The 96,535-nt window shown below is 71.1% G+C and carries 146 protein-coding genes and 1 tRNA gene (1 of these 147 only partly in view); 21 read left to right on the top strand and 126 right to left on the bottom strand.

The window, feature by feature from the left end; translation table 11 throughout:
* From AB0O28_RS18745 to AB0O28_RS18870, 26 genes are all read right to left on the bottom strand, one after another.
* On the bottom strand, positions 1 to 3,379 hold the 5' portion of the coding sequence (locus AB0O28_RS18745) for a hypothetical protein (RefSeq protein WP_363641683.1). It extends 578 nt beyond the left edge of the window; the window shows 3,379 of its 3,957 coding nt (coding positions 1-3,379); it begins with the start codon at positions 3,377 to 3,379; its stop codon lies off the left edge, out of view.
* A gap of 308 nt (positions 3,380 to 3,687) precedes the next feature.
* Positions 3,688 to 4,230 (bottom strand): hypothetical protein, encoded by a 543-nt coding sequence (locus AB0O28_RS18750; RefSeq protein ID WP_363641685.1) that lies wholly within the window; start codon positions 4,228 to 4,230, stop codon positions 3,688 to 3,690.
* On the bottom strand, positions 4,227 to 4,712 hold the full coding sequence (locus AB0O28_RS18755) for a hypothetical protein (protein ID WP_363641687.1): 486 nt from the start codon (positions 4,710 to 4,712) through the stop codon (positions 4,227 to 4,229). The genes AB0O28_RS18750 and AB0O28_RS18755 overlap by 4 nt, the downstream gene beginning before the upstream one ends.
* Positions 4,712 to 5,044 (bottom strand): hypothetical protein, encoded by a 333-nt coding sequence (locus tag AB0O28_RS18760; protein WP_363641689.1) that lies wholly within the window; start codon positions 5,042 to 5,044, stop codon positions 4,712 to 4,714. The genes AB0O28_RS18755 and AB0O28_RS18760 overlap by 1 nt, the downstream gene beginning before the upstream one ends.
* A gap of 5 nt (positions 5,045 to 5,049) precedes the next feature.
* The gene (locus tag AB0O28_RS18765; RefSeq protein WP_363641691.1) at positions 5,050 to 5,376 is read right to left on the bottom strand and encodes a hypothetical protein; all 327 of its coding nucleotides are present in this window, start codon (positions 5,374 to 5,376) and stop codon (positions 5,050 to 5,052) included.
* 12 nt (positions 5,377 to 5,388) lie between these two features.
* Positions 5,389 to 5,814, bottom strand: coding sequence for an HK97 gp10 family phage protein (locus AB0O28_RS18770; protein WP_363641693.1), 426 nt, complete (start codon positions 5,812 to 5,814; stop codon positions 5,389 to 5,391).
* Positions 5,815 to 5,816: 2 nt separating this feature from the next.
* Entirely contained in the window at positions 5,817 to 6,284 is a 468-nt protein-coding gene (locus tag AB0O28_RS18775; RefSeq protein ID WP_363641695.1) for a hypothetical protein, read from the bottom strand.
* Positions 6,285 to 6,385: 101 nt separating this feature from the next.
* Positions 6,386 to 7,225 (bottom strand): hypothetical protein, encoded by an 840-nt coding sequence (locus AB0O28_RS18780; RefSeq protein ID WP_363641697.1) that lies wholly within the window; start codon positions 7,223 to 7,225, stop codon positions 6,386 to 6,388.
* Between the two features lie 3 nt (positions 7,226 to 7,228).
* Entirely contained in the window at positions 7,229 to 9,142 is a 1,914-nt protein-coding gene (locus AB0O28_RS18785) for a hypothetical protein (protein WP_363641699.1), read from the bottom strand.
* A 33-nt stretch (positions 9,143 to 9,175) separates the two neighbouring features.
* Complete coding sequence (locus AB0O28_RS18790; RefSeq protein ID WP_363641701.1) at positions 9,176 to 9,829, bottom strand: hypothetical protein; 654 nt, start codon at positions 9,827 to 9,829, stop codon at positions 9,176 to 9,178.
* Between the two features lie 189 nt (positions 9,830 to 10,018).
* Positions 10,019 to 10,582 (bottom strand): class I SAM-dependent methyltransferase, encoded by a 564-nt coding sequence (locus AB0O28_RS18795; protein WP_363641703.1) that lies wholly within the window; start codon positions 10,580 to 10,582, stop codon positions 10,019 to 10,021.
* On the bottom strand, positions 10,582 to 11,328 hold the full coding sequence (locus tag AB0O28_RS18800) for a hypothetical protein (protein WP_363641705.1): 747 nt from the start codon (positions 11,326 to 11,328) through the stop codon (positions 10,582 to 10,584). The genes AB0O28_RS18795 and AB0O28_RS18800 overlap by 1 nt, the downstream gene beginning before the upstream one ends.
* Positions 11,325 to 11,585 (bottom strand): hypothetical protein, encoded by a 261-nt coding sequence (locus tag AB0O28_RS18805; protein ID WP_363641707.1) that lies wholly within the window; start codon positions 11,583 to 11,585, stop codon positions 11,325 to 11,327. The genes AB0O28_RS18800 and AB0O28_RS18805 overlap by 4 nt, the downstream gene beginning before the upstream one ends.
* 93 nt (positions 11,586 to 11,678) lie before the next feature.
* A complete protein-coding gene (locus AB0O28_RS18810; protein WP_363641709.1) occupies positions 11,679 to 13,151 on the bottom strand; it encodes a phage major capsid protein in 1,473 nt (490 codons plus the stop codon).
* Positions 13,148 to 13,867: an HK97 family phage prohead protease gene (locus tag AB0O28_RS18815; protein WP_363641711.1), complete on the bottom strand. Its 720-nt coding sequence runs from the start codon at positions 13,865 to 13,867 to the stop codon at positions 13,148 to 13,150. Before AB0O28_RS18815 ends, AB0O28_RS18810 begins: the two co-directional genes overlap by 4 nt.
* A gap of 89 nt (positions 13,868 to 13,956) precedes the next feature.
* Complete coding sequence (locus AB0O28_RS18820; protein WP_363641713.1) at positions 13,957 to 15,330, bottom strand: phage portal protein; 1,374 nt, start codon at positions 15,328 to 15,330, stop codon at positions 13,957 to 13,959.
* Complete coding sequence (locus AB0O28_RS18825) at positions 15,330 to 15,563, bottom strand: hypothetical protein (protein ID WP_363641715.1); 234 nt, start codon at positions 15,561 to 15,563, stop codon at positions 15,330 to 15,332. The genes AB0O28_RS18820 and AB0O28_RS18825 overlap by 1 nt, the downstream gene beginning before the upstream one ends.
* Positions 15,560 to 15,784, bottom strand: a complete 225-nt coding sequence (locus tag AB0O28_RS18830) for a hypothetical protein (protein ID WP_363641717.1) — start codon at positions 15,782 to 15,784, stop codon at positions 15,560 to 15,562. Before AB0O28_RS18830 ends, AB0O28_RS18825 begins: the two co-directional genes overlap by 4 nt.
* 14 nt (positions 15,785 to 15,798) lie before the next feature.
* Positions 15,799 to 17,337 carry a hypothetical protein gene (locus tag AB0O28_RS18835; RefSeq protein WP_363641719.1) on the bottom strand — a complete coding sequence of 513 codons (1,539 nt, stop codon included), beginning with the start codon at positions 17,335 to 17,337 and terminating at the stop codon, positions 15,799 to 15,801.
* Positions 17,334 to 17,573 (bottom strand): hypothetical protein, encoded by a 240-nt coding sequence (locus AB0O28_RS18840; RefSeq protein WP_363641721.1) that lies wholly within the window; start codon positions 17,571 to 17,573, stop codon positions 17,334 to 17,336. Before AB0O28_RS18840 ends, AB0O28_RS18835 begins: the two co-directional genes overlap by 4 nt.
* A 341-nt stretch (positions 17,574 to 17,914) precedes the next feature.
* Positions 17,915 to 18,406 carry an AAA family ATPase gene (locus AB0O28_RS18845; RefSeq protein ID WP_363641723.1) on the bottom strand — a complete coding sequence of 164 codons (492 nt, stop codon included), beginning with the start codon at positions 18,404 to 18,406 and terminating at the stop codon, positions 17,915 to 17,917.
* Positions 18,407 to 18,420: 14 nt separating this feature from the next.
* Positions 18,421 to 18,636, bottom strand: coding sequence for a hypothetical protein (locus AB0O28_RS18850; protein ID WP_363641725.1), 216 nt, complete (start codon positions 18,634 to 18,636; stop codon positions 18,421 to 18,423).
* A gap of 68 nt (positions 18,637 to 18,704) precedes the next feature.
* Positions 18,705 to 18,992, bottom strand: a complete 288-nt coding sequence (locus AB0O28_RS18855) for a hypothetical protein (protein WP_363641727.1) — start codon at positions 18,990 to 18,992, stop codon at positions 18,705 to 18,707.
* 310 nt (positions 18,993 to 19,302) lie between these two features.
* The gene (locus AB0O28_RS18860) at positions 19,303 to 19,524 is read right to left on the bottom strand and encodes a hypothetical protein (RefSeq protein WP_363641729.1); all 222 of its coding nucleotides are present in this window, start codon (positions 19,522 to 19,524) and stop codon (positions 19,303 to 19,305) included.
* 52 nt (positions 19,525 to 19,576) lie between these two features.
* Positions 19,577 to 20,122 carry an MmpS family transport accessory protein gene (locus AB0O28_RS18865; RefSeq protein ID WP_363641731.1) on the bottom strand — a complete coding sequence of 182 codons (546 nt, stop codon included), beginning with the start codon at positions 20,120 to 20,122 and terminating at the stop codon, positions 19,577 to 19,579.
* 98 nt (positions 20,123 to 20,220) lie between these two features.
* Positions 20,221 to 20,430, bottom strand: coding sequence for a hypothetical protein (locus tag AB0O28_RS18870; protein WP_363641733.1), 210 nt, complete (start codon positions 20,428 to 20,430; stop codon positions 20,221 to 20,223).
* A 53-nt stretch (positions 20,431 to 20,483) separates the two neighbouring features.
* On the opposite strand from AB0O28_RS18870, the gene AB0O28_RS18875 reads away from it, so the two are divergent.
* A complete protein-coding gene (locus AB0O28_RS18875) occupies positions 20,484 to 20,684 on the top strand; it encodes a hypothetical protein (protein ID WP_363641735.1) in 201 nt (66 codons plus the stop codon).
* 111 nt (positions 20,685 to 20,795) lie between these two features.
* Here AB0O28_RS18875 and AB0O28_RS18880 read toward each other — a convergent pair whose 3' ends face one another.
* From AB0O28_RS18880 to AB0O28_RS19065, 38 genes are all read right to left on the bottom strand, one after another.
* Positions 20,796 to 20,936: a hypothetical protein gene (locus AB0O28_RS18880; RefSeq protein WP_363641737.1), complete on the bottom strand. Its 141-nt coding sequence runs from the start codon at positions 20,934 to 20,936 to the stop codon at positions 20,796 to 20,798.
* 8 nt (positions 20,937 to 20,944) lie between these two features.
* Positions 20,945 to 21,145: a hypothetical protein gene (locus tag AB0O28_RS18885; RefSeq protein WP_363641739.1), complete on the bottom strand. Its 201-nt coding sequence runs from the start codon at positions 21,143 to 21,145 to the stop codon at positions 20,945 to 20,947.
* 163 nt (positions 21,146 to 21,308) lie between these two features.
* The gene (locus AB0O28_RS18890) at positions 21,309 to 21,578 is read right to left on the bottom strand and encodes a hypothetical protein (protein WP_363641740.1); all 270 of its coding nucleotides are present in this window, start codon (positions 21,576 to 21,578) and stop codon (positions 21,309 to 21,311) included.
* On the bottom strand, positions 21,575 to 21,910 hold the full coding sequence (locus AB0O28_RS18895; protein WP_363641742.1) for a hypothetical protein: 336 nt from the start codon (positions 21,908 to 21,910) through the stop codon (positions 21,575 to 21,577). The genes AB0O28_RS18890 and AB0O28_RS18895 overlap by 4 nt, the downstream gene beginning before the upstream one ends.
* Positions 21,911 to 21,919: 9 nt before the next feature.
* Entirely contained in the window at positions 21,920 to 22,207 is a 288-nt protein-coding gene (locus tag AB0O28_RS18900; RefSeq protein ID WP_363641744.1) for a hypothetical protein, read from the bottom strand.
* Complete coding sequence (locus AB0O28_RS18905; protein WP_363641746.1) at positions 22,204 to 22,689, bottom strand: DUF6221 family protein; 486 nt, start codon at positions 22,687 to 22,689, stop codon at positions 22,204 to 22,206. The genes AB0O28_RS18900 and AB0O28_RS18905 overlap by 4 nt, the downstream gene beginning before the upstream one ends.
* A 147-nt stretch (positions 22,690 to 22,836) precedes the next feature.
* A complete protein-coding gene (locus AB0O28_RS18910) occupies positions 22,837 to 23,148 on the bottom strand; it encodes a hypothetical protein (RefSeq protein WP_363641748.1) in 312 nt (103 codons plus the stop codon).
* Positions 23,145 to 23,600: a hypothetical protein gene (locus tag AB0O28_RS18915; protein WP_363641750.1), complete on the bottom strand. Its 456-nt coding sequence runs from the start codon at positions 23,598 to 23,600 to the stop codon at positions 23,145 to 23,147. Before AB0O28_RS18915 ends, AB0O28_RS18910 begins: the two co-directional genes overlap by 4 nt.
* The gene (locus AB0O28_RS18920; RefSeq protein WP_363641752.1) at positions 23,597 to 23,998 is read right to left on the bottom strand and encodes a hypothetical protein; all 402 of its coding nucleotides are present in this window, start codon (positions 23,996 to 23,998) and stop codon (positions 23,597 to 23,599) included. The genes AB0O28_RS18915 and AB0O28_RS18920 overlap by 4 nt, the downstream gene beginning before the upstream one ends.
* A complete protein-coding gene (locus AB0O28_RS18925) occupies positions 23,991 to 24,698 on the bottom strand; it encodes a hypothetical protein (RefSeq protein ID WP_363641754.1) in 708 nt (235 codons plus the stop codon). The genes AB0O28_RS18920 and AB0O28_RS18925 overlap by 8 nt, the downstream gene beginning before the upstream one ends.
* The gene (locus tag AB0O28_RS18930; RefSeq protein ID WP_363641756.1) at positions 24,695 to 24,850 is read right to left on the bottom strand and encodes a hypothetical protein; all 156 of its coding nucleotides are present in this window, start codon (positions 24,848 to 24,850) and stop codon (positions 24,695 to 24,697) included. The genes AB0O28_RS18925 and AB0O28_RS18930 overlap by 4 nt, the downstream gene beginning before the upstream one ends.
* Before the next feature lie 44 nt (positions 24,851 to 24,894).
* The gene (locus tag AB0O28_RS18935; RefSeq protein WP_363641758.1) at positions 24,895 to 25,158 is read right to left on the bottom strand and encodes a hypothetical protein; all 264 of its coding nucleotides are present in this window, start codon (positions 25,156 to 25,158) and stop codon (positions 24,895 to 24,897) included.
* A complete protein-coding gene (locus AB0O28_RS18940) occupies positions 25,155 to 25,418 on the bottom strand; it encodes a hypothetical protein (RefSeq protein ID WP_363641760.1) in 264 nt (87 codons plus the stop codon). The genes AB0O28_RS18935 and AB0O28_RS18940 overlap by 4 nt, the downstream gene beginning before the upstream one ends.
* 12 nt (positions 25,419 to 25,430) lie before the next feature.
* Positions 25,431 to 25,733: a hypothetical protein gene (locus AB0O28_RS18945; protein ID WP_363641762.1), complete on the bottom strand. Its 303-nt coding sequence runs from the start codon at positions 25,731 to 25,733 to the stop codon at positions 25,431 to 25,433.
* Complete coding sequence (locus AB0O28_RS18950) at positions 25,730 to 26,116, bottom strand: hypothetical protein (RefSeq protein ID WP_363641763.1); 387 nt, start codon at positions 26,114 to 26,116, stop codon at positions 25,730 to 25,732. Before AB0O28_RS18950 ends, AB0O28_RS18945 begins: the two co-directional genes overlap by 4 nt.
* Complete coding sequence (locus tag AB0O28_RS18955; RefSeq protein ID WP_363641765.1) at positions 26,113 to 26,349, bottom strand: hypothetical protein; 237 nt, start codon at positions 26,347 to 26,349, stop codon at positions 26,113 to 26,115. The genes AB0O28_RS18950 and AB0O28_RS18955 overlap by 4 nt, the downstream gene beginning before the upstream one ends.
* Entirely contained in the window at positions 26,346 to 26,564 is a 219-nt protein-coding gene (locus AB0O28_RS18960; RefSeq protein ID WP_363641767.1) for a hypothetical protein, read from the bottom strand. Before AB0O28_RS18960 ends, AB0O28_RS18955 begins: the two co-directional genes overlap by 4 nt.
* The gene (locus AB0O28_RS18965; protein WP_363641769.1) at positions 26,561 to 26,887 is read right to left on the bottom strand and encodes a DUF6221 family protein; all 327 of its coding nucleotides are present in this window, start codon (positions 26,885 to 26,887) and stop codon (positions 26,561 to 26,563) included. The genes AB0O28_RS18960 and AB0O28_RS18965 overlap by 4 nt, the downstream gene beginning before the upstream one ends.
* 52 nt (positions 26,888 to 26,939) lie before the next feature.
* A complete protein-coding gene (locus AB0O28_RS18970; protein WP_363641771.1) occupies positions 26,940 to 27,212 on the bottom strand; it encodes a hypothetical protein in 273 nt (90 codons plus the stop codon).
* Positions 27,209 to 27,910 carry a hypothetical protein gene (locus AB0O28_RS18975; RefSeq protein ID WP_363641773.1) on the bottom strand — a complete coding sequence of 234 codons (702 nt, stop codon included), beginning with the start codon at positions 27,908 to 27,910 and terminating at the stop codon, positions 27,209 to 27,211. Before AB0O28_RS18975 ends, AB0O28_RS18970 begins: the two co-directional genes overlap by 4 nt.
* Positions 27,907 to 28,119, bottom strand: coding sequence for a hypothetical protein (locus AB0O28_RS18980; RefSeq protein WP_363641775.1), 213 nt, complete (start codon positions 28,117 to 28,119; stop codon positions 27,907 to 27,909). Before AB0O28_RS18980 ends, AB0O28_RS18975 begins: the two co-directional genes overlap by 4 nt.
* Positions 28,116 to 28,373, bottom strand: coding sequence for a hypothetical protein (locus AB0O28_RS18985; RefSeq protein WP_363641777.1), 258 nt, complete (start codon positions 28,371 to 28,373; stop codon positions 28,116 to 28,118). Before AB0O28_RS18985 ends, AB0O28_RS18980 begins: the two co-directional genes overlap by 4 nt.
* Positions 28,370 to 28,771 carry a hypothetical protein gene (locus AB0O28_RS18990; RefSeq protein ID WP_363641779.1) on the bottom strand — a complete coding sequence of 134 codons (402 nt, stop codon included), beginning with the start codon at positions 28,769 to 28,771 and terminating at the stop codon, positions 28,370 to 28,372. The genes AB0O28_RS18985 and AB0O28_RS18990 overlap by 4 nt, the downstream gene beginning before the upstream one ends.
* Complete coding sequence (locus AB0O28_RS18995) at positions 28,764 to 29,402, bottom strand: hypothetical protein (protein ID WP_363641781.1); 639 nt, start codon at positions 29,400 to 29,402, stop codon at positions 28,764 to 28,766. The genes AB0O28_RS18990 and AB0O28_RS18995 overlap by 8 nt, the downstream gene beginning before the upstream one ends.
* A complete protein-coding gene (locus AB0O28_RS19000) occupies positions 29,395 to 29,955 on the bottom strand; it encodes a hypothetical protein (RefSeq protein ID WP_363641783.1) in 561 nt (186 codons plus the stop codon). Before AB0O28_RS19000 ends, AB0O28_RS18995 begins: the two co-directional genes overlap by 8 nt.
* On the bottom strand, positions 29,945 to 30,295 hold the full coding sequence (locus tag AB0O28_RS19005) for a hypothetical protein (RefSeq protein ID WP_363641785.1): 351 nt from the start codon (positions 30,293 to 30,295) through the stop codon (positions 29,945 to 29,947). The genes AB0O28_RS19000 and AB0O28_RS19005 overlap by 11 nt, the downstream gene beginning before the upstream one ends.
* Complete coding sequence (locus AB0O28_RS19010) at positions 30,288 to 30,758, bottom strand: hypothetical protein (protein ID WP_363641787.1); 471 nt, start codon at positions 30,756 to 30,758, stop codon at positions 30,288 to 30,290. The genes AB0O28_RS19005 and AB0O28_RS19010 overlap by 8 nt, the downstream gene beginning before the upstream one ends.
* Positions 30,755 to 31,042, bottom strand: coding sequence for a hypothetical protein (locus tag AB0O28_RS19015; RefSeq protein WP_363641789.1), 288 nt, complete (start codon positions 31,040 to 31,042; stop codon positions 30,755 to 30,757). The genes AB0O28_RS19010 and AB0O28_RS19015 overlap by 4 nt, the downstream gene beginning before the upstream one ends.
* Complete coding sequence (locus tag AB0O28_RS19020; RefSeq protein ID WP_363641791.1) at positions 31,035 to 31,340, bottom strand: hypothetical protein; 306 nt, start codon at positions 31,338 to 31,340, stop codon at positions 31,035 to 31,037. Before AB0O28_RS19020 ends, AB0O28_RS19015 begins: the two co-directional genes overlap by 8 nt.
* Positions 31,333 to 31,650 (bottom strand): hypothetical protein, encoded by a 318-nt coding sequence (locus AB0O28_RS19025; protein ID WP_363641793.1) that lies wholly within the window; start codon positions 31,648 to 31,650, stop codon positions 31,333 to 31,335. Before AB0O28_RS19025 ends, AB0O28_RS19020 begins: the two co-directional genes overlap by 8 nt.
* Positions 31,647 to 32,054: a hypothetical protein gene (locus AB0O28_RS19030; protein WP_363641795.1), complete on the bottom strand. Its 408-nt coding sequence runs from the start codon at positions 32,052 to 32,054 to the stop codon at positions 31,647 to 31,649. Before AB0O28_RS19030 ends, AB0O28_RS19025 begins: the two co-directional genes overlap by 4 nt.
* Positions 32,051 to 32,647: a hypothetical protein gene (locus tag AB0O28_RS19035; protein WP_363641797.1), complete on the bottom strand. Its 597-nt coding sequence runs from the start codon at positions 32,645 to 32,647 to the stop codon at positions 32,051 to 32,053. Before AB0O28_RS19035 ends, AB0O28_RS19030 begins: the two co-directional genes overlap by 4 nt.
* A complete protein-coding gene (locus AB0O28_RS19040; RefSeq protein ID WP_363641799.1) occupies positions 32,644 to 33,780 on the bottom strand; it encodes a hypothetical protein in 1,137 nt (378 codons plus the stop codon). The genes AB0O28_RS19035 and AB0O28_RS19040 overlap by 4 nt, the downstream gene beginning before the upstream one ends.
* Positions 33,777 to 34,148, bottom strand: a complete 372-nt coding sequence (locus AB0O28_RS19045; protein ID WP_363641801.1) for a hypothetical protein — start codon at positions 34,146 to 34,148, stop codon at positions 33,777 to 33,779. Before AB0O28_RS19045 ends, AB0O28_RS19040 begins: the two co-directional genes overlap by 4 nt.
* A complete protein-coding gene (locus AB0O28_RS19050) occupies positions 34,145 to 34,396 on the bottom strand; it encodes a hypothetical protein (RefSeq protein ID WP_363641803.1) in 252 nt (83 codons plus the stop codon). The genes AB0O28_RS19045 and AB0O28_RS19050 overlap by 4 nt, the downstream gene beginning before the upstream one ends.
* On the bottom strand, positions 34,393 to 34,683 hold the full coding sequence (locus AB0O28_RS19055) for a hypothetical protein (protein ID WP_363641805.1): 291 nt from the start codon (positions 34,681 to 34,683) through the stop codon (positions 34,393 to 34,395). The genes AB0O28_RS19050 and AB0O28_RS19055 overlap by 4 nt, the downstream gene beginning before the upstream one ends.
* Positions 34,680 to 34,979: a hypothetical protein gene (locus AB0O28_RS19060; RefSeq protein ID WP_363641807.1), complete on the bottom strand. Its 300-nt coding sequence runs from the start codon at positions 34,977 to 34,979 to the stop codon at positions 34,680 to 34,682. The genes AB0O28_RS19055 and AB0O28_RS19060 overlap by 4 nt, the downstream gene beginning before the upstream one ends.
* Positions 34,979 to 36,124 (bottom strand): hypothetical protein, encoded by a 1,146-nt coding sequence (locus AB0O28_RS19065; protein WP_363641809.1) that lies wholly within the window; start codon positions 36,122 to 36,124, stop codon positions 34,979 to 34,981. Before AB0O28_RS19065 ends, AB0O28_RS19060 begins: the two co-directional genes overlap by 1 nt.
* A 225-nt stretch (positions 36,125 to 36,349) precedes the next feature.
* Between AB0O28_RS19065 and AB0O28_RS19070 the strand changes: the two genes are divergently transcribed.
* The gene (locus AB0O28_RS19070) at positions 36,350 to 36,625 is read left to right on the top strand and encodes a hypothetical protein (RefSeq protein ID WP_363641811.1); all 276 of its coding nucleotides are present in this window, start codon (positions 36,350 to 36,352) and stop codon (positions 36,623 to 36,625) included.
* 13 nt (positions 36,626 to 36,638) lie between these two features.
* On the opposite strand, the gene AB0O28_RS19075 is transcribed toward AB0O28_RS19070, so the two are convergent.
* From AB0O28_RS19075 to AB0O28_RS19240, 34 genes are all read right to left on the bottom strand, one after another.
* Positions 36,639 to 37,211 carry a helix-turn-helix transcriptional regulator gene (locus AB0O28_RS19075; protein WP_363641813.1) on the bottom strand — a complete coding sequence of 191 codons (573 nt, stop codon included), beginning with the start codon at positions 37,209 to 37,211 and terminating at the stop codon, positions 36,639 to 36,641.
* On the bottom strand, positions 37,211 to 37,645 hold the full coding sequence (locus AB0O28_RS19080) for a hypothetical protein (protein WP_363641815.1): 435 nt from the start codon (positions 37,643 to 37,645) through the stop codon (positions 37,211 to 37,213). The genes AB0O28_RS19075 and AB0O28_RS19080 overlap by 1 nt, the downstream gene beginning before the upstream one ends.
* 2 nt (positions 37,646 to 37,647) lie before the next feature.
* Positions 37,648 to 38,682, bottom strand: coding sequence for a DUF5131 family protein (locus AB0O28_RS19085; RefSeq protein WP_363641817.1), 1,035 nt, complete (start codon positions 38,680 to 38,682; stop codon positions 37,648 to 37,650).
* Entirely contained in the window at positions 38,682 to 38,930 is a 249-nt protein-coding gene (locus tag AB0O28_RS19090; protein ID WP_363641819.1) for a hypothetical protein, read from the bottom strand. Before AB0O28_RS19090 ends, AB0O28_RS19085 begins: the two co-directional genes overlap by 1 nt.
* Entirely contained in the window at positions 38,917 to 39,153 is a 237-nt protein-coding gene (locus AB0O28_RS19095) for a hypothetical protein (protein ID WP_363641821.1), read from the bottom strand. The genes AB0O28_RS19090 and AB0O28_RS19095 overlap by 14 nt, the downstream gene beginning before the upstream one ends.
* A gap of 230 nt (positions 39,154 to 39,383) precedes the next feature.
* On the bottom strand, positions 39,384 to 39,710 hold the full coding sequence (locus AB0O28_RS19100) for a hypothetical protein (RefSeq protein WP_363641823.1): 327 nt from the start codon (positions 39,708 to 39,710) through the stop codon (positions 39,384 to 39,386).
* A complete protein-coding gene (locus AB0O28_RS19105; protein WP_363641825.1) occupies positions 39,703 to 40,278 on the bottom strand; it encodes a winged helix-turn-helix domain-containing protein in 576 nt (191 codons plus the stop codon). The genes AB0O28_RS19100 and AB0O28_RS19105 overlap by 8 nt, the downstream gene beginning before the upstream one ends.
* Entirely contained in the window at positions 40,271 to 40,672 is a 402-nt protein-coding gene (locus AB0O28_RS19110; RefSeq protein WP_363641827.1) for a helix-turn-helix transcriptional regulator, read from the bottom strand. The genes AB0O28_RS19105 and AB0O28_RS19110 overlap by 8 nt, the downstream gene beginning before the upstream one ends.
* Positions 40,669 to 40,866: a hypothetical protein gene (locus tag AB0O28_RS19115; RefSeq protein WP_363641829.1), complete on the bottom strand. Its 198-nt coding sequence runs from the start codon at positions 40,864 to 40,866 to the stop codon at positions 40,669 to 40,671. The genes AB0O28_RS19110 and AB0O28_RS19115 overlap by 4 nt, the downstream gene beginning before the upstream one ends.
* Entirely contained in the window at positions 40,863 to 41,852 is a 990-nt protein-coding gene (locus AB0O28_RS19120; RefSeq protein ID WP_363641831.1) for a WhiB family transcriptional regulator, read from the bottom strand. The genes AB0O28_RS19115 and AB0O28_RS19120 overlap by 4 nt, the downstream gene beginning before the upstream one ends.
* The gene (locus AB0O28_RS19125) at positions 41,803 to 42,264 is read right to left on the bottom strand and encodes a hypothetical protein (protein ID WP_363641833.1); all 462 of its coding nucleotides are present in this window, start codon (positions 42,262 to 42,264) and stop codon (positions 41,803 to 41,805) included. The genes AB0O28_RS19120 and AB0O28_RS19125 overlap by 50 nt, the downstream gene beginning before the upstream one ends.
* Positions 42,264 to 42,461: a hypothetical protein gene (locus AB0O28_RS19130; protein ID WP_363641835.1), complete on the bottom strand. Its 198-nt coding sequence runs from the start codon at positions 42,459 to 42,461 to the stop codon at positions 42,264 to 42,266. The genes AB0O28_RS19125 and AB0O28_RS19130 overlap by 1 nt, the downstream gene beginning before the upstream one ends.
* Positions 42,458 to 42,892, bottom strand: a complete 435-nt coding sequence (locus AB0O28_RS19135) for a hypothetical protein (RefSeq protein WP_363641837.1) — start codon at positions 42,890 to 42,892, stop codon at positions 42,458 to 42,460. Before AB0O28_RS19135 ends, AB0O28_RS19130 begins: the two co-directional genes overlap by 4 nt.
* The gene (locus AB0O28_RS19140; RefSeq protein WP_363641839.1) at positions 42,885 to 43,514 is read right to left on the bottom strand and encodes a hypothetical protein; all 630 of its coding nucleotides are present in this window, start codon (positions 43,512 to 43,514) and stop codon (positions 42,885 to 42,887) included. The genes AB0O28_RS19135 and AB0O28_RS19140 overlap by 8 nt, the downstream gene beginning before the upstream one ends.
* Positions 43,515 to 43,595: 81 nt before the next feature.
* Positions 43,596 to 44,231, bottom strand: coding sequence for a hypothetical protein (locus AB0O28_RS19145; protein ID WP_363641841.1), 636 nt, complete (start codon positions 44,229 to 44,231; stop codon positions 43,596 to 43,598).
* Positions 44,228 to 44,401 (bottom strand): hypothetical protein, encoded by a 174-nt coding sequence (locus tag AB0O28_RS19150; protein WP_363641843.1) that lies wholly within the window; start codon positions 44,399 to 44,401, stop codon positions 44,228 to 44,230. The genes AB0O28_RS19145 and AB0O28_RS19150 overlap by 4 nt, the downstream gene beginning before the upstream one ends.
* Entirely contained in the window at positions 44,398 to 44,886 is a 489-nt protein-coding gene (locus AB0O28_RS19155) for a hypothetical protein (protein WP_363641845.1), read from the bottom strand. Before AB0O28_RS19155 ends, AB0O28_RS19150 begins: the two co-directional genes overlap by 4 nt.
* Before the next feature lie 81 nt (positions 44,887 to 44,967).
* On the bottom strand, positions 44,968 to 45,117 hold the full coding sequence (locus tag AB0O28_RS19160) for a hypothetical protein (RefSeq protein ID WP_363641847.1): 150 nt from the start codon (positions 45,115 to 45,117) through the stop codon (positions 44,968 to 44,970).
* A 3-nt stretch (positions 45,118 to 45,120) separates the two neighbouring features.
* A complete protein-coding gene (locus tag AB0O28_RS19165) occupies positions 45,121 to 46,269 on the bottom strand; it encodes a glutathionylspermidine synthase family protein (RefSeq protein ID WP_363641849.1) in 1,149 nt (382 codons plus the stop codon).
* On the bottom strand, positions 46,269 to 46,610 hold the full coding sequence (locus tag AB0O28_RS19170; RefSeq protein WP_363641851.1) for a hypothetical protein: 342 nt from the start codon (positions 46,608 to 46,610) through the stop codon (positions 46,269 to 46,271). The genes AB0O28_RS19165 and AB0O28_RS19170 overlap by 1 nt, the downstream gene beginning before the upstream one ends.
* A complete protein-coding gene (locus tag AB0O28_RS19175; protein WP_363641853.1) occupies positions 46,603 to 46,911 on the bottom strand; it encodes a hypothetical protein in 309 nt (102 codons plus the stop codon). Before AB0O28_RS19175 ends, AB0O28_RS19170 begins: the two co-directional genes overlap by 8 nt.
* Positions 46,902 to 47,360: a hypothetical protein gene (locus AB0O28_RS19180; RefSeq protein ID WP_363641855.1), complete on the bottom strand. Its 459-nt coding sequence runs from the start codon at positions 47,358 to 47,360 to the stop codon at positions 46,902 to 46,904. The genes AB0O28_RS19175 and AB0O28_RS19180 overlap by 10 nt, the downstream gene beginning before the upstream one ends.
* Positions 47,357 to 48,067 (bottom strand): hypothetical protein, encoded by a 711-nt coding sequence (locus AB0O28_RS19185; RefSeq protein ID WP_363641857.1) that lies wholly within the window; start codon positions 48,065 to 48,067, stop codon positions 47,357 to 47,359. Before AB0O28_RS19185 ends, AB0O28_RS19180 begins: the two co-directional genes overlap by 4 nt.
* Entirely contained in the window at positions 48,064 to 48,576 is a 513-nt protein-coding gene (locus tag AB0O28_RS19190; protein WP_363641859.1) for a helix-hairpin-helix domain-containing protein, read from the bottom strand. The genes AB0O28_RS19185 and AB0O28_RS19190 overlap by 4 nt, the downstream gene beginning before the upstream one ends.
* Positions 48,573 to 49,253, bottom strand: coding sequence for a hypothetical protein (locus tag AB0O28_RS19195; RefSeq protein ID WP_363641861.1), 681 nt, complete (start codon positions 49,251 to 49,253; stop codon positions 48,573 to 48,575). The genes AB0O28_RS19190 and AB0O28_RS19195 overlap by 4 nt, the downstream gene beginning before the upstream one ends.
* Positions 49,246 to 49,707 carry a hypothetical protein gene (locus tag AB0O28_RS19200; RefSeq protein WP_363641863.1) on the bottom strand — a complete coding sequence of 154 codons (462 nt, stop codon included), beginning with the start codon at positions 49,705 to 49,707 and terminating at the stop codon, positions 49,246 to 49,248. Before AB0O28_RS19200 ends, AB0O28_RS19195 begins: the two co-directional genes overlap by 8 nt.
* On the bottom strand, positions 49,700 to 50,107 hold the full coding sequence (locus AB0O28_RS19205; protein WP_363641865.1) for a hypothetical protein: 408 nt from the start codon (positions 50,105 to 50,107) through the stop codon (positions 49,700 to 49,702). The genes AB0O28_RS19200 and AB0O28_RS19205 overlap by 8 nt, the downstream gene beginning before the upstream one ends.
* Positions 50,104 to 50,532, bottom strand: a complete 429-nt coding sequence (locus AB0O28_RS19210) for a hypothetical protein (protein WP_363641867.1) — start codon at positions 50,530 to 50,532, stop codon at positions 50,104 to 50,106. Before AB0O28_RS19210 ends, AB0O28_RS19205 begins: the two co-directional genes overlap by 4 nt.
* Positions 50,529 to 51,152, bottom strand: coding sequence for a hypothetical protein (locus tag AB0O28_RS19215; RefSeq protein ID WP_363641869.1), 624 nt, complete (start codon positions 51,150 to 51,152; stop codon positions 50,529 to 50,531). Before AB0O28_RS19215 ends, AB0O28_RS19210 begins: the two co-directional genes overlap by 4 nt.
* Positions 51,145 to 51,498 carry a hypothetical protein gene (locus AB0O28_RS19220; RefSeq protein WP_363641871.1) on the bottom strand — a complete coding sequence of 118 codons (354 nt, stop codon included), beginning with the start codon at positions 51,496 to 51,498 and terminating at the stop codon, positions 51,145 to 51,147. The genes AB0O28_RS19215 and AB0O28_RS19220 overlap by 8 nt, the downstream gene beginning before the upstream one ends.
* A complete protein-coding gene (locus tag AB0O28_RS19225; RefSeq protein WP_363641873.1) occupies positions 51,491 to 51,943 on the bottom strand; it encodes a hypothetical protein in 453 nt (150 codons plus the stop codon). The genes AB0O28_RS19220 and AB0O28_RS19225 overlap by 8 nt, the downstream gene beginning before the upstream one ends.
* 94 nt (positions 51,944 to 52,037) lie before the next feature.
* On the bottom strand, positions 52,038 to 52,172 hold the full coding sequence (locus AB0O28_RS19230) for a hypothetical protein (protein WP_363641875.1): 135 nt from the start codon (positions 52,170 to 52,172) through the stop codon (positions 52,038 to 52,040).
* Positions 52,169 to 52,486 (bottom strand): hypothetical protein, encoded by a 318-nt coding sequence (locus AB0O28_RS19235; protein WP_363641877.1) that lies wholly within the window; start codon positions 52,484 to 52,486, stop codon positions 52,169 to 52,171. The genes AB0O28_RS19230 and AB0O28_RS19235 overlap by 4 nt, the downstream gene beginning before the upstream one ends.
* Positions 52,486 to 52,746, bottom strand: coding sequence for a helix-turn-helix transcriptional regulator (locus AB0O28_RS19240; RefSeq protein WP_363641879.1), 261 nt, complete (start codon positions 52,744 to 52,746; stop codon positions 52,486 to 52,488). The genes AB0O28_RS19235 and AB0O28_RS19240 overlap by 1 nt, the downstream gene beginning before the upstream one ends.
* A gap of 297 nt (positions 52,747 to 53,043) precedes the next feature.
* Between AB0O28_RS19240 and AB0O28_RS19245 the strand changes: the two genes are divergently transcribed.
* The 3 genes from AB0O28_RS19245 (at position 53,044) to AB0O28_RS19255 (ending at position 55,840) form a co-directional block, all read left to right on the top strand.
* Positions 53,044 to 53,553, top strand: coding sequence for a hypothetical protein (locus AB0O28_RS19245; RefSeq protein WP_363641881.1), 510 nt, complete (start codon positions 53,044 to 53,046; stop codon positions 53,551 to 53,553).
* A 184-nt stretch (positions 53,554 to 53,737) separates the two neighbouring features.
* Positions 53,738 to 54,046: a hypothetical protein gene (locus tag AB0O28_RS19250; RefSeq protein WP_363641883.1), complete on the top strand. Its 309-nt coding sequence runs from the start codon at positions 53,738 to 53,740 to the stop codon at positions 54,044 to 54,046.
* Between the two features lie 96 nt (positions 54,047 to 54,142).
* Positions 54,143 to 55,840 (top strand): hypothetical protein, encoded by a 1,698-nt coding sequence (locus tag AB0O28_RS19255; protein WP_363641885.1) that lies wholly within the window; start codon positions 54,143 to 54,145, stop codon positions 55,838 to 55,840.
* A gap of 14 nt (positions 55,841 to 55,854) precedes the next feature.
* On the opposite strand, the gene AB0O28_RS19260 is transcribed toward AB0O28_RS19255, so the two are convergent.
* From AB0O28_RS19260 to cysS, 3 genes are all read right to left on the bottom strand, one after another.
* Positions 55,855 to 55,927: transfer RNA gene (locus AB0O28_RS19260), tRNA-Thr, on the bottom strand.
* A 50-nt stretch (positions 55,928 to 55,977) separates the two neighbouring features.
* Positions 55,978 to 56,937 carry a 23S rRNA (guanosine(2251)-2'-O)-methyltransferase RlmB gene (gene rlmB / locus AB0O28_RS19265; RefSeq protein WP_363641887.1) on the bottom strand — a complete coding sequence of 320 codons (960 nt, stop codon included), beginning with the start codon at positions 56,935 to 56,937 and terminating at the stop codon, positions 55,978 to 55,980.
* Positions 56,938 to 56,959: 22 nt separating this feature from the next.
* The gene (gene cysS, locus AB0O28_RS19270) at positions 56,960 to 58,354 is read right to left on the bottom strand and encodes a cysteine--tRNA ligase (protein WP_363641889.1); all 1,395 of its coding nucleotides are present in this window, start codon (positions 58,352 to 58,354) and stop codon (positions 56,960 to 56,962) included.
* Positions 58,355 to 58,755: 401 nt separating this feature from the next.
* On the opposite strand from cysS, the gene AB0O28_RS19275 reads away from it, so the two are divergent.
* Entirely contained in the window at positions 58,756 to 60,345 is a 1,590-nt protein-coding gene (locus AB0O28_RS19275; protein WP_363641891.1) for a DUF2637 domain-containing protein, read from the top strand.
* A gap of 400 nt (positions 60,346 to 60,745) precedes the next feature.
* Here AB0O28_RS19275 and AB0O28_RS19280 read toward each other — a convergent pair whose 3' ends face one another.
* The 3 genes from AB0O28_RS19280 to AB0O28_RS19290 all read right to left on the bottom strand — a co-directional run bounded on the left by AB0O28_RS19280 (position 60,746) and on the right by AB0O28_RS19290 (position 62,166).
* Positions 60,746 to 61,015 carry a GlsB/YeaQ/YmgE family stress response membrane protein gene (locus AB0O28_RS19280; protein WP_139580418.1) on the bottom strand — a complete coding sequence of 90 codons (270 nt, stop codon included), beginning with the start codon at positions 61,013 to 61,015 and terminating at the stop codon, positions 60,746 to 60,748.
* Positions 61,016 to 61,207: 192 nt separating this feature from the next.
* The gene (ispF, locus tag AB0O28_RS19285; RefSeq protein WP_363641894.1) at positions 61,208 to 61,666 is read right to left on the bottom strand and encodes a 2-C-methyl-D-erythritol 2,4-cyclodiphosphate synthase; all 459 of its coding nucleotides are present in this window, start codon (positions 61,664 to 61,666) and stop codon (positions 61,208 to 61,210) included.
* A 17-nt stretch (positions 61,667 to 61,683) separates the two neighbouring features.
* On the bottom strand, positions 61,684 to 62,166 hold the full coding sequence (locus tag AB0O28_RS19290; RefSeq protein ID WP_030510364.1) for a CarD family transcriptional regulator: 483 nt from the start codon (positions 62,164 to 62,166) through the stop codon (positions 61,684 to 61,686).
* 257 nt (positions 62,167 to 62,423) lie between these two features.
* Between AB0O28_RS19290 and AB0O28_RS19295 the strand changes: the two genes are divergently transcribed.
* Positions 62,424 to 63,074 carry a copper chaperone PCu(A)C gene (locus tag AB0O28_RS19295; RefSeq protein ID WP_363641896.1) on the top strand — a complete coding sequence of 217 codons (651 nt, stop codon included), beginning with the start codon at positions 62,424 to 62,426 and terminating at the stop codon, positions 63,072 to 63,074.
* A 94-nt stretch (positions 63,075 to 63,168) separates the two neighbouring features.
* On the opposite strand, the gene AB0O28_RS19300 is transcribed toward AB0O28_RS19295, so the two are convergent.
* Entirely contained in the window at positions 63,169 to 63,858 is a 690-nt protein-coding gene (locus AB0O28_RS19300; protein ID WP_363641898.1) for a response regulator transcription factor, read from the bottom strand.
* Entirely contained in the window at positions 63,855 to 64,964 is a 1,110-nt protein-coding gene (locus tag AB0O28_RS19305; protein ID WP_363642101.1) for an ATP-binding protein, read from the bottom strand. Before AB0O28_RS19305 ends, AB0O28_RS19300 begins: the two co-directional genes overlap by 4 nt.
* 185 nt (positions 64,965 to 65,149) lie before the next feature.
* On the opposite strand from AB0O28_RS19305, the gene phoU reads away from it, so the two are divergent.
* Entirely contained in the window at positions 65,150 to 65,809 is a 660-nt protein-coding gene (phoU, locus tag AB0O28_RS19310) for a phosphate signaling complex protein PhoU (RefSeq protein WP_363641900.1), read from the top strand.
* 418 nt (positions 65,810 to 66,227) lie between these two features.
* Complete coding sequence (locus tag AB0O28_RS19315) at positions 66,228 to 67,358, top strand: hypothetical protein (RefSeq protein WP_363641902.1); 1,131 nt, start codon at positions 66,228 to 66,230, stop codon at positions 67,356 to 67,358.
* A gap of 46 nt (positions 67,359 to 67,404) precedes the next feature.
* Here AB0O28_RS19315 and AB0O28_RS19320 read toward each other — a convergent pair whose 3' ends face one another.
* From AB0O28_RS19320 to mshA, 3 genes are read right to left on the bottom strand one after another with little or no spacing between them, the layout of a single operon-like run.
* A complete protein-coding gene (locus AB0O28_RS19320) occupies positions 67,405 to 68,148 on the bottom strand; it encodes a phosphoglyceromutase (protein WP_363641904.1) in 744 nt (247 codons plus the stop codon).
* A 39-nt stretch (positions 68,149 to 68,187) separates the two neighbouring features.
* Entirely contained in the window at positions 68,188 to 68,673 is a 486-nt protein-coding gene (locus AB0O28_RS19325) for a YbjN domain-containing protein (RefSeq protein WP_139580412.1), read from the bottom strand.
* A gap of 10 nt (positions 68,674 to 68,683) precedes the next feature.
* The gene (mshA, locus tag AB0O28_RS19330) at positions 68,684 to 69,967 is read right to left on the bottom strand and encodes a D-inositol-3-phosphate glycosyltransferase (protein ID WP_363641907.1); all 1,284 of its coding nucleotides are present in this window, start codon (positions 69,965 to 69,967) and stop codon (positions 68,684 to 68,686) included.
* 83 nt (positions 69,968 to 70,050) lie between these two features.
* Here mshA and AB0O28_RS19335 point away from each other — a divergent pair, with 83 nt between their 5' ends.
* The 3 genes from AB0O28_RS19335 to AB0O28_RS19345 are packed head-to-tail and all read left to right on the top strand — an operon-like array spanning position 70,051 to position 72,281.
* Entirely contained in the window at positions 70,051 to 70,908 is an 858-nt protein-coding gene (locus AB0O28_RS19335; protein ID WP_363641909.1) for an SDR family oxidoreductase, read from the top strand.
* Entirely contained in the window at positions 70,905 to 71,723 is an 819-nt protein-coding gene (locus tag AB0O28_RS19340) for a class I SAM-dependent methyltransferase (protein ID WP_363641911.1), read from the top strand. Before AB0O28_RS19335 ends, AB0O28_RS19340 begins: the two co-directional genes overlap by 4 nt.
* A 30-nt stretch (positions 71,724 to 71,753) precedes the next feature.
* Positions 71,754 to 72,281, top strand: coding sequence for a GNAT family N-acetyltransferase (locus AB0O28_RS19345; RefSeq protein ID WP_363641913.1), 528 nt, complete (start codon positions 71,754 to 71,756; stop codon positions 72,279 to 72,281).
* A gap of 75 nt (positions 72,282 to 72,356) precedes the next feature.
* On the opposite strand, the gene AB0O28_RS19350 is transcribed toward AB0O28_RS19345, so the two are convergent.
* Positions 72,357 to 72,875 (bottom strand): O-acetyl-ADP-ribose deacetylase, encoded by a 519-nt coding sequence (locus AB0O28_RS19350; protein WP_363641915.1) that lies wholly within the window; start codon positions 72,873 to 72,875, stop codon positions 72,357 to 72,359.
* Positions 72,876 to 72,926: 51 nt separating this feature from the next.
* On the opposite strand from AB0O28_RS19350, the gene AB0O28_RS19355 reads away from it, so the two are divergent.
* The 5 genes from AB0O28_RS19355 to AB0O28_RS19375 all read left to right on the top strand — a co-directional run bounded on the left by AB0O28_RS19355 (position 72,927) and on the right by AB0O28_RS19375 (position 75,535).
* On the top strand, positions 72,927 to 73,283 hold the full coding sequence (locus tag AB0O28_RS19355) for a BlaI/MecI/CopY family transcriptional regulator (protein WP_363641917.1): 357 nt from the start codon (positions 72,927 to 72,929) through the stop codon (positions 73,281 to 73,283).
* The gene (locus AB0O28_RS19360) at positions 73,280 to 74,194 is read left to right on the top strand and encodes a M56 family metallopeptidase (RefSeq protein ID WP_363641919.1); all 915 of its coding nucleotides are present in this window, start codon (positions 73,280 to 73,282) and stop codon (positions 74,192 to 74,194) included. Before AB0O28_RS19355 ends, AB0O28_RS19360 begins: the two co-directional genes overlap by 4 nt.
* Before the next feature lie 68 nt (positions 74,195 to 74,262).
* Entirely contained in the window at positions 74,263 to 74,697 is a 435-nt protein-coding gene (locus AB0O28_RS19365; RefSeq protein WP_363641921.1) for a helix-turn-helix transcriptional regulator, read from the top strand.
* Between the two features lie 3 nt (positions 74,698 to 74,700).
* Positions 74,701 to 75,057, top strand: coding sequence for a hypothetical protein (locus AB0O28_RS19370; protein ID WP_363641923.1), 357 nt, complete (start codon positions 74,701 to 74,703; stop codon positions 75,055 to 75,057).
* 127 nt (positions 75,058 to 75,184) lie between these two features.
* On the top strand, positions 75,185 to 75,535 hold the full coding sequence (locus AB0O28_RS19375; protein ID WP_363641925.1) for a DUF2516 family protein: 351 nt from the start codon (positions 75,185 to 75,187) through the stop codon (positions 75,533 to 75,535).
* Between the two features lie 48 nt (positions 75,536 to 75,583).
* Here AB0O28_RS19375 and AB0O28_RS19380 read toward each other — a convergent pair whose 3' ends face one another.
* A complete protein-coding gene (locus tag AB0O28_RS19380; RefSeq protein WP_363641927.1) occupies positions 75,584 to 76,555 on the bottom strand; it encodes a magnesium transporter CorA family protein in 972 nt (323 codons plus the stop codon).
* A 96-nt stretch (positions 76,556 to 76,651) separates the two neighbouring features.
* Positions 76,652 to 77,068, bottom strand: coding sequence for a VOC family protein (locus AB0O28_RS19385; RefSeq protein ID WP_363641929.1), 417 nt, complete (start codon positions 77,066 to 77,068; stop codon positions 76,652 to 76,654).
* A 112-nt stretch (positions 77,069 to 77,180) separates the two neighbouring features.
* Between AB0O28_RS19385 and AB0O28_RS19390 the strand changes: the two genes are divergently transcribed.
* Positions 77,181 to 78,788 (top strand): DUF2207 domain-containing protein, encoded by a 1,608-nt coding sequence (locus AB0O28_RS19390; RefSeq protein WP_363641931.1) that lies wholly within the window; start codon positions 77,181 to 77,183, stop codon positions 78,786 to 78,788.
* A gap of 1 nt (position 78,789) precedes the next feature.
* Here the strand turns inward: AB0O28_RS19390 and AB0O28_RS19395 are convergent, their stop codons facing one another.
* On the bottom strand, positions 78,790 to 79,410 hold the full coding sequence (locus AB0O28_RS19395; RefSeq protein ID WP_363641933.1) for a CGNR zinc finger domain-containing protein: 621 nt from the start codon (positions 79,408 to 79,410) through the stop codon (positions 78,790 to 78,792).
* An 85-nt stretch (positions 79,411 to 79,495) separates the two neighbouring features.
* Here AB0O28_RS19395 and AB0O28_RS19400 point away from each other — a divergent pair, with 85 nt between their 5' ends.
* Complete coding sequence (locus AB0O28_RS19400) at positions 79,496 to 80,377, top strand: alpha/beta hydrolase (RefSeq protein WP_363641935.1); 882 nt, start codon at positions 79,496 to 79,498, stop codon at positions 80,375 to 80,377.
* A 25-nt stretch (positions 80,378 to 80,402) separates the two neighbouring features.
* On the opposite strand, the gene AB0O28_RS19405 is transcribed toward AB0O28_RS19400, so the two are convergent.
* The gene (locus tag AB0O28_RS19405) at positions 80,403 to 81,344 is read right to left on the bottom strand and encodes an asparaginase (RefSeq protein WP_363641937.1); all 942 of its coding nucleotides are present in this window, start codon (positions 81,342 to 81,344) and stop codon (positions 80,403 to 80,405) included.
* A 45-nt stretch (positions 81,345 to 81,389) separates the two neighbouring features.
* On the opposite strand from AB0O28_RS19405, the gene dtd reads away from it, so the two are divergent.
* Positions 81,390 to 81,815 carry a D-aminoacyl-tRNA deacylase gene (gene dtd / locus AB0O28_RS19410; RefSeq protein WP_363641939.1) on the top strand — a complete coding sequence of 142 codons (426 nt, stop codon included), beginning with the start codon at positions 81,390 to 81,392 and terminating at the stop codon, positions 81,813 to 81,815.
* 15 nt (positions 81,816 to 81,830) lie between these two features.
* Here the strand turns inward: dtd and AB0O28_RS19415 are convergent, their stop codons facing one another.
* From AB0O28_RS19415 to AB0O28_RS19455, 9 genes are all read right to left on the bottom strand, one after another.
* Positions 81,831 to 82,916 (bottom strand): folate-binding protein, encoded by a 1,086-nt coding sequence (locus AB0O28_RS19415; RefSeq protein WP_363641941.1) that lies wholly within the window; start codon positions 82,914 to 82,916, stop codon positions 81,831 to 81,833.
* Between the two features lie 10 nt (positions 82,917 to 82,926).
* Positions 82,927 to 84,561, bottom strand: coding sequence for a SpoIIE family protein phosphatase (locus AB0O28_RS19420; RefSeq protein ID WP_363641943.1), 1,635 nt, complete (start codon positions 84,559 to 84,561; stop codon positions 82,927 to 82,929).
* Positions 84,558 to 86,243, bottom strand: coding sequence for an ATP-binding protein (locus AB0O28_RS19425; protein WP_363641945.1), 1,686 nt, complete (start codon positions 86,241 to 86,243; stop codon positions 84,558 to 84,560). Before AB0O28_RS19425 ends, AB0O28_RS19420 begins: the two co-directional genes overlap by 4 nt.
* A complete protein-coding gene (locus tag AB0O28_RS19430; RefSeq protein WP_363641947.1) occupies positions 86,240 to 87,235 on the bottom strand; it encodes an ATP-binding SpoIIE family protein phosphatase in 996 nt (331 codons plus the stop codon). Before AB0O28_RS19430 ends, AB0O28_RS19425 begins: the two co-directional genes overlap by 4 nt.
* Positions 87,236 to 87,276: 41 nt before the next feature.
* Complete coding sequence (locus AB0O28_RS19435; RefSeq protein ID WP_363641949.1) at positions 87,277 to 87,678, bottom strand: anti-sigma regulatory factor; 402 nt, start codon at positions 87,676 to 87,678, stop codon at positions 87,277 to 87,279.
* Positions 87,675 to 88,040 carry an STAS domain-containing protein gene (locus AB0O28_RS19440; protein WP_363641951.1) on the bottom strand — a complete coding sequence of 122 codons (366 nt, stop codon included), beginning with the start codon at positions 88,038 to 88,040 and terminating at the stop codon, positions 87,675 to 87,677. The genes AB0O28_RS19435 and AB0O28_RS19440 overlap by 4 nt, the downstream gene beginning before the upstream one ends.
* A complete protein-coding gene (locus AB0O28_RS19445) occupies positions 88,040 to 88,876 on the bottom strand; it encodes an STAS domain-containing protein (protein ID WP_363641953.1) in 837 nt (278 codons plus the stop codon). Before AB0O28_RS19445 ends, AB0O28_RS19440 begins: the two co-directional genes overlap by 1 nt.
* A 101-nt stretch (positions 88,877 to 88,977) precedes the next feature.
* Positions 88,978 to 89,388 (bottom strand): Fur family transcriptional regulator, encoded by a 411-nt coding sequence (locus tag AB0O28_RS19450; RefSeq protein ID WP_363641955.1) that lies wholly within the window; start codon positions 89,386 to 89,388, stop codon positions 88,978 to 88,980.
* 411 nt (positions 89,389 to 89,799) lie between these two features.
* Complete coding sequence (locus AB0O28_RS19455; RefSeq protein ID WP_363641957.1) at positions 89,800 to 90,291, bottom strand: FABP family protein; 492 nt, start codon at positions 90,289 to 90,291, stop codon at positions 89,800 to 89,802.
* Positions 90,292 to 90,513: 222 nt separating this feature from the next.
* Between AB0O28_RS19455 and AB0O28_RS19460 the strand changes: the two genes are divergently transcribed.
* Positions 90,514 to 90,876, top strand: coding sequence for a DsrE family protein (locus tag AB0O28_RS19460; protein WP_363641959.1), 363 nt, complete (start codon positions 90,514 to 90,516; stop codon positions 90,874 to 90,876).
* 80 nt (positions 90,877 to 90,956) lie between these two features.
* Here the strand turns inward: AB0O28_RS19460 and AB0O28_RS19465 are convergent, their stop codons facing one another.
* The 3 genes from AB0O28_RS19465 to AB0O28_RS19475 all read right to left on the bottom strand — a co-directional run bounded on the left by AB0O28_RS19465 (position 90,957) and on the right by AB0O28_RS19475 (position 96,175).
* Positions 90,957 to 91,664 carry a glutamine amidotransferase gene (locus tag AB0O28_RS19465; protein WP_363641961.1) on the bottom strand — a complete coding sequence of 236 codons (708 nt, stop codon included), beginning with the start codon at positions 91,662 to 91,664 and terminating at the stop codon, positions 90,957 to 90,959.
* Positions 91,654 to 92,928 (bottom strand): MurT ligase domain-containing protein, encoded by a 1,275-nt coding sequence (locus AB0O28_RS19470; RefSeq protein WP_363641963.1) that lies wholly within the window; start codon positions 92,926 to 92,928, stop codon positions 91,654 to 91,656. The genes AB0O28_RS19465 and AB0O28_RS19470 overlap by 11 nt, the downstream gene beginning before the upstream one ends.
* Before the next feature lie 157 nt (positions 92,929 to 93,085).
* On the bottom strand, positions 93,086 to 96,175 hold the full coding sequence (locus AB0O28_RS19475) for an ATP-binding protein (RefSeq protein ID WP_363641965.1): 3,090 nt from the start codon (positions 96,173 to 96,175) through the stop codon (positions 93,086 to 93,088).
* Positions 96,176 to 96,535 lie beyond the last annotated feature (360 nt).

The following is a 96,535-nucleotide window of genomic DNA, read 5'->3' on the forward strand; positions in this document are numbered from 1 at the left end:
GTTCCATGCCGTCGCGGACCTTGTCGGCCACCTCTTCGCCCCGCTGGCGGGCGATCTCCCGCAGGATCGGGCCCGCATCGGCGAGGTTCTTCGCGAACGTGTCGCCCGCCGCCTTCCCGCTCCTGCCGTGCAGGTCAATAAAGCGCTGCAGCTCAGGCTCGGTCATCCGCGTCATCATCGAGACGACCTCGGCGCCCTTAGGCCCCATCTGAACGAGCTCGGCCATCATGTCGTCGGGCACCCGCCCGGCCAGCTTGACGAGGTTGTCCGCCCACTGCTCCTGCGCGCGGACCTGCTTTTCCAGCTCAGCCAGGTACTCCTGCGTGGTGACCTTGACCGCGCCGCCGAGCGACGTCCACGACTGGGCGACGTCGGAGTTCGCCTTTTGCACGTCGCGGGCGGCGTCCTGCCTCGCCTTGGTCAGCGCGGCCTCGGCATCCATCACATCCCGGGCCGAGTCCCGCTTGGTCTTCCGCAGCGCCTCCTCAGCGTCGGTGACGTCGCGAGCGGCGTCCCGGGCGGCCTTGGCCGCGTCCGCCTCAGCCTTGGCAACGTCCGCCTTGGCCTTCTGCACGTCCTTCGCGCCGTCGATCCTGGCACGGTTCAGGTCCGCCTCAGCGCGGGCGATAGCAGCCTCAGCGTCCTGCTGCTGACGGGCCGCATCCGCGCGGGCATCGGACAGCGCCTGCTCGGCCTGCGCGACCTGGCGGGCGGCCTGCTGGCGGGCGTCGGCCAGCGCCTGCTCCGCCTGCATCACCTGGTGGGCGCCGTCCTCCCGCGCCTTCGCCAGGGCAAGCTCGGCGTCCTGCTCGGCCTGCTGCGCCTGGGCGATCCGCTCCTTGGCCTGCACCACCTCAGCGGAGCCCTCGATGCCGGCCTGCTGCGCCTTCGCGAGATCCTCCCGCAGGTCGTTGTTACGCCGGCGAACCTCCTGAAGCCGCTGCACCGCCTGCCGGAAGGCCAGATCAGCCTCACGCCGGTCCAGATCGGTGGCCTTCGGGTCGGCGGTGACCTCCTGCATCCGCAGGCGGGCCCGCTCGATCGCCAGCTGCGCCGACTCTTCGTCGAGCTCGATCCCCGCGGTCTGCCGCTGCAGGTCCTCCAACCGCTCGGCGGCCTGCTCCCGCGCCCGGGTCAGATCCTTGACCGCATCCTCGGTCCTCGCGTGGGAGTCCTGCAGTCGCCGCTCGGCGTCCACGACCCGTTCGGCGGCGCTTTCCTGGGCGTCGGCGACCCGCTGTTCGGCGTCGGCGATGCGACGGCCGCCGTCCTCCGCGGCGTCCGTCACGCGCTGCTGCGCGTCGGCGACCCGCTTCATCGCGTCGGCGCTGCGCCGGGCCGCCTGCTCGACCGCGTCCGATACCGCCTGCTCGGCATCGGCGATGCGTTCCTGAGCCCTGCCCGCCGCCTCTGCGGCCTGCTCCTGGGCGTCCTTCACACGCTCCTGCGCCTGGGCCACCTGCTCGGCGGCGCGTTCGTGCGCGTCGGCGACCCGCTGCTGCGCCTGCTGCACCCGCTCCACGGCGCGCTCGTGGGCGTCGGCGACGTCGCGCTGCGCCCGCTGGATCTGCTCCGCAGCCCGCCGCTGCACCTCCGCCAGCCGCTCGGACGCCTGCGCCTGCCGGTCAGTACCCGACACGCTCGCCCTCGTGCGCTGCTCGATCGTCTGCAGCGCCCCGCCCATGTCCATGAAGCCGCTGAAGGCCGCGCTCCACGAATCGAGCATCTTCTGCGCGGCCTCGATGCTGTCGTCACCGGCCAGCCCGTACGCCTCCGCCAGAGCCGCCATGCGCTGCCCGGCCGCGTCCGCCGCTTGACCGGAGGTCTGGACGCCTTTGGTCATGGCGTCGGCGCCCTTGCCTACCTCGACCATGCCGAAGCCGAGCTGGTTCATGACCGCGAGCGGGAGCGACATCGCTCCGAAGAACATGCGGACCGAGTCGGAGTTGTCCTGTAGGACCTTGGCCAGCTCGATGCCCCGCGCGGTGGCCTTTCCCGCCCAGTCCACGAACCCGGCCAGGCCCTGCGCCATCCGGACGAAAGTCTCGGGGTTGTCGGCGACCGCGTCGCTGATGGCGGAGATGCCGCCGCCCAGGTCGCGCATGATGCCGGGTAGGGCCGGGCCGAGGGACTGCAGCATGGCCGAGAACGCCCTCTGGACGCTGTCGACCGCCGGGGTGAGCTCCTCCAGCGAGCTGCCGGCGTCGTCGACGAAGGACTCGACGTCGGGGGCAAGATCAGCCAGGGCACGCCCGACCACCGGGCCGAGCTGGTTCAGCTCCCGCTGAGCGACGTCGACGATCCGCACCCACACCCGCTCGAACGGCTGGCCGATCTGCTCGGCCTCGGCCTGCGCGGCGGTCTTCAGCCGGGCGAGCGCGTCCTGCGCCTCAGCCGACCCCTTGGAGGCGGCCAGTCCGACCGCCGCCAGGGCGCTGCCGAGCACGGCCGTGATCGCCCCACCGGCGGCCCCGGCCACGACCGGCAGCGAGGCGATGGCCGCCCCCACGACGGCCAGCTTGGCCGGGCCGGTCGCCTCCAGCGTGCTCAGCGCGCCTTGGATGAGGGTGGCCGTCTCCATCGCGGCGGCGCCCTTCAGATCGACGTCGATCCTGATGGTCTCGCCGTCGATCTTCCGGACCTCGCGCTCAACCGCGTTGAGCTCCGCCAGAGCCCGGGTGACATCGGCCCGTACGTCGATGTCGGCGGTCTGCTGAAGGCTCTCCAGCTCGGACTTCAGGGTGCGCATCTGGGCAAGGGCCGGCCCTGAGTCGACGTCGATCCCGATCCGCTTGTTCGCGAGGTCCTGCAGCGATTCCCGCAGCTGGCTGATCTTCACGGCGGCCGCAGAGCTGTCGGCGGTGATCTCCACCTTCGGCAAGCTGCGGAACGCCTGCCCCACCCGCTGGGAGAACGACTGGGCGAACGCGCCGCCGACCTCGCGGCCGTCGCCGAGCTTGTCGACCTCGTTCTTCACCGACCGCAGCGCGGCCAGCGCCCGGCTGACGTCAGCCCGCACGGAAATATCCGCGGTTTCCTGAAGGCTCTCCAGCTCGGCCTCGATGGCGCGCATCTCGCCCATCGCCGCGTTGGCGTCGAGGTCGATCCCGATCCGCTTGTTCGCCAGGTCACGCAGGCTCGTCCTCAACGAGTTGACCTTGATCTGCGCCTCGGAGGTATCTGCGGTGATCTCCGCCTGCGGCAGACTGCGGAACGCCGCCCCCAGCTGGCGGGAGAACGAGCGGGCGAACGCGCCGGCGATCTGCTCGCCGTCGCGGGGGGCGGTCCGCTTGAGACCGTCCATGCCCTTCCGGAAGTCCTCATCGGACATGCCGAGCCGGAGGTTGGCCCGCAGGTCACGCACCAGGGTGGTCGCCATGTGTCACGCCTCCCGTCTGCGTCTGAGGACGATGTAGATTCCGCGCCCTAGCTCTTTGCGGTCGTCGGGCGTCAGGGACGCGTCAAATGCCTGCATCTGCTCACAGCCGCGGCACCGGTTGACGTCGGCCACGTAGGCGTTCAGATCGCCGCCCCGGGTCGGATCCCACTCCTCCGGCCGGGTGTCGCAGCGCTTGCACGTCGACCGTTTCCGCAGGTACAGGGCGATCGCCTTGTCCCGGTCGTCCCGGTCCCACCGCAGGAACTGCGAGTGCGGGATGCCGTACCGCTCACAGACCTCCAGCTCGATCAGGAGCTGCGGGTCGGCCTCGATCCTTTTGGGAGGGCAGCGTTCACCAACCGCGAGTTGACCGCGTCCGCCAGCAGGTACAGGTCCTCCCGCTCGGCATTGGTGAGGTTCTCCCGCAGGATCGGCGCCCACTCCTCCGGCGTGAGCTCCGTGGCGCACCGCAAGAAGCACTCCCGCGGGAAGGTCGCCGCGTTGTACTCGGTGTCGTCGGTGCCGGGCCGGGGCGGATGCAGCGCTTTGAGCGCCTCGTAGTCGTCCGGCGGCATGGCGGTGAGCTTGATGTGCTCGTAGCAGGCGTCGAGCGCCTCCTCGGCCTGGGCGACCGCCGCCCGCGTCTCCTCCACAGCCGCCTGCGCCTCGGCCTGTTCCGCATCCGAGGCGTCCTCAGCCGTGGCGATCTTGGCGGCGTGGCGGAGGGCCTGGCGGTGCGCCTCCTCCGCCGCCGCCAGGTCCCGCTGCGCCCCGACCACGTCCCCGACCGGCAGCTCGTAATCGAGGCTCGGCCGCTCACGGGAGCGGAGCCGCTCACGCAGACTGCTCATGCCGGGATGGTCACGTTCTCAGCCGGTTCGCTGGTGATCGCGTACTGGATCGTCAGCCGCGCGGGCTCGGCGCCGACACTGCGGGACTTGCCGTGCGAGCTCACGGTGACCGGGAACACATCGCACGGCCGCCCCGCGACGTCGCCGCCGTCCAGCCACACCACGTATCCCTCTGCGTCGCGCGGCATGACGGTGCGGGCGTCGATACCGGCCCGGTCCATGTAGAAGGAGATCGACGAGTCGGCCGCGCTGATTCGACCGGGGATCTTGGACACGAACCGCGAGCCCATGTCAGGGACGTCGATCATCTCGCTGGACACCTGCCAGCCGTTGACGTCGGCGATGGCCCGTGACAGGTCGGTGCCCGCGTTCAGCTCACTGCGGGTCGGGGCCGCCTTGTTGGCGATGGCCGGGCACCAGTAGACCTTCGTGGTTTCCGGGTTGAAATAGCGGGTCTCAGCAGCGATCGGCGTAGCGGGCATTACTCATCCCCCCTGGTCGTGGTCCGGCGCCGCGACTGGCCCGGCAATGCAGAAGCCCCGGCGGTTGCCGGGGCTTCTGTGGTCTGATTTGCGGTTTTCGGTGGGTGGTCGGGCGGCGCCGTCTCGGTGGGCGGCTCTGCGGGATGGGCCGCTGCTGCAACCCGTTCCGCCTCATTCGGGTCCAACCCGCCGTCGATGAGGATCCGCCGGATCCGTTCCTTGGGGGTGGGCGGGTCCGCCAGTTCCCATCCCGACGCCCGGTGCTGCGGCACCGCCGACTCCGGCACCTTGGCTTCCATCCCATCCGGGTGGACGATCTTCACAAGGTTCACAGTGGTTACCTCCGGATGCAGGCGACCTGCAGAGATGTGGTCTTGGAGTAGGTGATGGACGCCAGCCCGGTCGCCCGGTCGAGATACCGGGACGTCATCGGGATCGCCGAGGTGGTGTTCGCCGCCACCGTCACCGCCCGGTCGGCGACCGCCAGGTCGCCGTCGATCTGCTCCGGTGTGGCCAACGTGACGGTCGTCGAGGTGGAGTCGTCGTTGCGGACCAGCAGCGTCACCCCGTCACCGGTGGCGCACTGGTCCCCGCCCCCTGCCGCGTTCACGAACGCGATGGCCAGCCCGGTAAGCGGGACGACCTGAGTCGTCAAAGTCGCCATTACGGTCCTTTCTCATCGGAACCCGTGCTTACGGGCAGCCGCCTCGACCACCCGTCCGGTCTCTCGGACCAGCTCCTCATCCGCGCCCGCGACCGCCTGGAACAAGAACGGTCGCGCCGCCTGGCTGACCCACCGCTGCCGGTCGCCGAACACCGGGTGCCGGAAGCTGCCGGGCCGGCCGAGGTTCTCGAGCGGGCGGGCGTGCGGCGCCTTCCGGCCGGACACGGTGATCGCGACGCCCGCCGAGCGCCGGGAGAACGAACTGGAGATGCGAGTCGCCCCGGGGATACGGGTCGACCAGCTCGCGTTCGCCCGCACCTCAGCCAGCACCGGCTTGGCCACCCTGGACAGCGCCGGGCGGAGCTCACGGCGTATCTCGGCCGGTAGCGGGCCGAACACATCGAGCGTCCGGAGGATCTCCTCACCAGCAGACGGCACCGCTACCTCCGGTAGGCGTAGGCGTCCACGTGGATGCCGAACTGCACGGTGGCCACGGCACCCCGCGTGGTCTGCTCGGGGGCGAATGCCTCGGTCGTGAGCATCGCCCGCATCACCAGCGCTTCCAGGGCCGCGTCGGTGGCGAGCGCGCCGACCACGCCGTCGATCAGCGCGTAGGCGGCGTCGCGGACGGCCTTGGGGTCCGTCTCGTGGCCGCGCCAGGACGACGCCAGGCAGGTGATGGTGTATGACTCCCGGTCCGGGTCGGTCGCCATCTGCTCCCGGGTGCGGTTCGAGGTGACAGCCGCCTCGCCCGGCTCCCCGGTGAAGCCGATGCAGACGATGTCAGCCGCGTCCTCCTGGCCCTTCACGGGCTGCCCGTCGACGACTTCCGCGTTGGGGAGCGCCTGGCGAGCGGCGGCCACGATCGCGTCCAGGACGGCCGGGACCGTGGAAACGGTCTGGGACATAGGGGTGGTCCTCCTGGGCAGTTGGGGGTCAGGTTCGACCTGCCCTGCGGGAGGGTCAGGTCGAACCTGACCCTGAAATCACGAACTCGGGGCGGCCGGGATTACCCGACCAGGGCCTCGTCCTGCGGGCGCCGATCGAGGCCCAGGAGCTGCCGCACGTTGTAGGGCAGCGCGTACGTCGTCCCCGGCACGATCACCTCGTCGACGCCGACCGGCGGCCTGCCGCCGCCGCCGTTCATCTGCGATGTGCGCCACAGGTGCGCGGACAACTCGAGACCCGCCAGCCGGTACTTCGGCGGCAGCGGGGAGCGCCCGAGGCGGTAGGTGAAGCGCAGCGCCGGGTACCAGCGTGTGAGGGTGACCACGCCCTCGGGCGAGTCGAGGAGCCACCCGTCGATGCCGGCGGCCCGGTCGGCCTGCGGCACCGTGGTCAGGTCGGGCAGCGTCTGCACGGCGGTGATCTCGATGACCGGGCGTTTCGGCAGGACGATCGTGTGGCCACACCGGGTGACCTCGTGCGTCACCGTCACCGGGGACACCTGGCCCATCCGGTCGGTGATGATCTGGCAGGCAGCGGAGACGAAGCCCCGGAGCTTTTCCGCGTCGGGGGTGTCGCCCTTCTTCCGCAGGTGCTCGATGGCGTCCGCGAGACTGATGAAGTCGGCGCCGTCGGCCGGCTGCACGTCGAACACATCGACGTACGCGCTGGCGTTGGTTCCGGTCGCGACCCACCGGGCCAGGTGCCGGCCCGCCTGCACCGTGGCGTAGTCGTAGTCGTAGACCCCGGGCTGGCCCGTGGTCGAGGCGATCGGGCCGTAGGTTGCCGCCGTGCCGTCTGGCAGGGTGATGGTCAGGTGGACGGCGGTCGCGTCTTCCGCCTGCCCGGCCGCGTTGGTGACGGTGATGGACAGCGGGACCACGTCACCGAGGTCGAACGCCATCTCTCAGCTCCCTCTCATTGATGGGGCCCTGCCCGGCCGTGCCGCTATGCCAGCGGTTCGCCGGTCCGTGGCGGTCATCACGCCGCGGGTTGCGTCGATCGGCTGCTGCGAGCGCGAGGTGACGGCCAGGCCGAGCACGGCCGTACCGGCCCCCGGCGCGGCCTTACGAGTGATGCCGTGCCCGGCCAGGCCCACGCAGGCGGTGCAGGCGGCCGACGCCGTCTTGCCTGCCGCACCCGTGCCGGACAGGCCCAGATAGCCGATCGCGGTCACGGCCCGGGCGAGCTGGCCGCGGGACGCCCACAGGCCCAGCGTGGACCACCCGGCGGCGCGGGCGGCCTTGGTCGTGGCCGCCGCCGCGGTGATGCTGAGAGGCGCTCGCCCGGCCGCGGGCGCCGTCTTCACTGTGGCTGCGGCGACGTCGAGTGTGAGCGCCGACCGGCCGCCGGCGCCCGCCGTCTTGACGGCTGATGCGGCCGTGGCCACGCCCACCGAGCCGGCCCCGGACGCAGGGAGGACCTTCACCGCCGCGGCCGCCAGGGTCAGACCCAGGTAGCCGATCGCGGTGACCGCCCGGGTGGGGGACTGGCTGTAGTACGACCACAGCCCCAGCGCCGACCGTCCCGCGCCCGGCGCGGTCTTGGCGGCGGCGGCCGCCGCGGCGACGGTCAGGCTGATCGTGCCCTGGTGCACGGCGAGGTGCCGGGCGATGGCGGCGCCGGACAGCACGAGCGATGCGGCCCCTCCGCCGGGGGCGGCTTTCCGCCCGGCCCCGGCACCGTCCAGGGTGATCGTGCCACGCCCTGCGGCGGGCGCGACTCTGGCGGCGGTGCTCGCCCCCGCCAGGAGCAGGGGGACGGCCGCGGCCGCGGTCACCGTCTTGCCCGGTATGGCCGAGCCGGTCAGCCCGACCGGGGCGCGGCCGGTGGGGAGCGCCGTCTTCCGTGACGTGCCCGCGCCGACCAGGCCCGTGGTCCCCCGCCCGGCGGCGGGGGCGGTCTTGCGCCCGGTGCCGCCGCCGGCGAGGCCGACCGTTCCCCGGCCGACGGCGGGCGCCGCCTTCCGGGCCGTGCCGTACCCGCCGACCGCGATGGTCGTGCGGCCGGCGCCTGGGGCGGCTTTCTGCCCGGCCCCGGCACCGCCGAGCCCTACCGGGGTGAGGCCAGACGAGCGGGCCAGCCGCCGGGCTGCGCCCGCGCCCGACATGCCCAGGGCGCCGATTCCGGACGCTGACACGACCTTCAGACCTGCCGGCCCCGGCCACCCGGTATCGGTCACCGTGAAGTCGTCCACCCACACATTCGTGGACGCTTCGAAATTGGCCGCCTCAGCCCCGCCCCATTCCCAGGGGATGACCCCCACGTGGGAGAGGCTGCCGGTCACCGACTCGGTGATCGTCGTCCCGTCCAGCTGGGAGTACCACCGCACCTCTGCCGTGCTGGTCGCGTTGTTATCGGCGCGGAGCTCCAAACGGCCCCAGGAGCCAAACGGAAGCGTGATCGTCTTGCTGGCGACGAGCACCGCGCTGCCGACCGAGCCAACGAAGTGGTACAGATCCAAGGTAGCGGCACCGGACGGGATGACAGTGACGAAACCGGACCACTGGTAGTACTCGGCCCCGTCCTGCGTCCCCAGGTAGATCCCGGCCCACGTGATATCCACCGACGGCTTGACGATCCGGTAGTTCAACCGCCCGTAGAAGTTCCCGTTGGGGACCGTGAGCGGATACCACTGCAGCTGCAGGGCGTTGTTGGCGGCGCACGCCGCTGAGCGGGTGCCGTGCGCCGCCTGAGTCGTCGTGTAGGTCCCGCCCTGGGTGTAGGTAAACGCCGTCCCGGACGAGCCGCCACTGTTCGCCGTGGTGATCGTGGCGTTGTTGCTGCCGCCCTCGAACGAGTTGGACAGGGTGATAGCCACGTGTCACCTCATCCCCGGCACGCCGATCAAGGGCTACAGCGCGGTGGCGTCCAGGACCAGCGCGCCCGCCGCGACGGTGATCTGGCCCTGCGCGTTGAAGGTCTCGGGAACCACCTTTTGGAAGTAGAGCTCGCCCTGGCCGGTGATGTTCTCCGCCGACCCGCCGGAGGTCTGGCTGACCTTGAAGGTGTCCGTGGTCGCAGACACCACGTAGTAGATCGTGCCCTCGCTGAGGCCCGCCGGCAGCGACTCACCGAGCACCTTGAACAGCATCACCCGGTCGTTGTTGGCGAGTCCGTGGGCCGCCGACTGAATCGCATCCGAGGTGACCCCGGCGCTGTCCACTGTGCCGACGCCCTTCACGGTGCCGTTGAGCGGCAAGTAGCCCAGGTACTGGGTGCCCGTATTGCCGCTCGCGGTGTTCCAGAGAGTGATGAACGCGTAGCTGCCGGCGGGGACGTCGATGGCGAACGCGTTCGTGTTCGTCTTCTGCCCGGACGCGCTGGCACCCCAGGTCACCGCCACACGGGCGTACGCCGGGGAGCCGCCGTTCGCCTCTCCGGCGTTCGCGGTCGCGCCCGTGCCCGGGTCGCTGACCTGGTGCACGCCGACGTACTTGATGCCGGCCGAGGCGGACTCGTCCAGCCCGTCCAAGGCGACGTTCTTGGCTGTGACGTTGAACGGCATGTCACTCTCCCTTACAAGCGGGCTGGCATGGGGTAGGCCGGGCCCGCGGTGCCGGTTACCTCGCGCGCCGTCCGTACTGCGTCGCGCTCTTCCTCGGTCAGCTCGTCCGCCCGACCCGACGTGGCCTTGCGGAACGCCTCTCGGTACGCGGGCGCCGACAGTGCGGCACTGACCGGGTCGTCGGCCTGGTCAGCCACGCGAGCTCTCCAGCCGCGGCTGGCCGATCGCCACGCCGTGTGGCGTCGGCAGATAGATCAGGGTCAACGACTCGACTGTCACCAGTCGGCGCCGCAGGTCATGGTGCGGTCCGGTGTCGTGGAACATCACGACCGCGCGGGAGGAGAAGAACGGCAGCAGCCGCTCGTACTCCGGCACCCGTGCCTCGATGGAGGAGTCGAACCACGCGAAGTCGATCGGCTGGTCGGGGACGTAGGAGCGGCTGTCACCGGCCACGACGGTGACCGGCAGGCCGGCCGCCGCCAACCGCTCGGCGGCGGCCGACGCCTTCGCCGGATCCAGCTCCAGGCTCACCAGCCTGCCGTGACCGTTCGCGGCCAGCGCCCGGCCGATCGCCTCGGCGGTCGTTCCGGTGTGCGTGCCCGTCTCCAGGACGACTTCCGGCTGCAGCGCGCGCACCATGGCGGCCACGAGCTCGGTGACTTCCGCCTCAGTGGCGTAGGCGTCGGGGGCGTGCCACCACTGCGGATGCGGGCAGTCCGGGCGGGGCCGGGTGAACTCCGCCTCCGACCGCATCACAGATCGCCCACGTAGTCGGCCTCGCTGAGCCAGACCTGCTTCAGGTGGGAGGTCTTCACCCGCGTGTCCACGTACACCGGGTAGCCGCACTGGACGGCCCGCGCACAGAACGACAGGTCTTCGCTGAGCAGCTGGCCAGTCGTCGGGTTGGCCATCCGGCTGTACCACGTCGGCCCATACCGCTCGCCGACTGCGACGAACACGCTCCGGTGGATCACCAGGCAGGCCGACCCTGTCGCCGCGACCTCCACCAGCTCGTCCCGAGGGTAGTCCAGCCACGCCGTGAAGCCCTGGCGGCCGTCGCCGACCTCCGCCCACCGATACAAGGTCGGGCGTGGCCGGGTGCGGTAGCCGCCCATGCCGTCAGGGGCGTACTCCTGCTGGGCGAAGCACAACGCGCCGACGATCGGCCGCTCCGCCGGGTCCGCGGCGGCGATCAGCCGGTCCAGGGTGTCCTCGGCGAACCCCATGTCCGTGTCGAGCCACCACAGCCACTCGGCGTCGCCCTCGAGGAACCGGGCGGTCGCCGTGTTACGGGCCTCGACGATGCCGCCAGTCGCGTACCGCATCGCGAGGAACCCACCACGGATCAGCCGCTGCGCGTGGGTCATGTCGTAGCCGAGCGCGCCCACGACCGACAGGTGCCAGGAGTGCGCCACTTCGTTGGAGTGGACGTATGCCAGGCACGCCGACCCGGCCGCGACCGCCGCCGTGGCATCCCGTTCGGCGGCCGGTGCCGTCACCTGGCCGTCCTCGGGCGGCGTGCCTGGCTCCGCTCACCCGGCGCCCGGGTGGCCCGCTCCACCGGCGGCTCCCCGCCCGCGTCCTCCGGCTCCCGGCGGGGCTGAGTGCGCATCGCGTGACGGTCGTCGGCCGAGAACAGGCCGGGGAACTGCTTGACCAGCGGGTCGGCGGCGTCCCACGCCGTGCCACGCGGGATGTGCACCCGCTGACCGCCGAAGGTGACGTTGACGGTGTCGGTCGCGATGACGACGTCCATGGCGTGACCTGCCTCTCCGGGTGGTGGCGGGTGGTTGGGTTTCCCGCCGGCCGACCACCCGGGCGGCCAGCGGGAAGCGTGGATGCAGAGCCGCTACAGCGTGTTCTGCAGGAGGCGGAAGCCCAGGTCGTTGATGGAGTTCGCGCCGTGGCGGGCCCAGGCGAACCAGCCGCGCTGGCCCGTCGGGCGGTTGTTCGTGACGTCGAACAGGTGCGGCACCAGCTCCAGCGACATGCCCGCCCGGTCGGCGATCAGGAAGTTCCTGAAGTCGCCCACGACGAGGATGTTCGACGCGCCCGTCGTCCCGGTGAAGTCCGGGAAGTAGGAGGCGAACTCGACCGGCCGCTGCCGGATCGTCTCGACCACGCCGGTCAGGTCGACCGTCATGAACGACAGGTTGTTGCCGTTGCCGAACGTCGCGACCTCGTTGCCGACGTCGTGGTTCATCACCCACGTCGCGTTCTGCTTCCATCGGTCCGGCAGCGCGCCCCACACCTTGTTGATGTCGACGCCGCCGAACGCACCGTCCGTGGTGACGGCCACCTCGACGTTGGTGTTGGCGTCCAGCGCGGTGAGGATGCCTCGCGGCTCGTTCGAGCCGGAGCCGATGGCGAACGACTTGGCCTGCAGCTCGTCGTAGCCCTCCATCAGGAGCGTGGACATCTCGTCCGCGAACCCGGGGTAGTCCATCCCGACCTCGATCGAGTAGGGGATGAAGCCGCGGGCGGTGACGATCGGCACGGACGGCTGTGCCAGCGTCGGCGTGTCGTCCGAGACGGCCGACCCCTCCGCGTCGTACGACCAGGTGACGCCCGCCGAGGAGACGCCCTTCCACTCGTCGGTCGTGATCGTCACCTGGCGGGAGATCCGCCGGAACGGATTCAGGCTGCCCTGCGCCGTCAGGGTGATCGTCGGGTCGATCAGAACCGGGATGCCGTACCCGCCGGCCGCGTCCGTGCCGCCGGCCATGGCGCGGAACTCCTCGATCGCCCGCGCCTCTTCCTCGGTGAAGGCCGGCTGCGCGTGCAGGCTGGCCTTCATGAAGGCGCTACGGTAGGCGTCGTTCTCCGTGGCCAGCAGCCTCCGGCCGATCACTCCGCCGTCGCAGTTGTCCGTGCGGGCGCGCAGCAGCCGGTCGACCTTGTCGACCTGGTCGCTCCGCAGGTGCCGGGTACCGTCCTTGGCCTCCAGGACCTTCAGCGACCGGTCACGCACCTCCCGGCGGGACAGGGCGCGCAGCTCGCTGCCGTCCCACGGGTCGACGCGCTGCATGAACTCCGGCGACCGCGGACCGCGCACGTCGACGTTGCCGTCGCCGGGCTCGGTCGCACCGCGGGCGGCGAACTGCGCCACCATCCCGCGGCGCCGCTGCAGCTCCGCCTGGGCACGCTGCTCGGCGGCTTCGGCCTCCTCGCGCTGCCGAGAGAGGTCACCGTGCTCGGTCTCCAGCTCGTCCCACCGAGCCTGCTGGTCTGCGTCGAGGGCCGCATCACCGGCGGCCTCGTGGATGCCGCGCATCTCGGTCTCGATCTCGGCGATGCGCGCGCGAAGCTCCTCGAGAGTCATGAGGATGCTCCCTCCTTGGTCAGGTACGGGTAGAGACGCACGCGGCGCTGCGCGTGCGTGAGTCCGCCCGAGTGGCGCGCGGCCGGCTCGTCGGCGTCAGGTGCGGCTCCGGCCGCCTGCGGAGTGCCCGAAGGCGGCTCATCGGCGGTCGGAGTGCGGAAGCTACGGACGCGCTCCTCCAGCCTGGCAACCCGCTCGGGGTCCCGCTCTCGGAGGCGTGCGTAGAAGTCGTCGGTCATCGAGAGGACAGGGGCACTCGAACGGATGCCCGCCGTCGCCTCGGGATTGGCCGGCCAGGTCACAGGGCCGAACTCGTACAGGCGGATCTCGGTGATCGTCCTCTCCGGGAGGCCCTCCGGGTTGTGGTCGGAGGGCTCCGGTTCCTTGTTCCACTCGTCCTTGATCACCCGGAACATGAACGACGAGCCGTATCCGCCGGCTCGCAGACCGGGGAGGAGGTCCTGGTTGTAGGAGGTGTCGAGCAGTGGCACGTCGCCGACCGCTGCGTCCGCCTCCTCCCGCAGGTCCCGGGGAACGCCGAGGATCTTGTCTCCGATGTGGAAGTCGGTCCCGTGGTTGAAGAGGACCTTCACGCGCGGGCCTTGTTCCCGCATCGTCTTGGAGAACGCGCCGCGGACCGTACGCTCCAGGAACCGGCCCTCCCACCAAGAGTTGATCTCGTACCAGACGTTGAACGGGGAGAATCGGACCTCCATCAGCCCGAGCCCATCGTCCCCCTCAGCCCGGACGAGCTGAGGCGCGCCAATGGATGCCCGGACAATGTCGAGCTCGCGCAGGGTCTCCATCACTGGCCTTTCTGTCCTGGATCTGAGGACGGCGATACTGTGCCGGGCGGTTGGAGCTGGACGCTGAACAGGCCGGTGTGCTTCAACACGGTGAAGTCGCCCGAGGTGACGGCGGCGATCACGGAGTCGGCCTCGTACCCCGCCATGATCAACTGGTTGATCGTGGACGCCTGCTGACGGAGGATCTCCGCGGCTTCCTTGGCGTCCTCCCTCAAAAAGCTGATGTCGCGGTCGTCGTACCAGAGGCGCGCGTTCCCGCCACTGGGCCCGGTCAGCAGCGTCGCCAGCGCCCCGGCGGCGCTGCGCCACAGCGGGCGCAGGGTGCCGTCCGCGAATCGGCGCCTGGCCTGCGCGTAGTTGGAGTACGTGGCGCTCTGCAGGCCCTCGCTCAGGCCGACTATGACCGGCGGCACACCGGCCGCGGCGGCGATCCTCGTCTCACCGGCGCCCTGCACCGTCTTGAACGACATCTGCTGGAAGTCGCTGCCGACGACCTTCACGTCCGCGCCGCCGCCCAAGTAGAGCGTCTTGTAGGCGTTGCGGACGCCCTTGTGGCTCGCGTCCATCTTCGCCTTGAACCGCTCGAACATGTCGGGCGTCACCGCCGCGTCCAGGCTGACGACCATGTTGGGCGTGGCCCCATTGGTGAAGAACTTCAGCTTGTGCGTCGTCGCCGCCTGGTCGGCCTCGATCTCCCGCATCACGCCGGTCAGCCAGGACATCCCGCGATAGGTGGCGAGTGGATCGGGGATCGGCGCGTAGTGCGCGACCTCCTCCGGCAGCAAGAACGTCGGCTCCCGGTCCGAGCCGGGGCCGCCCGGCTGGTAGTAGTAGCCGACCAGCTCCGCGTCCAAGTCCCACGGCTCGATCTGCGGGTCGTCATCCGAGCCGAGGACGATCGTGACCCAGTCCGGCCGCATCCGCACGACCCGCCGGCCCTGCCTGCCGCGGCGGATCGTCGCGTAGAAGTTGCCCGCCATGCTCGCGTCCTGTTCCATGCGGGCCAGCAGGTCGCCTGTCGTGCCGTTCGGCCACGGCGTCTCCAGTAGCGCCAGCTCCGGGGTGCCGAACAGGATTCCCGGGCGGCCCTCCTGCATGCGCTGCCACTGGAACCGCGCCTCGGAGAACACCAGCAGCCGGGCGAGGATGCACGCGAACACGACGCCGGAGCGCTTGTAGGCGCCGTTGACGATGCCCTCGAAGTTGCCCTCGATGCGCTCCTGCGACCCGGTGAGGGTCTGCCGGAAGCCGGTCACGAACGGGTCGCCGCCGGTGAACAGGCTGAGGTAGTCGTCCCAGCCGAACCGCGCGTCAGCAGAGGGCCGCTCGGCGCGTTCGACGTAGGCGGCGGCGATCCGCTCCAGGACACCCATCAGGGGCCGTCGCCCTCGCTCGGCCGGTACACGAGCATCTGCTCCACCCCGCCGACGATCAGCAGCTCGACATCGGGCAGGCGCTCCTTCAGGGCGGGCAGGGCGCCGTCGCGGAACCGCGCGAACTGCTCGGGGGAGACGCGTTCGCCGAGGCGCAGGACGAGCGTGTCGCCCGGCCGGACGACGGCCGCCTCCTCCACGCCCTGCAGCAGCTCGACCGCCTCGGCGCTCATCGGGCACCCCGCGGCCGGCCCGCGCCCGAGGGCCCTGCCGGGCCGACCCGCCAGCCGACCTTCACCGCGGCGTACGCCAGCGTCACCAACGTCCACACCGCTCGCGCCGTCCAGCCGACGGCCAGGAACGGCGCGACCAGGATCGCCAGGAGCACCTTCACGGGGTCGACCTGGCGGGCCTCCTCCCGGATCTGATCCAGCGGGATGTTCAGGGTGACCATGGCTCTCCGCTCCTTCAGTCCCAGAACGCGAACGGCTCGACCGGGGGCGCCTCTTCGACCTGGCCGTGGGCCAGGTAGCCCCACAGGGCGTTCGTTCCTGCCACCAGCGCGCAGATGTCCACCCCGGCGGCCCGCGCGTCCCACGCCTTGGCATCACCGAGCCGCCTCGTCGCCGCACCGGCCACCGCGCCATCAAGCGCTGGATGCGGCAGGTACCGCAACGTCGGCTCCCCGTCCTCCGGCATCGCCGCGTCGATGAACTGGCCGTAGGCGTGCCCGACCTCTCGGGCCGTCGGCTTCGTGATCTCCAGCCCTACGACGTCGCCGTTCGGGCGTTTGATCTTCACCGCTTCGAGGTCCGCGATCAGCGATCCGGCCGGGCTGCCCGCGTCCACGACCCAAGCGCACGGATTCCAGCGCTCCTCGAGCTGCTTCGCGCGGTCGGCCACCCATTTCGTGCCCGGCCGGTAGTCCACGACCTCCACGTGCAGCAGCCCGTCCGCGCGCCGGCCCGCCACGTTGATGGCCGTCCAGGACCGGTCGGGGGCCGTGTGGATGGCGAACGCCACCCGAGACACCATCTCGCTGCTCGGGTCGGCGAGCGCCCGCCACTTCGCCTCGGGGATCACGCCCCACTGGTCGGCCTGGTCGCTGGGCCAGTCGCCCACGCCGAGCCGCTCGCGCAGGAAGCCCTTCTCCCCCATCGAGGCCCGCTCACGGGCGACGTGCTCCACGCTGATCCGGATCCCGAGCGCGGGGTTGGCCTTGGCCCAGGACTCCACCGCGTCCGGGTCGTCGTGGTCTGTGCAGGTGACGGCGCCGTTCTCGTCACGCGCGCACTGCTCGGAGTGCGGGTCGATCGACCACTCGGCGTAGAACAGGCTCGGGTCGTCGCCCTTGATGCCGCGGCGCCGCACCCGAGCCAGCTGCTCACACGGCGCGAGCTTCTTGTCCGCCGCCGACGAGCCGTACCACAGCTGCGGATTCGGCCTGGCCGACATCGTCGGCATCAGCGCGTCCACCGCCGTGTCCGGCAGGTTGAACGCCTCGTCCATGATGTTCAAGTCGCCGCTGAAACCACGACCGGAGCCGGTCGAGCGGGCCACGAACCGCAGCCGACGGCCGTCGAGCAGCTCGATGCCCTCTTCGCCGTGCGACGTCGGGATCTTCTTCACCCGCCGGCGCAGCGCGTCGCTCCCCTCGACCAGCATCCGCATCCGCAGGAACATCTCCTGCGCGGTCTTGAACTCGTGAGCGCTGTAGAGGATCAGCCGCTCGCCGAACAAGTACAGCCCGGCCAAGCACCTGGCCTCGAAAATGCCGCCCTTGCCGTTCTGCCTGGATACGACGACGCCGCACTCGAACGCCGCCCAGCGGCCGTCCTCCCGCTCGCCGAGCCCGTGGTGGAGGCAGAACTGCTGCCATGGGTCGAGGACCAGCCCAACCGACGCGGCGAGCTCGACGGCCTCCTGCCCCGCCGACGACCGGTACGACGGGATCGACGCGATCCGCGGCTCCTGCGCGCCGATCACGGGCGCGAGTGCGGTCGTCATGCGCCTTTCCGCCGCTCATTACGTCGCTTCTGCAGCTCGTCGATCGGGTCGCCCGGCTGCTCCTCCGGCACCGCGAGTTTCGCCAGATCGGCCAGGGTCGCCCGCAGCTGCGCGTGCAGCATGCTCGCCGCGGCCGGCCGGATCCCCGACTCTGACAGGCGCTTGGCGAGGTCCAGCGCGCTGGCCGCGAGCGCCGAGTCCGCGCGGATCTGCCACCGCTTCAGGTCCGCCTGCACCGCGGCGACGAGAGTAGGCGTGCGACGGGCAGCCACCGACCACCTCCAGGCACCAGTGACAGGGAGCGACAGGAGCGGGCTCACGCAACGTGACAGGACAAGATCGATTTTCCGTCACGCTCCGTGTCGATCATGAGGGCGATTACTTTTTGTAGTGGGGAGAGAAACGGGCGAGTGGGCGACGGGTCCCCCTGCCTATGGTGATCTTGCGAGGGTAGGTGGCCCCCCACCCCATGTGACCTGCGGGTATATCGCATGGTCACGTGATCTACGGTTTCGTCACAGTTCGTGATGATGTTGATCATTGTTACAGTGAGTTACATGAGCGTGCTTACTCACTGTCACCATGTGCGGGACGTCCTAGGGCCTGGTCCGTACGGGGGGTGAGGGGGGGTGGGGGGGTGGCCGTCCTGGGGTCTCCCGCTGTGCCCGCGTCCGGCTTGTGAGTACCACCGCATCGCGACAGCGCGGGCCGCGTGAGGCCGCTCCTCGGCGATGCGTGCCATGACCACGTCTTGTCCAGGGTCGACGGTGATCAGCTGGGCGTTGTGCTCGGCGTACTTGGCCAGTGCGTCAGCGGGTGGCAGTGAGTGGATGATGTAGACGTCGACGTCGGCGATGTGGTGCAGCGCTTCGCGGATGGCGGCGGCGCGGGCGCGGAATGCGACGTCACGTACGGCACCACGGTGATCGTGGGAGGTGTCGCTGCTTGGCGCCGTCAGGGCCCTGGCGATGAGGTCGTAGTCCACTACGACGTCTCCTGGTTTTGCGTGGGCCTGGACCCAGGTGGACTTGCCCGAAGCGGGCGGCCCGGTCACAACGATCAGCCCCACCGTGATGCCCTGCCTCAGACACGCGACCGGGCGTGCTGGTTCTGCCACCGTCCTGGAACGGATGACAGCGGCCGGTGGTCCTTGCGAGGGCGGCAGGTGAGGCCGTGGTAATGGAAGACCCGGCACAGGAGGCGGCCGAGCAGGAAGGACAGCGTGTCGCCGGGGTTCACGACCAACCGGTACGGCCAAACGACCAGACGGTACAGCCGGCCGACGAGGCCGGGCCGCATGAGCAGCCTCTGGTGTCGACGCTGCCACGGCTGAAGCTGCCGGGGTTGGAGCCGAGCTCGGGGGTCCATCACCAGGCCCGGGAGGTGCGTGAGGCTGGCAGCATCGTCTTGGTCCCCTTGGACTGGTTGCACTTGCGCCCGCAGGTGGGGCAGCCGTTCACGCCGTGCGCCCGGCGCAGGTACTGCGCGTCGCACGGATCGAGCCCCAGCTGTTCGAGGATCTTGAGCGCGGGTTCGTGGTCGGCGTCCGTGGTGCCCGCGTGACCGCACAGCCAGCAGATGTCCGGGGCTTCGGCGAAGAGCTGAGCACGGGCCCGGCGCCACCGCCGGCCGGTGCGGCCCTTACTCCGCGGCATCACGCTCTCCTCGGTCAGGGGTAGTTGCCGTTCATGGCGAAGCACTCGCATGGGCCCTTGTGAACACGGACGCGGGTGCAGGCCGTAGCGGTCGGTCAGCCCGATCCCCACGTGCGCGGGCACAGCCGCCCGGTCGTCGAGCACGAGGCCACAAGTAGCGGTGGCCCGGTTACCGGTTCCCCGGCCAGATGTTGAGGACGATGTGCGGCACGAACCAGACGACGAACATAGCCTTGCAGGACTGGGGCTATCCCGACACGCGAAAACCCGGCGCGCTGGCCGGGTTTGGAGACACCTGTGGTACGACGAATTATGCAGCCGAAATCAGAGCAAGGTCAACACGGCCCCGGATGACCAGTGCGTGGGCGTGCTGCAGGGTGGTGGGATCGTAGGTGGCGGCAGGTCGGCCGCGGCCGTGACGACGCAGGCCGGCGCGCGGGATGCCGAGCATGACGACCATCATGCGGATCTCGTCTGCGGTCATGGGCGGGTGCAGGTTGGCCACCGCGTCCTCGATCGTCCATCCGTCCACATGACCATGATGTCTCTCGGTGCCGGTGTTCGGCTACAAGGCCCAGGGGATGCTACTGGGCCGGGACCTGGCAGAACGCATGGTTGTAGTAGCCCTTGCTCGACTCCTCAGCTACCAGGCTCCCGTCGACCCGGATACGGCAGATCAGGACATCGTCAGCGCCGGCGTTGAACACCCACAGCTCAAGTTGCGGCATCGGGTCGCCGTACGGCACGGTCTCGGCGTACGGCAGTTCGACCCGGTCGCCTCCGCCCATGCCCAGCCCGCCGTCGGAATACTTGGCGCTCCAGCTCACCCTCGCCAGCGATGACGCCTCGTCCCGGCTGACGACCTCGAAGGTCACTGTGTGATGGGCCGTTGGTTCGGGGGTGGCGGCCGCCGCGGTGCTGGCGAGCTGAGCGACCTCGGTGGCGCCGGTGCCGGGTTGCGCGCCGCTCCCGATGACTCCGGCGGCGATGAGCACCCCCAAGGTCGCGACGGCGACGGCGACCACCGCAAGCACGGCGATGACGATCGCGAGGCCTGCGGCCCGGCGCGGCGGGACGGCCTGGCCGTGCTGCGGCGGGAGGCCGCCGGGAGGGCCCTGGGAGTACGCCATCGCTCGCTCCGTGGGTGAACGCGGTATCGATCCAACCCGGATGATCCTCCCCCGGCGGCTCTAGTCGAGGGCGAGAGATCGAATCGTTAGCCTGCCAGCTAGCGCGGTGGCAGGTGCTGCGCGTCCGCCAGGCCCAGCCACTCGCGGACGGTCATGCCCATCGCCTCGGCCGGCACCCGGAACGGCAGGACGAAGGGGATCACGACAGCGCCGCCGTCCGAGGTCACGCGGACGTCAGCGATGTCAGGAAGCCGGGAAGGGGAGGCAATCACGATGCCTTCAGTGTGCCAGGTCCAGCCGACCTGCATAGTGTGATTCGTTGTCCGGTGGCGCTGCCACCTGCGCCGCTACAGTCGAAGCCGTGGCGCGTGACATGACCCATGGCGGCCGCCGGCGCGGCCGCCCACCTGGCAAGCGGAAGCCGTACGCCTGGGAGCGGAAGCTGGTGAAGTCCAGCATCCCGGAGGCCGAGCAGCCGGCGAAGTGCAAGGCGTGTCAGGCGTCGACGACGAAGGGGAAGCTTCGGTACGGCTACTGCGCGGACTGCTGGCGTAGCGAGTAGGGACGCTCAGGGGAACATCGGGGGCCCGAGAGGCGCGAAACCCGGGCGACCCTCCGTCCGGAGGGCTCCCGGGTTCACTTCCCCGCCCTACTGGGCGAGGCGATCACCAGGCTACTCCTCGGGCTCCGGAGCGTCGATCGTCAGCCGTACGACCTGATCGCCGGAGCGCATCTCGATGACGTTGTCGGGCATGTCCGGGTCGGTCTCCACGAGGAAGCCCGGCCAGAGAACCCCGTAGGGAGTCGCGGCCACGTCGCCCATCATCTCTCGGCCGGCGGCCGCACGAGGTGCCCGTCACGCACGACGTACCGGCGCAGGCCCGTGGTCCGCCCGCGTTCGGGGGTCCCGGGGGTGATCGTGGCCCAGCCGTCGGCGTCTTCGTCCTCGCGGCCTTCGGCTGCGTCGCGGGCGATCTGCTCGGCCTCAGAGATCGCCGCTCGGGCCTTGGCCCGCTCGGACATCCGCGGCGGGCTCAACGTGCCGCATGGGCCACCTCCTTCATCCCGTGCCCGTACACGCAGGTCACGTCCTGGCAGGCGTGATCGTCGCCCGCTGGCCAGTAGAACAGCGACGTGCCATGGACCGGGCAGGTACACCGCTCGTCGCACCGATGCTTGTGGCTGGTCACAGGATCACTCCTGGCGAGGTCTCGACCCGGTAGGTAAAGCGCCACGTCGTCTCGCCGTCGCGACGGATCTTGGTGACGATGTCGAGCGGCAGGTTGGGTATGGGGCAGGTCATGGCTCGTGCTGCGAGCGCGTGCGAGCGGCGGCGGATGTACCACTCGGGGAGCCAGGCGGGGGCGGTGGCCACGAGGTCCATCCGTGTGCCGCCGTACGGGGTAAGGTGGTCGATCTGCCAGTGCTTGAGCTGGACCAGGCGATGACGGGTCACTGGATTCCTCTCGTAGGCCGCGCCTCGCAGATCGGGCACTCGATCACCTCTCCGGGCAGCGGGGGGACGAAGCAGATGGGGTTGCGGAGCTCGCCGCAGGTGCAGCGCGTGATGGGGCCGCAGTGGTGTTCCAGGTGGCCGGCGCAGTCGCCTTCCAGGACGCGGATCTCCCCGGGAAGGGCCGGGAGTCGTGCGGTCCACTCCTCCACCGCCGCGCGGTAGCGAGCCTGACGGGCTGCGCGCTCGGCCTCCTCGATGGCGGCCTGGCGGGCGCGGGCCCGCTGAGACATGCGCTCTTCCCAGGTGGTCCCGGGCACATCCACGGCACTCATCCTTCTCGTTCAGAACATGGCCCCAGGCCACGAGGTGATCTCCACTGTGGTGGGGATGTTCGTGTTCGCGATCGTGGGCATGAGCTGCGGGCGGTAGCGGCCGGTCGTGCCACAGTCGATGCAGACGTGCCGGGTGCCCGGCACCTCGCCCAGGCTGGTGATCTCGATGGTGTTCTCGTGCGGGCAGCCGAGGAACTCCGCCGGGAGCTGCGTGTCGCAGGCGGGGCAGAGGGCGGCGAGGACCTCGCCGGTGACGATCGATTCGACGGGCACGGCCGCCGAGTGATCGCACGTCATGGCCGCCACTCCTCCCGCCAGCCCGGCCGGTGACTGTAACCGTACGCCTTCGCCCGCAGCAGCCTGCTGACCAGCGGGTCACGGCCGCAGTCGCACGGGCCGCCCGCCCGGCAGTCGTTGCCACATGCCAGCTCGCCGCGCTCGTCGCGGGCCTGCGCGCATGACCACCAGTCGTCATCCTCCACACGCTGGTGCGGGATGGCGTCGATCATGTCGAGCTCGGCGAGCTCCGCTCGGCAGCGGGCGATGACGTCCCGGGGGTCGTTGAGCACCAGGTGCGCGCGGACCGCATCGGGCACGGGCCCGTCCCACGGGCCGACCGCGATGTAGGTGGTCCCGCCCGGGTACGTGTCCCGATCCGCGTAGACGTACTCGCCGCCGTCCTGCCAGACCGGGTTGTCGCCCTCCCGCGCCGCCGCCTCAGCCACGACCTTCCGGGCCTCGATCTGCGCGCGCAGCCAGTCGATCAGTTCGTCGCTCACTCGTGCCGCTCCTTCCGGGTGAGTCTTCTCCACCAGGGGGACGGCGGGGGGCGAGGAACGGCCTCCCGGCGCGCTCGCGCCACCCTGCACACGGGGCGTGATACCAGCAGCGGCCATGCCGGTCGGTGTAGCCGCCTTCCCAGCCGGTCACGCTGCCACCCGCGAGAACGGCGGCACGCCTACCCCGGTCACGCCGAAGACCAGGCAGTCAGTGCCGAAGTGGGGCATGATCCGCAGCTTGACGACCCCGGATGTGCCGTCCTCGAAATGCAGTTGGGCGTGCTGCTCGATGCGGTCCGCGAGAGCGTCCCCATCAGGGCGGATGGCGGTGAGGTCTCCAAACCAGCGTCGGTAACGGGGCATCCAGCACAGCTCGACAGCGACGTTGATCCGGAAGCCGTCGGCGAAGACAAGGCGGCACGGACCCTTGTGATACCGGGACGTGTCCTTCTCGCTCACGGCTGCACCTCGTACACCTCGGCCACGACGCCGTCCCGTTCCTCGAACCGGCCAGTGGGAGCGAAGTGGAGGATGGCGCCGCTCTGGTGGATCATCAGCCCGTCCGCGGGCAGCCCGCGCCGGTCGAGCCACCAGCCGTCGATTCCCCGGGGAAGCTGCTCGGGCAGCACGCCGAGGGCCGGGCGGAACACGATCCAGTCGGGCTGGTAGTCCTCGGCGATCGCGTCGAAGGTTCCATCGGGACGGCGCACGATCGTGTAGGTGCGGGGCTCCGGCAGGAGCTGCGGGGTCTCGGCGTCGTCCTGGGCGAGCTGGAGGCCGTCGTCGACGACCGCCCAGCCATCTAGGGGGACGCCGGCGGCGAGCTCCTCGGCCGTCGGCGCCGCGGAGTCCTTGGCGTGTGGCACCCAGTAGATACGCGTCCGCGGCTGCTCAGGGTTTTGCTCGCTCATCGCCATTCGTGGAACCTCCGAAGACTCCGTTCAGGAACCCACTCCCCTGTAAGGAAGGCCAGGGAGTTGTAGTACCGCGTCCTGTACTCGTGGCCACCGTCTGGAGCCCTCCGGATCTTAAGGACTTGCAGGTACTCATGGCCGTCGACCTTGTGGACGATTTCGCCCTTGCAGAATCGCGGTTCCCTGGTCACCTCCCCCGGCATGATCCGGCGCGTGCCCGGCGGCGGCTCGTACACGGATCCGTCCTCGCCGAGCGGCGGCATGCCAAACGCCGCGCGCACCCGCTCCTCGATGTGTCGGGCCAACGCGCCGTGCCGGGCCCGCCGGGACGGGATGACCACAGTGCACACCGGTTCGAGGTCGCCGATCAGGCTGACCATTGCCCGCTCAGCCATCCTCGCGCTCCCGCTGCTCCAGTCGGCTCTGGCGCCGCTGCTCGCCCTCCAGTTCCAGCGCGCGGACACGCTCGACGAGGTCTTCGTCGTCCGGGCCGTAGTCGTCCTCCTCTCCGGCGAGGATCCGGCCGGCGCGGAACTGCCTGGCCACCTTGGCCTCCAGGACGTCGACGCGCTCGCGGAGGGCCTGGTTGTCGCGGCGGAGTTCGGCGAGGGCGCGTTCGGCGCCGATGGCGACGTCGGCCAGGGCGACGAGGTCCATGCGGACGACCTTGCCGTTCGGGCGGAGGACTTCGACGGCGTCGGCGAGGAACCGTACGGGTTCGCCGCGCTCGGGCTCCGGCTTGCCGTAGATCGGGTTGGTCATGATGGTCTCTTTCCTGGTCTGGGCGTGCTGGTCGGCGGCGCGTTCGGCGAGGAGTCGGCGGAGGTCGCCGGCGGCGTGCTTCAGGAACTCGACGACGGCGTCCTCTTCAGCGCGCTCCGCTCGGGCGCGCTCGCGGTACTCGCGGCGGCGTTCCTCCGGCCAGGCCGACGGGTAGCCCTCCCACGGCTCTTCGTTCGGGTCGGTGGACTGCATCATGACCGGCCCGACTCTGACCCAGTCGCCGTGGTACTCCTGGCTGGTCTCGCGCTGGGTCTCGTTCCAGTCGAGTCCTTCGACGGCTTCAAGGCGGCGGCGGATGTCCTCATGGGTCATGCGTCCCCCCGGGTGGTGAGCGCCCGCTCCAGCTCGTTCAGGCGCTGCTGGGCTCGCTCCTGTGTCTGGGTGAAGCCCTCCAGGGCCTCGCGGGTGCGGGTCTGGCTGTCCTGCAGCCGCCGCTCGGCGTCCTTGATGTTGTCGATGTTCATGTCTCTCCCAAGCGCGGTGTTGAGCTTGTCGCGGAGCGCGGCGGTCAATGCTCACCGACATACCGGTAGGCCCGCTCTCCGTTGTCGTTCAGGGAGTCGGTGTAGTCGTAGGCCTGGTGCCGAGTGACCGGCGAAAGGTCGGGCTCCGCGACGAGCGGTAGCGTGATGGACGGCGGCTGGACGGGCATCAGCCACCGCGGCGGCCAATCCCGGTCCGGGATGGGGATCCGGTAACCGTCGTAGGGGCCGCCCACCAGGTGAATCACGTTCGGGCCGAGGTCATACAGGTCGCCTAGGTTGGCGGTCATGAGTCCCCCAGCGCCTGGCTGAGCTTGTCGCGGAGCGCGCGGACGGCGTCGGGCGGGAGGAGGGCGCAGACGTCGAGCGGACCCGTCATCTGCCCGGTGCTGTCGATGTTCCACAGCGCGAGCCGTACGAGCTCGTGGAAGCCATTCGTCGCGACGTCGATGTGGATACTCGGTTCGCCCTCGGCGCGGTAGTTCGCGGCCTCCCGGTGGCCGTCGAGCGCTTCGACGTCGGGCCCGTCGGTGCTGGCCCAGATGCTCACGGTCCTCCCCTTTCAGTCTGGCCATTCGGCGTAGTAGGCATGCAGGTGCGGGACCTTGTCTCCGATGCGGTAGATCACGGTGCGGTTCGCCGCCTCGATGCGCAGGACGTCCCCGGTGACGGTTACCTCGGGCGTGCGCTTCCCCTCGCGGAACTCGTCGAGGAGTTCGACGGAGATCAGGATGCGGGGGTCCGCCCGATCAACGGTGAGCGTGCCGTCGTTCCAGTGGCGGGTGAAGATGCACTCCCCGACGTTGTCCCACGGACCTGGCCCCCGCCACCCGTCCGGCAGCTGCAGCTCACGACGCCCGGTCACTGCCGGCCCTCCGCCTGGTGGCAGAGCTTGACCACGTCCGCCATGGGGATCTCCACTCCGTCGGGGGTCAGCGTCGGGCGTCCCGGCAGGTCCTTGACCCAGTGCTCCTCCACGTCCACGCCGTCCACGGTCCGCGCCCGGATCGGGTTGTGGCACGTCTCCACGTCGACCAGCTCAACCTCCTGGTCCAGCGCCGGGACCAGGCGCTCCCGAACCAGGGCCCGGAGCGTCGCCGTCCACCCTTCCAAGGTCGGGTAGGGGATGCAGTGCTCATCGCAGTAGTCGAGCAGCGCGTCAGGCTCGTCCCCGTCGTTGAATCCCCACTTGTTCAGCAGGCCGTCGGACGCGAGGAAGAGCGTCAGTTCCTTGGCCGCCCCGGTCATGGCAACTCCCGGAGCAGCTGCTCGCCCTTGACGGTTGGCCACGCGCACCGCGGCGACACGCCCCAGTCGAGTAGACCCCGGTCGGACAAGTGGTTGATCTTCGCCAGCGCCAGCTTCGACGGGATACCTTCAGCCACGAGGGCATCCCAGACCGGTGGCGCCTCGAACGGCGCACGCAGCCACGCTGCCGCCAGCTCCAGCACGTGCCCGTCTGGGATGTCCGACCGCTTCACGGCTGGTCCTTCGGGTACTCCGGCGGGGAGCATGCGAGCCGTACGGCGTCCGCGAGCCGTTGCGCATCCTCCGGTCCGATGAGCACGGTCGCGGTCTGAGGCGGCTGGGCGTCATAGTCATACACCCTTAAGAGGGCCACGGCCGAGGTGACCGGCTCGATAGTGACGCGGTTGCCGTTGACGTCCTCGAACTCGAATTCGCCGCGCTCGGTCACGTCAGGTCCTTCGGGTAGTCGTCGCGGTCGGCGTACGGCAGGGCCAGCTCCCGGAGCGTCTGCTGGGCGAAGTGGACCAGGCGCGGGATGCCGGACAGCATCTCTTCCTCGCAGCGGACGAGGATGCGCCGCTTCGAGTCCACGTCCGCGAGCACGTACGCCGGGTCGTTGTCTTCGATGTGGTCGGCGTACCTGGCGGGATGCCGTTGGTGATGATCTCGCCTAGGCCGCCGCGCACGCACGCGCGGCTTTCGTCGTAGGGGTCCTCCCGTGCGACCTCGGTGTGCCACTTCGGGCTGTAGGACACGGCGGCGCGCGCCCACTGCTCCCGCTCGTTAAGGTGGGCGCGCAGGAACGCGATCAACGGATGCTCGGTCACGGCCTCCCCTCTCTGGCCAGGCAGTGCCGGCAGCTCGCGGGAAGGTGGCCGGGATCCTCCTTGCACATCTGCTCCCGGGTTTGCTCGTCCCAGGCGTGGCCGCAGCGGGTGCACTCGCGGTGCAGGCGCTCGTTCGGCTCCCACCCGGTGACGAGCGTCTCAGTGCCGTGGGCGCAGGTTCCGTACGGCAGGAACCGCGTGCTGGCCCCCTCGTTGCCGCACTTCGGGCAGGTCACGTCCTCGCCGGAGTACGGCGGCAGAGCGGTCATGCTGACTCTCCGTAGTAGATGGTGCGGCCGTCGGCCCAGACCAGCATGGCCGAGCCGTCGAGCCGGTTCTTGTCGATTCGGCCGCGCGGGCGATCGCCCTTCTCGTCGGTGCAGCGGGCGTTGAAGCAGCGCACGCGGCCTGACTCCTGGGCGATCCGTAGGCTGAACGTCTTGCAGTACGGGCAGGCCGGTGGCAGGGCCCCCTTCGGGACGTGGATCGGGATCCACTTCTCGGCCTCGCCGATGTCGCGGACCTCCCGCGCCTGCCGCACCCAGGAGTCGAGCTGGCCGCGGGCCCGGCGCGCGATGTCGTCGGGGACGCCGTGCACGAGGCGGGCGATCGCGTCCAGGGCGGCCGCGGTGTTCGCGTCGCTGCCGCCCCGCGGGGCCTCTCCCTTCAGGACGCGGCGCACCTGGCGGCCAGCACGCTGCCCCACAGTCTCGTACTGAACGCGCAGGCGGGTGTGGCCGGCCACGTGGTAGCGCAGGTCGGCTTCGAGGTCGCGTACGCCGGCGTGGATCGTGAGGAGCAGCGGGCCCGCCTCGGCGTGCCAGGGCGCCGGGGAGCCGGTCACTTTATGCGACTGGCTGCTGCCCTTGGTGGCGTCCTCGACCGGCTCGGGGAGCAGCTCCTGCAGCTGCTCGATGAGCGGCCGCAGCTCGTCGACAAGGGTGGCGACTTCCTCGGCCGGGGTCACGATTGCGTCCGTCCTTTCGGGTCGTAGATGTAGAGCTGACCGGCGGGCACGAACATGCTCGGCGTGACCTTGTATGGCCAGGCCAGCGGCCCGCACGCCGCCATGAGCTGGGCGGCGTCGTCGGGGTGGCAGAAGACGTGCACCGTATGGCGCTCCAGGCGCTCCCAGGCGGCGAGGATCCCCGCGATCGTCGGATGCGGTGTAGTCACGGCCGCCCCTTCCGGTAGTGCCTGATCCGCTGCCACAGCGTCGCGGGCCGCCAGGTCTCGCCGACGGCGTGACCGCCCTGATGCGGTCCCCATCCGAAGCGGTCGCAGAAGTCGCACGCGTCGCCGATCCGCCAGAGCGTCCCGCACGGGCACCGCCACAGATCCCCGTACCGGCCTAATGGGTCGCCCCAGGTGGCAGCCGTGGGCGGCCGGCACGCGTGCTCGCCGGGATCCGCGCGGCGTACCCAGGTCATTCGCATCCCCTCTTCCAGGTGCGGCCAGCGCGGCGCCACCGGCACTGCCCCGCCTCACGTGCCTGCTCGACGTTCCACGGAGTGCCGTCTGCCAAGGTGCTCGTCGCGTACGCGAGTGCGCCGCGGTCGGTCAGGGCGACCAGGCCGCCGCAGTGCGTGCAGCGGCCGCCGGTCAGGATGCGGCGGGCGAGCGCCTCCAGCGCGGCGGCCGGGCTGGTGTGGTCCTCCGCCGTGATCCGGGCTCCGCGGTACTGCGCGTGCGCGTACCAGCCGGCCTCCTCCATCGGCACGTTCTCGTGCAGGAAGCCGATTTCCAGCTTGCGGGCGCCGGACCGGCCGATCAGCTCGACCGCGGCATGCGCTGCGTCGCTGAAGATGTCGTCGGCTATCTCAGCCACGGTCGCCTCCCGGCTCGTGGTAGGCGCCTGTCACCTCGTGGTCGATCCGGGCGCAGGCGTTCTCCGGTAGTTCCTCGCCGTCGGTGTGTGGTCTGACCCACGAGGCGCCGCCGTCGACCTCGATCAGCTGGCCGGCCGCGTCCAGTGCGACGGCGGCGATGCGGGGCATCTCGCTCCAGGTGTGGGAGCACTCCTCGTACGTGCTGAACTCGCGCTCCCACAGCGCCTTGGCGGCAACCACGATCATGTCGTTCCGGGTCTGCTCGGCCGCGGCCGGAGTCTCGTCCTGGGAGACGGCGCTCTTTCCGTCCACGATGTCGCTGAGGTTGCGCGCGACCTTGCGCAGGAGATCCCCGGTCTCCGTAGTCCCGGTGGCGGTGGCCAGGTAGTCCCGGAGCGCGCGTACACGAGCGACCGTGACGCGCAGACGCTCCACCTCGCCGACCAGAAGGTCTGCGTCATTGAGCGCAGCCGAGATGATCAGATCGGTGTCCCGTGCAGGGTCGGCGGGGATGTGCATGCGGAAGCGGCGGCTCGGCCCCTGCGCGCACACGTCGCCGAGCTCGGTGTGCGCGCGGGTGATGCGCTGCCGGGCAGCGGCCAGGTCCACGGGAGTGGTGGGTTCAGGCATCGGGCTGCTTCTCCAGAGTGGTGGCCAAGGCGGCTGCGACGGCGGTAACGGGCACCGCAGGGATGGCGTTGGGGCCGCACATCACCGGCTTGGCGCCGGCGGCCCGGACACGGGCGATAGCAGCCTCGGCCTGCTCGCGTTTCCAGGTCTCCTCGGCGAGGCGCTCGCGGAGGTCCTGCCACTGCCGCCGCGCCTCGGCCAGTTCGTCGTCTCGCACGGCGAACACAGCGTCGACGAGCGGAGCCGTCTCCTCCTCGGACAGGTGGAACGGGGCGTACGCCTGGAGCATCGCTGTCGTGGCTGGGCTGGGCGTGAGCTGGATCGGGACGGAGCGGATGGTGTCGGCGTACCGCTGGCCGAGGGTGCTCTCCGGCTCGTCCCGGTCGACCACGTCCGCAGCTGGCACGACGGCCAGGCCGTGCTTGGCGAGCGCCGCCAGGACGGCCTCGGCCACGTTCCGTCGGGCCCTCAGCCGCACCCAGTCGCCGGTCCTCGCGAGGGCCGGCTGGATCGCGTTGAAGACCACCGCGCGTGCCTTCCGGTCATGCGCCATGCTCGGCCTCCAGGTACTCGTGGATCTCGCCGGTCAGCTGCTGTACGGCCTCGGGGGTGACCGTGTCGGCGAAGGCGCGGCGGGCGATCGCCGCGCCGCGGCGCAGGCCGCCCCAGTAGGTCACCTGGGATCCGGAGGGGATGGCCGAGGGGCCTGCCTTCTCCTCGGCGAGGATCGCCTTGGCGACGGCGTTGCACAGGATCGGCCCGGCCAGGCTGATCAGCAGCTCAACCGTCCGGTAGCAGCCCGGGCAGGGCGCCCACGTCTCGTCGGTGCGGTCGCCGTGGACGCAGTAGGCCTGCGCGGCCAGCAGGGTCGCCTTGGTGGGAATCTCAGCCACGGGCGTCTCCAGCCGCCTGATGGGTGGTGGGCGAGTACTCGCCGCGTTCGATACGGCCGCAGAGGGTCCGTACGTCCTCGTACAGCGGGCCGTCGACGGCGACGAAGTACGAGCGGATCCCGTTGATGATGGCGGCGCGTTCGGCGGTGCGGATGGCGTCGGTTTTCTTCGCCATCGCCTGGTCGGCGACCTGTTCCATCATGGCGACCAACTTCGGCCGCTCCCGCTCGATGGCCTCGGCGGCGACGCGGCCAACCATCTCCTCGTGCTGCTGGAGCGTGGCTGTGTGGAGAGCGTGCTCGGTGATGACCGGGGCGGCGACCGCGAGGATCGCGGCGACGTCGCCTCGGCACACCGCGCACTCCGAGTCGTACCGCTGGTGGACGGCATGCGCGGTCCACGGGCCGGACCCCCACGGGTGGGACAGGACCGCGCGCACCGCGAGCTCGATCTGGTCAGTCATCGGTCTCCTCGCAGCTCGTACAGGTGCCACACGAGGCCGGCCGCGCGTCCGGTGGTTCCCCACCATTTCGCCGTGTCGGGGATGGGCTGGCCGGTGGCGAACACCTGGAAGGTGCGCGGGATGGCCCATTCGTCGCCGTGATGCTCGGCCCAGAACTCCACGACGTGCCCGAGCCCGACGCGCCGGGCGGCGACGGCATGCGGGTTGCTGGTCAGCTTGATCGTGTGGGGTTGGTCGTCGACGGGCACCTCGTGGCGGTGCACGGTCTTGGTCTGGTCAGCCACGGGCACCGCCCACGGGAATCTCGGACGGCGGCGGGCCCGCGATGACGTATGTGCTGGTGTGAGTCACCCAGTCTCGGGTCGCGGGGTCGAGTAGCCGCCCGCCCTGCCGGGCCTGGGTGTACTCGACCGTGCGGGCGAACCAGGTGCCGTCGAGGTCGTACAGCTCGATCCGGCGGGTCTGGTTCGGGTTCATGCGCTGTCCGCGCATCCAGGCGAGGAACGATCGCCAGGCGGCGGTGCTTTCGAGGCCGCGCGTGGTCGGGTCGTGGACGTCGTAGACGAAAGTCGGCTCAGCCACCGAAGACCTTCCCGCGGAAGGCCGGGTAGGAGTTGCCGTCGTTGAGCCGGTCGACGTCGATGTCCACCAGGCCGAGCTCCAGCAGGTGCAGCAGCGCCTCTCGCACCTGGCCCCGGCAGATGTCGGCCTTGGTCTGGTGCGGGTTGCGGATGGGCCCGTCGGGGCCGAGGGCCCAGGAGTCGGCGGCGAAGACACCGATGCGCAGGATGCGGTCGAACGGGGATCCGTCGCTCTCGTCGACGGTGATGCGAGGGAACGGCTCGCCGAATCGCTGGGGAAGCGGCGGCTTGGGGTTCGGCTGTTCGGTCATGCGTCCTCTCTCGGGTGGAACAGGTATTGGGCGGCTGCGAGGGGTGAGCCGAGTTCCTCGCTCTTCTCGACCAGGAGCTCGAGCACGCGGCCCTCGCCGAGGCCGTCGGCACGGCACGACCGGCGTACGGCTGCGGCCGCCGGTGGTGCGCTGATCTGTGCGGCGTCCTCGGGCTCGGCAGATGGTCGGGGTCCCCTCCACCCGGCCGCTGGCGGGGTGGCCGCGGGGCGTACGGCGGGGGCGGGGACGATCGTGGCCGAGCCAGCGAAGACCTCGCGGGCCGCGTCGACCACGGGGTCGTGCTGCTCCTGATGGTCACGCAGGACTCGGTCGGCGGCCGCCAACGCGGTCCCGGCGTTGGCCTTCCAGAAGCTGGCGAGGTAGGTCCAGACGCTGGAGATCACCGGCTCACCTGCCGGGTCCGCAGGATGTCGCGCGGGACGCCGCCGAGCAGCTGCCCCTCGGGGGTGGCGGCGAGCTGGTAGGTCCGGGCGTACACGGCGAACCAGGGGTGGGCGGGCCTGCCCTCGTTGCCGGTGCGGTCCGTCGCGGCGATGCTGGCGGCGCCGCCGTCGGGCAGGAGGACCGCCTCGGAGGGGACATAGCCGCCGCAGCCGCAGCCGGGGGTGGTGCACGCCTTCCCGCGTTTGCCCTCGGTGACCGACGGGCCCTTCCGGAAGTGGCTCATGCGGCCGGCGACCATCGGGCACGCGCGGGTGACGTAGTGGGCGCACTCGGGGTGCAGGGGCGGCTCGTCGAAGTACCCGCCTTCGGTCATCTGGTCGGGGCCGCCGAGGAACACCATCAGGGGGTCCAGCGGCTTCCCGCAGACCTGGCACAGGCCCTCGGTCCAGGCGCGGCGCCAGCGGGTGCCGTCGGCCTGCCGGAAGTCGGTGCCGCCGTCGGCGAGGGCGACGTTCAGCCAGGGGGCGACCAGGCCGCCAGTGGTGGGCCGGTCGATCAACCGGACGGGAATCGGGGGGCGGACGTCGCTCATCGTCCGCTCCCGTCGACATAGCCGGGCTGGGGCGGGAAGACCTTCCACGGCGCGCGCGGGGACACCGGCTCGGTGCCGTCCGCGACGGCGGCCAGGATCTCCATCAGCAGGTGCGCGTCCACGACCACGTCGCCGGTCGCGCGGGGCATGGTCTCCGGGCGCCGGGGGTGGAAGTAGCGGGGGTCGTCGTCCGTGCTGGACGGCTCAGCGTGGTAGTGCGCCCAGTAGATCCGGACGTCGGCAGACAGCAGCCGACAAGTCTGGACCGTCTGCGGGGTTCCATCCGGTCCGGTCGCCTCCTGCACGGGGTTCCACTGCTGCTGCATCCACGTGTACGGCTCGGCCGCCGTGTACGGTGACCAGCGCTCGTGCCCCCTCCGGCCCGCTTCGTTGTCGGCCTCATGACGGGCTTTCTGCGCGGCCCGGTCCATGTCGTGGTTGGCCAGCATGACCAGCGGCCACAGCGCGTTCTGCTCCCAGCCGACGAACACCGGCACGTCTTCCCGGCTGCGGAACATCCTGTCGAGGCGGCCGATCGCCTCCAGGTAGGTGATCTCACGCGCCTCGGGCTCGACCCCGGGCGGGGCCAGGTCAAAATCTGCGAGGACCCGGCCGCCGCCGAGGTGGAGCGATGCCGAGTCGGTGAAGAACTCGACCAGCGCGAGCCGGCGCGGCGCGGCGCGATCGTCGGCCTGGACGACGATCGCGCCGCGCTCGGCCAGTTCGTCCATGAGGTTCTTGGCCCTGCGCTGGTAGTCACCGTGCTGCTGGTGGATACGCACGACGTCGTGGCAGCGGGCGCACAGCCGCCCGTCGTACGGGTCCACGCCGGACGGGGGCGGGTTGTCCGGGGTGACCACGGGGTGGGTGCGGGCGTCGCACCGCTTGCAGATGTGCCGGGCGGCCGTCGCACGGCGGACACTGGCGAGCTGCGCCTCGGTCGGCGGCTCCTTCACGACGGTGGCGTCCAGTCCGTACAGTGCGGCGTACTTGTTGCCGTGGTACAGCACCCGCGCCGTGGGCTGGGCGCCCTTCGCGAGTTTGCGCGGCGGGTCGAGCCGACCGAGCTGGGTCTTTGTGTAGAGCCCGCCGGGGACGGCGTCCCAGGTGGTGTAGCGGGGCAGGTCGGTCACGATCGTCTCCTGGTGGATCTCGGGGTCGGAGTGGTGCGGCGGCGGGCCGGGTCGAAGCGGCCGACGTTGGGCGGCAGCGCGGCCCGGGCCGGCGGCATAGCGGGCAGCGCGGTCTGCACCGGGCGGCGCTTGGGGCAGGTCGCCACGTGGGGCACGAACCGGTCCTCCCAGCCCTTCGGCGCGTGGGCCTCGGCCCCAGTGAGGGATCGAGACCTCCACACGCCGGCGTGGTCCTTGTGGCAGGCCTGGTTGCCCGTCTCGTCCGGGACGGGGTCGACGGCCAGGCGCCGGCCGGCCACGGTGGTGGTCCACAGGATCGGCTTGTGGCAGGCCCGGCACGGGCGCAGCTCCGACGGGGCGGGAATCACCGAGGGCCTCCCGGCAGGGACGCGGCGACGGCGTCGAGCGCGACGTCGGCGAGGGCCTCAACACGGTCGGGGGTGCGGGCCAGTTCCGGCCAGGCTCGGGCCAGGCCGACGATGAAGACGGCCCGGGCCACGTCGTGCGGGTCCGCCTCGTCCGTGCCGGTGGGCGCGACGCGGACGTGGGCGCACTGCTCGACCGTGACGTCGCCGAGCTGGGCGAGGGCCGCCCAGCGGGGCCGGTGCGCGCTCATGCCTGCCTCCAGCGGACGAGTTCCAGCAGGTCCACCTGGCCGGGGATGTCGCCCGGCGGCCGGACGGGGACGTGGGACGAGATGTGGAGGCGTCGAGCCGCCGCGGCGTGCTTGCGGTAGCACCGGCCGCCGAGGAGCCGGCCGAACCGGCGGCGGACGCTGTTGGGAGACCAGATGCGGCGCTTGCAGTCGTCGCAGCGGGCTACCCAGCGGCGGCGCGCGGGCGGGTCGGCCGGGCTGGGGGCGGGGTCCTCCCAGATGGGGATGGTGTCCGGGGGCGTGGTCATCGTGGGCCCCGGGAGGGCAGGGCCAGCGCGGCCGCGGCGTCGGTGTCGACGTCGCGGCGTTCGGCGGCGAGGTCGTCCTTGGCCGTCTCGCGGGCGATCAGGGCGCGGGCCCACTCCATGGTGGCCAGGCCCCACGCCTGGCGGGCGCGCTCGAGGTCGCGGCCGCGGGGGGCGTGACGCCGAGCCTGGTCGTACGCCTTGGTGGCGCCGTCGAGGGTGGCGCGGGCCTCGACGAGGGCCCGGTCGGCGGCCGCGAACGCGGCCTGGGCGGTGCGGAGGTCGGCCGATAGGTCCATCAGGCCTCCATGGCTGCGGCGAGCGGGAGATCCGCCTCGCAGAACGGGTGGTTGATGCCGGGGTCACGCCCGCAGCCGCGGCAGGCCGCGCCCTCGGCGACGTCGGCGGCGAGCTTGCGGATCACGTCGTCGAAGTGCGACAGGTGCTGGAAGTCGCGGTACCGCGGGTCGGCGGCGAAGGTGCGGCAGTAGGCGACGATGGCGAGACGGCCGTAGCCGTTGGCGAGGGCGTCGCTGGCGTGCACGAGGAGCGCCCGGTTGAGCCATGGCTTGCCGTTGCGGTACTCGGCGGGCAGCTGTGTGAGCACCCAGCCCGCGTCGGAGTGAAGATCTTCTTTCTTCGCCGAAGGCGCCTCGCTGTCCTCACGCGCGGTACGGACCGTTAGCTCGCCTACGGCGAGAAGAGAAGATTTTTCGTCTCCTAACGCACCAGGAACGCAGGGAACGTAGTCGTCCCCAACGGTTGGGGGTGAATGCTCCAGCGGTTGGAGGTCAACGCTCCAGCGGTTGGAGGTCAACTCCTCAGCGGTTGGAGTCGAACTGTGTTCTGGAGGGGTGTTCTGCTCCAACGGTTGGGGGTCAACAGGGGCGGCCGGGTCCTCGTCTCCGGCGGTGCCGGTCGGCTCCCCCGGGCCGTTGCGGGGCTCACCGCCGTGCAGCACGCATGGGCCGACGCCGGGCGTCGTCGTCCCCCGGCCCGCCTTGCGCGTGCAGGTGCCGCCCTTCTTCGTCGGCTGGCCGCAGGTCGCCTCCGGCTCCCCCTCGGGTGCCAGCACGTCGGTGACGGGCCACGCCAGGCGGTACCAGGACTTGGTCCGCTTCCGCTCGCGGACCAGCACCCAGCCCTGCTGCTCCAGCTCGTCCAGCGACACCCCGACGGTCGTCAGGGACAGGTCCAGGTCCTCGGCCAGGCTCGCCTGGGAGGGGTTCCACGCCTTGCGCTCCCGGCCCTCCATGTGGACGTGAAGGCGCTGGGCCACGCTGATACGGGAAGCCTCCAGCCGCTTGCTCTTGTAGATCAGCAGGATCCACTGCAGGCCCCGGGAGAGCCTCTGCTGCTCCGGGGTGAAGTAGCGCCGCGCCCACTCGGGCATCTCGGCGTCGTCGATCGCCAAGCCGCGAGGCGCCTGGTCGTCGTCGGTCACTCTCGTCCAATCCGATCCGCTTGAAGGGGGGTCACTCTGTCTGCGGCGGGGCCGGACTTCGTCCGGGCATGCCAAATACGCGGGCCATGACCGTTTCCTCCTCTCTCGCTGGCCTCGTCGGGCATCCTATGCCTCCAATCTAGGAGGCATACAAGTTTGGATGCCTTCCACCCGGTAGGCCGCCACCTGCTAAAGTGGCCTCGCCAGAGGTGCCATGATGTGGAGGTGACCGATCCGATGGCTCCCCTCGACGCCGCGTACGCGGCGCTGAAGCGCGCCGAGGACCAGGCCGCAGAGCTCATCACCGCCGCGCGCCTGGAGTTCGGCCGCGAGATCCGCAGAACACGCGAACGCGGAACCGCGCAGGCCGAGATCGCCGACCACTTCGGCTGGAAGCGCGAGCACGTACGCCGGCTCCAGGAAGCGGCCGACATCGCCGACGGGCTGAAGCCGGCGCGCGCGACGAACCGCAGCGAACGCCCTGAGTCCGCCGGCGCCTGAGGCCGTCCCATCCTCATGAGCCCACCCGCGCAGGGACGGCGGCCTCGCAGCACGTGACCCCGTCCGGGGCCGGGCACCCATGCAGACACCGCCCGCACGACCGCTCCGCGCAGTGCTCCCCCGACTCGTCCGTGCGGCACCAGAACGGGTCACACCGGCAGCAGCGCGGCCGGTCGTACACCCACGTCAGCAGCAGCCCAGCCACCGTGACGTACCGGTCGCCCGACAACAGCCGCATCGGCCGGCCGCCCTCGATGAGCCGGACCGCGCTGGTCGATACCCCCATGCGACGCCCGATCTCCGCCGCCGCGACGCCCTCCTGCTCCCGAAACGCCACGACGGCGGGCACCAGCTGGTGGTAGCCGCTCGCCAGGGTCTGCCGCGTTCGGGGATTCACCACCGCGGGCAACAACGCCATGCCGCCCGCGTGCGTGCACAGGACCGACAGCCGCGGCTCCTTCAGTCCGCCCTCCCACTGGGAGACCGTGCCCGCGTTGATGCCCGCCAGGCGGGCCGCCTCGGCCTGGGACAGATCCAGCGCGCGACGCCGCGCGATCAGGGCGTCCACCAGGCGGTGCAGCTTCATCAGCGGGCCTCCCGGGGATCGGGAACCCAGCGCATCCCGCCCGGCACCTTCGGGTCGCCGAACTCGTGGTCGACGCACCCGGGCCACCAGGCACGCACGTCCGAGGCGGCGCCGTGCGTAACCCGCAGCGGGCCGAGCGTCTCGTACGACTCGGCCGACTGGCTGCCCGGGTGCACGCACTTGGGGAAGCCCCGCACGCGGGCGGCCAGGACCTGGCGGAAGCGGCAGTTGCCGTACCGGCGGCCGCCCGCCTGCCGGTCATCTGCCGGGGCGGCCTCCTTGTGCAGGCGCAGCGGCCACCCCAGCGACAGGCCAAGCGGATGGGAGCCGCGCGCCAGAAGCTCGCCCTGCCGCCGCGTGCGGCGCGCGTCCGGCGACTCCTTCGGCTCCGGCTCAGCCGGCGGCGGTGCCTCGATATCGAACAGGGCGTCCACGGTCAGCTCACCCCCGCCGGGTACTGGTCCCAGAGGTGGCCGTCCAGCAGCCGGCCCGCCCGTCTCGCCCCGACCTGGGCCATCAGCCAGGTGCGGGCGTCGGTGGGCTGATGGCCCTCGGCGATGTAGCCGCTGCTCTCCAGCTGGATCACACGGCGGTTCTCGTGGACCTCGATGGCCACGGCCTCCATGTGGGCGTCGTCGGTTTCCTCGTCGTCGCCGTACAGGGGGCCGATGGGCTCCCACTCGCCCCACTGCTCGAAGCGGAAAGCGACCCCGGCGGCCTGGCACTGGTCGCGCAGGGACCGCGCCCAATCGGGGTGCATGGGCCGGGCGTCTGGGCCCGTCTGGCCGCCGGCGACGACCCAGTCGAGCCGGTTCGGTAGGCCGATGCCGAGGATGTCCGCTGTCGTGACCGGGCGGAAGCCGGCGGGAATGTCGATCCATGCTGCGCTCAGGCGAAGCGGGCCGAGGAGCGGCTCGGCACTGATCCAGCGGATAGCGGCCGGGGTGTCCAGCAGGACGGGGATGCGCGTGTCCGCCGATCGCTGGTCCTGGACGGACGCGCCCAACCACACGTTCGGCAGGACGCCGGGCCACCAGCGTTGGCCTTCCATCCAGTCGTAGGTCGGGAACGCGCATCCCTCGGGCGGCTCGCCCATCTGGTCGAGCATCGCGGCGAACAGCTGCGCCCGGCCGGAGCTGTAGGTGGCGCGCATCGCCTGCGGTCCGCGCGGCATCGGCGGCAGGCCGCCGACCATCGGGACGCTGTGGTCGGCGGCGGTATCGGCCCACCGCTTCACCCACGAGCGCATCCGCTCCGGGTGCTGCGTCGCGATCTGGAAGATGTGGTGAGGGCACTGGCCCATGACGTTCCAGACCTGGGCGATGAACCCGTCGGACACGGACTCGTGGAATAGGTCACCGGGATGGCTGACGATGATCCTGCGCGGCTCTCGCCGGTGGAACGGCATGCCGAGCCGTTCCGCTGGATTCCACGTGACCTGTGCCTTCTCGCTCGTGCTCTTGTCGCCCATCACGGCACCTCCGGGAGGCCTGCGAGGCGCAGAATCGTGCGGGAGACCATCTGGAGGGTCTCGTCCATGACCCGCTCCCCCGGGCTGTCGACGGACCGCGGCCGCATCGCGGTGAACGTCGCGGCCAGTTCGCGGGCGAACTCCTGCCGTACGCAATCGCGGTGTGAGGCGACCGCCTCGGCGACGGCCTCCTCCAGGTCCCGGGTGCTCCCACTCGGCCGGACGTTGACGGCCTCAGTGCTGGCCACGCAGCGCCTCCATCTCCCCGCTGCGGTTCGGCGCCGACAGCAGGCACGCCAGCGCCTGGTCCAGGTCCTCCGGCGTCACGTCGTAGCCGTGCACCACGGCCAGCACACGGGTGCCGTCCAGGGAGTACACGGCGCGGGCCGGCTCCCGCCGTGCACGCTTCGGGCGGGGGTCCTTGCCCCGCCGGGCCTTCGTGTTTCGCTGCTCGATCCTCGGATCACTCACAGGGCTCTCCTTCATCAGGTGGGGTGTCAGGCGCCGCCGGGCCGCGGTACGCCGGTCCCCCAGGGGGCTCGGCGCGGCCGGCCAGGGCGGCAGGAGTACACGTGGGGCAGCGGAAGCCGACGACGTACAGGCGGACGCCCTCCGTCGCCCCGCAGTGGCGCGCCTCCGAGCCGCGCCACTGCATGCAGGCCCGGCCGCTCGCGTCGGCCGGGCTGGTCTTCGCGGTCCGCTCAGGCACGGGCGCCCTGCCGTACGGCCTGGGCGGCCGTCTCGCAAGCGGCGTGGTCGGTGCAGAAGTGCAGGCCGTGGAAGGTGACGCCGCCGGGTTGGTAGGCGAGGACGGCCAGGCCGCGGGCGACGGCCGCGAACGCGTCGGCCGCGCGCCGCCCACCGAACATCAACTGGTCGCCGTGCTCGCCGATCGTCCGGGACGCCCCGGCGGCGGCTGTGCGGCGCTGCTCGTCCGTGGCGCCGGCCAGCGCCATGACCTCCAGAGGAACCGCAGCCTGGAGGGCCAGGCGCAGGCCTTCACGCATCGCGGCGAACTGGTCAGGCATCGGCGGCCCCCCTCCGCTGGCGGACCTGCCGCTCCAGCGCGGCGACCTGCCGGCGGAACTCGGCCGCCAGGTCCTCCCGCCGCTGCCGTTCGTTGGCGAGCGCGCGCTCCGCGGCCGCCGCCCGCTCGTCCGCCGCGCGGCGGGCCTCCTCGATGAGCGGGGCGGCGATCTCCCGGGCCCGAGCCTCGATATGCCCCTGCAGACTGGCGGCCGTGGCGTGAAGCAGCTCGACCATGCTCCGTACAGCGGGCGACTCCGGCGGCTCCTCGAGCGCTGCTGGCTCCAGCCGGTACCCGGCGCCGTACACCGTCCGGATGATCGCCCGCTGCCGGTCGTCCAGCGCCCGCCTGATCACCCGGATGTGCTCCTGGACCGTCTCGCCCGCCGCCGGGGTCCAATCGGTCTGCCAGGCGGCGCGGTAGATGTCAGCCTTGCTACGGACCACCCCAGGCGGCGACGCAAGGTAGGCCAGGACGGAAAACCCCGTGTAGCTGAGCCTGACCAGCTCTCCGCCGTACCACGCCTCGCGGGCCGCCACGTCGATGCGCAGGAGCGGACGCTTACCCACGGGCCGCCCCCAGGGCGTCGAGCACCCGGTCCAACTCCTGAACGACCTGGCTCAGCGCGCTCTCGATGGCCCTGTCACGAGCTGCGGGTAGGTCAGCCGAATCCACTCGGGCCTCGTACGCCCGTCGGCGGGCCTCCCACTGCGCGCGCAGGGCGATCAGCGTGCTGGCCAGCTCGTCGGCCGCCGCCGCGTCCACCGGCACCAAGCGCATGCCGTAGATGGCCACGAGATCACCGAGGCGGCGCGGGAGGATTCGGGCGGTGCCGTCCTCCAGCTGGTGGATGAACGCCTGCGAGCAGCCGAACTCATCGGCGGCCCGGCGCTGCGTGAACCCGGCAGCCAGGCGCGCGGCCTTCACCTGGAGGTTGAGCGGCTCGGTCTTAGCGTCGCTCATCGGCTCGTCCTCGGGTCCTCGAGGGCGGCGAGCTGTCGACGGAAGCGTGCGGTCCGCTCAAACACCGTCCGCAGGTTCCGCGCGATCGCCTCCTCGCGCTTCCGCTCACGCAGCTCCTTCGCCGCGCCGCGGCGCGCGGGGCCGTTCCACCGGGACATCAGGAAGTCCTTCTCGAGGAGTTCGTCGGCGGTCACGAGCGGACCGCCCGGAAGCAGGCCCGGCACCAGATCGACAGGCCATCCGCGGTATCGGCGGACGGGTAGAACTCGGCGTGCGGCTTGGGGTCACGGCAGCGGGGGCAGCGCTTCATCGGCTCCTCCGCCACGAGCGTCTCGTCAGCTGCGGCGGTCTCGTCGACCACCTCGTTGGCAGCGGGCTCGGCTGGGCGGGCGGGAGCGGCCTCCTCGGATAGCTCCGGCTCGTTCCGGACGTGGCCGGATGATTCCGAACGCTGCCGGACGCCTGCGGACGGTTTCGAACGCTTTCGAACGGTGGCCGACGCCGCCGGCGCGGGCGGGATGACCTCGACCACGGCCGAGGAAACAACCACGTCCTGCGGCACCGTCGATGGCTCGGGCAGCGAGACCACCTTCGTCACCGGTCGCGGCGAGCGTGCCGCCGGGGGCTCCTGCGGCGGCGTGGCCGCTGCGCTGGTGCGGCGGATCGCCGGCGAGAGCGCACGGTCGGACGACGGCGTGGGCGGGATGTCCTCGGCGGCGGGCGGGTCGAGCCGGACAATCTGGAGTTGCCGGGGGTCGTACTCCGACAACGGCCGCTGCTCAGGAGGCACCGACGAGGCGACCTGATCCGCGTCCGCTGGGTCGTACCGGTTGGCCGGCGGTGGGAACGCGACCTCCGGGCGGCGAGGCCGCGGCTTCGGCCGCTCACTGCCGACAGGGCCATGAAAGAAGACCGGGAGGGCCTGGATCCCGCGCGCCTTGCGGATCGCCTTCCGCTCTGGGTAGCTGGTGCCGCCCCAGATGCCATGCACGTCGTAGGCAAGGCCGTATTCCAGGCACTCGGCCCTCACGGAGCAAGACGCGCACACGGCGCGCGGCGCCGCCGTAGACATGCCCGACAGCGGGAAGAACATCTCCGGATCCATCGACCGGCAGGCCGGTCGCGCCATCTCAACCGGCGGATACGGAACCGGATCCGCCCGACGCACGGTCGCCGTCACTCGGCTTCACCTCCCGTCGCAGGGCTCGGGCCGTACGAGCAGCCGGGCAGATGTCAGGGGCCCACATGCACTCGCGGGCCAGGTGCTCGGCGGCGTGGTCGTCCAGCCAGTCCGCCCACGGGGCAGTCACATCCGCCGGGATACCGGGCAGGCCGGCCCGGACCGCGGCGGCCGCCGTACGGAGGTCGTCGACGACCGGACCGCCCTCCCGGCCCGCCACCGCGGCGTCGGCGTCGGCCGCCAGGTCCGCCGGGAGGCGACGCGCCAGCGCCGCCTCCCGCTCCCGCTTCAGCGCGATCCGCGTCCGCGCGAGCTCGGCGTCGGTCTTGCACAGCGCCTTCTCCAGCCGGTCCGTCTCGTTCACCAGCTGCCGCTTCGTGGACAGCCACAGCCAGACCCGTGAGCCGTACATCACAGGTCCTCGTCGGCGAAGACATCGTGCAGGTCCTCGGCCACGATCGCGTTAAACCGGGCCCGGATCTCCGCCGTACGGCGCCGCCGGCGGCGGGCGTCCCACCGGCCCCACAGGTGGAAGACGATCACGATCAGTACCACGGCGGCGGCGAACACCACCGCCACCGCGGCGAGCAACTCCAGGTATCCCGTCACCGGACGTTCTCCATCCGGATCGACAACAGGCCACGTAGCCGCTGCGCGCACCAGGCTGGCACCGTCGGCGCCCTGCGGTCGCACTCATCTGCCAAGGCCTCGATCTCAAGGCCGACCCGCAGCAGATCGGCCGCCTGGCGGCGGGTCTCCTCCCGCAGCCGGGCCGTCTCCGCGTCGGCCGCGCGCACCCGGCGCTCCACCCGCGCGCTGGCCCGTCGGCCGCCGACGACGAAGCCCCACCAGCCCCCCACGGCGGCGATCAGGGTCATCGCGAGCAAGGCGACGACGGAGTCGGTCGCGAGGGTCGTGAGCCCCATCAGCGCGACGATCGCCGACGCCGACAGGGCCGACACGTACTGCGGCACCTCCGCGGCCGCGCGCTCCGTCGGCGACGGGCCAGTCGCGGCCGGGGCCTGGTCGAGCTCAGCCACCAGCCACCGCCGCCGTCTCTCCGCCGCTCAGCTCGGCCCGCAGCGCTTCGATCTTGGCGAGCTTCTCCCGCGCCTCCCGCTCGTACTCTCGGGCGTAGTCCTCGGCGTGGCCGGACCACTGCTCCACACGCTCCTGCTCGTACTTGTGGATGGAGTCAAGTGCGGCGAGGACGGCCTCCCTGGTCGCCCACGAGTCGTCCAGGATCGGGGCCGTGTCGTGGTCGAGGCAGTCGGAGACGTAGCCGTGCACGGTGGTGATCGACAGGTCGGCCCGGCGGTCGTACCAGGCGGCCTTGTAGAACATCGCGACGCGGCGGCGGCCCAGCTCGTCGACAATGTACGACCACATCGAGTGGTCCGAGGGCTCCCGTTTCCAGCCCTCCGGCAGGACGGTCCTCCGGAAGAGCGGGTCGTCCTTGACCTGCTCGCCGAGCTGGAATCCCAGCTTGGTCAGCTCGTCCTCGCCGCCCTGGATTTCGGTCGGGATGACCTCGGAGTTGACCAGCTCACGCTGGCCCTGGGCCTCCATGCGCTCGATCGAGGCGGACGGCCCACCGGCGCCCATGGCATCGGCGAGGAGCAGCAGGGGGTCGAACTGGCTCGTGTTCTGGGGGCTGGTCATCAGCAGGTCCTCGTCGTCGTGGGGGTCTCGTAGGAGTGGCGTGCCAGCGCGGGCCGGGTGAGGCGCTCGTCGGTCATGGGCTCAGTCACGACCGCCCCCGCTCTGCTGCCCGACGGGCGGGAAGACCTCGGGGTGGGCGGCCTTCCACTCCAGCCAGCGCTTCATCGGGCCGTCGCTGAAGGTGAAGATGCGGTCCATGACCTCAACGAGCGTCATCGGCGCCTTCCAATTGGGCCTGTCGTCGAGGTGGGTGCCGCGCAGGCAAGGGAACACCGGGACCCAGAACGGGCCGTGCTCCCAGGTGGCGACCCGGTACGACCAGTCGTTGTCGGCCCACTTGTGGAAGACGCGGGTGACGGTGTCCGTGTCGAACGGCCGCTCCGACAGCTTCGCCTTGTAGGTCTCGTTGAACCAGTGCTCCCGGTGCTCCTCGATGAACGAGGCGAGCTGGGCGGCCTCCATGTCGGTCGGTCGGACCTCGGACTCTCGGTCGAACGCCACGGTGTAGCGCCAGCGGGGATACGCGCTGGTGACGGGGATGCGCAGCGCGGTCAGCGGGTCGTCCCGGTCCGCGTCGTACGGCCAGTCGGTCAGCGGAGCGCTTTCCGGCCCGGCCTCACGGCCGCCGCGAAGCCGGGCGGCGGCGGCCTCGGCCTGCTGCTCTTGGATCGCCGGGATGGGGATGAGCTCGCCGCGGGCGCTCCGGGGGCGGCTCATGCCGCGCTCCTGGGGGCCTCGTACGGGCGACGGGCCAGGACCGGGCGGGCGATGTGCGGGTTAACCACCGGGTGCGCCGCGGCGTCACGGCAGGCCCGTGCGGCGATCGCCCAGCCGGTGTACGAGCCGCGCCGGACGTGCCGGCCGTTGTGACGGGCGAAGAAGCTCATGACCGCCCCCGCTCGGCGGCGTCCTGCTCGTCGTACGCCGCGTTCGGCCGCGCCAGCGCGCGGTCCGGGTCCGGCGACAGCTCCCCCTCCGGCGTGGCCACCGGCGAGTCCGGCCGGGCCGAGTAGCACAGGTGCCCGGTGTCGACCAGCTCCCGCCCGGCGTGCACCCACCCGTTCATGCCCCGCACCAGCTGGGCCCCGCACGGCCCGCACTTGGCGGTCGCACCGAGCTGGGACACCGGCCGCTGGACGGCGTTGGCCTCGATGTCGGCGACCGCCTGGCGGATCTCGGCGCCGTAGCGCTCCCAGCCGTCGATCTCGGCCTGGATCTTGGCGATCGCGGTACGGCGGGTGGCGATCTCCGTGTCGGCGCGGGACAGTTCGGCGTCGGCCGCCTTACGGAACAGGCCGACGACGGAGGTGCCGTACGACAGGCGCAGCGGCAGGACGACGAGCTGATCGCGCTGATTGGTGGGGCTGGACATCTGGTCTCCGATCAGGAGTGGGGATAAGAGGTGGTTCGGGGTCCCGCTGCTCAACCCCGAGGAGCAGCGGGACAACACTGGTCAGATGCGGGTGATCAGGTAGACCCGCACGTGCTCCGGGTTCTTCTTCGAGGGCCGAGGCTTGGAGTGCTTCACGACCGTGAACACGGCCTGGATCTGGCGCACGGCGTCCGCGACCTGCTCCTCGGTGCCGACCAGGCGGATCTCCACGGCTCAGCCCTCAATCACGTGGGGGACGAAGGATGAGGAGTCGTCGGTGATCAGGCCGGAGGTCTCCCGGATGCCGAGCCCGGCCGCGACGTCGCCGACGACCCAGGCGCCGAGCACCGGGTGCCAGCCGTCGAAGTCCGGCAGCGGCCAGAACTCCTGGAACAGGTAGCCCTCCGCGCCGTACGGGCCGGCAGTCTCGATGACCTGGCCCGGCTGGATGATCCGCATGCCGGCGCCTTCACGGCCGAGCAGTGGCTTGGCGACGTACGAGACCATGCCGCGCGGGCTGTCGAGGTAGGCGGGCAGCAGGTTCGGGTGGTCCGGGTACAGCTCCCACAGCACGGCGAGCAGCGCCTTGTTCGACAGGAGCATCTTCCACAGCGGCTCGACCCACGGGCGGTTGACCTGGGCGGCGACCGCGGCGGGGCCGAACTCCTCGGAGACGATCCATTCCCAGGGGTAGAGCTTGAACAGGTGCTCGATCGGGCGGTCGTCGAGGTCGTAGAAGGCGCGGCCATCGGACCCGATGTCTTCCATCGCCATCTGGCAGGGCTTGATCCCGGCCTGGGCGGCGACATCGGCCATGTAGGCGACGTTGAGGGCGTCCTCGCCGGAGGTGTCGGTGTTGGTGTGCGCCAAGTGCAGCACCCCGGCGGCGGGAAGGAACTGCCGCCAGCGGGCGATCAGCGCCTCGTGGATGCTGTTCCACTGGTCCGCGCCCGGGTGGACGTCCTGCTTCCAGTGCCACTGCACGACGGCGGACTCGACCAGCGAGGTGGGGGTGTCGGCGTTGTACTCCAGCAGCTTGGCGTGCCCGGCGCCGTCGAAGCACAGGTCGAACCGGCCGAACACGTGCGGGTCCCGCCGCTCCCAGGAGCGGGTGATGGGCTTCCACAGCCACTCGGGGATGCCGTACGCGCCGAACTTCGTGGCCTTCACGACGTGGTCGACCGCCTTCAGGCACATGCCGTGCAGCTCGTCGACCACCAGCTCGAGGTCTTCGACCTCCGCCAGGGTGAAGGAGTAGTGCACGGACTCGTCCCAGTACGGCCGGCCGCCGGAACCCTGGGGCACGTTGCGGTGGAACCCGAGGCCCTGGGCCTCGATCGTCTGCTGCCAGCCCGGCCGGGCCTGGCCCGTCACGCGGCGCATCAGGAGCCGCCCCCGGCGCGGCCGCCGAAACCACCGCGGGAGATGACCTTGCCGGAACTGGTCGTGATGTTCGCGTTCGCCGGCCGGGTGAACGTCCCGCCGGTGATGCGGCCGTTGCTGCTGTGGGAGCCCCCGTAGATCCAGATGAACGACCCACCACCGCCGTGGTGGTGGTCATCGTCGTCGCAGAGGTCGTCGTCGACCTGCTTGTAGGTGCCGTCGGCCTGCTTCACGACGCAGTCCGCGCTCACCTCCGGGCCGTCGTCGGCGCACGCGGCGGCGAACGTCAAGGACAGCGCCGCCAGGGTGGTCAGGGTGAGAGAGGTGGTGGCCTTAGCCATCGTGGTCTTCTTTCGTGCTGGGGCAGGTGTGGTCGGCGGGCATGTCCTGGCCGTGCACCTCGCAGCGGACGACCGGGACGACCTGGAAACCGGGGACGAGCAGGCGCAGCCCCCGCGGGGCGTGGGGGTCGCGGGCGAGGTAGCCGGCGGCCTCCAGCCGGGCGAGGTGATGGTCGAGCGTGGCCGTGCTGGAGTGGCCGGTCAGGGCGCAGATCTCCTCCCGCGTCGGCGGGTACGGGCGGCTGGTGAGGCGCTGGGCGATCGCGCCGAGGACCTCACGCTGCCGAGGAGTCAGGGGCATTCCGCCTCCTTGCGCTGGAGTTCTGCGCGGATGAGATGGCTTGCCCAGGCCAGGGCGGCCGAGATGACGTCGTGGCCGGCGCCGCGCTTCACGGCGTCGTAGAAGATGCCCGTCGCCATCTCGGTGTCGCCGTTGCCCCACGCCAGGAAGATCCGTATGGCGGCTTCCAGCTCCGGACCCAGCCCGATGTCTTCGAGCGAGCCCCGTTCGCCGGTGGCGGCGTTGACGACCAGAACGCCCATGAGCTGGCCGTCGGCTGGCTCCAGCTGGCACACCTTCTGCACAGCCGTGCCGAAGGCCAGCACCGCGCCGTACAGGGCGCTCCACCCCTTCTCAGCGAGGGCGTTCATGGCGTCGTCCACGCCCGCCGTATCGCGGCCGATGGCGGCGGCGAGCGCCTCCATGACCAGGCGGGAGCGCTCCTGCATCTCTTCTGAAGGGACGGTCATTCCGCCTCCAGGAGCGTCACGACGAACGGCTCCGCACCGCACGCGCAGTTCAGGAGCGCGCCGCTGACGTTCGACAGGAAGTCGTCGACGTCGAAGGACCAGCCGCCGCAGTCGAGGTGGCCGTACCGGTGCAGCGCCCGCACCAGTTCGCCGGCGACGTCGCGCGTGTACTCCTCGACTGCCATCTGCACGACCGGCAGCAGGCCATCGGTGACGGCCGCGACGGGGGCGTAGCGCCACCCGCCGTGGTCGTCGAGCAGCACCCAGCCGTGCTTGTTGTGCAGGACCGGGATCTCGTGCGGCCGGGCGACACCGTGACGGATCTTGAAGCCGTCGACGTACGAGCCGGTGACCTTCGTCCTATCGAGACGGACGTGATCCCGCCGGCAGACGTCGAGCAGATTCGACGGCGAGTTGGAGGCCGCCCGACCCTTGCTCCCCGGACCCCCAGCCCCCTTGGCTGTGCGGTGCGCCCGCTCGACCGCGGCCGCGGTACCGCCGCACTCCAGGCCGACCTCGCACAGCCCGCCGGAGCGGCGCCGTACAGCGGCCACGACCGCCGCCGACGGCCCGGCCGGGCGGGAGGCCTTCGCCTTCCCGCCCTTCCGGCTGCCGTTCGGGTCGCCCACGCCGATCGGCGCCCGCCGCTCCGGCGGCTTGCCGCGCGACATCGGGTGGCGGCGAGGGGGCATCGGGGAACGCTTCATCCTGCGGTCGCCTCCCGCACGGCGTCCTTGAGCTTGGCCAGGCGGCGCTCGCCGATGCCCGAGATCTGCCGGATCTCGTCGTCGGACAGCTCGGCGAGCTGACCGAGCGTGTAGACCCCCCGGTCGGTGGCGAGCGGCCGTGTGATGTGCCACGTCAAGCCGGGCAGCCCGCTGAGGTCCGTGGGCAGGGGCAGGCCGGACTCGCGGATCAAATCGGCCAGCGACCGGTCCGCCGCGGCCGCCCCCGGCGAAGGGACGACGCGCGCCCGGCAGCCGCCGCGGCGGTGCCACTTCACCGGCCGGCCCTCCGCCGTCGGCTGGACCCACACACTCATCCGGTCCGAGCAGCATGCAACCGGGTTGTCCAGCAGCAGCGCGACGGGCGACCAGGTCTTCAGGGAGCTGTCCCAGATCTGGGCGTACTGGCCACGAGAGAGGTCAGCGAACGTCGCCGGCTCATCCCCCTTGGCCTTTCCGGCCTCAGCACACGTGGACTCGGAAGCGGTCACCGGACACCCCCGGCCGGGATGACGAGGTGGTGACGGTCGACGAGCTCGCCGATCGCCGGGTGCTGGGCGGCGACGTCCTGGTAACGCACGAAGGTCTCGCCGTCCGGCCCGGCCACCAGCTGTACGCGGAGGATCCGGACCGGATCGCCGTCGTTCCACTCGACGCAGCGCACGATCTGCTGGTCGACGAGCGTCTCAGCGGTGATGAAGTGCGCCGAGCAGATCTCCCCCTTCCCCTCGGGGTCGGGGACCCAGACGCAGCCGCCCGGGCATCCCTCGTTTTCCGTGCAGCCGCAGATCCGGCACTCCGGCTCGTCGTCCATTGGATCGACGATCACCACCGGCGGAGCCATCGGGGCGTTGGCCTCGATCAGGGGCAGCACCCAGTCCGGGAGGTCGATCTCCCGGTCGCCCATGAAGCCCTTCTCGTGGGGCGACCAGTCGCCGGTGGTCGTGCGGTAGCGGTGGCCGTGGAACATCCAGAACAGGTGCCACTCACCGACGTGCCGGCCGCTGGTGTGCCAGGACCAGCTCAGGCGCAGGCGGGTGGCGAGCATCCGGAACGGGCGGGACACGCCCGGCTTGGTCTCCAGCACGAGTTCGCTGGTGATGTCGAAGCGGACCTCGTGCCGAGCCGCGGCGTCGAGGCTGTGGACCATGAGACGCAGGTCAGGCATCGCGCACCTGCCCATCTGCCACGACGCCCGGCAGCACCTCGGCCATCCCGGCCAACTGCGCGGCCCACTCCCTCGCCTCAGGGCCGTCCATGACGTAGGTGTCGCAGCCGCGCGGGTACAGGACGATCGCCCCGTCGCAGATGGCGAGGAGGTCCCCGCCGTCCGCCCAGGACAGGCCCAGCTCCGCCGGTGGGTCCAGGATGATCGCGTCGTCGCCGGGCGCGGCCGCGGTGCGCACCCGGTGCAGCCAGGAGCAGATCGTCGCCACCGTGGACCGTGGCCACGTCCGCAGCGCGGACAGCAGCTCAGCGTCCCAGGTGCCGAGCTCAACTCCGGCCAGGGCCTCAGTGAGCGCCTGGGTGTTGGACGAGGCGAGCGTCTCTCCCTCGGCTTGTTGGATCGCGCGGAGAGGCTCCTCATCGAGCGGCCCGGCGGGGATGTTGAGTTCAGCCACGGGCCACCTCGCCCTCGCTCTGCTCGATGCGCGCCTTCACGGCGGCGACGATCTCCGGCGGCAACTCCCACCGGTCACGCTTCCGCTTCGCCTCCGGCCGCCGCTCGCACACGTCGTCGGCCAGCATCCGGACCGTCACAGGGAGCCCGGCCAGCCGACCGGACACGTGCAACCAGGCGCTGGTGACGGTGCGGTTGAACTGGAAGGTGATCTCGGGCGCGTCCATCTGCTCGATGACGGCCAGGGCCAGGCCGATCTGCTCAGCCGCCGGCATCGCGTTGATCCCGTACTGGTGCAGGTCGATCTCTTGGCTGCGCCAGCCCGTCGGCAGCGAGGGGTGAGCGTCGTAAAGGCCAGCGAGGATGCCCAGGCCCAGGATGTAGTCGATCCGGGCCGTCACCGCGCGCTCCCGACATAGGAGAGGAGGCGCCGCTCCGCCTTCGGCCAGGGCATGGTCACCGCGGCGTCGTAGACCGCTACCACCTCGGCACGCTCGCACTCGACGCACCCGGGCAGGTCCGGATCGGGCCAGGACTCGCCGATCGGGCGTGCGACGTACAGCGCGCCGCAGCCGATGCGGAAGCCGTGCCGCGCCTTGGCGGTCCAGGTCGCGGCGTAGGCGCGGGCGAACTCTCGGTCTCGGGTGAGGTACACCCGGTCGGTGCGCATGCGGTCGGGCTCGACGCCGTTCTCGTGGGGGTCGAATCCGAGCGCGGCCAGTATCTGGCTGCTGGTCGTGATGCCGGTCTGACCGGGCGGCAGCAACAGATCGCCCGGCTGGAGGCCGGGAACGCCGCCGTGCCACAGTCGGCTGTCGATCGTCACAGCGCCTCCTTCTGCTCGTCGACCGTCGCGGTCGCCGCGACGATGCGGGGCCGGTGGAACATCTCCGCGACGCGGCCGTTCCGCGTGACGCACTGCCGCCCGGGCTCCGCCTTGCAGCTGTCGCAGTGCTCCTGCAGCGCCTGCTTCTGGATCGCGGCCTGCCGCTCGGCCTCCCGCCGGCGCGCTGCCCGGGGCGACTCCCACTCCTCCAGGCCGGGCAGACCCTGCAGCCCTTCGAGGTACGGGATGCCGGGCTGCTCGTCACGCCAGGGCAGGTCGTCGGAGGCGAGCCAGAGGATCTGCCGCAGAGACAGGACGGTGGACAGGCGCTTGCCCCACTTGTCCCGGTCCGAGCCGTGCGCCCGCGCGCCCCAGGGCTCGTTCGCGTGGAGGAAGGGCCGGAGGGGATGCCACTCGCTGATGACCTGATCAGCCTTCGCGACGTCCCGGGCCAGGCCGGCCAGCTCCTTGCCGATCGCGTCGAGCCGGTCGCAGACGTTGTCGCCAAGCTCGATCGGCACGCGGGGCGTCTCGGCCTCGATCGCCAGGCTGCGGGCCCAGACCGCGATCGCGTCGAGCTGCACCGCCAGGTCGTCGAGCGTGATCCGCTGCTCAGTCACGGGCAGCCCGCCCCTCGGCCTGGCCGTGCATGAGCGAGTCGATCTCGCCGAAGAGATCGCGGCGCCGCTTGGCGTCCTCTGCCGGGCGACCGTACAGCGCGCGACCGATCCGGTAGTGCTGGGACTCTCGCGCGACGTACGCCGCGACCCCGGGCCCGGCGGCCTGGTAGTCCTTCCGGGCAAGCTGCTTGCTCAGCGTCTCCAACGTGCGGTCGAGCTGGCCCAGCTTGTCGGCGGCGTAGCGCCAGTTGCCGTCCTCGATCGCGCCGATCATGCGCGACATGAAGTCGATCGCGCTCACGGTCTCCTCGGCGATGCGCATCTCGCGCGGGTTGAGCTCAGCCACGGGACACCTCGCCCTCGGTCTGGCCGACCGCGTCCAGGAGCGCGGCGGGGATCCGCCACTCGGCGACCTCGTGGAGCACCCGGTCGTCCGGGCCGGTGATCCGGCTCGTCACGGCCCTTTCGCAGACCTTCCTCGCCGCGGTGTAGAGCTCGACGTGGAAGCCGCGGATCCGGCCGATGATGCGCAGGTCGTGGTTGGTTCCGCTCTCGACTCGCAGGGTCGGCGGCTCATCCATCGCCTGGATGTAGCGCAGCACCTGCTCCAGGGGCGCCTCGCCCTTGATGAAGATGGCCGCGGTGTGCGTCTCGCCGCGGCCGTCGTACGGCAAGGGCAGCTCGGGGTGCTCGCGCAGCAGCTGGGCGAGGGCCTCCAGGCCCTTGATGTACCCCTCGCGGGGGTCCGGCGCCTGGGCGGTGTCGCCCTGCTCCGGTACGGTGGTGGTCACTGATCCACCACTCCTTCCGTTCTCATCGGGATCTGTTGGTGGGTCTTCGAGGTCCTCGCCGTGCACCCGGTGGGGACCTCGCTGGTTTCCGGGGTCAGCGGCCCGGCGTCGGCTCGGCCCGGCGGCCGCCGCGCTCGACGACCTCGCGCGCCCGCTCGGACGGGTGGTCCGGGTCCAGGTGCTCCCAGCGGAGAGCAAGGGAGACGATCAGGTCGGTCACGGTGCTCATACGGCACCTGCCTGGCGGTAGAGGCGGCTCCGAGACGGGTTGCCCTGCGGGACGGCCAGAGCTGTCGACGTTGAGCTACCAGCACTCGTCGACTTCCGAGCCCGGGCGTTACGGGGCGCGTGAGCCGGCGCGGGCTTCTGTGGTTCCACGGCGAGGCTGGCGATGATGCGCTGCGCCTGCTCCTCGGTGAACCGGTATTCGCGGCCGGCCCGGGTGAAGGGCCAGCGTCGGGCGGCGCAGTTCTCCTCCACGTACGTCACCGGTTTGCCGAGGATCTCGGCGAGCTGGTGCTTGTTCAGAAGCGGCGCGATCATCACGGCTCCCGCTTGCGCTGGAGCACGACGATCGGGCAGTTCAACGCCTCGGCCATGAGGCGGAGCACTTCGGGGGTGGCGTTGCGGCGGCCCGCCTCGATCTCAGAGATGAGGCTGAGACTCCTGCCGATGCGCTTCGCGAGCGCGGTCTTGGTCAGTCCCGCAGCTCTCCTGGCGTACGTGACGGCGACAGGCTCGTGGTCGAGCACCTTGGGCCGGTTCCGCTTGGGCCGGTTCCGCGTCGTTGCGGGGGTGTTCATGGCAGTAAAGGTAGTGTGAAGGTCTGCGAAGGTTCAATACCTTTCTACTACCTTTTCATACCTTCACTCTCCGCAGGTAGAAGTTAACGCTATGGGAGTTCTGGCTGCGTAGCGGTTCGCCTGCGGAAACACGCCCACTATCTGATCGCGCCACATCTGAGGCGCGGACGCGACTACTACCTTCGGCGAGCAGGTTCGCACGTTTCGAGGACTTTTGGACGCCTACAAGTGCCTTGACCTGCGCATCCTCTATCCGATTTCTAGACAGGTAGGTGAAGGTGTGCGAAGGTATGCCGTATGAGCGAGCGACCACCACCGCCCCCCGAGGGTGCCCTGATCACGGCCGCGCTCAAAGCGGCCGGAATCTCCGTCCGTGCCGCAGCCCGACGCGTCGGCATCAGCGACGGACGCTGGGGCCAGATCACAAGGGGCTACCAGAACGTCAGCGCTGGCCAGTACGCCCCCGTACGAGGGCCGGCCCTAACCGTTGCGAAGATGGCCAATGTCGCTGGCGTTACCCCACAGGAACTCGAGGAAGCCGGCCGCGCAGATGCGGCAGAGAAGCTGCGTGAGATTCAGTCGGCGGCCGTGATCCCTGATGGTGCTTCTCGACTGGCGGTTGAGATTCGCAAACTCCAGGAACAGATCGACGCTTTGATGGCGAAACTGCCACCTGAGCGGCGCGAGCAACTCGAGCGGCTGCTCGCCGAAGAAGAGCAGGAGATCCAGCGCATGCGACAAGACCGGTTGCGCCGGCTCAGTGAGCTATTCCAGATAACCACACACGAACCGGACGAATCCCCATAACTCCGAACAATCGGACCCATAGATCATCACGAAACGCACCCTGTCAATTACCGCGTGAATTAGCAGTAACCTCAACTTTTTCACATGTAAACCCCAACCCCACTGGCAGGCGTCTGACACTAACCGGCCACCTCGCAGGCCGGACGTGTCACGTTCCAAGCCGTGATCCCAGGAAGGGGTCCATATGACGCCCATCATCCCCCAGTTCGCCAGGGCCGCCATTCTCGCCTCCGCCGCCGTCGCCATCGCGTGCCACTACCGCGCGATCGGCAAGGCACAGGGCAGGTGCGAGGGCATCGCCACCGGCATGGCGAGCGGGCGCGCCATCGGCTACGCCGAGGGATACACCGACGGCCACGCGGACGGCCACGCTCAGGCCCTCAAGGACAACGAAACCGCCATCACCATTGCGAACCTCCGCGGCCAGCTGACCGAGAAGCTCCACCGCCTGCGTCAGATCACCGACGTAGACGGGATCGACGAAGCATGCTGAGGCTTTAGCGTCTCAGCACGGGAACCGGCTCCCAGGCCGCACTGGGGGCCGGCCACCCCCGCCCCCTTCAACTCCTCCACACGCGAAGGACCGGCGATGGGTTACGCGCAGAAAGACGGTAAGTACTTCCGTGCCTTCTACACCGACGCGGCCGGCAAAGTCCGCAGCAGCCGGTTTGACGACGAGGGCCAACGATTCCCCACAAAGAAGAAGGCGGAGGACTGGGCCAACGAGCAAGAGGCCGACATCCGCCGCAAGAGATGGAAGGACCCGCGCGACAGCGGAACGCTCTTCAAGGATTGGTTCGGCCGGTGGTGGCCGGCCCAAGACCTCGGCCTCGGCACCCGGACGGACTACTACTACCTCGCCGACGCCTACCTGCTTCCCGAGTGGGGCGACTGGCCCCTGTCGGACATCACCGCCTCGGAGATCAACGCCTGGGAGCAGCGCCTGATCAAGGCGGGCTACGCCCGGACCGGGATCCCGGTCCGGGCTCGGACCCTGCTGTGCACGATCCTCGGCGACGCCGTGCTCGAGGGGCTGATCGACAACAACCCGGCCCTGCGGCAGCGTAAGCGCGGCCGCCGTACGGGTGCCGGCACCGCTGGCCGCCGAGCCGAGAAGGTCTGGGCCAGCCCCTTAGACGCGCTGTTGTTCGCCGAGCGGACCGCGATCCTGGCGGGCCGCGACGACGAGTTCATCGAGATGATCGCGATGGCGTACACGGGCATCCGCGACTCTGAGTCGCGCGGGCTGCAGCCCGCCTACGTCCGTATGTCCACCATCCGTATCGACTGGCAGATGGTCGAGCACGGCGCGCACTTCTACCTGCAGCCGCCGAAGGACGACAGCCACCGCACGATCGACCTGCCGCCGTTCCTGACTGACCTGTTGTCCCGTCAACTGCAGGCCCACCCCGACCGGCGCTGTTGCTGCAAGGGGGTCCGCATCGAGGGGCAAACCGACGACGAGCAGCCTTGCCCCGGCGGCCTGCGGTTCCTGTTCCTCGGCTCCGGCAGCCCGAAGGGCCCGGAGAAGACGATCATCTATGGGCACGTACGCAACAGCAACTTCGCCCGCCGCTACGTCGACCCTGCGGCGGATGGCTGGTATCCGGAGGAGAAGGCCCGCAGCCGGTCGACGCGGCCGGCACGGCCGGTGATGGTCGACCTCGGCCGAGACGGGCGCGACTGGCCGGGCAGGATCTGGCGGCCGCCGTGGGGAGCACTCCCCACAGGGAAGAACCTGACGTCGGCCTGGTGCGCGGTCTGCGGGTCGGAGCAGCAGGTGCAGGACGGCGTCGTAGTCCGGCACAAGGCGGGCGCCCGGGCGTGCCGCGGGTCGGGTGCCGCCGTGGACGCCTGGGATGTGCCGTTCTCCCCGCCCCGAGGTCGCGGGATCAAGGTCTACGACCCCGACGACGAGGAGGTCTGCATCGCGACGTGGCTGCCCATCATGAAGGGCCTCACCCCCCACGGTCTGCGCCACGGGCACAAGACGTGGATGACCGAGCTCGGCACACCGGAGATCCTCCAGGCCGAACGGATGGGCCACGTGGTGCCTGGCATGCGCGGGGTCTACACCCACGTGTCCGAAGGTATGCGGGCCGACCTGAAGGCGGGCCTGCAGAAGCTGTGGGAGAAGTCGCTGGCGATGCGCGCCGGCTACTCGCTGCATTCGCCGGTGGCCCTGCTGGACGAGCTGCTGAAGCCGTACCGCGAGGGCAAGAAGAAAACGATCTACCGAATTCCTACCGGAAGATCGTCAGGCCCTATCCAGATGATCTCCGGATAGGGCCTGACCATGGGAGCCGCCTTGGGGAATCGAACCCCAGACCTTCTGTTTACAAGACAGATGCTCTGCCGATTGAGCTAAGGCGGCCTGTTACCAGACGAGTTTAGTGGGCCGAGGGCCTCACCGTCACGGCGAAATCACCGGCGACGGTGACGGGCGACCTCGTAGAGGGCGATCCCGGCGGCCACACCGGCGTTCAGCGACTCGGCCGCGGCGTTCATGGGGATGCGGGCGATCTGGTCGCACGACTCCCTCACCAGGCGGGACAGGCCCTTGCCCTCCGAGCCGACGACCACGACGAGCGGTTCGGTCGCGAGCTCGACGGCGGCGATGTCCACTGTGGCGGTGCCGTCGAGGCCGACCACGAACAGGCCCTCCTCCCGGTACGTCTGGAGTGTCTGCGTCAGGTTCGACGCACGGGCGACGGGGAGGGTCGCGAGGGTGCCCGCCGAGGTCTTCCAGGCGCCGGCCGTGACGCCCGCGGAACGGCGCGACGGAACGAGCAGGCCGTGCGCGCCGAAGGCGGTCGCCGAGCGCGCGATGGCGCCGAGGTTGCGCGGGTCGGTGACGCCGTCGAGGGCGACGATCAACGGCACTTCGGCGGCGTCCCTGGCCCGCTCCACGAGCTGCTCGGGGTGCGCGTAGTCGTACGGCGGGACCTGCAGGCCGATGCCCTGGTGCACCGTGCTCTCGGTCAGCCGGTCGAGCTTGTCCCTGCTGACCTCGAGCAGCGCGATGCCGCGATCAGCCGCGATCTTGATGGCCTCGCGGACCCGGTCGTCGTTGTCGACCCGCTGCGCCACGTACAACGCGCTCGCGGGGACGCCGGCACGCAGCGCCTCGACCACGGGGTTGCGCCCGCCGATGACCTCAGGGGCGTCGTCCCTGCGCGTACGGCTCGGCGTACGGGAGGCCGAACTGCCGCCCCCTCGCGACTCGCGCTCGATCCGCTCGGCGCGCGCCTTGTCCTTGTACCAGTGCCGCATGTGCGCGGGCGGCGTCGCTCCCTTGCCTTCCAGGGAGCGCCTGACCTTGCCGCCCGTGCCCTTGGTCGGCCCCTGCTTCTTCGACGGCTTCCCTGAAGCCCTTCCCGCCATGGTCTCTAGCGTAGGGCCACGCCTACTGTGCCAGCTCCCACCGCGGACCCTGCGGGGTGTCCTCGACCACGATCCCGGCCGCCGCGAGCTGGTCGCGGATCGCGTCGGCCGCCGCGTAGTCCTTGCGCGCACGCGCGGCCTGCCGCTGCTCCAGCGCGACGGCCACGAGCGCGTCCACGACCTCCCGGAGCCCCGAGTCGCCGGTCGACCGCCACTGCTCCGACCTGGGGTCGAGGCCGAGCACGTCGAGCATGTTCTGCGTCTCGGCGAGCAGCCGGGCCACCTGCTCCTTGTTGCCCTGGGCCAGCGCGACGTTGCCCTCGCGGACGACCTCGTGGATCACGGCGAGCGCCTGCGAGACGTTCAGGTCGTCGTCCAGGGCGTCCACGAACGCCTGGGGCAGCGGCGCGGCGGCGTCCACGTCGTGGATCACCTCGGCGGCCCGCGTGACGAACCCCTCGATCCGGCGGTATCCGGCCGCCGCCTCCTGGAGCGCCTCGTCGGAGTAGTCGATCGCCGAACGGTAGTGCGCCGCGACCAGGTAGTAGCGGAGCTCCACCGCACGCACCTTGCGGAGCATGTCGGGGATCAGCAGCGAGTTGCCGGACGACTTGCTCATCTTCTCGCCGTCGAGCTTGAGCATGCCGTTGTGCAGCCAGTAGCGCGCGAAGCCGTCGCCCGCCGCCTGCGACTGGGCGATCTCGTTCTCGTGGTGCGGGAAGATCAGGTCGACGCCGCCGCCGTGGATGTCGAAGGTGCCGCCGAGATATTTGGTCGCCATGGCCGAGCACTCCAGGTGCCAGCCGGGACGGCCCTTGCCCCACGGCGTCGGCCACGTGGGCTCACCGGGCTTGGCGCCCTTCCACAGCGCGAAGTCGCGCGGGTCGCGCTTGAGCGAGTCGGTGTCGGTGTCACCGGCCGCCCATATGTTCTCCAGCTTCTGGTTGGAGAGCTTGCCGTAGCGATCGGCGTACGAGACCACGTCGAAGTAGACGTCGCCACCCGCGGCGTACGCGTGACCCTTGTCGATCAGGCGCCGCATCAGCTCGATCATCTCCGGCACGTGGCCCATCGCGCGGGGCTCCACGGTCGGCGGAAGGCAGCCGAGCTGGTCGTACGCCCAGCCGAAGGCGCGCTGGTTGCGTTCGGAGACGACGAACCAGGGCACGCCTTCCTCGGCGGCGACCCTGATGATCTTGTCGTCGAGATCGGTGACGTTGCGGCAGAAGGTCACGTCGTAGCCCTGCCGCAGCAACCACCGGCGGAGAACGTCGAAGTTCACGCCGGACCTGATGTGCCCGATGTGCGGCGGAGCCTGGACGGTCGCACCACACAGATACATCGAGACCCGGCCGGGCTCGACCGGTACGAATTCACGGACCGTACGCGTGCTGGTGTCATAGAGGTGCAGGCTCACGAAGGCAAGGCTAACGCCTGACGGCGCAGCACAGGGCTACTTGGGCCCCATGAACGGCTCGGCGTGGCCGATCATTGAACCTTCCGACACATAAGTCGGGATATAACCTGAAACGCAAGCCTTAACGATCTTTTTGGCGATCCCCCGACGCGGTCCGCACGGGCGCCGGCCGGCAAAGCTTCAGTCCGCACGGCTCAGTCCGCACGGCTCGATTCGCACGGCTCAATTCGCACGGCTCGATTCGCACAGCCTTCGCGCGCATCCCGCGAGGGCCGCCGGCCCGGCGCACACCGTCGCCGGGCGGGGTCGTGTTTCCCGGCGCAGGCCCCGGTTCCGACACGAAGTGGGTGATCACGGGGGTGCGATCAATCGTCACCGCGATTCTGTAGGCTCGAAACGCCATGGACGTGACTCCCCCCGGCGCGGCAGGCACGGCCTCCCGCCCGTCCCGAAACACCCCCTCCGGAATCCCACTGGTGCTGCGCCGCCTGGCCATCGGCCTCGCGGGCGCCGCCCTCGCGGTGCTCGCCGGAGTGGCCTGTGCGCTGTCCTTCGACGACCTGCGGGCCCTGGCCGTCTCCGGCCGTGCCGAGCCCCGGCTCGCCTACCTGTATCCCACGGCGTTCGACGTCCTGCTGGTCGTCGCCCTGGGCAGCGTGCCGTTGCTGCGGGGCGCGCGTTTCCTGGTCCGGTTACAGGCGGGCTTCGTCCTGCTTCTGCTCCTGGTGGCGGCCGCCGCCGCGAACGCCGCGACCGCGGTCGGCGTCTCCTTCGACCCTGACGCCAGCGCTCTCGTCGTCGCCCTGCTGCCCTGGGTGATGCTCGCCATCGGCCTGTGGCTGCTGCTGCTCCTGCTGAAGCACATGCGCACGAACCGGGCCGACCTGGACGGCGACAACGACTCCGACGACGACCTCGTGCCCTTCGACGCCGAGCGCGAACGACGGGCCGTCGTCACCGGCCCCTATCCGGTGGCCGAGCGGGACCGTCCCGCGCCCGCGCACGTCGTCGCCGAGGAACACGGCGCACCGCCCCTGCAGCCGGTTCCCGAGGCCGTGGCTCCCCCCGGTTACGTTCCCCCGCTGCCGGTCAGTCCGGTCTCCGAGACCGTCGCGCCACCCGAGTACGCCCCGCCGCTGCCCGCCACTCCTCCGCAGGCCGAGAACGAGCCCGGGTCCCACACCCACACCCCCGGCATCCCCGGCACCCCCGACACCGACGAGGACGGCCTACGGCTGCCGCCCGAAGCGCTCTCGGGAACCGCCGCCGAGGACGGAGCCGCGACCCCGCAGGACCAGGTGCCGGACCAGGAGCCGGATCGGGCTCCTGACGAGGTGCCGGACCACACCCCGGACCACATCCCGGACCAGGAGCCGGATCAGGAGCCGGGTGAGCCCGAGGCCCTGCCGGTCGTGCCTCCGACGGCGGCGCCTCGTACACCGCCCGTAACGGAGCCGGCCGAGCCGGCCCCCGCACCGCCGATGACCCAGCCGGCCGTGACCGAACCGGCCGTGGACGAGCACGCCCGCGACGCGGAGTCGGCCGCAGAGTCGGCCGCGGTGTCCGCCGCGCCCGCACCGGAAGCCGAGGCGGATGACCGCCCGGCACCGCCCCGGCGGAACCGCCCGGTGCGCTGGGGTGACCTCGTACGGCCGCACACCGGCGACGTCCTCGTGCACCCCCGCCCGAAGCCGGGAGAGCCCTCCGACGCCGAGCCGGAACAGCCCGAGGACGAGGCGGGTGTCGACACGCAGCCCCTCCGTCAGATCAGGGACGTGCCGGATCCCGCGCACGCGTCCGACAGCGCCGACCCGGACGAGCAGCACGCAAGGCGCGGGCCGTACGCCGCGGAGGGCGGCGATCAGGGCACGCCTGAACCCGAAGAGGCTGAGGAGGCCGCCGAGGGCACGCAGACAGGCACGCAGACAGGCACCGTGCCGATGGCGCCCCCGTCGGGCCGGATGCGCAGCACGCCCCGCCCGCCCGCCTGACAGCCCCGGCGGGAGTGTGCTCCGCGCCCGCCCCTACGACGCGTGAGGGCTCGCCTCATGCGCACGCCCCGACACCGGCGCCAACCCGGCCGCTGACGCGGCACCATGCGCCCGCTGACACCGGCACCGCGCATCAGCCGGCCTCGGCCGCCGCCTGGACGTCCGTGTGCCGACGGCACACGGAGCGCGGTCCGCTTCCCGGCTGCTCGTGCTCGCCCGCCCAAAGACCTACTCGTGCTCGCCGGTTCAAAGACCCGCTCGTGCTCGCCCGCCCAAGGGCCGCGGGCCGGCGCGGGCAGGAGCCGGGGCGCACAGCGCGCAGGCCCGCCCGGCTGGGGAGCCGGACGGGCCTGCGCGCGCTACGGGGTGAGGGCGGGGGCCGCCCTACCCGGCGAGTGCCTTACACCCGCGACCCTCGCTTGAGGCCGGCGACGATGCCGACACCGACGACAGCCAGGACGACCTGCATGACCAGTTCGATCCAGTCGATGCCATCCGTCGTGGCCACGCCCATGACCTGGGCGATCGCGGTACCGATGAGCGCCGCGACGATACCGACGACGATCGTCAGCAGCCAGCCGATCGGCTGCCGCCCGGGCAGGAACAGGCGGCCCAGAGCGCCGATGACCGCACCGATGACGATGGCGCCGAGAATGGACTCGATTGTCATATCGACCTCCCGTTGAGGGTGACCCTTTCATCCTCGAACTGTGGGCTACCCCACGGAACGGAAATATGCGCCCCATGAAAGAAAAAAGAGGGCGGCGGCTCGATTCCGCGCCTTGGTCCGAGCCGCCGCCCACGCGTTAGTGAGACGCTCCGGGCCTCATTCGGGTTGACATGTCCGATTGGAACGGAACATTCACGCCGGGAGGATCAGGGCGGTCGCGATGGCCGCCACACCCTCGCCGCGGCCGGTGAGCCCGAGTCCGTCGGTCGTGGTCGCGCTGACGCTCACCGGCGCCCCTGCCGCGGCCCCGAGGGCCTTCTCCGCCTCCGCGCGGCGAGGCGCGACCTTCGGGCGGTTCCCGATGATCTGGACGGCCACATTGCCGATCTCGAAGCCGGCCGCCCGCACCTGGCGGGCCGCCTCCTCGAGGAGGGTCACGCCCGCGGCGCCCGCCCAGCGGGGGTCGGAGGTGCCGAAGAGCGCGCCCACGTCTCCCAGCCCCGCGGCCGACAGCAAAGCATCGCAGCAGGCGTGCGCCGCCGCGTCGCCGTCCGAATGGCCGGCCAGCCCGGTCTCACCCGGCCAGAACAGTCCGGCGAGGTGAAGCTCCCTGCCGGACGCGAAAGGGTGGACATCGACCCCGATGCCCACCCTTGGCGATGTGATGTTCAGGAGTTCAGCACCTCGTCGAGCAGGGCCTCCGCCTTGTCCTCGTTGGTCTTCTCGGCCAGCGCGAGCTCGCTGACGAGGATCTGGCGCGCCTTGGCGAGCATGCGCTTCTCACCGGCGGACAGGCCGCGCTCCTTGTCGCGCCGCCACAGGTCGCGCACAACCTCGGCCACCTTGTTGACGTCTCCAGACGCCAGCTTCTCAAGGTTGGCCTTGTAGCGGCGGGACCAGTTGGTGGGCTCCTCCGTGTGCGGCATGCGCAGCACGTCGAACACCCGCTCGAGTCCTTCTTGGCCGACGACGTCGCGCACACCGACGAGTTCGGCATTTTCCGCTGGCACCTGTACGGTCAGGTCGCCCTTGTCGACCTTCAGCACCAAGTAGGTCTTTTCCTCACCCTTGATGGTTCGGGTCGTGATGGCCTCGATCCGCGCAGCCCCATGGTGGGGGTAGACGACAGTGTCGCCGACCTGGAAAGTCATGTGACGAGTACCCCTTCCGCTGTACTCCAGGGTACCACGCGGTTACCGCCTCCCGGAACAGTGAAAGGAACATAACTGCAGGTCAAAGCCTCGTTTTGGGGCTTGACAAGCCATCCACTCTGTGAATCGGCATATAGGACATACCGGATGACCTGCAGTGCTGGCGCGTACGGACCGGGAGCCGACGCCGGACCGGTGACCGGCGCGGATAAGGTGATTGCTGCCCATACACGTGCGTACCAAGGAGACCTCGAACCGTGACCAGCACTAGCCGTCGCAGGGCGATCGCCGTTGCCGCGCTCCTCGCCGCCGCCATCCCTGCACTGGCCGCGTGTGGCGCCGGTTTCGACGCCAACACCAATGTGCCGTACGCCCCGAACGAGGCGGGCGTCCTCTACGACGGCGACGGCCCCGGCAAGGCCTACGGCAAGAACGGCGTCATGATCCCGCAGGCGTTCATCCTCGGGCCGGACTCCGGCCAGCAGCTCGCCGCCGGCGGGTCGGCGCCGCTCTACCTGACTCTCCTGAACAGCACGGGGACCGCCGACCAGCTCACCGGCATCGTTCCGGAGGAGCAGAAGGCCACCTCGGTCAAGGTGGCCAGCCCCATCGACCTGCAGCCGGGCACCCTCGCCAAGACCCCCGACGTCACGGTCGAGGGCCTGAAGACGGCGCTGCGCGGCGGGGAGAGCATCCAGCTCACGCTCCAGTTCAAGAACGCCGGCGACGTCGCGCTCACCGTTCCGGTCGTCGCCCGCAGCCGCGAGTTCGCGACGCTGCCGCCCGCGCCGACGGCCACGCCCGCGGCCTCGCCGACGGCGACGGGGAGCCCGGCGCCGTCGGACACCGCGAGCCCGGCGACCACCGACGCCGCCCCCTCCGGGTCGCCCACCCCGGACGCCCAGTAGCGGGTCGCGTAGACGTGCGGGAGCCCCTGTCCGGCCGGACAGGGGCTCCTTTACCACTGGGCGTGCCGTACGAGCCGTACAGGCCCGTACGGCCTCACTCGTCGGCCGGGTCGAACTTGTAGCCCAGGCCGCGCACGGTGAGGATGCAGCGGGGGTTGGACGGATCGGCCTCGACCTTGGCCCGCAGCCGTTTCACGTGCACGTCGAGCGTCTTGGTGTCGCCCACGTAATCGGCGCCCCACACCCGGTCGATGAGCTGACCACGGGTGAGCACCCGCCCGGCGTTGCGCAGCAGCACTTCGAGCAGCTCGAACTCCTTCAGCGGAAGCTGGACCTGCCGTCCGCGAACGGCCACGATGTGCCGGTCGACGTCCATACGGACCGGTCCCCCGGCCAGGACCGCCGACTCCACCTCCTCGACGTCGCCCTGCCTGCGCAGCACCGCGCGGATGCGCGCCACCAGCTCGCGGGACGAGAACGGCTTGGTCACGTAGTCGTCGGCCCCCAGCTCGAGGCCGACGACCTTGTCGATCTCGCTGTCCTTGGCGGTCAGCATTATCACGGGGACCTTGGAACGCTGCCGGAGCGAGCGGCACACCTCGGTTCCGGGCAGGCCCGGGAGCATCAGGTCGAGCAGGACGAGATCGGCACCGTTGCGGTCGAACGCGTCCAGGGCCTCGGGGCCGGTGGCCGCCACCGCGACCTCGTACCCCTCTTTCCTGAGCATGTACGACAAGGCGTCCGAGAACGACTCCTCGTCCTCGACGACGAGTACCCGAGTCACTTAGCGGCCTCCTGGGGGATGGTCGTGCTTGGTACGGGGACCGCCTGACCGCCGAACGCGGGAAGGCGAAGAGTGAAGGTCGAGCCGGATCCTTCCTTGCTCCACACCGTGACCTCGCCGCCGTGCGCGACCGCCACGTGCTTGACGATCGCGAGGCCGAGGCCGGTGCCGCCGGTGGCCCGTGACCGGGCGGCGTCGACACGGAAGAACCGTTCGAAGATGCGTTCCTGCGCACCTTCGGGGATGCCGATGCCCTGGTCGCTCACGCTGACCTCGACGGCGTTCCCGGCCGGTCTGGCGCTGATCACGACGCGGGTGTGCTCGGGGCTGTAGGCGACGGCGTTGTCGATGAGGTTGCGCAGCGCGGTGACGAGAAGCTCCTCGTCGCCCCAGACCTTCAGGCCCTCGGCGCCGCCCGCGACGAGTGTGATGTCCTTCGCCGAGGCCTTCGTGTTGCACCGGTCGATCGCCTCGTGGACGGTCTCGTCGACCGGCACCTGCTCGGGTGCGGGGATGGGCTCACCGCCCTGGATCCGCGACAGCGTGATCAGGTCCTGCACCAGGTACGTCAGGCGGGCGGCCTCGTGCTGCATCCGGCCGGCGAACCGCCGCACGGCCTCGGGGTCGTCGGCCGCGTCCTGCACGGTCTCCGCGAGCAGGCTCAGCGCGCCGACCGGCGTCTTGAGCTCGTGGCTGACGTTGGCGACGAAGTCCCTGCGCACCGCCTCGACCCGTTGCCGCTCGGTCTGGTCCTCGGCGAGCACGAGCACCTGCCCGTGAGAGCCGAGCGGAGCCACCCGCACCGCGAACGACGTGGACTCCTGCCCGAACTTGCGTCCGGCCGTCTCTATCTCGCTCTCGCGGATCTCGCCGTCCCTGCGGACCTTCCTGGCCAGCGCGAGCAGTTCCGCGGCCATGAGGGACTCCCCGCGTACGAGGCCGAAGGCGCGCGCGGCCGAGCTGGCACGCAGCACCCGGTCCTCGCGGTCGAGGACGACCGCCGAGGAGGGCAGCACGGCGAGCACCGACGCCACCCCCGGAGGCAGGCCGTCGTCCACCGGTTCGGGTGTGCGGGGCTTGTCCGCCTGCCGTCGGATCGCGAGCATGACGAAGGAGCCGAGGACGAATCCGCCCATCGCCGCCAGGCTCGCCAGCAACTCGTTCACATTCAGCAGCCTAGGCGGCATTTCTGGTTCTTCCACCTGCCCGACCTGGCACGACGGCCCTGTTTCCGGAAAAGTTCATCCGGCGGTCGAAATTCGTTCATCGACCCGCGCGTAGCGTGGCGGCCATGCGCGACGCCTATCACGAAGAGCTTGCGGCCCTGACCGACCGCCTGGTGGAGATGACCCGCCTGGTGCGGTCGGCCATGTCGAGAGGAACGACGGCCCTGCTCGACGCCGACCTGCAGCTGGCGGAGAGCGTCATCTCCCAGGACGCCGAGGTCGACCGGTTGCACCAGGAGCTCGAGGCCTCGATCTACGAGCTGATGGCCACGCAGCAGCCGGTGGCGGTCGACCTGCGTACGGTCATCACGGCCCTGCGGATGGCCGCCGACCTGGAGCGCATGGGCGACCTGGCCGAGCACATCGCCAAGCTCGCCCGGATGCGCCACCCCGAGTCCGCCATCCCGGCCGAGCTGCGTGACACGTTCGTCGAGATGGGCGCCATCGCCGAGAACCTGATCACCAAGGCGGGCAGTTGCATCGCCTCCCGCGACATCGATCTCGCCAAGGAGCTGGAAGAGGACGACGACGCGATGGACCGCCGCCACCGCCGGCTGTTCCGCGTCCTGCTGTCGAAGGACTGGGAGCACGGCATCGAGGCCGCCATCGACATCACACTGGCGGGCCGCTACTACGAGCGGTACGCCGACCATGCCGTACGCGTCGCCCGCGACGTCGTGTACCTCGTCACGGGTACGCGCGACGCGGACGCCCTCGCCGGCTGACGCGACGGCGTACGGGGGGCGCGGAAGCCCCGGTCCTCGGGGGGCCGGGGCTTTCGCACGCCCCTCGCATCGCCGGACCGCGGGTCGTTTGTCGCACCTGCCCAATAGTCTTCGCTCTCGTGCCGAGACGATCATGGATGCTCTGGGCAGCGGCGACGCTGACCGCGGTGGCTCCCACCCTCTACTTCTGGGTCATGTGGACCCTGACCGGCGACGACGGCAGCCGGAGCTACGTGTCGATCTCCTCGGGCTCCTGCCCCGGCTGGGACATCTACGATCAGGTCTCCCCTTGGGCAGATCCCATCAAGGCTTTTCCCCTCTTTTCCTACGACGGTGCACCGCTGATCGTCCTGGGCTTCGCGTGCTGGAGTCTGAGCCTGCGGAGCGGGCGAGCCGGACTGGGCAGGATCATCGGCCGTTGCGTGGCCGTCGTCCTGCTCGTTCTCAACCTCCCCGACTTCCTGCTTCCGCGCTGGACGCGGCGCTCGGCCCCGCGTGCACGCAGATCTGGGGGCCGCCCGAGCTGTTGTCCCAGCACTTCGAGTGGCGGCTCTACGACTGCCTCCCGCCGGTCCTCGTCCTGCTCGCCGTACGCGCTCCCCGGCGCCCGTTCGTGCGCCGGGGCCCGGTCGTCCGCACGACGGCGGCCGTCCTGGCGGTGACCGCGGTCGTCCTGCTGCCGGCGGCGTCGTCCCCGCCCGGGAAGGTGAGCGCGCAGTGGGAACTCGGCTGTCCCGGATTCGGCGACGGCGCGGTCACGAGGCTGAGCGCGGCGGAGAAGGACTTCCTCTGCGCCGTCCGTGGCCCCGACCACCGGTACAACTCGGGTCTTGAGGGGTGGGACGAGGTCTCCGACCAGGACGTCCTCGCGCAAGGGCGCCACCTGTGCACGTTGGCGACCCGGCACGGGGGCGACACCGGCGCGCGGGCCGTCCAAGAGGCCCCGCAGGCGTCCCTGGCGATCGTGCTGCCGAGCCTGTGCCCGGCCGTGGCCCGGGCGCAGCAGGCGGAGGAAGAGCGCCGGCAGGCGGAGTCGGACGCGTACGTCGCCCAGAAGGAGCGGGCCTGCGCGGCGCATCCCCGGCACCGGCCGAAGATTCGGCCCGTACGCCAGCGCCGGGCCACGTTGTGGACGGAGTTCTGGACCATCGACGGCTGGGAAGAAGGCTACGAGGGCAACCCCCCGGAACTGGTGAGAGACCTGGTGGGAAGCGGCCTGGGCACGCTGGCCATCTGGGCGGCCGACGAGATCGGCCATGCCTGTGTGACGGTCGAGTCCTACACCCGGCGTCCGCCGCTCGAGACCAGAGCCTGGGACGAGGTGGTCGAGGTCGGGTACAAGAGCCCGTCCGGGTCTCTGGAGCTCGTGGACGGCGACGGAACGAGCGTGAAGGGGCTCACCACGCGTGGCCCGGGTTCCTACCGGGTCAGGGTCCACCTGCGCGGCCGCAAGCTCGTGACCCAGGTGCCCGATCCCCCGGACGGCGCGGTGGAACTCCTGGTCCAGGTGTTCCCCGGCAAGGCGAGGAAGCCCGTCGTCTACAAGTAAGGCCGCGCTCCCCGAGGGAGCGCGGCCTTGGCGGGAGACGTGAGGGTTACTTCTTGCCCTGGTTGGCGACGGCCTCGATGGCGGCCGCGGCGGCCGTGGGGTCGAGGTACTCGCCCTTGCCGATCGGGCGGAAGTCGGCGTCCAGCTCGTAGCGCAGCGGGATGCCGGTCGGGATGTTCAGGCCGGCGATGTCGGCGTCGCTGATGCCCTCCAGGTGCTTGACCAGCGCGCGCAGGGAGTTGCCGTGCGCCACCACCAGCACGTCGCGACCGGCCGCCAGGTCGGGGACGATCTCGTCGTACCAGTACGGCAGCATGCGCCCGACGACGTCCTTCAGGCACTCGGTGCGCGGCAGCAGCTCCGACGGCAGCACCGAGTAGCGGCCGTCGCCGACCTGGGAGTACTCGTCGTCGTCGGCGAGCGGCGGCGGCGGCACGTCGTACGAACGGCGCCACAGCATGAACTGCTCGTCGCCGAACTCGGCGCGGGTCTGCGCCTTGTCCTTGCCCTGGAGCGCGCCGTAGTGGCGCTCGTTCAGCCGCCAGGAGCGCTTGACCGGGAGCCACAGCAGGTCGGCCGCCTCAAGCGCGAGGTTGGCGGTCTTGATGGCCCGGGTGAGCACCGAGGTGTGCACCACGTCGGGCCGGATCCCGGCCTCCAGGAGCAGCTGCCCGCCGCGCCGCGCCTCCTCCTCGCCGGTCGGCGAAAGTGTGACGTCCACCCAGCCGGTGAACAGGCCTTTGACATTCCATTCGCTCTCGCCGTGCCGCAGCAGCACCAAAGTCGCCATGCGGCCAATCCTATCGGCGTGCGGCGGACGTCCCGTTGGTCAGGACTCGACCACGCGGGCGAAGGCGCGCAGGTTGGCCAGCGACTCGCCGCGCTTGACCCGCCACTCCCACTCGCGCCTGATGGAGGTCGCGAAGCCCAGCTCGAGTGCGCGGTCGAACGACTCGTCGGAGTAGGTGAGCACGCAGCCGAGAACCCGGTCGATCTCCTCCTCGGTCACCGCGTCCAGCGGCAGCCGGCCCACCAGGTGCACGTCGCCCGTGGCGTCGACGGCGAAGTGGACGCCGTACATCGAGCCGTTCTTGTGCAGCAGCCAGCGGTAGAACTCGGCGTGGTTCTCGTCGGGCTGCCGGCAGAAGAACGCCTCGATGTTCAACGCCTGATCGCCGATCACGAGCCAGGTCAGGGTGGCGAGCTTGTGCTGGCCCGGCAGCCTGACCAAGAACGCACCCGGCTTCGGCCGCTCGTAGGACAGCTCGGCGGACTCCAGCGCCGACGCGATGACCGCTTCCAGATCCGGTCTCATACCGACCACCCTATGAGTTGACGGCGATGGGGGTCCGGTGGAGCTGGGCCATGGCGCCGGCGTACACGTCGGCCAGCCGGGCGGCGGTCGCCGACCAGCCGAAGCCCGTGGCGTGCTGCACGGCGCCCGCGGCCAGTTCGGCGAGGCGGTCCGGATGCCGGGCCAGCCGGGCGAGCTCGCGTGCCCAGTCGTGCGGGTCGTGTCCCGCCACCAGCACGCCGGACACGCCGTCCTTGACGGCCGTCCGCAGGCCGCCCACCGCCGCCGCGACGACCGGGGTGCCGCACGCCTGCGACTCCAGCGCGACCAGGCCGAACGACTCGTTGTAGGAGGGCACCACGGTCACGTCGGCGGCCCGGTACCAATCGGCCAGCTCCGGCTGCGGCGCGGGCGGCGCGAGCCGTACGACGTCGGGGATGCCCAGCTCGGCGGCGAGGTCGCCGAGCAGGGAGGGATTCGCGAGGCCGTTGCCGCTGGGCCCGCCCACGCAGGCCACGACGAGCCGCGACCGCAGCGAGGGGTCCTCCACCAGCATCCGGGCGGCGGCCTTGAGCAGCACGTCGGGGGCCTTGAGCGGCTGGATCCGGCCCACGAACAACAGCACGAAGGCGTCCTGCGGCAGATTGAGGCGGCGGCGCGCGGCGCCCTTAGACGCGGGCTGGAAGACGGCGAGGTTGACGCCGGGGTTGACGACCGCCACCCGTTCGCGCGGCGCCCCGTAGAGGCTGATCAGCTCGTCGGCCTCGGCGGCGGTGTTGGCGATCAGGCGGTCGGCGACCTCCACGACCTGCTCCTCGCCGAGCACGCGCATCGCCGGCTCGGGCTTGTCGCCCTCGGCGAGCAGCGCGTTCTTCACCTTGGCCATGGTGTGCATGGTGTGCACGAGCGGCACGCCCCAGCGTTCCTTGGCCAGCCAGCCCACCTGGCCCGACAGCCAGTAGTGCGAGTGGATCACGTCGTACCGGCCGGGGTCGTACATCGCCTCGGTGCGCAGGACGCCGGACAGGAAGCCGCACAGCTGCCCCGGGAGATCGGCGCGGTCGAGCTCCTCGTACGGCCCGGCGGTGACGTGGCGGACGAGCACCCCCGGACTCAGCTCGGCGACCGGAGGCAGGTCACGGGCGGTCCGCCTGGTGAAGATCTCCACCTCGATGCCCAGCGCCGCGAGACGCTTGGCGACCTCGACAATGTAGACGTTCATGCCGCCCGCGTCGCCGGTCCCCGGCTGGTCCAGCGGGGACGTGTGCACACTGATGGTCGCGACGCGGTTGACCCGACGTCGTAACACCGACACCCGAACCACCTCCGAAAGGCTTATAACCACCAAAATCATCACCGGATTCCCCGACATTGGTGAGCACCGGAGATCCTGAGAGGATGGCGCCTGCCCACCCGGAGCAGCGTGGAAGGACGATGGCGGTGACGATGACCAATCCCCCGGGGACCGATCCCGCAGGGACCGATGTCGCAGGGACCGATGTCGCGGGGACCAGGACAGCGGTGGTGACCGGCGCGAGCAGCGGCATCGGCGAGGCGACCGCCCGCCGCCTCGCGGCCGAGGGGTACCAGGTCGTGGCGGCGGCGCGGCGGCGGGACCGGCTCGACAAGCTGGCGGCCGACGTGCCGGGCATCCGTCCGGTGACGCTCGACGTGACCGACCAGGCGTCGGTGGACGCACTGGCCGCCTCGCTGGAGCGCTGCGACGTCCTGGTGAACAACGCGGGCGGCGCGTTCGGGCTCGAACCGGTGGCCGGGGGCCGGGTGGACGACTGGCAGCGGATGTACGACGTGAACGTGCTCGGCTCCCTGCGCATGACGAGGGCACTGCTGCCGAAGCTCATCGAGTCGGGGGACGGCGTGCTGGTGATGCTCACCTCGACGGCCGGCCTGGTGTCGTACGAGGGAGGCGGCGGCTACTGCGCGGCCAAGCACGCGCAGACCTCGATGACCGAGACCCTCCGCCTGGAGCTGTGCGGCGACCCCGTGCGGGTCGTCGAGATCGCTCCGGGCATGGTCATGACCGAGGAGTTCGCCCTGACCCGCTTCCGCGGCGACTCCGAGCGTGCCGCCAAGGTGTACGAGGGCGTTCCCGGCCCGCTGAGCGCGGACGACGTCGCCGACGTGATCGCCTTCGCCGTGACCCGCCCGTCGCACGTGAACATCGACAGGCTGGTCGTCCGGCCGCGCGCGCAGGCCGCGCAGCACAAGGTGCACCGGGTAGCGCCGGGGGTATGAGGCCGGTCAGACCGGGCCGCCCGGTGGGGACCGTCACACGCGGCACCACCGGGCACAACCGGCTGCGCCGGTGCGACCGCTGGATCGCCGCCGTCTACGGCCCGCTGTTGCGCTCGGCCCTGGCGGGGGCGGCGCCGCTGGTGGTGGACCTCGGCTACGGCGCGTCCCACACCACGACGACCGAGCTGTTCACCCGGCTGCGCCGGGTCTGCCCCACGGCCGAGGTGGTGGGCGTGGAGATCGCCCCAGAACGGGTCGCGGCGGCCAAGCCGTACGAACGGGAGGGGCTGTCCTTCGTCAGGGGCGGCTTCGAGCTGCCGGTCCCCCGCCCGCCGATGATCGTGCGCGCGTTCAACGTGCTACGGCAGTACGGCGAGGCGGAGGCGTGGGAGCACTGGGACCGGCTGCGAGCCCGCCTGCACCCTTCGGGCGTGCTCGTCGAGGGAACCTGCTCGGAGGTCGGCCACCGGGCGACCTGGGTGGCGCTCGGCGCCGAGGGACCGCGCACGCTCACCTTCGCGGCCCGGTTCACCGGCTTCGAACGCCCCTCGGACCTGGCCGAACGCCTGCCGAAGACGTTGATCCACCGCAACGCTTCCGGCGAGCGGATCCACGCGTTCCTGACCGACTGGGACCGTGCCTGGGCCGCCTGCGCCCCCTTCGGCGCGTACGGCACGCGGCAGCGCTGGATCAGGACGGCCGAGCTGCTGGCGCGGGACTGGCCGGTGGAGACGGTCCCGCCGACCGGCGGCCCCGGCCGCTGGCGGCTCGGCGAGCTCACCCTGCCCTGGAGCAGCGTCTCCCCCGGCGGTTGACGCCGTCCGGCGGTTGATAACGTCCCGGCCATGCGCTTCGTCCTCGACCCGGAGATGACCCCCGAGCTCTTCGAGGAGCTACTGAACTGCTGGGCGGAGGTGACCGACGCGGGCGGCGCGGTGGGTTTCGTGCCTCCGGTGACGCCGGAGGACATCCGGCCGACGGCGGACAGGGCGTTCGCCCGCACCCGCGCGGCCGCGGGGCCGGGGGCCCCCGACAACCTCCTGGTGGGGTTCGGTGACGACGGTGCCCCGGGCGCCTGGCTCATCCTGGGCGACAACGGCTCGGGCCTGCGGGCGCACTGGCGGTGGCTGCTGCGGGTCATGGTCCACCCCAAGCACCAGGGCAAGGGATATGGCAGGGAGCTGCTGCTCGCCGCCGACGACGCCGCCAGGTCGCTCGGCCTGGAGGCGCTGCAGCTCACCTGCCGCGGCGGCACCGGGGTCGACCGCTTCTACGCGAGCGTCGGCTACCGGGAGGTCGGCAGGGTGCCCCGCTCGATCCGGGTGGCCCCCGGCGACGACCGCGACGAGATCTACATGCTCAAGTGGCTCTGACCTTCGCGCTCCGGATTCTCCCCTGACCGCTTCGCGTGGGATCCGCAGGTTTCGGATGAGATTTTGGCCGAATGCTTATCCGATGTCCTGTAGGGCCGACTCGAACACCGCATAGGCTGCGGTACTGAACAACACGAAGCGCACCTCTTCCACCACGGTGGGGGCCGCCTGCCGCACCGCGGTGATCGCGATGCGGGCGGCGTCCTCGACCGGCCAGCGGTAGATCCCCGTGGAGATCGCGGGGAACGCCACCGTGCCGGCGCCCAGCGCGTCGGCGACGACGAGCGACTCCCGATAGCAGGAGGCGAGCAGATGGGATCGGTCCTCGCTCCGCGAGTACACGGGACCGACCGTGTGGATCACCCATCGCGCGGGCAGGCGCCCGGCGGTGGTCGCGACGGCCTGGCCGGTCGGCAGTCCCTTGCCGTACCGGGAGGCGCGCAGCGCCCGGCACCCCTCCAGGATCTCGGGGCCGCCGCGCCGGTGAATGGCTCCGTCCACCCCTCCGCCGCCCATGAGCGACGAGTTGGCCGCGTTGACGATCGCGTCCACCCGCTGCTCGGTGATGTCTCCCTCGACCAGAACGATCTCCATGTCTCCCACCTCTCTACAGGACGTAGTACTACCCCAGGTAGGCTGAAGAACGTGAAGGGACTGGGAGAGCTCGAACGCAGCATCATGGACATCCTCTGGGCGGAGAACACCCCGCTGACGGCCCGCGAGGTGGGACGCCTCATCGAGGACCGCGATCTGGCGCCGACGACCGTGATGACCGTGCTCGACCGGCTGGTCCGCAAGGGCTTCCTCACCCGCACCCGGGACGGCCGCGCGTGGCGCTACCAGCCCGCCGCGAGCCGTGACGCGTACGTCGCCGAGCTTATGCTCGAAGCCCTGGACATGACCGGCGACCGCGACGCGGCGCTGACCCGTTTCGCCCGCGCCGTTTCCGGCATGGAGGCGGAGATCCTGCGGAAAGCCCTCACGGAGCTGGAGGAAGAGTGATCGCGGCGGCGGTCTTAGCGGCGCTCGCCACGATCTGCGCGATGGCCGCGTGGCGGCTGACGTTCGCGCGCTGGACCTGGCGCGCCCCGCGCACGGCGATCCTGCTGTGGCAGTCGCTCGGGCTGACCTGGGGGCTCGCCTCCACCGGCGCCCTGCTCGCCTTCGCGCTCGACCCCTACCGCAAGGGCGTCGTCCACGGGCTCGGGGAGTTCCTGCTGAGCGTGGAGTCCGGCGTGCGCGAGCCGTACGACTACCTGCGGCTGGCCGCGCTGGTCGCCGGGCTGTCGCTGCTCGCGGTGCTGGTCGCCCTGCCTCTCGCGGCCGGGGCGCAGACGCTGCGCGCCCGCCGGCGGCACCGGCTCCTGCTCGCGCTGGTCGCCCGCGACGAACCGGCCGTGCCCGGCGTGCGGGTGGTCGACTTCCCCGGGGCCGCCGCCTACTGCCTGCCGGGACTCAAGTCGCAGGTCGTCATCAGCGACGGGACGCTGCACCTGCTGTCGTCCGCGGAGCTGGAGGCCGTGCTGGCCCACGAGGCCGCCCACGTGCGTGAGCGCCACGATCTGGTGCTGCTGCCGTTCGCCGCGCTGCGCCGCGCGCTGCCGTGGTCGAAGCTGGTCCGCGACGCGCAGTCGTCGGTCGAGCTGCTGGTCGAGATGGCCGCCGACGACCGCGCCCGGCAGCGGTGCTGCCCGCGCAGGCTGGCCACCGCGCTGCTGCGTTTCGGCACCTCGGCGGCGCTGCCGACGCCGCAGGGCGCGCTCGGCGCGTCCGCGCCGTCGAGCGTGATGGCCCGGGTCGACCGGCTCGTACGGCCCGAGGTCGCGCTCCCGGTCGCCCACCGCTTCCTGATCCTGGCCGGATCGGTGATGCTCGCCACCAGCGCCCCGCTGCTTTGGCTGCTTCCTGGCTGAACCTTTGGTGCTAGCTGGAATTAACCACCTAGTTTGCAATTGCAAGCAGCGCGAGGCAGACTGGAGGCATGGAACTGCCCAAGGTCGCCTCGCTCGGTGAGTACATCCGCCAGCAGCGGCAGCAGGCGAAGATCTCGCTTCGCCAGCTCGCCGCGCAGGCGGGGGTGTCCAACCCTTACCTGAGCCAGGTGGAACGGGGCCTGCGCAAGCCGAGCGCGGAGATCCTGAACCAGATCGCGAAGGGTCTGCACATCTCCGCTCAGGCGCTCTATGTCCAGGCCGGCCTCATCGAGGACCGCGAACCGCACAGTGACGTGCTGGCCGCGATCCGGGCCGACGTCACGCTCACCGGGCGGCAACGCCAGGTGCTGATCGACATCTACGAGTCGTTCCGCAAGGAGAACCGGGCCGACACCGCCCAGCCGCCGCAATCGGCTGAGCATCTCGGGGACGACCCGGCCCTCTCATGCGACGGCATTACACCGGATTCGAAGGAAGGATAACCCATGACCATCACGACCCAGGCCAAGAAGATCACGGAGTCCAAGCCGTTCTACGCGCTCACCGGCGCGGGCGACTATGCCGTGGAGAAGGCCCGCGCCTACGCCGGCACGGTGCAGGACAAGGCCGAGTCCGTCGCCAAGGACCTCCCGGAGAAGGCCAAGGGATACGCCGACGCCGCCGCCGCCCGTTTCACCCGGCTGTACGACGACCTGGCCACGCGCGGCCGCAAGGTCGTCAGCCGCGTGAGCGGCGAGGCCGCGCTGGAGCTGACAGAGGTCTCGGAGACCGCCGAGCCGGCGATCGCCGCCGAGACCACCGCCAAGCGGACCGGCCGCACCCGCACCGCGGCCCAGGGCTGATCTCCGGCCCACGCGACACCACGGCGGCCCGCCTTCCCTCCCGGAAGGCGGGCCGCCGCGCTTTCCGGGGCCCGCGCCACATGTCGGCGACGCCCATTAGTCTGGGGGCGTCATTGACTGTGACCGTGTGGGAGAGTCCATGTTCGGGCTGTACGGCATCCTCGACATCGTCTTCTGGCTGCTTTCCGTCGGGGCCTTCGTGCTGTCCGGCTGGGCGCTGGTGCACGCCCTGCGCATCCCCGCGGGCGCCTTCCCCGCGGCCGGCAAGCAGACCAAGCGGCTCTGGCTGATCATCCTCGGCCTCGCGACGTTGTTCACCTTCGCCGCCGCGATCAACTACCTGGGCATGGGCATGGGGCTGCCCAACATCTTCACGATCGCCGCCGTCATCGCCGCGGGCATCTACCTCGCCGACGTGAAGCCGGCGGTCAACGACTACCGGGGCGGCGGCAACCAGGGGCCGTACGGCCCGTGGTGAAAGGGCCGGTGGTGAAAGAGCCGTGGTGAAAGGCCCGGTGAACCGCGCTCAGAGCCAGTCACGGGCCCGGAACACCCGGTAAAGCGCGGACGAGGCGACCACGATCAGCACGCTGGACGTCCAGAAGCCCCACGAGTGCCCGAACCCGGGAAAGGGGATGTTCTGGCCGTAGAAGCCGGTGATCATGGTGGGCACCGCGATGATCGCCGCCCAGCTCGTCACCCGCTTCATGATGAGGTTCATCCGGTTGCTCTGCATGGTCAGGTGCGTCTCGCGGATGTTGCTGACCAGGTCGCGCAGCGACTCCGTCCATTCCGTGGCCCGCAGCACCTGGTCGTACACGTCCTGGAAGTAGGGCGTCATCTCGCCGTCGCCGACCTGGCCGTTGCGGCGCAGGAGGGAGTTGACGGCCTCCCGCATGGGCATCACGACGCGGCGCAGCGTGACCAGGCTCTTGCGCAGCTCGAACGTGCGCCGCTGGTCCTCCGGGCCGACCGGCCGGTCGCCGAACACCGTTCCCTCAAGGTCCTCGACCTGCTCGTCCATGGCTTCGACGGTCTCGAAATGGCTGTCCACCACGTAGTCGAGCAGGCCGTGCAGCAGGAACGCGACGCCGTGCCGGGCCAGGTCCGCCGCCTCGTCCCAGCGCCGGATCACCTCCTCGATCCGGAAGTCGTCCGACTGACGTACGGTGACCAGCGCGTTCTTCGTGATGAAGGCGGCGGCGGGAACGACCCGCACCCGCCCGGACTCGGCGTCGAAACCGGCCGCGTAGACGCTGAGGAACATGTGGCTGTCGTAGACGTCGAGCTTGGGCCGCTGCCGGCGCTGCAGCGCGTCCTCGACCGCCAGGGCGTGCAGTCCCAGCTCTTCGCTGATGGCCCGCAGGTCCTCCTCGGTGGGGGCGCACATGTCGAACCACACCACCGCCGACGGGTCCTTGACGTGCTCGGAGACCTCCGCGACCGGAAAGCCCTCGGCCTCGAGGGTTCCGTTCCGGTACAGCCGGGTGTGTCCCATGGACGGTTACCCTACCCGTGCCGAGGGGGCGCCCTCCTGGGGTCACGCAGGAGGAAGCCCCCGTCCCGTTACGGCCTGGCCACCGATGGCGCCGCGTCAGCCCGTCTTCAGCTGCTGGAAGCGGATCATGTTGCCCGCCGGGTCGCGGAAGGCGCAGTCGCGGACGCCGTACGGCTGGTCGACCGGCTCCTGGATGACCTCGGCGCCGGACGCGAGGATCCGCTCGAAGGTGGCGTCGCAGTCCGGGGTGGCGAAGACGACGGCGCGCAGCATGCCCTTCGCGAGCAGCGCGCTCAGCGCCTCGCGGTCCTCCGGGGAGGCGCTCGGGTCGGCGTTGAGGGTCTCGACGACGACGTTGACGTCCGGCTGCGACGGCGGGCCCATGGTCAGCCAGCGCGCGTCCCCATACTTGACGTCGTTGCGCACCTCGAGACCGAGCACGTCCCGGTAGAAGGTGAGCGCCTTGTCGCCGTCGTCGACCGTGATGTAGCAGTAGTGAAGGGTGAGTTCCATGCCGACGACGCTACGGGCGGCCCCGTCCGCCTCGCTTCTCGATTCCTGACCGGTTCGGGCGGCCGGCATCCGATCACCGCTTCGAGTAACGGGACCGATAGGGTTGCGGCCCATGGTGGATCTCGCGCGCCGGCTCGGACTGGCGGCACTGCTCGCCGTCCTCGCCGCCTCCCCCGCGCACGCCGCTGCCTCCGTCGCCAAGGCTCCCGTCGCCAAGGACGAGGTGACGATGGAGCTCCGCGAGAACGGTGTGCTCCACGTGAAGGAGACGGTCGCTCCCGCCGGCGAGACGGTGCGGCGCACGCCGCTCACCCGGACCCGCTTCGACGACGGCCACGACCGCGTCTACCGCATCTCGAACGTCAAGGGCGGCTCGTACGACGGGGAGGCCCTGACGTTCAAGGGCACGGTGGAGTACGACGTGACCGGCGCCGTGACGCCCACGGCGTCGGGCGAGGAACTGCGCTGGTTCGCGGTGTCCGGCCCCGTGCAGGACGTGGTCGTCACCGTGACCGGCCCCGGCCGGGTGCAGAACCTGTCGTGCTTCGCGGGTGAGCCCAGCGCGGCCATCGCCTGCACCGGCGCCTCGGTTGAGGAGACCGGCGCCACCTCCACCTTCGAACAGCAGGGCCTCGGGGAGGGCCAGACGCTCACGGTCGTCGTCGGCTATCCGAAGGGAGCGACGGGGGCGCGGCCGATCCTGGAGCGCAGGTTCGAGCTGTCCACCGCGTTCACGGTGAACGCGGTGACCGGCGGCTCGCTGGCGGCGCTGCTGGTGCTGCTGCTGGGCGGGGTGGCGCTGCTGTACTGGACGCGGGGCCGCGACGCCCGCGTGGTCGGCGCCGAGTCCGGCCCGGTCAGCGGCCACCGCGACGGCCGCTTCAGCCCGCCCGACGGCGTGCGTCCCGGGCAGATCGGCACGTTGTTCGACGAGCAGGCCGACGTGGTCGACGTGACCGCGACCATCGTGGACCTCGCCGTGCGCAACTATCTGCGGATCGACGAGCGGCCGCGCCAGACCTACGAGGCCGCGGACTGGTGCCTGGTCAGGCTGCCCGGCGCCCCGATCGGCGAGCTGCTGCCCTACGAGCGCGCCCTCTACGACGCGATCTTCGACGGCCGCGACCGGGTGCTGCTGTCGGAGCTGCACGGGTCGTTCGCCGCCCGCCTGGCCACGGTGCGCGACGCCCTGTATCAGGACGTCGTGGCGCAGGGCTGGTTCGCCCGGCGGCCCGACTCCGTGCGGTCCCGCTGGACCACGATCGGTCTGGTCGCCGTCGCGCTCGGCGTGGTCGCCACCGTCCTGCTCGCCTGGTTCACGACGTACGGCCTGCTGGGGCTCGCCCTGATCATCGCCGGAGCGGCGCTGGCCTTCGGCGCCCAGTACATGCCGGCCAAGACGGCCAAGGGCGCCGCGGCCCTGGCGCACACACTGGGCTTCCGCGAGTATCTCGGCCGGGCGAGCGTCGACGACGTCCCCGCCGGCCAGCGCGTGGAGCTGTTCTCCCGCTACCTGCCGTACGCTGTGATCTTCGACAGTGTCGACCGGTGGGCGCGGGTGGTCAGCGCGTTCAACGGCAACGGGCGGCAGACCGACCACCTGTACTGGTATCAGGGCCCGGCCGAGTGGGACCTGTCCAGGTTCGCCGACTCGATGCGGACGTTCGTCATGACCACCTCGGGAGCCATCTCGACCTCCCGCCAGTTCCGTTCCCTATAGGTCATAGGTCCGGCTCGGCGGCCTGTGAGTCGAGGGCGCGGCGACGCCGGTAGTGCCGGGCGACGCGGGCCCGGTTGCCGCACCTCGCCGCCGAGCACCAGCGCCTGCGTGGGTGCGCGGGCAGGAACAGCATCACGCAGTCGTCGGCCGCGCACTCCCGCACGCTCGTGACCGCCGGGTCGGTCAGCAGTTCGGCGACCGCCTCGGCGAGCACCGCCGCCAGCCGGGCGCCCGGCGGGCCGTCCCTGCGCGCCACGGCGGTCACGGCCGTGCCGTCCCAGGTCAGCGCGCGGACGGCGGGCGCCGCGCGCTGCGCCCGGTTGAGGCCGCGCAGCGCGTCCTCCGGCGGCCGCAGGCCCCGGCGGGCCCGATCGATCGCGGCCGCCGCGTGGTCACGCACCTCGTGCACCGCCCGCACCGCCGCCGTGAGGTCGCCGTCCGTCAGCGGCGCATCCCCGCCCTCCGGCAGCGCGCCGGCGAGCCGGCTCTCCTGCAGGGTCAGCCACGCCCGTAGCCCCTCGGCGGTGGCGAGCAGGTCGGCCGGGCCGTCCTGGGTGCGGGGCCGCGTGTTGATCAGGTCGAGGGCGAGCGGCTCCCCGGTCGGCGGAGCGAGATCCGTCATGTGGCTAATGCTATCTCGCGTCGTTGACACATTAGTTGGATAGACGCTACAACTAATGCGTCTTAAGCACGAGGAGGCATTAGTCATGGCGTTGATCACCGTTGCGCGCACGCTCCACCGGCATGTCGACGTCGGGGGCGTGCGGGTCTTCTACCGCGAGTCGGCGCCGGACGAGGGCGGCGACGACGCCCCCGTGATGCTGCTGTTGCACGGGTTCCCGTCCGCCTCGCACCAGTTTCGGCGGCTCATCGACGTGCTCGGGGCCCGCTACCGGCTGATCGCGCCCGACTACCCCGGCTTCGGGCACACCGAGGCGCCCGCGGGCTTCGCCTACAGCTTCGACAAGCTGGCCGAGGTGATGGAGGGCTTCGTCGAGCGGCTCGGGCTGACCCGGTTCGTCATGTACGTCTTCGACTTCGGCGCTCCGGTGGGCTTCCGGCTCGCGACGCGGCACCCCGAGTGGATCACCGGTCTGGTCGTGCAGAACGGCAACGCGTACGAGGAGGGGCTGTCGGACGGCGCCCGCGCCTTCATCGCCCTGCGCCCGGACGCCGAGGGCGACGAGGACACGGTGCGCGCCCTGCTCACGCTGGAGTCGACCCGCGGCCAGTACGAGGGCGGCACGGCCGATCCCCGGCTGGTCGCCCCGGACGGCTGGACCCTCGACCAGCACTTCCTCGACCTGCCGGGGCGCAAGGAAGCCCAGGTGGCGCTGGCTTTCGACTACCACACCAATGTTGAGCGTTATCCGCTCTGGCAGTCCTGGCTGCGCGAGCACCGGCCGCCGACGCTGATCACGTGGGGCCGCGACGATCCGTTCTTCCCCGAGCCCGGGGCCCACGCCTACCTGCGTGACCTGCCCGACGCCGAGCTACATGTCTTCGGCACCGGCCACTTCGCGCTGGAGGAGCGGCTCCCCGAAATCGCCCCGCTGATCGCCGACTTCCTCGACCGCGTCTGGAAGTGATCGGCCGGAGGTGACCGGCCGGAGGTCAGGCGGGGCGGACGCGGACCTCGCCGACCGGGACACCGCCGCCCAACAGCGGGGCGGTCGCCAGCCCGGCCAGTTCGGGGGCGTCGATTCCGGCGGCGCGCAGGGCGGCCACGGTGACCGGCACGCGGGCCCGGCCGCCGCCGTCCACGATCTTCACGGCCCCGGCCCTGCCCTCGGCGTCGGCGAAGGCGTCGAACGCCTCCGCGCCCGACTTCACCAGCAGCCCGGGCACGGCCCGCATCAGCACGTTCTCGGCCCGGGTCGTGCCGCTCGTCCACTCGGGGTGCGCGCGCATCGCGTCGGCGACGCGCCGCTCCGGGGTGCCGATCGGGGCGAGCGTGAGACCGCGGAACGCCCGCGCCACCCCCGCCATCGAGACGAAGAACAGCGGCGCGCCGCAGCCGTCCACGCCGGTCGCCGCGACCCGCTCCCCGGTGCGCTCCTCCACCGTGGCCCGGATCGCCCGCTGCAGCGGGTGGCCGGGATGCCGGTAGTCGTCGACCGGCCAGCCGTTGACCACGCAGGTGGCGAGCATCGCCGCGTGCTTGCCCGAGCAGTTCATGAGGATCCTGCGGGCGTCGCCGTGCTCCCGCAGGACCTCGCGGCGGGCCTGCTCGTCGAGGGGCAGGTCCTCCGGGCAGCGCAGGAAGGTCTCGTCCAGCCCCGCGCCCGCCAGGATCTTCCGCACGCCGTCGATGTGGAAGGGCTCGCCGCTGTGGCTCGCGGCGGCGAGCGCGAGCAGTTCGTTCTCCAGCGGCAGGCCCGCCCGGACCATCGCGAGCGCCTGCAGGGGCTTCATGGCCGAGCGCGGCGACGCGAGACTCGCCGTGTCGCCGCGCACCAGAGCCGGAGCGCCGTCCGCCCCGATCACATGGACGCGTGCCCGGTGCACCGACTCGACGAACCCCGACCGGACCACCTCGACGACCATCTCCGACATAACGGGCAGTCTATGAAGCGCGCGGACGTGGCAGAATTCGGGGCCATGCGTGCGGTCGTACAGCGGGTCACTTCCGCGTCCGTTGTGGTGGAGGGTCAGGTCGTCGGCGCCGTCGACGAGCCCGGCCTGCTCGTGCTCGTGGGCGTCACCCACACCGACGGGCGGGCCGAGGCCGCCAGGCTCGCCGCCAAGCTGTGGGGACTGCGGATCCTGCACGGCGAGAAGTCGTGCTCCGACATCGGCGCGCCGTTGCTCGTGATCAGTCAGTTCACGTTGTACGGCGACGCCCGCAGGGGCCGCAGGCCCACCTGGCAGGCCGCCGCGCCCGGCCCGGTGGCCGAGCCCCTGGTGGAGGCCGTGGTGGCCGAGCTCAGGGCACTCGGCGCGCGGGTGGAGACGGGCGTCTTCGGTGCCGACATGAAGGTCACCCTCACCAACGACGGCCCGATCACGCTGGTTTTGGACGTCTGATCCCCGGCGGCGCAACTAACGGATGCGGCGGCGCAGGGCGGGGTCGATCTTCACGTTGCGCCCGGCGTCCGGCGGCACCACGACCTCCTGGCTCGCCGCGACGCCGCCCGCCAGCAGGTCGATGTCCACCGGCACCGTACGCTTCACGACCGCGAGGGCGATCGGGCCGAGCTCGTAGTGGCGTGCCGACGAACCCACGAACCCGAGCTGGCCGGGCTCGGCGGAGCCCTCCACGGCGGCCTCCGGCTCGGCCTCGACCGGCGTGCCGACGCCGAGGGTCACCGGGGCGCCGTGCGGCGGCAGCCGGTCCACGCTGCCGTCGAGGTGCAGGAAGACCAGACGGCGGGGCGGGTGACCGAGGTTGTGCACGCGGGCGACCGTCTCCTGCCCTCGGTAGCAGCCCTTGCTCAGATGGACGGCCGCGTCGATCCACCCCACCTCGTGGGGAATCGTCTTGTGGTCGGTCTCGAACCCGAGCCGGGGAACGAAAGCGGCGATGCGCAGCGCCTCGTAGGCCCACAGGCCGGCGGGGCGCAGACCCAGAGCGTCCGGGAGGCCACCGAGCCGCTCGCGCGGCACGAGTAGGTCGCCGCCCATCGCGACGGCGCCCTTGGGCGACGCCGGCGACCCCGTGCCCGGCCCGGCCGCGTCGGGGCCGGGCACCGGTGCGGGCGGGGCGAGGGAGACCACCGCGTAGTCCGAGGTGACGTCGGCGACCTCGACACGCAGCATGAAACGCATCTTCTCCAGGAAGGCGACCAGCTCGGCGGAGGTGCCCGGCTCCACGTGGGCCCACACGGCCTCGCCGTCGTCGACGAGCGTGAGGTGGTGCTCGACGCGGCCCTGCGGGTCGAGCAGCAAAGTCTGGGTGGGGGCGCCCGGCTGGAGGGTGTCGAGCTTCTGCGAGCTCAGGTTGTTTAGCCAGCTCAGCCGGTCGGGCCCGCTGATCCGCACGACTTCGCGGTTGCTCCGGTCGACCAGCGCCCGCCCGTCGGCCAGCGCGCGTTGCTCGGCGTAGGGATCGCCGTAGTGGGCCGCGACCGTCTCGTCCGGTGCCTGCGCGGCCACCGCGCCAGGTGTGTCAAGCAAAGGGCTCCGCATGGTTCCAAGGCTATTCGGTCTCCCGCCCCCCGCATGGCCGCGGCCCGCTCCCTGTGGACAACCACCCGGACGGCAGCGGCACGCGGCGGAGTGCGACCAGCGCCACGTCGTCCTCGCGGGCGCCGAAGGTGGCGATCAGCCGGTCGCAGAAGCCCTGCAGATCGTCGCCCACGTCCTCGGCCTGCTGACGGGCGACCTCCAGGCTCTCGTCCAGCAGCTTGTCGCGGTCCTCGATCAGGCCGTCGGTGAACAGCAGCACCGTGGCGTCGCCGGGCAGTCGGACGCGGTCCACGCGGTACTGCTCGTCGGCCACGCCGAGCAGCAGATTGCCGAACCCGTGGTATGCCGCGCCCTTTCCCGCCATGAGCGGCGGAATGTGGCCGGCGTTGACGATCTCGGTCTCCCCCGTCGCCGGGTCGATCAGCATCAGGCAGACGGTCGCCGTCATGCCCGGGTGGTAGCGACGCAGGACCGCGTTGAGCAGGCCCATCGACCGGGCGGGATCGACCTCGTCGATCACCGACGCCCGCAGCGCGTTGCGCAGCTCCGCCATCACCGTCGCGGCGTGCAGCGAGTGGCCCTGCACGTCGCCGAGCGCGACCAGCACCCGCTCGCCGAGGGGCAGGACCTCGTAGAAGTCGCCGCCGACCTCGACGTTGTCCACAGCCGGCTGGTAGCGCACGACGATCCGCAGGCCGGGGATCTGGGGGATCCGCTCCGGCAGCAGGCTGCGCTGCAGGGTCAGCGCGATCGTGTGCTCCTCGGCGTACGCGCGGGCCGAGTCGACGGCCAGGGCCAGGGCCTGCCCGAACTGCCGCAGCAGGCCCAGCTCGTCGCCGTCCAGCGAGGCCTCGGTTTCCACGCCCAGGTAGGCGGGCGGCCTGCCGTGTTTCGTACGGCACAGCACGCCCGCCAACCGGTTCCGCACGTCGCTGTCGGGGACGACCGTCTCCCAGGTGTGCCTGTCCACCTCGAAGGTCTGCACGCCGGCCGCGTCCCCGAGAGACAGATCGCTCAGCCGCAGCAGGGTGTCGGGGTGGACGGGCCGGGCCACCGCCTTCTCTCCGGGCCGGGCGGCGTACCGCCGCAGCTTCCCGTCCGGAGTGATCGCCAGCGCCCGCGCGTACCGACCCAGCAGGCGCGAACCGCCCTCGGCCGCGACGGACAGCAGCCGGTCGAAGTCCTCCGCCTCGTTCATCCCGAGGGTGATCTCGGCGAGGAGGCCGAGCCGCTCGGCCATCCGCTCGGCCCGCTGACGTGCCCGGTAGTACCGCAGCATCGCCTGCACGGTCGCGGCGAACTCGTCGGGCTGGATCGGCTCGGACAGGTACGCGTCGGCGCCCCGCTCCAGGCCCTCGGCGCGGTCGGCCGCGGAGACCGCGTTGCCGGACACCTGGATGACCGGGATCGACGCGCTCGCCGGATCGGCCTTGATCTTCTCGCAGACCTCCATGCCGCCCAGGTCCGGCATGCGTACGTCGAGGACGACCAGATCGGGCCGCAGCCGGGCGACGAGGGCCAGCGCCTCCTCGCCGCCGCCCGCCTCGACCACCCGGTGGCCGGCCCGGCGCAGCCAGCTGGCCAGGATGTAGCGCTTGGTGGGCACGTCGTCCACCACCAGCACGGTCGCCACGGCGTCGCTCATCCGGCCTCACCACCGCCCCCGGCCACGACCGCCTCCCTGATGGTCTCCACCAGCTGGTCACGGCGCAGCCCCTGCTTGCCCAGCACCCGGTGCCGATGGTCCTCCGGCTGCATGGGGGCGACCGACACGACGACGACGGGAACCCTGCGCAGCCGCTCGTCCTCGGCCATCCGCTGCATGAGGAGGTTGCCGTCCAGCCGGGGCATGAACAGGTCGACCAGGACCACGTCCGGCACCCGTTCCCGCATGCGGTCGAGGGCCTCCGCACCGTCGGCGGCCTCGTCCACCTCGGCGGCGTAGCCGAAAAGCATCTGCCTGGCCAGCGTGCGGAAATCCGCGTCGTCGTCGGCCACCAGCACGCGGCCGACCTCCGGCGCGCCCACGCGGTGCGGCAGGCGGAGCGTGACGGTCGTGCCCTCGCCCACCGCGCTGGCCAGCTCGATCGTGCCGCCGAGCGCCTCGGCCAGCCTCCTGGCGTACGGCAGGCCGAGCCCGGTGCCCTTCGACCTGAGCTGGAGCGGCCCGGGCACCTGGAAGAACTCCTCGAAGACGCGCTGCCGGTGCTCCTCGGGAATGCCGACGCCGGTGTCGGAGACGGTGAAGGCGACCTCGGCCGTGGCAGGCTCGACCGCGACCGTCAGCCGCACCTCGCCCCGCTCGGTGAACTTCAGCGCGTTGGACAGCAGGTTGCGCAGAATCCGGGTCAGCATGATCTCGTCGACGAACACCTCGCCGACATCGTCGGCCACCTCGACGACCAGCGCGACCTCGTCGGCCCGGTCCGCGCTGGCCAGCATCAGGCGCAGCCGCTCGGCCAGATCGGCCACGTCAACCAGCGACGGCTGGGGATCGAGCCGGCCGGACTCGGCCTTGGCCAGGTCGAGCAGCTCTCCCACGAGGGCCAGCAGTGTCTCGGCGCTGCCGCCGATCAGCTCGACCTGGTGCTTCTGTTCCCCGGTGAGCGGCTCGCCTCCCGGCCCGAGCAGCAGCCGCACCAGCCCGATGATCGAGGTCAGCGGCAGCCGCAGCTCGTGGCTCACGCTGGCCCAGAACCGCTGCCGGGCCTCGGCCGCCTGGCGGAGCTGCGACGACTTCTCGTCCAGCTCGGCGTACAACGCGACGACGCCGCGGTTGGTCTCCTCGAGCTCGGCGGACAGCTGGTTGTACAGCGCCATGACGCCCTGGTTGGTCTCGGCCAGCTCGGCGTTGAGCCGCAGCACCTCCTCCAGCGTCGTGGCGAGCTCCTGGTTCTGCTCGCGCAGCTCCTCCATCGCCGTGCTGGGCGCGAGCCGGGCCACCCCGTCGCGTACGGTCTCCGGCGACCGGTGATACCGATGCCCGGGTATCCGCTTCACCAGCGTCACCCGTCCCTCGCCCTCGGCGAGGGCCACCTCGTCCACCAGTCGTCCGGCGAGCATGAGCCCCTCGCTCGGCCGCAGGTCGCCGCCGTCCGGGTAGTCCACGGTGACGATCAGCCGATCGTTGCCGAGGGTGAAGGAGACGCGGCCCTCGGCGCCGAGGGCCAGCACCTCCCGGCCGATCTCGCTGAGCGCCGTCGCCACCCTGACCTGGTCCTGCGCCTCCAGGCCGACCAGCTCGGCGATCTGCCGGCCAAGCCGCCGTACCGCGAAGACGTCCTGGTCCCTGCGGAGGTCGGCGCGCGCGAGCGGGTCACCGGTCATGGTCTCTGCCTCACCGCCACCACGCACGCGTCGTCTCTGCGGCTGCCGGCCTCGCGCAGCAGGGTCGCGCCGACGACGGCCGGGGAGTGCGCGAACAGGCCGGGGAAGGCGGCGGGGTCCCACCGGTCGGTGAGGCCGTCAGAATGCAACACCACGGTGGCGTGCCGCGGCAGCGGGTATTCGTACTGCCGCGGGTGCCTGCCCTGGTGTCCGGCGATGCCGGGCTGCGAGATCATCCCCTGCCTGCCCTCGGCGTGCGCGATCCAGCCCGAGACGTTCCCCAGGCCGGCGAACCACACGGTCTCCCGCTCGACCCTGGCCACCGCGGCCGCGCCGCCCCTGGTGTGGCTCAGCCCCCGGTGCACGCGTTCGAGCACGGCGGCGGGCGGGGCCTCGGGATCGTCCAGGAAGATCCGTACGGCTTCGCGGGACGCGTGCGCGGCGGCGCCGCCGTGGCCGAGCCCGTCGCAGAGCAGAACGGTGATCGCGGTGCCGGTGTCGACGAAGGCGAAGGAGTCACCGCAGACGCTCTCCTCGCCGATCGGCCGGCGCATCCCGCTGACCCGCAGCGGCGGGCCGGGCGCCCCGTCGGCGGTGAAGTGCATGACCAGCACGGTGCCGCGGCCGGGCATGCTGTGCACGTCCCATCCGGAGGCCATCCGGGCGATGGCGCCCATGCCGATGCCGAGCGTTCCGGCGGTCGAGTAGCCGTCTCGCAGCGCGCGGGCGAGGTCGGCGATCCCGGGTCCCCTGTCGACGGCCACGAGTTCGACGGTGCCCGCCCGCTCCACGTGGGGGCGCAGCAGGACGACGCCGTCGACGGCGTGCTTGACCAGGTTCGAGACGGCCTCCGTGACCGCGACCGCCACCTGGCCCGTACGGTTCTCCCCGAACCCGGCGGCCGTCGCGAGGGCCACGGCGGACCTGCGCACCGCGCCGATCACGCTCGGATCCGCCGTACGAATCCAGACGTCCTCATGTCGGCTCCTCACCGCGATGTCACCGCACTCATCTGGTCACCGCGCTCATCTGGTCACCGTGCCCACTTGGTCACCGTCACCGTCGTGCCCTCGCCGGGTACGGAGACCAGGTCGAACTCGTCCATGAGCCGGCGCGACCCGCTCAGCCCGAGGCCGAGACCGCCGCCGGTGCTCCAGCCCTCGGTCAGCGCCTGTTCGATGTCGGGGATACCCGGGCCGTTGTCGGTGAAGACCAGCCGCAGGCCGGATCGCGGGCCGTTGGCGACCACCTCGATCCTGACCCTGCCGCCGCCCGCGTGGACGAGGGCGTTCCTGGCGAGCTCGCTGGCCGCTGTAACGATCTTCGTCTGGTCGACCAGGGACAGGCCGATCTCGGCCGCGGCGGTCCTGACCTGCTGGCGCACCAGCACGACGTCACCATTGGTGGTGATGGGCAGCTCCGGCGGCCCGCTCACCCCGCGGCGCCCCTGACATGCTCCAGCATGGCGACGCCCTTCTCCAGGTTGAGTGCGGTGCGCACCCCGCCGAGCGACAGTCCCAGCTCCACCAGCGTGATCGCCACGGCGGGACGCATGCCGACCACCACGGTCTCGGCGTCGAGCATGCGGGTCATGGCGGCGATGGTGGACAGCATCCGGCCTATGAAGGAGTCGACGATCTCCACGGCGGTGATGTCGATGATGACCCCGCGCGCCCCGGTGGCCACGACCCGGTCCGCCAGGTCCTCCTGCAGGGCCAGGACGCTCTGGTCGTCGAGGTCGATCTGGATCGAGACGATCAGGATGTCGCCGAGCTTGAGGACCGGCACGCGCTCCATCAGACGCGCTCCGCCCGGACCGCGATCCGCGTCCCCGCCGTGTTCGCGACCTCGACGCCGCTGCGTCTGAGCGCGTACGCCAGCGCGTCGGCGAGCGACGCCTTGGTGACGATGTCGCCGAACTCGATGCCCAGCGTGACGATCGTGTGCGCGATCTGCGGGCGGATGCCGGAGATCACGCATTCCGCGCCCATCAGCCGGGCGGCGACGACGGTCTTGAGCAGGTGCTGGGCGACCTGCGTGTCGACCGCGGGGACGCCGGTGATGTCGATCACGGCGTGCTCGGAGCCGGTGTCCACCAGGGTTTCCAGCAGCTTCTCCATGACGACCTGCGTGCGGGCCGAGTCGAGGGTGCCGACGAGCGGCACCGCGACGATGCCCTCCCACAGCTTCACCACCGGCGTCGACAGCTCGAGCAGTTGCTCGGCCTGGTCCAGGATGATCTTCTCGCGGGCGGCGGTGTAGGTCTCGAAGGTGTACAGGCCGAGGTCGTCGATGAGACGGGAGAACCACACGAAGCCGCGCAGCGCCTCGGCCTGCCCGTCGGCCTCGATCAGCTCGTACACCGCCTCCTTGAGCGAGAACACGGCCCGCGCGGTCTCGGTGGGCGTGTAGCCCTGTCTGGCCCGTGCGCGGGACACCTCGGCGAGCAGGCCGCGCACGTCCGTGAGGTCGCGCTGCTCGCTCCCGAGCGCGTCGCGCAGCGCCTGGTGCAGGTCGCGAAGCTCGTCCCCGGGCATCCCGGAGAGCCGGGCCCACCGCTCGAGCAGCGGTTTCTCCTGCGACATGAAGAGGTCGATTATCCGCCGCCTGGCGGCGTCCGTGTCTACGGTCACGGCTACTCCTGACAGACAGCGACGCCGAGACTCAATGCAAAACTACCCGTACGTCGCATCCCGCCCCAAACGGGGGCAGGTCCAGATCATCTGCCGGGAGCTCAGCGGCAGTTCCGGCACTGACCGAAGACCGTGAGATGACGCACGTCGGTGGCGAAGCCCAGCTCGGTGTCGAGGGCGGAGACCAGACCGTCGACCAGCGCGGGGGCCACCTCGGTCACCTCTCCGCATCCCCGGCAGACGAGGTGGACGTGATCCGCCTCAGAGGCGAGATGGTACGTCGGAGCGCCGTGCCCGAGATGGGTGTGCGTGACGAGGCCGAGCTCCTCCAGCAGTTCGAGGGTCCGGTAGACGGTCGAGATGTTGATTCCCCGAGCCGTCTCCTGCACACGGGAACAGATGTCTTCGGGAGTGGCGTGCCCGAGCTGGCTGACCGCCTCGAGCACCAGCTGCCGCTGGGGGGTGATCCGGTAACCGCGGGCGCGCAGCTCCTCGTGCCAAGTCTCGGCCATGCCCCGAGTTTAGGTCGTGCGCGACTGATCGCGCCCTTCTCCGCGTGGCCGGGCGAGGCATCGCGGCGGCCGTCGCAGGAGCGGTGGGAAGTTCGCCGGATTAATCGTTTGCCCGCGCTCGTGCCGCTCGCATAGCGTGAAGGCACGCAGAAGGGAGGTGGTCCAAACAATGGTTGATCATTCTTGGGCTAGCGAGGTGGCTGTCCGCTAGGACTCGTCCATCTGGACCCTCCGTCTGGATGTCGTACGACGTCCCGGCGAATCCTCGACAGACACCGGAACCCCGGGCAGCCGGCGGCCGCGGACGATTCCCGTCCCGGCCATGGTCCAGCCGGCCCGCCTCTTCAGGATGCGGAGCGCGCCCGGGGTTCTTTCTTTTTCCCGCGCTGTTCCTCGACGTCGCCGACGTCTCTATTCCTCGAAGTCGCCGACCCGCTTGAGCTCCGCCGAGGCGTGCGACTGCAGCGGGTGCCCCATCGCCGACATGTCGTAGGCGTACATGAGATTGCCGTTGACCAGGCCGTAGAGCCGGTGGCCCGCGTTGTACTCCTTGGCCGTCGTGGTCCGCGCGACCACGTCCGTTCGCAGCTCGATCTTGTGGAAGACGACCTCCCCCACGTAGATCTCCACGATGCCGGTGGGATGCGCGAGGCACACCTCGATCTGGCGCTCGGGCTGGATCCGCCAGAACCCCGTCTCCGTGGACAGAGGCCGGACCTTGGCGCCGTCGGCGTCGAGCAGCCATGTGCGGCTCTGATAGGTCAGGAACGGTTTCCCGTTGTGACCGAAGACGATTTCCTGGCCGAAGTTGGCGCTCTCCATGGTGGGATAGCCGATCACCCCGGCGCCCTCCCAGCGGCCCAGGAGGAAGGCGATCGGCTCGAGGTCGGGATGTACGTCCATGATGACGAGCTTAGAGGCGCGCGAGCGGCCCCTCGGACGACAACGGCTCGCGCCGACTGCCCGACACGTACGGCTGTGCGGGGCGGGAACGCGGCGAGGCGCCGGCTGGGCGACCGCAGTAGGCTTGGAAAGATCACGGGACGCTGCCAGTGCCGCGATCGCCCGGATTCGCCGGGCGGAGCGGCACGCGACGGGGCGGGAACCGGCGGAAGGGGCATCGGCATGGCACGATCACTGGTCATCAAGGTGACGGCCGGGGCGGACGCCCCGGAACGCTGCAACCAGGCGTTCACGGTCGCGGCGGCCGCGCTGGCGAGCGGTGTCCCGGTTTCGCTGTGGCTGACGGGCGAGTCCTCGTGGTTCGCGCTGCCGGGGCGGGCCAAGGAGTTCACCCTGGCCGAGGCCGCGCCGCTGGAGGACATGCTCGACGCCGTGCTCGCCGCGGGCAGGGTCACCCTGTGCACGCAGTGCGCCGCCCGCAGGAACATCACCGTGGACGACGTGATCGACGGCGTGCGCATCGCCGGGGCCCCCACCTTCGTGGAGGAGGTCCTGGGCGAGGGCGTGCAGGCGCTCGTCTACTGACCTCCGCGCACGGTCGCGCCCGCCCGCCGGGGCCGGGCGCGACCGGGAACCGCGTCAGCCGGGCGCGGCCGGGAGCCGCGTCAGCCGGGCAGCACGGCGCGCAGGCGTTCGTCGCGCAGCGCCTGATACCAGCTGTCGTCGATCGGCGGCAGCGGTCCGGTCACCCAGCTCAGCAGGAGGTCGGCCAGGGCGGGGTTGCGTGCGAGCGCGGGCCCGTGCAGGTAGGTGCCGATGACACGTCCCGCGTAGCAGCCCTCCGTGCCGTCGCCGTTGCCGGTGCCGACGACGGTCCGCGACAGCGGGCGCACCCCCGGCCCCAGCCTGGTCACACCCATGTGGTTCTCGAATCCCGTCAGCATGGGCAGCCCCAGCGCGGGGTCGACCTCGCCGGCCAGCTCGCCGACGGCGCGCCGCTCACCCCGCCCCGAGCTGATGTCCAGCAGGCCGATGCCGGGCACCGGCTGCCCCTCATCGCCGCCGAACACCGTGCCCATGATCTGATAGCCGGCGCAGACCGCCAGCAGGGCCGCGCCGCGCTGGACCGCGGCGTGCAGGCCGCCGTCGCGGCGCAGCCGCTCGGCCCCGAGGATCTGCGGCCGGTCCTCGCCGCCGCCGATCAGGTAGACGTCGCCCTGCTGCGGCACGGGATCGGACGAGCGCACGTGAACGGTGCGGGTCGGGATGCCCCGGGCACGCGCCCGCTGCTCCAGCACCAGGACGTTCCCCTGGTCGCCGTACGTGCTGAGAAGGTCGGGATAAATCCAGACAATGGACAATTCAGACTGCACGGCCGAACTCCGCTCGGATCTGCTGGAACGCGGTGTAGTTGGCGATCACGTCGATCTTGCCGGGCGCCAGCGCCGTCACCGCCTGCTCGAACGACTCGCACAGCTGGAAGGGCACCCCGGCCACGGCCAGCCGCAACGCCAGGTCAAGCCGGCGCTCGCCGGTGACGAAGACGGGCCTGCCGCGCAGGATGCGATAGTCGACGTCCCACAGCCAGGAGGTGTCGCGGCCGTCCGGTCCCTGCGCGTTCACCGACAAGATGATCGGCAGCGCCGGGTCGGCGACGTCGAACGCCTCCAGCCAGCCGGCCGGGTTCTTGGCCAGCAGCAGCCGCAGCGAGCGGCCGTCCCGCTCGACGGTCGTGTAACGCCCGGCGACGGAGGTGACCGCGCGCAGCCGGGGCAGCGCCCGGGCCGGGTCGAGCCCGAGCGTCTCGGCGACCGCCAGCGCGACGGCGGCGTTCGCCCGGTTGGCCTGGCCGGGAAGCTGAAGGTCCAGGCGCCAGTGCTGCCCGCGCGGGTCGGTCACGTACTCCCCGTCGAGCAGCCAGCTCGGCTGGGGCCTGCGGAAGGTGCACTCACGGCACGCCCAGTTGGTGTCGGCCACCTGGGCCGGGGTCAGCCCCTGACCGCCGTTGCCGAACCCGGCGCGGTCGAGCGGGCCGCCGCACTCGGGGCAGCACCAGGAGTCCTCCCGCCAGCGCTGCCCGGCCGCCACCCAGGTGACCCGGGCGGCGGTCGACGCGCCCCAGGTGACCAGTGGGTCGTCGCAGTTGGCGATCACGTGGACGGGCTTGCCGACGAGCGCGCGCCGCCACTTCTGGGCCAGCAGCCAGATCTCGGCGGCCCGGTCCATCTGGTCGCGGCTCAGGTTCATGAGGCAGACGATGCCGGCGGCGGTGGTGTCGAGAACCTCGGGGAGGTACTTCTCGTCGACCTCGAGCACGCCGTACGGCGCGTCCTTGTTGGAGGCGAGCGCCGACACGTGCCCGGCGGGCATGTTGGCGCCGAACGCGTTCGTCGCCACGTCGCCGAGCTCCTGCAGCGCCGAGGTGATCAGACGCGTCGTCGTGGTCTTGCCGTTCGTGGCGCTGACCAGGACGAGCTTGCGGTCGGCCGCGAGCTTGCGCAGCAGGTCGGGCTCCAGCATGAGGCCGACCCTGCCGCCGATCACCGAGCCGTCGCCACGCCCGGTGGCCCTGGACAGCGTCGCGGCCGTGCGGCCGAGGGCGCTGGCGAGCTGCGCCCGCAACGGAAGCTGACTCATGACGCGATCCTAATGCCCCTCCTCAGGAGGGCGATTCCGCGCAACTGCACGATCACGTACGGCTTTCGCCCAGGCAGACGGGGCACCGCCGCGGTTCGTGCATGATCACGGAAGGTTCGGCCCCAGGTCAGGGGCCATGCGTACGACAACCACACGATCACGCGTCGAAGGTGATCTCGGCGGGGGCGTCGCCGTCGAAGGGCAGGACGAACCGGTGCGGCCAGGACAGCACGGTCTCCAGCCAGCCCGCGCTCATCGTCTGGGCCACGTACTTGACCCGCTCGCGCGGCTCGACCCCGATGGCGACCGTCGTCACGTCGCGCTGGATGCCCTCGTGCTCGTCGTCGCCCAGGATGACCCGCCACGCCAGCGCGCGGTTGCGGTCCACCTCCATCGACAGCGGGTGGTGGCGCAGCGCCTTGGCGCGGTGACCGAGCAGCTCGGTGCGCACACCGACCGCGACCCCGCCCTCCGCCGGCGCGGCGCCGTTGACCCCCTGATGCGGATACGGCCGGCCGGCGGGGTCGGTGCCGAACAGCGGATACTCCATCGCCGGCGCGGGGCTGCGCAGGTTGGGCGCGGCATGCCCGAACGGGAACAACCTGTCGACCTCGTGCAGCCAGCGGACCTGCGGGATCACCCAGGCCGCGCCCGGCCGCCCGCCCGCCCGCATCGGCGGCTCGCTCTCCGCGCCGTCCGCCTGACCGGCCGCCAGCAGCCCGGCGGCGACCTCGGCGGCCTTCTCGGTCAGCAGCGCCGGGTCGAACCACGTCCGCAGCGACCAGGCGCGGCGCGACACCGACCGCTCGACCAGCGTGGCCAGCAGGCACTCGCGCCGCTTGGCCGGCAGCTCCGCCCAGATGTCGGCGAGCACGCGCGGCACGCCCGGCAGCGACCGGTTCGTCACGAACGCCAGCACGACCGTGTCGGTCCAGATCCGCAGCCAGGCCCACTCCGGTGCCACCGCGAGCAGGTCCGCCTCGCGCAGCTCGACCAGCGTGCACGCCTTGCCCGTACGGCACTCGCGCCCGCAGGCGGCCGAGCGGCGCCCGCAGATGGGCGGCACCGGGCCGAGCGTCTCGCGCTCGCGGTCCTCGCCCAGCGGCACCAGGATGCGCAGCGGCCGGTCCATGCCGTCGGCGAACACCGCGGCGTACCCCGGCTGGAGAGACACCACCTGGCGCGACTGGTCCTCGCTCAGGTTCATCGCCGCGCCGACGAGCGCCCGGTCGTCCTCGGCCGGGAGCCGGTGCACGACCTTGAGCGCGGTGTTCTTCACCACGTCGGAGACGAGCTTGGTCGGGATCTGCTCGGCCACGATGATGCCCTCGCCGTACGCCCTGATCTCGGCGAGCATCCCGGCCAGCAACTCGACGGCGTGCGTGGAGGCCCGCTGGGAGCCCCGGTCGCGCAGCAGCCGGTGGGCCTCCTCGATGACGATGACGTGCCGCAGGCCGCCCGCGCCGTCCTCGCCCCGCGGTTCGGAACGGGCGCGCATCCGCAGGTGCTCGACGATGCGGATGATGAGCGTGCCCATGAGGAACGCCTTGTCCTCGTCGTTGGCGACGTCCTCGATCGCGAGCACGACGTTGCGCTGGAGCAGGCCGCCGATGTCGGCCGGGTGGCCGCCCTCGAAGAACCGGCCCGCGCTGCCGACGCGCAGGCTGCGCAGCCGCAGGCTGATGAAGCCCTCGACGTCGGCCTGGACCTCGTTGCCGTACCCGATCTCCTGGATGACCTCCAGCGCGTGCTGCTGGAGCTGCTCCAAAGTCGGTACGGCCGGCTGCACGGCGGCACCCGGGATCCCGCCTCCGGTGACCACGTCCCAGCCGTTGGCCTCGTAGACGCGCTGCAACGCCAGCGACATGATCTGCGGGAACGGCTCCTCGGCGTCGAACGCCGCCATGAACAGCGCCCGGACCATGTCGATGTGGGCCTGCACGGGATAGCCGGGCTCGGGCGCGAGCGGGTTGATGCTGATCGGCACGTTGTCGGGCGCCGAGGGGTTGATGACGGTCAGCGGCGCCAGATGCTCGACCCGGCCGGCCATCGCGGCGTACTCCGACTTGGCCGGCTCGATGGCCAGCCACGGGATGCCCGCCTTGGTGAGCTGTTCGAGCAGGTGACGCACGGTCTGCGACTTGCCCGAGCCGGTGGCGCCGGTGACGAAGGCGTGGCGGTTCAGCGTGGCCAGCGGCACCCGGAACGTTCCGACGGCGCGGTCCTGCCCGTCGACGATCGCGCCGAGGTCGACGGTCTCCGCCGAGCCCTCGACCTCGGCCTCGCTGGTCACGTCGAAGAAACCCGCGTCGAGCACCCGGACCCCCGGCACCTCACGGCGCGGCAGCCCGGCGAGCGCGGCGAGCGCCCCGGCCGTCGCCGCGAACGGCGCGGCCGCGCCGTCGGCCGAGTCCTGCAGGTTGACGGCCAGCGCCTCGCCGAAGCCGTACACGGACTCACAGGTGCCATCACCGCTGAGGGCGGGCAGCGACATCGCGCTGCGCAGCCGGTAGGGGTGGTGGCTCATCTCCACCGAGCCGACCAGCACCGGCGCGATCTGGCGCAGCTCGTCGGGGCCGGCCGCACCGGCGAGCACCCGGACGTTCCACAGTCCGGCCTCGCGGAAGGCGTCCAGCTCCTGCATCCTGCGCTCGGCCCGCTCGGCGTCGAAGCGCGACCGCTCGGAGGCGTCGCCGTACTGGCGCAGCACGTTCAGCTGGGTGCGCAGGTGGGCCACCTCGGCGTCGAGCAGGTCGGTCGGCTCGGCGACCACCACCCACGCGAACGGCCGGGACATGAGCGTGACCAGCGTCGACTCGAACAAGGTGGGCCGCTTGGTCTCGTCGGGCTCCGGCTCGCGCCTGCCGTACAGCGGCGGGGCCTGACGGCCGGGGCACGGCGTCCAGACGAGGTCGGCGAGGTCGGCCAGCCACTCGTCGCCGATCTCCACGCCGCGCGCGCCGCCGGGGAACAGCAGCGGCTGCGGGCCGGTGACCGGCGGTTCGGGCGTGGTCGCCGCCCGCTTCGGCGGCTTCGGCGGCGTGAGCGGTCCCGCGTTCGTGATGAGCTCCAGCGGCGCACCCGAACCCCGCGACAGCCAGCCGATGACGAACGGCCGGTTGCGCTGCGCGGCGGACAGGACCGCGGGGAGCACCGCGACGAAGTCCCACTCCGCGGACGAACTACGCGATGGGGCGGTGATCGCCTGAATCCGGTACCACGGCCCGCTCAGGGGAAACGGCTGCATCAGACCCCTCAGGTGACGACGAACAGGGGAGAGACTCTTTCAACGATCACGCCCGCACACCCCGGTTGACGATGCCCTTACCCGCAACGGACGGTGTCATGGCCGCCTGCGGCGTCGGGACGCGCTCATGACCGCCTGCGCCAGTCGAGGCGGGGCGGCGGGGGTCCCGCCGGTGGGAAGACACAGCGGGGAACGTCGGGCAGCGCACCCGGGCACGCTCATGACCGCCTGCGCCAGTCGAGGCGGGGCGGCGGGGGTCCCACCGGTGGGAAGACACAGCGGGGAACGTCGGGCAGCGCACCCGGGCACGCTCATGACCGCCTGCGCCAGTCGAGGCGGGGCGGCGGGGGTCCCACCGGT

The organism is Microbispora sp. NPDC088329 (assembly GCF_040685655.1).
Classification (GTDB): Bacteria; Actinomycetota; Actinomycetes; order Streptosporangiales; family Streptosporangiaceae; genus Microbispora.

Excerpts from the sequence above, each read along its gene's own strand:
- AB0O28_RS18750 (WP_363641685.1), bottom strand. The coding sequence starts at position 4,230 with ATGAGCAGTCTGCGTGAGCGGCTCCGCTCCCGTGAGCGGCCGAGCCTC.
- AB0O28_RS18755 (WP_363641687.1), bottom strand. The coding sequence starts at position 4,712 with ATGCCCGCTACGCCGATCGCTGCTGAGACCCGCTATTTCAACCCGGAA.
- AB0O28_RS18765 (WP_363641691.1), bottom strand. The coding sequence starts at position 5,376 with ATGGCGACTTTGACGACTCAGGTCGTCCCGCTTACCGGGCTGGCCATC.
- AB0O28_RS18775 (WP_363641695.1), bottom strand. The coding sequence starts at position 6,284 with ATGTCCCAGACCGTTTCCACGGTCCCGGCCGTCCTGGACGCGATCGTG.
- AB0O28_RS18780 (WP_363641697.1), bottom strand. The coding sequence starts at position 7,225 with ATGGCGTTCGACCTCGGTGACGTGGTCCCGCTGTCCATCACCGTCACC.
- AB0O28_RS18790 (WP_363641701.1), bottom strand. The coding sequence starts at position 9,829 with ATGCCGTTCAACGTCACAGCCAAGAACGTCGCCTTGGACGGGCTGGAC.
- AB0O28_RS18795 (WP_363641703.1), bottom strand. The coding sequence starts at position 10,582 with ATGCGGTCGGAGGCGGAGTTCACCCGGCCCCGCCCGGACTGCCCGCAT.
- AB0O28_RS18805 (WP_363641707.1), bottom strand. The coding sequence starts at position 11,585 with ATGGACGTCGTCATCGCGACCGACACCGTCAACGTCACCTTCGGCGGT.
- AB0O28_RS18810 (WP_363641709.1), bottom strand. The coding sequence starts at position 13,151 with ATGACTCTCGAGGAGCTTCGCGCGCGCATCGCCGAGATCGAGACCGAG.
- AB0O28_RS18815 (WP_363641711.1), bottom strand. The coding sequence starts at position 13,867 with ATGGAGGTCCGATTCTCCCCGTTCAACGTCTGGTACGAGATCAACTCT.
- AB0O28_RS18820 (WP_363641713.1), bottom strand. The coding sequence starts at position 15,330 with ATGGGTGTCCTGGAGCGGATCGCCGCCGCCTACGTCGAACGCGCCGAG.
- AB0O28_RS18825 (WP_363641715.1), bottom strand. The coding sequence starts at position 15,563 with ATGAGCGCCGAGGCGGTCGAGCTGCTGCAGGGCGTGGAGGAGGCGGCC.
- AB0O28_RS18830 (WP_363641717.1), bottom strand. The coding sequence starts at position 15,784 with ATGGTCACCCTGAACATCCCGCTGGATCAGATCCGGGAGGAGGCCCGC.
- AB0O28_RS18835 (WP_363641719.1), bottom strand. The coding sequence starts at position 17,337 with ATGACGACCGCACTCGCGCCCGTGATCGGCGCGCAGGAGCCGCGGATC.
- AB0O28_RS18850 (WP_363641725.1), bottom strand. The coding sequence starts at position 18,636 with ATGCGGCCCGGCCTCGTCGGCCGGCTGTACCGTCTGGTCGTTTGGCCG.
- AB0O28_RS18855 (WP_363641727.1), bottom strand. The coding sequence starts at position 18,992 with ATGCCGCGGAGTAAGGGCCGCACCGGCCGGCGGTGGCGCCGGGCCCGT.
- AB0O28_RS18865 (WP_363641731.1), bottom strand. The coding sequence starts at position 20,122 with ATGGCGTACTCCCAGGGCCCTCCCGGCGGCCTCCCGCCGCAGCACGGC.
- AB0O28_RS18870 (WP_363641733.1), bottom strand. The coding sequence starts at position 20,430 with ATGCAGGTCGGCTGGACCTGGCACACTGAAGGCATCGTGATTGCCTCC.
- AB0O28_RS18885 (WP_363641739.1), bottom strand. The coding sequence starts at position 21,145 with ATGTCCGAGCGGGCCAAGGCCCGAGCGGCGATCTCTGAGGCCGAGCAG.
- AB0O28_RS18895 (WP_363641742.1), bottom strand. The coding sequence starts at position 21,910 with ATGAGTGCCGTGGATGTGCCCGGGACCACCTGGGAAGAGCGCATGTCT.
- AB0O28_RS18900 (WP_363641744.1), bottom strand. The coding sequence starts at position 22,207 with ATGACGTGCGATCACTCGGCGGCCGTGCCCGTCGAATCGATCGTCACC.
- AB0O28_RS18915 (WP_363641750.1), bottom strand. The coding sequence starts at position 23,600 with ATGAGCGAGCAAAACCCTGAGCAGCCGCGGACGCGTATCTACTGGGTG.
- AB0O28_RS18920 (WP_363641752.1), bottom strand. The coding sequence starts at position 23,998 with ATGGCTGAGCGGGCAATGGTCAGCCTGATCGGCGACCTCGAACCGGTG.
- AB0O28_RS18925 (WP_363641754.1), bottom strand. The coding sequence starts at position 24,698 with ATGACCCATGAGGACATCCGCCGCCGCCTTGAAGCCGTCGAAGGACTC.
- AB0O28_RS18930 (WP_363641756.1), bottom strand. The coding sequence starts at position 24,850 with ATGAACATCGACAACATCAAGGACGCCGAGCGGCGGCTGCAGGACAGC.
- AB0O28_RS18935 (WP_363641758.1), bottom strand. The coding sequence starts at position 25,158 with ATGACCGCCAACCTAGGCGACCTGTATGACCTCGGCCCGAACGTGATT.
- AB0O28_RS18950 (WP_363641763.1), bottom strand. The coding sequence starts at position 26,116 with ATGACCGGGGCGGCCAAGGAACTGACGCTCTTCCTCGCGTCCGACGGC.
- AB0O28_RS18970 (WP_363641771.1), bottom strand. The coding sequence starts at position 27,212 with ATGACCGCTCTGCCGCCGTACTCCGGCGAGGACGTGACCTGCCCGAAG.
- AB0O28_RS18985 (WP_363641777.1), bottom strand. The coding sequence starts at position 28,373 with ATGACCTGGGTACGCCGCGCGGATCCCGGCGAGCACGCGTGCCGGCCG.
- AB0O28_RS18995 (WP_363641781.1), bottom strand. The coding sequence starts at position 29,402 with ATGCCTGAACCCACCACTCCCGTGGACCTGGCCGCTGCCCGGCAGCGC.
- AB0O28_RS19000 (WP_363641783.1), bottom strand. The coding sequence starts at position 29,955 with ATGGCGCATGACCGGAAGGCACGCGCGGTGGTCTTCAACGCGATCCAG.
- AB0O28_RS19010 (WP_363641787.1), bottom strand. The coding sequence starts at position 30,758 with ATGACTGACCAGATCGAGCTCGCGGTGCGCGCGGTCCTGTCCCACCCG.
- AB0O28_RS19025 (WP_363641793.1), bottom strand. The coding sequence starts at position 31,650 with ATGACCGAACAGCCGAACCCCAAGCCGCCGCTTCCCCAGCGATTCGGC.
- AB0O28_RS19035 (WP_363641797.1), bottom strand. The coding sequence starts at position 32,647 with ATGAGCGACGTCCGCCCCCCGATTCCCGTCCGGTTGATCGACCGGCCC.
- AB0O28_RS19050 (WP_363641803.1), bottom strand. The coding sequence starts at position 34,396 with ATGAGCGCGCACCGGCCCCGCTGGGCGGCCCTCGCCCAGCTCGGCGAC.
- AB0O28_RS19055 (WP_363641805.1), bottom strand. The coding sequence starts at position 34,683 with ATGACCACGCCCCCGGACACCATCCCCATCTGGGAGGACCCCGCCCCC.
- AB0O28_RS19060 (WP_363641807.1), bottom strand. The coding sequence starts at position 34,979 with ATGGACCTATCGGCCGACCTCCGCACCGCCCAGGCCGCGTTCGCGGCC.
- AB0O28_RS19075 (WP_363641813.1), bottom strand. The coding sequence starts at position 37,211 with ATGAAGCTGCACCGCCTGGTGGACGCCCTGATCGCGCGGCGTCGCGCG.
- AB0O28_RS19085 (WP_363641817.1), bottom strand. The coding sequence starts at position 38,682 with ATGGGCGACAAGAGCACGAGCGAGAAGGCACAGGTCACGTGGAATCCA.
- AB0O28_RS19100 (WP_363641823.1), bottom strand. The coding sequence starts at position 39,710 with ATGCCTGACCAGTTCGCCGCGATGCGTGAAGGCCTGCGCCTGGCCCTC.
- AB0O28_RS19110 (WP_363641827.1), bottom strand. The coding sequence starts at position 40,672 with ATGAGCGACGCTAAGACCGAGCCGCTCAACCTCCAGGTGAAGGCCGCG.
- AB0O28_RS19125 (WP_363641833.1), bottom strand. The coding sequence starts at position 42,264 with ATGTACGGCTCACGGGTCTGGCTGTGGCTGTCCACGAAGCGGCAGCTG.
- AB0O28_RS19140 (WP_363641839.1), bottom strand. The coding sequence starts at position 43,514 with ATGACCAGCCCCCAGAACACGAGCCAGTTCGACCCCCTGCTGCTCCTC.
- AB0O28_RS19145 (WP_363641841.1), bottom strand. The coding sequence starts at position 44,231 with ATGAGCCGCCCCCGGAGCGCCCGCGGCGAGCTCATCCCCATCCCGGCG.
- AB0O28_RS19150 (WP_363641843.1), bottom strand. The coding sequence starts at position 44,401 with ATGAGCTTCTTCGCCCGTCACAACGGCCGGCACGTCCGGCGCGGCTCG.
- AB0O28_RS19155 (WP_363641845.1), bottom strand. The coding sequence starts at position 44,886 with ATGTCCAGCCCCACCAATCAGCGCGATCAGCTCGTCGTCCTGCCGCTG.
- AB0O28_RS19165 (WP_363641849.1), bottom strand. The coding sequence starts at position 46,269 with ATGCGCCGCGTGACGGGCCAGGCCCGGCCGGGCTGGCAGCAGACGATC.
- AB0O28_RS19170 (WP_363641851.1), bottom strand. The coding sequence starts at position 46,610 with ATGGCTAAGGCCACCACCTCTCTCACCCTGACCACCCTGGCGGCGCTG.
- AB0O28_RS19175 (WP_363641853.1), bottom strand. The coding sequence starts at position 46,911 with ATGCCCCTGACTCCTCGGCAGCGTGAGGTCCTCGGCGCGATCGCCCAG.
- AB0O28_RS19180 (WP_363641855.1), bottom strand. The coding sequence starts at position 47,360 with ATGACCGTCCCTTCAGAAGAGATGCAGGAGCGCTCCCGCCTGGTCATG.
- AB0O28_RS19185 (WP_363641857.1), bottom strand. The coding sequence starts at position 48,067 with ATGAAGCGTTCCCCGATGCCCCCTCGCCGCCACCCGATGTCGCGCGGC.
- AB0O28_RS19195 (WP_363641861.1), bottom strand. The coding sequence starts at position 49,253 with ATGCCTGACCTGCGTCTCATGGTCCACAGCCTCGACGCCGCGGCTCGG.
- AB0O28_RS19230 (WP_363641875.1), bottom strand. The coding sequence starts at position 52,172 with ATGAGCACCGTGACCGACCTGATCGTCTCCCTTGCTCTCCGCTGGGAG.
- AB0O28_RS19235 (WP_363641877.1), bottom strand. The coding sequence starts at position 52,486 with ATGATCGCGCCGCTTCTGAACAAGCACCAGCTCGCCGAGATCCTCGGC.
- AB0O28_RS19240 (WP_363641879.1), bottom strand. The coding sequence starts at position 52,746 with ATGAACACCCCCGCAACGACGCGGAACCGGCCCAAGCGGAACCGGCCC.
- AB0O28_RS19245 (WP_363641881.1), top strand. The coding sequence starts at position 53,044 with ATGAGCGAGCGACCACCACCGCCCCCCGAGGGTGCCCTGATCACGGCC.
- AB0O28_RS19250 (WP_363641883.1), top strand. The coding sequence starts at position 53,738 with ATGACGCCCATCATCCCCCAGTTCGCCAGGGCCGCCATTCTCGCCTCC.
- AB0O28_RS19255 (WP_363641885.1), top strand. The coding sequence starts at position 54,143 with ATGGGTTACGCGCAGAAAGACGGTAAGTACTTCCGTGCCTTCTACACC.
- rlmB (WP_363641887.1), bottom strand. The coding sequence starts at position 56,937 with ATGGCGGGAAGGGCTTCAGGGAAGCCGTCGAAGAAGCAGGGGCCGACC.
- AB0O28_RS19275 (WP_363641891.1), top strand. The coding sequence starts at position 58,756 with ATGGACGTGACTCCCCCCGGCGCGGCAGGCACGGCCTCCCGCCCGTCC.
- AB0O28_RS19280 (WP_139580418.1), bottom strand. The coding sequence starts at position 61,015 with ATGACAATCGAGTCCATTCTCGGCGCCATCGTCATCGGTGCGGTCATC.
- AB0O28_RS19290 (WP_030510364.1), bottom strand. The coding sequence starts at position 62,166 with ATGACTTTCCAGGTCGGCGACACTGTCGTCTACCCCCACCATGGGGCT.
- AB0O28_RS19305 (WP_363642101.1), bottom strand. The coding sequence starts at position 64,964 with ATGCTCGCGATCCGACGGCAGGCGGACAAGCCCCGCACACCCGAACCG.
- phoU (WP_363641900.1), top strand. The coding sequence starts at position 65,150 with ATGCGCGACGCCTATCACGAAGAGCTTGCGGCCCTGACCGACCGCCTG.
- AB0O28_RS19320 (WP_363641904.1), bottom strand. The coding sequence starts at position 68,148 with ATGGCGACTTTGGTGCTGCTGCGGCACGGCGAGAGCGAATGGAATGTC.
- AB0O28_RS19325 (WP_139580412.1), bottom strand. The coding sequence starts at position 68,673 with ATGAGACCGGATCTGGAAGCGGTCATCGCGTCGGCGCTGGAGTCCGCC.
- AB0O28_RS19335 (WP_363641909.1), top strand. The coding sequence starts at position 70,051 with ATGGCGCCTGCCCACCCGGAGCAGCGTGGAAGGACGATGGCGGTGACG.
- AB0O28_RS19340 (WP_363641911.1), top strand. The coding sequence starts at position 70,905 with ATGAGGCCGGTCAGACCGGGCCGCCCGGTGGGGACCGTCACACGCGGC.
- AB0O28_RS19345 (WP_363641913.1), top strand. The coding sequence starts at position 71,754 with ATGCGCTTCGTCCTCGACCCGGAGATGACCCCCGAGCTCTTCGAGGAG.
- AB0O28_RS19350 (WP_363641915.1), bottom strand. The coding sequence starts at position 72,875 with ATGGAGATCGTTCTGGTCGAGGGAGACATCACCGAGCAGCGGGTGGAC.
- AB0O28_RS19365 (WP_363641921.1), top strand. The coding sequence starts at position 74,263 with ATGGAACTGCCCAAGGTCGCCTCGCTCGGTGAGTACATCCGCCAGCAG.
- AB0O28_RS19370 (WP_363641923.1), top strand. The coding sequence starts at position 74,701 with ATGACCATCACGACCCAGGCCAAGAAGATCACGGAGTCCAAGCCGTTC.
- AB0O28_RS19380 (WP_363641927.1), bottom strand. The coding sequence starts at position 76,555 with ATGGGACACACCCGGCTGTACCGGAACGGAACCCTCGAGGCCGAGGGC.
- AB0O28_RS19385 (WP_363641929.1), bottom strand. The coding sequence starts at position 77,068 with ATGGAACTCACCCTTCACTACTGCTACATCACGGTCGACGACGGCGAC.
- AB0O28_RS19390 (WP_363641931.1), top strand. The coding sequence starts at position 77,181 with ATGGTGGATCTCGCGCGCCGGCTCGGACTGGCGGCACTGCTCGCCGTC.
- AB0O28_RS19395 (WP_363641933.1), bottom strand. The coding sequence starts at position 79,410 with ATGACGGATCTCGCTCCGCCGACCGGGGAGCCGCTCGCCCTCGACCTG.
- AB0O28_RS19400 (WP_363641935.1), top strand. The coding sequence starts at position 79,496 with ATGGCGTTGATCACCGTTGCGCGCACGCTCCACCGGCATGTCGACGTC.
- AB0O28_RS19405 (WP_363641937.1), bottom strand. The coding sequence starts at position 81,344 with ATGTCGGAGATGGTCGTCGAGGTGGTCCGGTCGGGGTTCGTCGAGTCG.
- dtd (WP_363641939.1), top strand. The coding sequence starts at position 81,390 with ATGCGTGCGGTCGTACAGCGGGTCACTTCCGCGTCCGTTGTGGTGGAG.
- AB0O28_RS19415 (WP_363641941.1), bottom strand. The coding sequence starts at position 82,916 with ATGCGGAGCCCTTTGCTTGACACACCTGGCGCGGTGGCCGCGCAGGCA.
- AB0O28_RS19420 (WP_363641943.1), bottom strand. The coding sequence starts at position 84,561 with ATGAGCGACGCCGTGGCGACCGTGCTGGTGGTGGACGACGTGCCCACC.
- AB0O28_RS19425 (WP_363641945.1), bottom strand. The coding sequence starts at position 86,243 with ATGACCGGTGACCCGCTCGCGCGCGCCGACCTCCGCAGGGACCAGGAC.
- AB0O28_RS19440 (WP_363641951.1), bottom strand. The coding sequence starts at position 88,040 with ATGGAGCGCGTGCCGGTCCTCAAGCTCGGCGACATCCTGATCGTCTCG.
- AB0O28_RS19450 (WP_363641955.1), bottom strand. The coding sequence starts at position 89,388 with ATGGCCGAGACTTGGCACGAGGAGCTGCGCGCCCGCGGTTACCGGATC.
- AB0O28_RS19455 (WP_363641957.1), bottom strand. The coding sequence starts at position 90,291 with ATGGACGTACATCCCGACCTCGAGCCGATCGCCTTCCTCCTGGGCCGC.
- AB0O28_RS19460 (WP_363641959.1), top strand. The coding sequence starts at position 90,514 with ATGGCACGATCACTGGTCATCAAGGTGACGGCCGGGGCGGACGCCCCG.
- AB0O28_RS19470 (WP_363641963.1), bottom strand. The coding sequence starts at position 92,928 with ATGAGTCAGCTTCCGTTGCGGGCGCAGCTCGCCAGCGCCCTCGGCCGC.
- AB0O28_RS19475 (WP_363641965.1), bottom strand. The coding sequence starts at position 96,175 with ATGCAGCCGTTTCCCCTGAGCGGGCCGTGGTACCGGATTCAGGCGATC.